This is a genomic window from Pseudomonas sp. LAMO17WK12:I1, from assembly GCF_900177315.1.
Lineage (GTDB): Bacteria > Pseudomonadota > Gammaproteobacteria > Pseudomonadales > Pseudomonadaceae > Aquipseudomonas > Aquipseudomonas marginalis.
In genome coordinates this window covers 229,378-344,720 of record NZ_FWZV01000006.1, presented here as the reverse complement: position 1 = coordinate 344,720, position 115,343 = coordinate 229,378, and the positions used below count along the sequence as shown (strand labels likewise).

Annotated in this window: 96 protein-coding genes and 3 pseudogenes (2 of these 99 only partly in view); 54 read left to right on the top strand and 45 right to left on the bottom strand. The window is 61.4% G+C overall.

The window, feature by feature from the left end; genetic code table 11:
* Positions 1-704 carry the 3' portion of a substrate-binding periplasmic protein gene (locus B9N88_RS13920; protein ID WP_027605076.1) on the top strand. 52 nt of this gene lie to the left of the window's left edge, so only the last 704 of its 756 coding nucleotides appear in the window; its start codon lies beyond the left edge, outside the window; its stop codon occupies positions 702-704.
* Here the strand turns inward: B9N88_RS13920 and B9N88_RS13915 are convergent.
* The 4 genes from B9N88_RS13915 to gpmI all read right to left on the bottom strand — a co-directional run bounded on the left by B9N88_RS13915 (position 695) and on the right by gpmI (position 5,893).
* A complete protein-coding gene (locus tag B9N88_RS13915) occupies positions 695-1,474 on the bottom strand; it encodes a divergent polysaccharide deacetylase family protein (protein WP_027605075.1) in 780 nt (259 codons plus the stop codon). The two genes, B9N88_RS13920 and B9N88_RS13915, sit on opposite strands and share 10 nt — an antisense overlap.
* 1 nt (position 1,475) lies before the next feature.
* Positions 1,476-2,792 carry a S41 family peptidase gene (locus tag B9N88_RS13910; RefSeq protein ID WP_027605074.1) on the bottom strand — a complete coding sequence of 439 codons (1,317 nt, stop codon included), beginning with the start codon at positions 2,790-2,792 and terminating at the stop codon, positions 1,476-1,478.
* A gap of 30 nt (positions 2,793-2,822) precedes the next feature.
* Positions 2,823-4,118 carry a murein hydrolase activator EnvC family protein gene (locus B9N88_RS13905; protein WP_027605073.1) on the bottom strand — a complete coding sequence of 432 codons (1,296 nt, stop codon included), beginning with the start codon at positions 4,116-4,118 and terminating at the stop codon, positions 2,823-2,825.
* Between the two features lie 248 nt (positions 4,119-4,366).
* On the bottom strand, positions 4,367-5,893 hold the full coding sequence (gene gpmI / locus B9N88_RS13900; RefSeq protein WP_027605072.1) for a 2,3-bisphosphoglycerate-independent phosphoglycerate mutase: 1,527 nt from the start codon (positions 5,891-5,893) through the stop codon (positions 4,367-4,369).
* Positions 5,894-6,044: 151 nt separating this feature from the next.
* Between gpmI and B9N88_RS13895 the strand changes: the two genes are divergently transcribed.
* From B9N88_RS13895 to secB, 3 genes are read left to right on the top strand one after another with little or no spacing between them, the layout of a single operon-like run.
* On the top strand, positions 6,045-6,458 hold the full coding sequence (locus B9N88_RS13895; RefSeq protein WP_027605071.1) for a rhodanese-like domain-containing protein: 414 nt from the start codon (positions 6,045-6,047) through the stop codon (positions 6,456-6,458).
* Position 6,459: 1 nt separating this feature from the next.
* A complete protein-coding gene (grxC, locus tag B9N88_RS13890; RefSeq protein WP_010213876.1) occupies positions 6,460-6,714 on the top strand; it encodes a glutaredoxin 3 in 255 nt (84 codons plus the stop codon).
* A 42-nt stretch (positions 6,715-6,756) separates the two neighbouring features.
* Entirely contained in the window at positions 6,757-7,236 is a 480-nt protein-coding gene (secB, locus tag B9N88_RS13885; protein WP_014716520.1) for a protein-export chaperone SecB, read from the top strand.
* Positions 7,237-7,362: 126 nt separating this feature from the next.
* Here secB and B9N88_RS13880 read toward each other — a convergent pair whose 3' ends face one another.
* Positions 7,363-7,818, bottom strand: coding sequence for a tRNA (cytidine(34)-2'-O)-methyltransferase (locus B9N88_RS13880; RefSeq protein WP_010563141.1), 456 nt, complete (start codon positions 7,816-7,818; stop codon positions 7,363-7,365).
* On the opposite strand from B9N88_RS13880, the gene B9N88_RS13875 reads away from it, so the two are divergent.
* Positions 7,817-8,257 carry a hypothetical protein gene (locus B9N88_RS13875; protein WP_027605070.1) on the top strand — a complete coding sequence of 147 codons (441 nt, stop codon included), beginning with the start codon at positions 7,817-7,819 and terminating at the stop codon, positions 8,255-8,257. The two genes, B9N88_RS13880 and B9N88_RS13875, sit on opposite strands and share 2 nt — an antisense overlap.
* A 529-nt stretch (positions 8,258-8,786) precedes the next feature.
* On the opposite strand, the gene ntrC is transcribed toward B9N88_RS13875, so the two are convergent.
* The 4 genes from ntrC to glnA form a co-directional block, all read right to left on the bottom strand.
* Positions 8,787-10,223, bottom strand: coding sequence for a nitrogen regulation protein NR(I) (ntrC, locus tag B9N88_RS13865; RefSeq protein WP_027605069.1), 1,437 nt, complete (start codon positions 10,221-10,223; stop codon positions 8,787-8,789).
* Positions 10,220-11,305: a nitrogen regulation protein NR(II) gene (glnL, locus tag B9N88_RS13860; RefSeq protein WP_024072896.1), complete on the bottom strand. Its 1,086-nt coding sequence runs from the start codon at positions 11,303-11,305 to the stop codon at positions 10,220-10,222. The genes ntrC and glnL overlap by 4 nt, the downstream gene beginning before the upstream one ends.
* 302 nt (positions 11,306-11,607) lie before the next feature.
* Positions 11,608-12,144 (bottom strand): chorismate mutase, encoded by a 537-nt coding sequence (locus tag B9N88_RS13855; RefSeq protein ID WP_027605068.1) that lies wholly within the window; start codon positions 12,142-12,144, stop codon positions 11,608-11,610.
* Between the two features lie 85 nt (positions 12,145-12,229).
* On the bottom strand, positions 12,230-13,636 hold the full coding sequence (glnA, locus tag B9N88_RS13850) for a glutamate--ammonia ligase (RefSeq protein ID WP_024072899.1): 1,407 nt from the start codon (positions 13,634-13,636) through the stop codon (positions 12,230-12,232).
* 334 nt (positions 13,637-13,970) lie between these two features.
* Here glnA and thiI point away from each other — a divergent pair, with 334 nt between their 5' ends.
* Positions 13,971-15,425, top strand: coding sequence for a tRNA uracil 4-sulfurtransferase ThiI (gene thiI / locus B9N88_RS13840; RefSeq protein ID WP_027605067.1), 1,455 nt, complete (start codon positions 13,971-13,973; stop codon positions 15,423-15,425).
* Between the two features lie 139 nt (positions 15,426-15,564).
* Positions 15,565-17,385: a translational GTPase TypA gene (gene typA / locus B9N88_RS13835; protein ID WP_027605066.1), complete on the top strand. Its 1,821-nt coding sequence runs from the start codon at positions 15,565-15,567 to the stop codon at positions 17,383-17,385.
* A gap of 193 nt (positions 17,386-17,578) precedes the next feature.
* Here typA and B9N88_RS13830 read toward each other — a convergent pair whose 3' ends face one another.
* Positions 17,579-18,013 (bottom strand): YkgJ family cysteine cluster protein, encoded by a 435-nt coding sequence (locus tag B9N88_RS13830; RefSeq protein ID WP_024072902.1) that lies wholly within the window; start codon positions 18,011-18,013, stop codon positions 17,579-17,581.
* Between the two features lie 240 nt (positions 18,014-18,253).
* Here B9N88_RS13830 and B9N88_RS13825 point away from each other — a divergent pair, with 240 nt between their 5' ends.
* The 6 genes from B9N88_RS13825 to B9N88_RS13800 all read left to right on the top strand — a co-directional run bounded on the left by B9N88_RS13825 (position 18,254) and on the right by B9N88_RS13800 (position 27,879).
* The gene (locus B9N88_RS13825) at positions 18,254-20,704 is read left to right on the top strand and encodes a glycogen/starch/alpha-glucan phosphorylase (protein ID WP_027605065.1); all 2,451 of its coding nucleotides are present in this window, start codon (positions 18,254-18,256) and stop codon (positions 20,702-20,704) included.
* Positions 20,705-20,861: 157 nt separating this feature from the next.
* A complete protein-coding gene (locus tag B9N88_RS13820; RefSeq protein ID WP_027605064.1) occupies positions 20,862-24,377 on the top strand; it encodes a DUF2339 domain-containing protein in 3,516 nt (1,171 codons plus the stop codon).
* Complete coding sequence (locus B9N88_RS13815) at positions 24,377-25,729, top strand: DUF3999 domain-containing protein (RefSeq protein ID WP_027605063.1); 1,353 nt, start codon at positions 24,377-24,379, stop codon at positions 25,727-25,729. The genes B9N88_RS13820 and B9N88_RS13815 overlap by 1 nt, the downstream gene beginning before the upstream one ends.
* A gap of 108 nt (positions 25,730-25,837) precedes the next feature.
* Complete coding sequence (locus B9N88_RS13810; RefSeq protein ID WP_027605062.1) at positions 25,838-26,848, top strand: class 1 fructose-bisphosphatase; 1,011 nt, start codon at positions 25,838-25,840, stop codon at positions 26,846-26,848.
* Between the two features lie 176 nt (positions 26,849-27,024).
* On the top strand, positions 27,025-27,279 hold the full coding sequence (locus B9N88_RS13805) for a hypothetical protein (RefSeq protein WP_027605061.1): 255 nt from the start codon (positions 27,025-27,027) through the stop codon (positions 27,277-27,279).
* A 30-nt stretch (positions 27,280-27,309) separates the two neighbouring features.
* Positions 27,310-27,879 carry a lipocalin family protein gene (locus B9N88_RS13800; protein ID WP_027605060.1) on the top strand — a complete coding sequence of 190 codons (570 nt, stop codon included), beginning with the start codon at positions 27,310-27,312 and terminating at the stop codon, positions 27,877-27,879.
* 54 nt (positions 27,880-27,933) lie between these two features.
* Here B9N88_RS13800 and B9N88_RS13795 read toward each other — a convergent pair whose 3' ends face one another.
* Positions 27,934-29,298: a formimidoylglutamate deiminase gene (locus B9N88_RS13795; protein ID WP_027605059.1), complete on the bottom strand. Its 1,365-nt coding sequence runs from the start codon at positions 29,296-29,298 to the stop codon at positions 27,934-27,936.
* 147 nt (positions 29,299-29,445) lie between these two features.
* On the opposite strand from B9N88_RS13795, the gene hutC reads away from it, so the two are divergent.
* The 22 genes and pseudogenes from hutC (at position 29,446) to B9N88_RS13680 (ending at position 56,085) form a co-directional block, all read left to right on the top strand.
* Complete coding sequence (gene hutC / locus B9N88_RS13790) at positions 29,446-30,156, top strand: histidine utilization repressor (protein WP_223841674.1); 711 nt, start codon at positions 29,446-29,448, stop codon at positions 30,154-30,156.
* Complete coding sequence (locus B9N88_RS13785; RefSeq protein WP_027605057.1) at positions 30,153-30,713, top strand: HutD/Ves family protein; 561 nt, start codon at positions 30,153-30,155, stop codon at positions 30,711-30,713. Before hutC ends, B9N88_RS13785 begins: the two co-directional genes overlap by 4 nt.
* Before the next feature lie 406 nt (positions 30,714-31,119).
* Positions 31,120-32,790 (top strand): urocanate hydratase, encoded by a 1,671-nt coding sequence (gene hutU, locus B9N88_RS13780; RefSeq protein ID WP_027605056.1) that lies wholly within the window; start codon positions 31,120-31,122, stop codon positions 32,788-32,790.
* Positions 32,791-32,859: 69 nt separating this feature from the next.
* Positions 32,860-34,308: a purine-cytosine permease family protein gene (locus tag B9N88_RS13775; RefSeq protein WP_027605055.1), complete on the top strand. Its 1,449-nt coding sequence runs from the start codon at positions 32,860-32,862 to the stop codon at positions 34,306-34,308.
* A gap of 70 nt (positions 34,309-34,378) precedes the next feature.
* Positions 34,379-35,344, top strand: a complete 966-nt coding sequence (locus B9N88_RS13770; protein ID WP_027605054.1) for an ABC transporter substrate-binding protein — start codon at positions 34,379-34,381, stop codon at positions 35,342-35,344.
* 71 nt (positions 35,345-35,415) lie between these two features.
* The gene (locus B9N88_RS13765) at positions 35,416-36,267 is read left to right on the top strand and encodes an ABC transporter permease (protein WP_027605053.1); all 852 of its coding nucleotides are present in this window, start codon (positions 35,416-35,418) and stop codon (positions 36,265-36,267) included.
* Positions 36,264-37,088 carry a quaternary amine ABC transporter ATP-binding protein gene (locus B9N88_RS13760; RefSeq protein ID WP_051429333.1) on the top strand — a complete coding sequence of 275 codons (825 nt, stop codon included), beginning with the start codon at positions 36,264-36,266 and terminating at the stop codon, positions 37,086-37,088. Before B9N88_RS13765 ends, B9N88_RS13760 begins: the two co-directional genes overlap by 4 nt.
* Positions 37,089-37,205: 117 nt before the next feature.
* Complete coding sequence (hutH, locus tag B9N88_RS13755) at positions 37,206-38,714, top strand: histidine ammonia-lyase (RefSeq protein WP_027605052.1); 1,509 nt, start codon at positions 37,206-37,208, stop codon at positions 38,712-38,714.
* A 33-nt stretch (positions 38,715-38,747) separates the two neighbouring features.
* A complete protein-coding gene (gene hutH / locus B9N88_RS13750) occupies positions 38,748-40,286 on the top strand; it encodes a histidine ammonia-lyase (protein WP_098480527.1) in 1,539 nt (512 codons plus the stop codon).
* Positions 40,287-40,445: 159 nt separating this feature from the next.
* On the top strand, positions 40,446-41,855 hold the full coding sequence (locus B9N88_RS13740) for an amino acid permease (RefSeq protein WP_027605050.1): 1,410 nt from the start codon (positions 40,446-40,448) through the stop codon (positions 41,853-41,855).
* A gap of 15 nt (positions 41,856-41,870) precedes the next feature.
* The gene (gene hutI, locus B9N88_RS13735; RefSeq protein ID WP_027605049.1) at positions 41,871-43,076 is read left to right on the top strand and encodes an imidazolonepropionase; all 1,206 of its coding nucleotides are present in this window, start codon (positions 41,871-41,873) and stop codon (positions 43,074-43,076) included.
* 11 nt (positions 43,077-43,087) lie between these two features.
* Positions 43,088-43,888 (top strand): N-formylglutamate deformylase, encoded by an 801-nt coding sequence (hutG, locus tag B9N88_RS13730; RefSeq protein ID WP_027605048.1) that lies wholly within the window; start codon positions 43,088-43,090, stop codon positions 43,886-43,888.
* A gap of 131 nt (positions 43,889-44,019) precedes the next feature.
* A complete protein-coding gene (locus tag B9N88_RS13725; RefSeq protein WP_027605047.1) occupies positions 44,020-44,967 on the top strand; it encodes a choline ABC transporter substrate-binding protein in 948 nt (315 codons plus the stop codon).
* A 337-nt stretch (positions 44,968-45,304) separates the two neighbouring features.
* A complete protein-coding gene (locus B9N88_RS13720) occupies positions 45,305-46,234 on the top strand; it encodes an alpha/beta hydrolase (RefSeq protein WP_027605046.1) in 930 nt (309 codons plus the stop codon).
* A 103-nt stretch (positions 46,235-46,337) separates the two neighbouring features.
* Positions 46,338-47,309, top strand: coding sequence for a prolyl aminopeptidase (pip, locus tag B9N88_RS13715; RefSeq protein WP_027605045.1), 972 nt, complete (start codon positions 46,338-46,340; stop codon positions 47,307-47,309).
* The gene (dtd, locus tag B9N88_RS13710; protein ID WP_027605044.1) at positions 47,306-47,743 is read left to right on the top strand and encodes a D-aminoacyl-tRNA deacylase; all 438 of its coding nucleotides are present in this window, start codon (positions 47,306-47,308) and stop codon (positions 47,741-47,743) included. Before pip ends, dtd begins: the two co-directional genes overlap by 4 nt.
* Before the next feature lie 323 nt (positions 47,744-48,066).
* Complete coding sequence (locus tag B9N88_RS13705) at positions 48,067-49,746, top strand: glucan biosynthesis protein G (protein WP_222935589.1); 1,680 nt, start codon at positions 48,067-48,069, stop codon at positions 49,744-49,746.
* Positions 49,739-52,311: pseudogene (gene mdoH, locus B9N88_RS13700) on the top strand (glucans biosynthesis glucosyltransferase MdoH); the annotation flags it as partial. The gene B9N88_RS13705 and the pseudogene mdoH, both read left to right, overlap by 8 nt.
* A gap of 175 nt (positions 52,312-52,486) precedes the next feature.
* Positions 52,487-53,296 carry a transporter substrate-binding domain-containing protein gene (locus tag B9N88_RS13695; RefSeq protein WP_027605041.1) on the top strand — a complete coding sequence of 270 codons (810 nt, stop codon included), beginning with the start codon at positions 52,487-52,489 and terminating at the stop codon, positions 53,294-53,296.
* Between the two features lie 210 nt (positions 53,297-53,506).
* On the top strand, positions 53,507-54,304 hold the full coding sequence (locus B9N88_RS13690) for a transporter substrate-binding domain-containing protein (protein ID WP_027605040.1): 798 nt from the start codon (positions 53,507-53,509) through the stop codon (positions 54,302-54,304).
* 94 nt (positions 54,305-54,398) lie between these two features.
* Entirely contained in the window at positions 54,399-55,358 is a 960-nt protein-coding gene (locus B9N88_RS13685) for an amino acid ABC transporter permease (RefSeq protein ID WP_027605039.1), read from the top strand.
* On the top strand, positions 55,351-56,085 hold the full coding sequence (locus B9N88_RS13680) for an amino acid ABC transporter ATP-binding protein (RefSeq protein ID WP_027605038.1): 735 nt from the start codon (positions 55,351-55,353) through the stop codon (positions 56,083-56,085). The genes B9N88_RS13685 and B9N88_RS13680 overlap by 8 nt, the downstream gene beginning before the upstream one ends.
* A gap of 12 nt (positions 56,086-56,097) precedes the next feature.
* Here B9N88_RS13680 and B9N88_RS13675 read toward each other — a convergent pair whose 3' ends face one another.
* The 12 genes and pseudogenes from B9N88_RS13675 to ubiE form a co-directional block, all read right to left on the bottom strand.
* Positions 56,098-58,005, bottom strand: a complete 1,908-nt coding sequence (locus tag B9N88_RS13675) for a methyl-accepting chemotaxis protein (RefSeq protein ID WP_027605037.1) — start codon at positions 58,003-58,005, stop codon at positions 56,098-56,100.
* A 165-nt stretch (positions 58,006-58,170) separates the two neighbouring features.
* Entirely contained in the window at positions 58,171-58,884 is a 714-nt protein-coding gene (locus B9N88_RS33275) for a methyl-accepting chemotaxis protein (RefSeq protein WP_370671261.1), read from the bottom strand.
* A 144-nt stretch (positions 58,885-59,028) separates the two neighbouring features.
* A pseudogene (locus tag B9N88_RS33270) lies at positions 59,029-59,997 on the bottom strand (methyl-accepting chemotaxis protein); the annotation flags it as partial.
* A 277-nt stretch (positions 59,998-60,274) separates the two neighbouring features.
* The gene (locus tag B9N88_RS13665; protein WP_027605035.1) at positions 60,275-60,982 is read right to left on the bottom strand and encodes a 16S rRNA (uracil(1498)-N(3))-methyltransferase; all 708 of its coding nucleotides are present in this window, start codon (positions 60,980-60,982) and stop codon (positions 60,275-60,277) included.
* Entirely contained in the window at positions 60,979-61,770 is a 792-nt protein-coding gene (tatC, locus tag B9N88_RS13660; RefSeq protein WP_027605034.1) for a twin-arginine translocase subunit TatC, read from the bottom strand. The genes B9N88_RS13665 and tatC overlap by 4 nt, the downstream gene beginning before the upstream one ends.
* Complete coding sequence (gene tatB, locus B9N88_RS13655) at positions 61,767-62,189, bottom strand: Sec-independent protein translocase protein TatB (protein ID WP_027605033.1); 423 nt, start codon at positions 62,187-62,189, stop codon at positions 61,767-61,769. The genes tatC and tatB overlap by 4 nt, the downstream gene beginning before the upstream one ends.
* Before the next feature lie 10 nt (positions 62,190-62,199).
* Positions 62,200-62,478, bottom strand: coding sequence for a twin-arginine translocase TatA/TatE family subunit (locus tag B9N88_RS13650; protein WP_003171180.1), 279 nt, complete (start codon positions 62,476-62,478; stop codon positions 62,200-62,202).
* Positions 62,479-62,504: 26 nt separating this feature from the next.
* Positions 62,505-62,837, bottom strand: a complete 333-nt coding sequence (locus B9N88_RS13645) for a phosphoribosyl-ATP diphosphatase (RefSeq protein ID WP_027605032.1) — start codon at positions 62,835-62,837, stop codon at positions 62,505-62,507.
* Positions 62,838-62,839: 2 nt separating this feature from the next.
* Positions 62,840-63,232 carry a phosphoribosyl-AMP cyclohydrolase gene (gene hisI, locus B9N88_RS13640; RefSeq protein WP_012721796.1) on the bottom strand — a complete coding sequence of 131 codons (393 nt, stop codon included), beginning with the start codon at positions 63,230-63,232 and terminating at the stop codon, positions 62,840-62,842.
* 41 nt (positions 63,233-63,273) lie between these two features.
* The gene (gene ubiB / locus B9N88_RS13635; RefSeq protein ID WP_027605031.1) at positions 63,274-64,878 is read right to left on the bottom strand and encodes a ubiquinone biosynthesis regulatory protein kinase UbiB; all 1,605 of its coding nucleotides are present in this window, start codon (positions 64,876-64,878) and stop codon (positions 63,274-63,276) included.
* Positions 64,875-65,498 carry a ubiquinone biosynthesis accessory factor UbiJ gene (locus B9N88_RS13630; RefSeq protein WP_027605030.1) on the bottom strand — a complete coding sequence of 208 codons (624 nt, stop codon included), beginning with the start codon at positions 65,496-65,498 and terminating at the stop codon, positions 64,875-64,877. Before B9N88_RS13630 ends, ubiB begins: the two co-directional genes overlap by 4 nt.
* Positions 65,498-66,268 (bottom strand): bifunctional demethylmenaquinone methyltransferase/2-methoxy-6-polyprenyl-1,4-benzoquinol methylase UbiE, encoded by a 771-nt coding sequence (ubiE, locus tag B9N88_RS13625; RefSeq protein ID WP_003171186.1) that lies wholly within the window; start codon positions 66,266-66,268, stop codon positions 65,498-65,500. Before ubiE ends, B9N88_RS13630 begins: the two co-directional genes overlap by 1 nt.
* Before the next feature lie 144 nt (positions 66,269-66,412).
* On the opposite strand from ubiE, the gene B9N88_RS13620 reads away from it, so the two are divergent.
* The 3 genes from B9N88_RS13620 (at position 66,413) to B9N88_RS13610 (ending at position 68,209) form a co-directional block, all read left to right on the top strand.
* On the top strand, positions 66,413-66,688 hold the full coding sequence (locus B9N88_RS13620) for a polyhydroxyalkanoic acid system family protein (protein ID WP_027605029.1): 276 nt from the start codon (positions 66,413-66,415) through the stop codon (positions 66,686-66,688).
* A gap of 105 nt (positions 66,689-66,793) precedes the next feature.
* Entirely contained in the window at positions 66,794-67,216 is a 423-nt protein-coding gene (locus tag B9N88_RS13615) for a phasin family protein (RefSeq protein WP_027605028.1), read from the top strand.
* Positions 67,217-67,228: 12 nt separating this feature from the next.
* On the top strand, positions 67,229-68,209 hold the full coding sequence (locus B9N88_RS13610) for a phasin family protein (RefSeq protein WP_027605027.1): 981 nt from the start codon (positions 67,229-67,231) through the stop codon (positions 68,207-68,209).
* A gap of 69 nt (positions 68,210-68,278) precedes the next feature.
* Here B9N88_RS13610 and B9N88_RS13605 read toward each other — a convergent pair whose 3' ends face one another.
* From B9N88_RS13605 to B9N88_RS13580, 6 genes are all read right to left on the bottom strand, one after another.
* A complete protein-coding gene (locus B9N88_RS13605; RefSeq protein WP_027605026.1) occupies positions 68,279-68,800 on the bottom strand; it encodes a fimbrial protein in 522 nt (173 codons plus the stop codon).
* An 18-nt stretch (positions 68,801-68,818) separates the two neighbouring features.
* Positions 68,819-69,838, bottom strand: coding sequence for a fimbrial protein (locus B9N88_RS13600; protein WP_315899008.1), 1,020 nt, complete (start codon positions 69,836-69,838; stop codon positions 68,819-68,821).
* Positions 69,825-72,410 (bottom strand): fimbria/pilus outer membrane usher protein, encoded by a 2,586-nt coding sequence (locus B9N88_RS13595; protein WP_043293457.1) that lies wholly within the window; start codon positions 72,408-72,410, stop codon positions 69,825-69,827. The genes B9N88_RS13600 and B9N88_RS13595 overlap by 14 nt, the downstream gene beginning before the upstream one ends.
* A gap of 158 nt (positions 72,411-72,568) precedes the next feature.
* Complete coding sequence (locus B9N88_RS13590; RefSeq protein WP_027605024.1) at positions 72,569-73,336, bottom strand: fimbrial biogenesis chaperone; 768 nt, start codon at positions 73,334-73,336, stop codon at positions 72,569-72,571.
* An 8-nt stretch (positions 73,337-73,344) separates the two neighbouring features.
* Entirely contained in the window at positions 73,345-74,112 is a 768-nt protein-coding gene (locus tag B9N88_RS13585; protein ID WP_223841667.1) for a fimbrial biogenesis chaperone, read from the bottom strand.
* 99 nt (positions 74,113-74,211) lie between these two features.
* Positions 74,212-74,793, bottom strand: coding sequence for a fimbrial protein (locus B9N88_RS13580; RefSeq protein ID WP_027605022.1), 582 nt, complete (start codon positions 74,791-74,793; stop codon positions 74,212-74,214).
* Between the two features lie 370 nt (positions 74,794-75,163).
* On the opposite strand from B9N88_RS13580, the gene B9N88_RS13575 reads away from it, so the two are divergent.
* On the top strand, positions 75,164-75,826 hold the full coding sequence (locus B9N88_RS13575; protein WP_043293466.1) for a response regulator transcription factor: 663 nt from the start codon (positions 75,164-75,166) through the stop codon (positions 75,824-75,826).
* A gap of 38 nt (positions 75,827-75,864) precedes the next feature.
* Here the strand turns inward: B9N88_RS13575 and B9N88_RS13570 are convergent, their stop codons facing one another.
* The 10 genes from B9N88_RS13570 to B9N88_RS13525 form a co-directional block, all read right to left on the bottom strand.
* A complete protein-coding gene (locus B9N88_RS13570; RefSeq protein ID WP_027605020.1) occupies positions 75,865-76,485 on the bottom strand; it encodes a TetR/AcrR family transcriptional regulator in 621 nt (206 codons plus the stop codon).
* A gap of 27 nt (positions 76,486-76,512) precedes the next feature.
* Positions 76,513-78,195, bottom strand: coding sequence for a class II poly(R)-hydroxyalkanoic acid synthase (gene phaC / locus B9N88_RS13565; protein WP_027605019.1), 1,683 nt, complete (start codon positions 78,193-78,195; stop codon positions 76,513-76,515).
* A gap of 88 nt (positions 78,196-78,283) precedes the next feature.
* Positions 78,284-79,129 carry a poly(3-hydroxyalkanoate) depolymerase gene (gene phaZ / locus B9N88_RS13560; RefSeq protein ID WP_027605018.1) on the bottom strand — a complete coding sequence of 282 codons (846 nt, stop codon included), beginning with the start codon at positions 79,127-79,129 and terminating at the stop codon, positions 78,284-78,286.
* 137 nt (positions 79,130-79,266) lie between these two features.
* Positions 79,267-80,946 (bottom strand): class II poly(R)-hydroxyalkanoic acid synthase, encoded by a 1,680-nt coding sequence (gene phaC, locus B9N88_RS13555; protein WP_027605017.1) that lies wholly within the window; start codon positions 80,944-80,946, stop codon positions 79,267-79,269.
* A gap of 249 nt (positions 80,947-81,195) precedes the next feature.
* The gene (locus tag B9N88_RS13550) at positions 81,196-81,573 is read right to left on the bottom strand and encodes a gamma-butyrobetaine hydroxylase family protein (protein ID WP_027605016.1); all 378 of its coding nucleotides are present in this window, start codon (positions 81,571-81,573) and stop codon (positions 81,196-81,198) included.
* A 149-nt stretch (positions 81,574-81,722) separates the two neighbouring features.
* Positions 81,723-83,060, bottom strand: a complete 1,338-nt coding sequence (gene hslU, locus B9N88_RS13545; RefSeq protein WP_027605015.1) for an ATP-dependent protease ATPase subunit HslU — start codon at positions 83,058-83,060, stop codon at positions 81,723-81,725.
* A 37-nt stretch (positions 83,061-83,097) separates the two neighbouring features.
* Complete coding sequence (hslV, locus tag B9N88_RS13540; protein WP_010563201.1) at positions 83,098-83,628, bottom strand: ATP-dependent protease subunit HslV; 531 nt, start codon at positions 83,626-83,628, stop codon at positions 83,098-83,100.
* Between the two features lie 258 nt (positions 83,629-83,886).
* The gene (locus B9N88_RS13535) at positions 83,887-84,588 is read right to left on the bottom strand and encodes an SPOR domain-containing protein (RefSeq protein WP_027605014.1); all 702 of its coding nucleotides are present in this window, start codon (positions 84,586-84,588) and stop codon (positions 83,887-83,889) included.
* 1 nt (position 84,589) lies between these two features.
* Complete coding sequence (gene argS, locus B9N88_RS13530; RefSeq protein WP_027605013.1) at positions 84,590-86,326, bottom strand: arginine--tRNA ligase; 1,737 nt, start codon at positions 86,324-86,326, stop codon at positions 84,590-84,592.
* Between the two features lie 110 nt (positions 86,327-86,436).
* The gene (locus B9N88_RS13525; protein ID WP_027605012.1) at positions 86,437-88,656 is read right to left on the bottom strand and encodes a primosomal protein N'; all 2,220 of its coding nucleotides are present in this window, start codon (positions 88,654-88,656) and stop codon (positions 86,437-86,439) included.
* Positions 88,657-88,886: 230 nt separating this feature from the next.
* Between B9N88_RS13525 and rpmE the strand changes: the two genes are divergently transcribed.
* The 3 genes from rpmE to B9N88_RS13510 all read left to right on the top strand — a co-directional run bounded on the left by rpmE (position 88,887) and on the right by B9N88_RS13510 (position 91,391).
* The gene (gene rpmE / locus B9N88_RS13520) at positions 88,887-89,120 is read left to right on the top strand and encodes a 50S ribosomal protein L31 (RefSeq protein ID WP_005784030.1); all 234 of its coding nucleotides are present in this window, start codon (positions 88,887-88,889) and stop codon (positions 89,118-89,120) included.
* A 14-nt stretch (positions 89,121-89,134) separates the two neighbouring features.
* Positions 89,135-89,941, top strand: a complete 807-nt coding sequence (locus tag B9N88_RS13515; protein WP_027605011.1) for a thermonuclease family protein — start codon at positions 89,135-89,137, stop codon at positions 89,939-89,941.
* 181 nt (positions 89,942-90,122) lie between these two features.
* The gene (locus B9N88_RS13510; RefSeq protein WP_027605010.1) at positions 90,123-91,391 is read left to right on the top strand and encodes a malic enzyme-like NAD(P)-binding protein; all 1,269 of its coding nucleotides are present in this window, start codon (positions 90,123-90,125) and stop codon (positions 91,389-91,391) included.
* A gap of 200 nt (positions 91,392-91,591) precedes the next feature.
* Here B9N88_RS13510 and B9N88_RS13505 read toward each other — a convergent pair whose 3' ends face one another.
* Positions 91,592-94,051 carry a penicillin-binding protein 1A gene (locus B9N88_RS13505; RefSeq protein ID WP_371263358.1) on the bottom strand — a complete coding sequence of 820 codons (2,460 nt, stop codon included), beginning with the start codon at positions 94,049-94,051 and terminating at the stop codon, positions 91,592-91,594.
* A gap of 221 nt (positions 94,052-94,272) precedes the next feature.
* Here B9N88_RS13505 and pilM point away from each other — a divergent pair, with 221 nt between their 5' ends.
* From pilM to B9N88_RS13445, 11 genes and pseudogenes are all read left to right on the top strand, one after another.
* On the top strand, positions 94,273-94,929 hold the full coding sequence (pilM, locus tag B9N88_RS13500) for a type IV pilus biogenesis protein PilM (protein WP_027605008.1): 657 nt from the start codon (positions 94,273-94,275) through the stop codon (positions 94,927-94,929).
* Complete coding sequence (locus B9N88_RS13495) at positions 94,926-95,477, top strand: PilN domain-containing protein (protein WP_027605007.1); 552 nt, start codon at positions 94,926-94,928, stop codon at positions 95,475-95,477. The genes pilM and B9N88_RS13495 overlap by 4 nt, the downstream gene beginning before the upstream one ends.
* Positions 95,474-96,445, top strand: coding sequence for a pilus assembly protein PilP (locus B9N88_RS13490; RefSeq protein WP_027605006.1), 972 nt, complete (start codon positions 95,474-95,476; stop codon positions 96,443-96,445). The genes B9N88_RS13495 and B9N88_RS13490 overlap by 4 nt, the downstream gene beginning before the upstream one ends.
* Positions 96,446-96,574: 129 nt before the next feature.
* Positions 96,575-97,840 (top strand): annotated as a pseudogene (locus B9N88_RS13485) (type IV pilus secretin PilQ); the annotation flags it as partial.
* A 4-nt stretch (positions 97,841-97,844) separates the two neighbouring features.
* Entirely contained in the window at positions 97,845-98,363 is a 519-nt protein-coding gene (aroK, locus tag B9N88_RS13480) for a shikimate kinase AroK (protein WP_003171222.1), read from the top strand.
* Positions 98,364-98,488: 125 nt separating this feature from the next.
* The gene (aroB, locus tag B9N88_RS13475; RefSeq protein WP_027605004.1) at positions 98,489-99,589 is read left to right on the top strand and encodes a 3-dehydroquinate synthase; all 1,101 of its coding nucleotides are present in this window, start codon (positions 98,489-98,491) and stop codon (positions 99,587-99,589) included.
* A 10-nt stretch (positions 99,590-99,599) separates the two neighbouring features.
* Positions 99,600-101,144: an SPOR domain-containing protein gene (locus tag B9N88_RS13470; RefSeq protein WP_027605003.1), complete on the top strand. Its 1,545-nt coding sequence runs from the start codon at positions 99,600-99,602 to the stop codon at positions 101,142-101,144.
* A 351-nt stretch (positions 101,145-101,495) separates the two neighbouring features.
* A complete protein-coding gene (gene gltB, locus B9N88_RS13460) occupies positions 101,496-105,941 on the top strand; it encodes a glutamate synthase large subunit (RefSeq protein WP_027605001.1) in 4,446 nt (1,481 codons plus the stop codon).
* A 32-nt stretch (positions 105,942-105,973) separates the two neighbouring features.
* Positions 105,974-107,392: an FAD-dependent oxidoreductase gene (locus B9N88_RS13455; RefSeq protein ID WP_027605000.1), complete on the top strand. Its 1,419-nt coding sequence runs from the start codon at positions 105,974-105,976 to the stop codon at positions 107,390-107,392.
* Positions 107,393-107,634: 242 nt separating this feature from the next.
* Positions 107,635-108,702 carry a uroporphyrinogen decarboxylase gene (gene hemE, locus B9N88_RS13450; protein ID WP_027604999.1) on the top strand — a complete coding sequence of 356 codons (1,068 nt, stop codon included), beginning with the start codon at positions 107,635-107,637 and terminating at the stop codon, positions 108,700-108,702.
* A 195-nt stretch (positions 108,703-108,897) separates the two neighbouring features.
* Positions 108,898-109,476 carry a cytochrome b/b6 domain-containing protein gene (locus B9N88_RS13445; protein WP_081744407.1) on the top strand — a complete coding sequence of 193 codons (579 nt, stop codon included), beginning with the start codon at positions 108,898-108,900 and terminating at the stop codon, positions 109,474-109,476.
* On the opposite strand, the gene B9N88_RS13440 is transcribed toward B9N88_RS13445, so the two are convergent.
* From B9N88_RS13440 to B9N88_RS13430, 3 genes are all read right to left on the bottom strand, one after another.
* The gene (locus tag B9N88_RS13440; protein ID WP_081744406.1) at positions 109,434-110,078 is read right to left on the bottom strand and encodes a retron system putative HNH endonuclease; all 645 of its coding nucleotides are present in this window, start codon (positions 110,076-110,078) and stop codon (positions 109,434-109,436) included. The two genes, B9N88_RS13445 and B9N88_RS13440, sit on opposite strands and share 43 nt — an antisense overlap.
* A complete protein-coding gene (locus B9N88_RS13435) occupies positions 110,075-111,340 on the bottom strand; it encodes an AAA family ATPase (RefSeq protein ID WP_027604997.1) in 1,266 nt (421 codons plus the stop codon). The genes B9N88_RS13440 and B9N88_RS13435 overlap by 4 nt, the downstream gene beginning before the upstream one ends.
* A 76-nt stretch (positions 111,341-111,416) precedes the next feature.
* Complete coding sequence (locus B9N88_RS13430) at positions 111,417-112,646, bottom strand: MFS transporter (protein ID WP_222935592.1); 1,230 nt, start codon at positions 112,644-112,646, stop codon at positions 111,417-111,419.
* A gap of 172 nt (positions 112,647-112,818) precedes the next feature.
* On the opposite strand from B9N88_RS13430, the gene B9N88_RS13425 reads away from it, so the two are divergent.
* Positions 112,819-113,712, top strand: a complete 894-nt coding sequence (locus B9N88_RS13425; RefSeq protein WP_027604995.1) for a LysR family transcriptional regulator — start codon at positions 112,819-112,821, stop codon at positions 113,710-113,712.
* 64 nt (positions 113,713-113,776) lie between these two features.
* On the opposite strand, the gene B9N88_RS13420 is transcribed toward B9N88_RS13425, so the two are convergent.
* Together B9N88_RS13420 and B9N88_RS13415 are read right to left on the bottom strand one after the other, a co-directional pair.
* Entirely contained in the window at positions 113,777-114,223 is a 447-nt protein-coding gene (locus B9N88_RS13420; protein ID WP_027604994.1) for a hypothetical protein, read from the bottom strand.
* A 25-nt stretch (positions 114,224-114,248) separates the two neighbouring features.
* Positions 114,249-115,343, bottom strand: partial view of a beta-ketoacyl-ACP synthase gene (locus B9N88_RS13415; protein ID WP_027604993.1) — the 3' portion only. Its footprint extends 132 nt past the window's final position; the window shows 1,095 of its 1,227 coding nt (coding positions 133-1,227); its start codon lies off the right edge, out of view; the stop codon is at positions 114,249-114,251.

Genomic DNA, 115,343 nt, shown 5'->3' with positions numbered 1-115,343 from the left:
GTGCGGCCCACGCCGAAGAGCCGTCCGACGCCTCCCTGGTGTTGCTGACGGAAAATTTCCCGCCCTACAACATGGCCAAGAACGGCAAGAACTTCGCCCGGGACGAGAACATCGAAGGCATCGCCGTGGACATCGTGCGGGAAACCTTCAAGCGTGCCGGCATTTCCTACAATCTCACCCTGCGTTTTCCCTGGGAGCGAATCTACAAGCTCGCCCTGGAGAAACCCGGCTATGGCGTGTTTGTGATGGCGCGCCTGCCGGATCGTGAAGCGCTGTTCAAGTGGGTCGGCCCCATTGGCCCGGACGACTGGGTGCTGCTGGCCAAGGCCGACAGCAAGATCCAGCTCGACGACCTGGAGCACGCGCGCCGCTACAGGATCGGCGCCTATAAAGGCGATGCCATCGCCGAGACCCTGGAGAAGCAGGGCCTTAACCCGGTGGTGGTGTTGCGTGACCAGGACAACGCGCAAAAGCTCGTGGATGGCCAGATCGACCTGTGGGCCACCGGCGACCCGGCCGGACGTTACCTGGCGCGCCAGGTCGGTGTGACCGGGCTCAAGACTGTGCTGCGGTTCAACAGTGCCCAGTTGTACCTGGCGCTGAACAAGGATGTGCCGGATGAGACGGTGGCCAGGCTGCAGGCAGCGTTGGATCAGTTGCGCTCTGAAGGGCGGGTGGAACAGATCATGGCGGACTATTTGTAGCGGTAGACGCCGTTCTTGCCGTGCCCCGCCATGGCTTGATTGCTGCGCACACTGATCATCAGCTTGATATCAATCCACTCGATACCCTGGGCCTGGAGCTTGGGCAATTCGCGCTCGAGCACCGCCAGCGTCTGCGGATAGGGGTGGCCGATCATCACCGCCGAACCCTGTTTATGCGCCAGCTTGATCGCGGTTTGCAGCTGCGTGGCAATCGCCGCTTCGGTGCGCTCATCATCGAGGAATACATCCCGCGAGACATGGGCCAGGCCGATCTTCTGCGCCTCGGCGGCGGCCACGGTCTGTGCGCTGGTGCGGCTGTCGACGAAGAATTTGTTGCGCCGCTGCAGTTCCGCCATCAGCCAGGCCATGGCGGCCGGCTGGGCGGTCATGCGACTGCCCATATGGTTATTGATGCCGGCGGTGTAGGGCACGGCCTTGAAGGCGGCGTCCAGGCGTTGGCCAAGTTCTTCGAGGGAGAGTTCAGGGTGCCAGGCGAACGGGCCGGTGGCGGGGTCCATGGGCATGTGCAGGATCACGATCTTGCCGGCCTTGTGCGCTTCGCGGGCGAATTCGGCGGCGTGGGGCGTGTCGGGCATGATCGCCGTGGTCACTGGCCCAGGCAGGGCCAGCACGCGACGATCCCGGGGCAGGTTTTGCCCCAAGTCGTCGATGATAAGGGTCAGGTAGGCTTTGTGGGATTCGCCGGCAGGAGTCGCTTGCGCGACCCCTGCCAGGCTGCACAGCACAGCGATGATCAGGGCAACACGCATATCAACGGCTGCGCGTAATGCTCAGGCCCTTGAGCAGGCTCAGCGCCTGGGCCAACTGGTAGTCATCGTCCTGCGGCATCGGCTTGGCTTTCTTGCTGCTGCCGGTTGGCTGGTCGGCACCGCCGTTGCCATTGCCCAGGTGACCTTGCAGGTCGGCTTCCTTGTAGTACTCGCTGTCGATTTCGTTGGTGATCTTGGCCTTGCGCACTTCGATGTCCGGCACGATGCCCTGGGCCTGGATCGAGCGGCCGTTCGGCGTGTAGTACAGCGCGGTGGTGATCTTCAGGGCGCGATCGTTGTTCAGCGGCAGCACGGTTTGTACCGAGCCTTTGCCGAAGCTGGTGGTGCCCATCAGCACGCCGCGCTTCTGGTCTTGCAGGGCGCCGGCGACGATTTCCGAGGCCGAGGCGCTGCCGCCGTTGATCAGCACGGCCAATGGCACGTTCTCGCTGAGGTCGTTGCCGGTGGCCGAGAAGCGCAGCTCGGAGTTGGCGATACGGCCCTTGGTGTAGACGATCAGGCCCTTGGTGATGAAGTGGTCGACCACTTCCACCGCCGACTGCAGCACGCCGCCCGGGTTGTTGCGCAGGTCGAGCACGATGCCGCTGAGTTTCTTGCCGTTGTCCTTGCGCAGCTTGGCCAGGGCCTTGGCCACTTCGTCGCCGGTCTTGACCTGGAACTGGGTGATGCGGATGTAACCGTAGCCCGACTCCAGCAGCTGGCTCTTCACGCTCTTGACCACGATGGTCGCGCGGGTGAGCGTCACGTCAAACGGGTTGCCGCCGTCGCGCACCAGGGTCAGGGTGATTTTCTGGCCGATCTTGCCGCGCATCTTGTCGACGGCTTCGGTCATGGTCTGGCCGCGGGTCGGCTGGCCGTTGATCTTGACGATAAAGTCACCGGCCTGGATGCCGGCCTTGGACGCCGGGGTGTCATCGATGGGCGAGACCACCTTGATATTGCCGTCTTCGGCGCCGACTTCAATGCCCAGGCCGCCGAATTCACCGCTGGTGCTTTCCTGCAGCTCGGCAAAATCTTCCGGACCCAGGTAGGCGGAGTGCGGATCAAGGTTGCTGAGCATGCCCTTGATGGCATTCTCCAGCAGGGTCTTGTCGTCTACAGGTTCGACATAGGCGGCCTTGATCCGGTCCATGACCTCGGCAAAGGTGCGCAGCTCGTCCAGCGGCAATGGCGCCTTGGTGGTCGCGGCCGTGGCGGCGGGTGCAGCCGGGGCGGCCTGGTCGGCAAAAGCCAGAGGCGCGCCGATGACCAGGGCGATCGTCAGGGCCAGCGAAGTGAGGCGGGACAAATGCAGCATGTCGAACGAACTCCTAATGTAGATGCGACCCTATCCTTGGGACCGGCACCATTGTGCGGGATCGCTCGGGCGACCCTGCTGACGAATAGCGAAGTACAGCGCCGGGGTGTCCTGGCCACCACTGTTACCGACAGTGGAGATGGATTCACCGGCTTTTACAACATCACCTGCCGACTTGAGTAACGTCTGATTGTGGCCATAAAGGCTTAAATAGCCATTACCGTGGTCGAGAATCACCAGCAAGCCGGCGCCCCGCAGCCAATCGGCAAACACCACGCGCCCGCCATGTACGGCGTGGACCTGGCTGCCGGCAGAGGCGCTGATCATCACTCCGTCCCACTTGGCGCGGGTATCATCGCCCCGGGTTTCCCCAAAGCGTGCCAGCAGTCGACCATCAACCGGCCATGGAAGTTTGCCGCGGGCTGAAGCAAAAGGCCCGCCGAACGACTCGCCGGCACTGGAAACCAGCGGGCCAGGGGCGGCATGTGCCGGTTTGCGCGGCGCCGGGGCATCGCTGGTGGCTGCCAGTTCGGCCTCACGCTGGCGCTTTTTTTCCGCTTCCTGCTGGGCGATCAGCGCTTTCTGTCGCGCTTCTTCGGCCTCGCGTGCCTGGCGTGCCAGGGTTTCTTCGATGGTCTTGAGCACTTTGGCCAGGTCGGCCTGGTCCTGCTCGCGGGCCTGCAGCTTGGCGTCGCGGGCCTTCACGTCGTCATTGAGCTTGGCCAGGGCCAGCTGGCGCTCCTTGCGGACCTTGTCCAGCTCGTCGCGCTGGGCGTTGAGGCTGGCTTTCTGGTCCTCCAGCTGCGACTGCTGGTTGGCGATTTCCTGTTCGACGTTGGCCAACTGGCGCAGGGTCTCGTTGAAGCTTTTCAATTGCTCCAGGCGGGCCTTGCTCAGGTAGTCGTAGTAGGTCAGGGTGCGCGCGAATTTCTCCGGGTTCTGCTGGTTGAGCAGCAGCTTGAGGTATTCCTGGCGGCCGCTCTGGTAGGCGGCGCGGGCCTGGATCGCGATCAAGCGTTGCTGTTCAACGCGTGCGCTCTGGAGTTTTTTTTTCTCAGCGTCGAGTCGCTCCAGTTCCGACTCGCTCTTCTTTAGTTCTTTTTGCAGCTCCTGGACCTGCTTCTCCAGCTTGCCCATTTCGGTTTCCGTGCCGCGCAGGTCTTTCTGCACCCCGGATTTTTCTTCCTGGAGCTTGCCGAGCAGTTTTTTCAGCTCGGTAATGTCCTGACGCGTAGCGTCCAACTGTTGTTGAGTTTGTGCGCGCTCGTCGGCAAACGCCGGTTGGAGCAGGCAGACAAGAGCGAGGGTAATCAAGGCGCGAAGCATAGAGGCGGGCGACACCAGGGAAAGGGACGGCCTAGTATGCCCGCCAAGCGCTGCAAAAAAAACGCCCAATTCGGCCTGGAAGGCAAGATAGGTGCCGAGTGGCGGTGGTATGGCAAAAAGACATCTACCAAACGCCGGAGATCCAATGTGGGAGGGGGCTTGCCCTCGATTGCGGTGTGTCAGCTGAATAGGTGTTGGCTGACCCACTGCTATCGGGGGCAAGCCCCCCTCCCACACTGTTGTTTAGATCAGACCAGGATTGAGGTGCCAGTCATCTCTTTCGGCTTCTCCAACCCCATCAGCATCAGCATGGTCGGCGCCACATCCGCCAGTACGCCGCCTTCACGCACTTTGAAGTCGCGCTTGCCTACATAGATGAACGGCACCGGCTCGGTCGTGTGAGCCGTGTGAGCCTGGCCGGTGGTTTCGTCGGACATCTGCTCGCAGTTACCGTGGTCGGCGGTGATCAGCGCTTCGCCGCCGACTTTTTCCAGGGCCTCGACAATGCGGCCGACGCACAGGTCCAGGCATTCCACGGCCTTGGTCGCAGCTTCCAGGTTGCCGCTGTGGCCGACCATGTCACCGTTGGCGTAGTTGACCACGATCACGTCGTAACGCTGGTGGTCGATGGCGTCGACGATCTTGTCGGTGACTTCCGGCGCGCTCATTTCCGGCTGCAGGTCGTAGGTGGCGACTTTCGGCGAAGGGATCAGGATGCGTTCTTCGCCTGGGAACGGTTCTTCACGGCCGCCGGAGAAGAAGAAGGTGACGTGGGCGTATTTCTCGGTTTCGGCAATACGCAGCTGGGTCTTGCCGTTCTTCGCCAGGTAGTCGCCCAGCACGTTGTCCAGGCTGCCGGCAGCAAACGCTGCGGGGGCCGGGATGCTGGCGGCGTATTGGGTCAGGCCGACGTATTGGACTTTTGGCTGGCGCGCCCGCTCGAATTCCTTGAAACCGTCTTCGACAAACACACGGCTCAGCTCGCGGGCACGGTCGGCGCGGAAGTTCATGAACACCACGGCGTCGCCGTCTTCGACCTTGACCGGCTCGCCGAGGGTGGTGGCCTTGACGAATTCATCGCTCTCGCCGCGGGCGTAGGCGGCTTCCAGGCCTTCCTGGGCGGTGGCGGCGTGGAATTCGGCCTGGCCGTCGACGATCAGGTTGTAGGCCTGGGACACGCGGTCCCAACGGTTGTCGCGGTCCATGGCGAAGTAGCGCCCCACCAGGCTGGCGATGCGTCCCTTGCCCAGGGCGGCGAAGGTGGCGTCCAGCAGCTCGATGGAGGATTGCGCGCTTTTTGGCGGGGTGTCGCGACCATCGAGGAAGGCGTGCAGGTAGATCTTGTCGGCGCCGCGCTTGAAGGCCAGTTCGGCCATCGCCACCAGATGGTCCTGGTGACTGTGTACGCCGCCGTCGGACAGCAGGCCCATGAAGTGCACGGCTTTGCCGGCGGCCACGGCTTTATCTACCGCTGCGCAGAGGGTCGGGTTCTCGAAGAACTCGCCATCGCGGATCGATTTGGTCACGCGGGTGAAGTCCTGATAGACCACTCGTCCGGCGCCGAGGTTCATGTGGCCGACTTCCGAGTTGCCCATCTGGCCGTCCGGCAGGCCCACGTCCATGCCCGAGCCGGAGATCAGGCCGTTGGGCACCGTCGCGGTCAGGCGGTCGAGTACGGGCTTCTTGGCCGCGTACACCGCGTTGTCGTGGTGGCTTTCACTGTGTCCGAAGCCATCGAGAATTATCAGGACCAAAGGTTTAGGCGTAGTAGTCATAGATCCTCTCGCGGCGGTAATAAAGGAAGGCAATTGAAAAGGGAGTGGCAGTTTAAAGCGAAGTTCCGACCACGTCACCGCCTTACGGGGGTTGGCCCCCCCTGACGGCTGTGTATACTTACCGCCATTTTAACGCCCTGGAACCTCCTTGATGGTTGATCACCTGATTGCATTTGCCACTGCCCACTATCTGCTCGTGGGTGCCTTCGTCATCCTGCTGGCGCTGCTGATCGCTCACGAATTGAGCCGTGGTGGCCGCAGCCTGAGCACGTCGGAGCTGACCGCGCTGGTCAACAAGGATGAGGCCATTGTGGTGGATATCCGCCCAGTCAAGGATTTCGCCGCCGGCCACATCGTCGGTGCCCTGAACATTCCTCAGGACAAGCTGATCGCGCGCCTGGCCGAGCTGGAAAAGCACAAGGCCAAGACCATCATCCTGGTCGACGCCCAGGGCCAGCACGCCGGTACCCACGCCCGCGAGATGCTCAAGAGCGGTTTCACCGCCGCCAAGCTGTCCGGTGGCATCAGCAGCTGGCGCGCCGATAACCTGCCGCTGGTGAAGTGATATGAGCCAGGTTGTCGTATATTCCAGCGATTGGTGCCCTTACTGCATGCGGGCCAAGGCCCTGCTGGAGAAAAAGGGCGTTGCCTTCGAAGAGATCAAGGTCGATGGCAAGCCCCAGGTGCGTGCCGAAATGGCCCAGAAGGCGGGGCGCACGTCAGTGCCGCAGATCTGGATCGGCGCCAAACACATCGGTGGTTGCGACGACCTGTTTGCCCTGGAGCGCGCCGGTAAACTCGATGCGCTGCTGCTCGTCTGACTCCTAACCCCTAAAAGACCCCAAGATCAAGAAGGATCTGCGATGACTGACCAACAGAACACCGAAGCAGCAGAAGCCCAAGGCCCACAATTTTCGCTGCAGCGTATCTACGTGCGTGACTTGTCGTTCGAAGCGCCGAAAAGCCCGGCTATCTTCCGCCAGGAATGGACCCCAAGCGTTGCCCTGGACCTGAACACCCGTCAAAAGGCACTGGAAGGCGATTTCCACGAAGTCGTGCTGACCTTGTCGGTCACCGTCAAGAATGGCGAAGAAGTGGCCTTCATCGCTGAAGTGCAACAGGCCGGTATCTTCCTGATCCAGGGCCTGGACGAAGCGTCCATGAGCCACACCCTGGGTGCGTTCTGCCCGAACATCCTGTTCCCGTATGCCCGCGAGACCCTGGACAGCCTGGTCACCCGTGGTTCGTTCCCGGCGTTGATGCTGGCTCCGGTGAACTTCGATGCCCTGTACGCTCAAGAGCTGCAGCGCATGCAACAGGAAGGCGCACCGACGGTTCAGTAATCTCGAGCCCGACGCAGAACCCAATGTGGGAGGGAGCTTGCTCCCGATGGCGATGGATCAGTCACGTAGATGTCGACTGACACTCCGCCATCGGGGGCAAGCCCCCTCCCACATTTGTTATGTGTGCTATTTGAAGCCGAGTTGGCGCCAGCCTTCGTAGACGGCCACGGCCACGGTGTTCGACAGGTTCAGGCTGCGGCAGCCTTCGCGCATCGGCAGGCGCAGGCGATGGCCATCGGGCAGGGCGTCGAGTACCTCGGCCGGCAGGCCACGGCTTTCCGGGCCGAACAGGAAGGCGTCGCCTTCGGCGAAGCTGGCATCATGGAACGGTCGCGAACCCTTGGTGGTGAACGCGAACAGCCGTGGGTGGCCCAGGCTTTCCAGGCAGCTGGCCAGGTCGGCATGGCGCTGCAGGGTGGCATACTCGTGGTAGTCCAGGCCGGCACGGCGCAGGCGCTTGTCGTCCATGTCGAAGCCCAGGGGCTCGATCAAATGCAGGTGGCAGCCACTGTTGGCGCACAGCCTGATAACGTTGCCGGTATTCGGCGGAATTTCTGGTTGAAAAAGGATGACGTGAAACATGCACGGCTCCGAAGGCAAAGATGCGCTGCATTCTACCCCTGAAGAAGACCCAAGGCCGAAGCTAATGCCGAGGGTCATGGGCTCATTGGCGATTGTCGGCCTGATGGTGGGCCTGATGATCGGTCGCCTGACCACCCCTGACCCGGTCGAGTTGCAGCAGATAGAGACGGCGGCGGACGGTGTGGTTGCGTGGTTCAACCGCGAACCCAAGCTGCATGGTGAGCATATCGACGGCACCGTGGCGCTGTTGTTCGATGCACAAGGCAAAGCCGCCAGCGGGCAGCTCAAGGTCAACGACAAGGATGTGAACTGGCGCGTGCGCAAGACCGATGCGGGCTTGCTGCTGAACCTGGTGGCGGCTCGGCCGCTGCGCGGGGAGTGGAAGGGCGAGGAGGTGGATGACCGCTGGCGGCTGGAGATCCATCTCCAAGAGCAATAAAAGAGGGAGTTCCCGGCCTGCCTGTACCAGGGCTCCCAAAACGGGGTGAAGCCAGAGGCTTCGGTGTTAAAGAGGGAATCCCCGGCCTGCCTGTACCGAGGTTCCCGAAAGCGGTGTGGAGCGCGACGCGGTTCGCATCAAGCACCCCGGGTGTAAAGAGGGGATTCTCGGCCTGCCTGTACCAAGGTCCCCGAAACTGGGTTGTACTGGGGTTATTGCAGGGCGCGTGCCAGAGTGGCTAAGTTGTGCCAAAAAATTTCTCCAGAAAGCGCAAAGCCCCGGAATACGGGGCTTTAGTGTTTTCGGGGTTCAGCATTTTCTTAACAAAACGCATGTTTCGGGCTTGGAACGTGTGCGCGATGCTAGAACAGGGTGCATTGAAGCGGTGCACGGTTCTGAGTCCGTGTGGAGGCCCAAATGTGAGAGGGGGCTTGCTCCCGATGGCGGAGTGTCAGTCGATATCTATCTGACTGATCCACCGCCATCGGGAGCAAGCCCCCTCCCACATTAGACCTCGGTAGATGGGAGATCAGGCGTCGTCGCCCTCATCGTCATCCCCACCATCGACCTTCATGCCCAACTCCTTGATCTTGCGCGTCAGGGTATTGCGACCCCAACCCAGCAACACGGCGGCATCGCGACGGCGGCCGGCGGTGTGCTTGAGGGCGGTTTCGATCATGATCCGCTCGAAGGCCGGCACGGCGCTGTCCAGCAGGTTCGACTGGCCGCGTGCCAGGGCCTGGTCGGCCCATTGGCGCAGCGCCTGTTCCCAGTTGGTCACCGGGGCCGAATCCTGCGGCAGGCTCAGCAGTTCCGGCGGCAGGTCGCCGATATGCACTTCGCGGCCGGACGCCATCACGGTGATCCAGCGGCAGGTGTTCTCCAGCTGGCGCACGTTGCCGGGCCACGGCAGGTTCTTCAGGTATTCCTCGGTCTCGCTTTTCAGCAGCTTCGGCTCGACGGCCAGCTCCTGGGCGGCGCGGCTGAGGAAGTGGCGGGCGAGGGTCGGGATATCTTCGCGGCGGTCCGACATCCGTGGGATGTGGATGCGGATCACGTTGAGACGGTGGAACAAGTCTTCACGGAACTTGCCGGCGTGCACCAGGGTTTCCAGGTTCTGGTGAGTCGCGGCGATGATGCGCACATCGACCTTGACCGGTGTATGCCCGCCCACGCGGTAGAACTCGCCGTCCGCCAGTACGCGCAGCAGGCGGGTCTGGGTGTCGGCCGGCATGTCGCCGATTTCATCGAGGAACAGCGTGCCGCCGTCCGCCTGTTCGAAGCGGCCGCGACGCAGGTTGGCTGCGCCGGTGAATGCGCCTTTCTCATGGCCGAACAGCTCGGACTCCATCAGATCCTTGGGGATCGCCGCCATGTTCAGCGCGATAAACGGCGAGGCCGCCCGCGGGCTGTGGCGGTGCAGGGCGTGGGCCACCAACTCTTTACCGGTACCCGACTCGCCGTTGATCAGCACGGTGATGTTGGAATGGCTCAAGCGCCCGATGGCGCGAAACACTTCCTGCATCGCCGGCGCTTCACCGATGATTTCCGGGGTGCGGGTCAGGGTCGGCGGAGCTTCCTGGTTCTGCTGTTCCTGGGCGTGCTGGTTGGCGCGCTTGACCAGCGCCACGGCCTCGTCCACGTCAAACGGCTTGGGCAGGTACTCGAAGGCGCCGCCCTGATAGGACGCGACAGCGCTGTCCAGGTCCGAGTGCGCCGTCATGATGATCACCGGCAGGCGCGGGTGCTGCTCGCGAATCCGCGCCAGCAGGTCCAGGCCACTGGCGCCGGGCATGCGGATGTCGGAGATGATCACGTCGGGCTGCTGGCGCGCCAGGCGGCTCATCACCCCGTCGGCGCTGTCGAAGCTCTGGGTGGTCATGCCTTCCTGTTGCAAGGCTTTCTCGAGGACCCAGCGGATAGAACGGTCGTCATCGACGATCCACACAGTTTCACTACGGCTCATGTCGATGGGGCTCCTTGTTCCAGAGGCAGAAAGATCGAGAATGTGGTGTGGCCGGGATGACTCTCACATTCGATCAGACCCTGGTGCTGGCTGATGATGTTCTGGGTAATGGCCAGGCCCAGCCCGGTACCGTCCGGGCGGCCGCTGACCATGGGAAAGAAGATGGTTTCCTGAAGTTCCGCAGGAATGCCCGGGCCGTTGTCGATGATCTCGACCTTGGTCACCAGGCGATGGCGCACGTGGCCGATGGTGAACTGGCGCAGGGCGCGGGTGCGCAGGCTGATGCGGCCAAGGCGCAGCTCGTTCTGGCTGCTGATGGCCTGCATGGCGTTGCGCACGATGTTGAGCACCGCCTGGATCATCTGCTCGCGGTCGATCAACACGTCGGGAATGCTTGGGTCGTAGTCGCGCACCAGGGTGATGCAGCCCTGGCTTTCGGCTTCTACCAACTGACAGACGCGCTCCAGAACTTCGTGCACGTTGGTCATCGCCAGCGACGGCAGCTTGTTGGAGCCGAGCATGCGGTCCACCAGGTTACGCAGGCGGTCGGCCTCTTCGATGATGACGTTGGTGTAGTCCTTGAGGTGCTCGTCCGGCAGTTCACGGGCCAGCAGCTGCGCCGCGCCGCGAATGCCGCCCAGCGGGTTCTTGATCTCATGGGCCAGGCCGCGCACCAGCATCTTGCTGGTCTCCTGCTTGGACAGCTGGGCTTCTTCCTTGGTGATGCGCAACAGGCGGTCGCGGGGGTGCACTTCGAGCAGCAGCAGCGTGGCGCCGTTGCTCAGGATCGGGGTCACGGCGTAGTCGACGGTCAGCGTCTGGCCGGTGAGTGCCGTGAGCATCGCTTCACGCTTGGTGAACGGGTGTGCCTGCTCCACTGCCTGGCGCAACGAACTCAAGGCTTCGGCCGACTCGGTGAACAATTCGCTGATGAACTGCCCATGGCTGCGCTGACCGCTGATGGCCAGGAGCATCTCTGCCGCCGGGTTCATGTACTCAAGGCGCAGGTCGTCATTGAGCAGGATGGTCGCGGTGGTCAGGTTGTCGAGTAGCAAACGGTGCAGTGCATCGCTGATGGTCATCGGGACCTCTTTTGGAGCAAGGCGCGGGCTTGAGGCACACGCTGATACAAGGAAAATGCAAAAACCAAACCAAGGCTCCGAAAAGAAGCGTGAATCCCCTGAAATAAGGGATTAAGGCGCGAAACTGTGGCGTTCTGCCAGCCCGCTCGGGAAGTTTCGAACCAAAATGGTGTGAGTCAGTGGGAAGGGTGCGGGATGTCGCACCAATATAGTGCGGTTTTGTGAAGGTTGTTCAGGAAGTGCCGAATTCACACAAATCCAATGTGGGAGGAACTCCCACATGTTCGGCTCGGGTTACAGCTTCAGTCTTTGTGGATACATAGCTCGGCCGTGGCGCGAATCATCGCCAGTTGCCGCAACGGGTCGTTCAGTGGTTCATGCACCGCTTCAGCCAGCCATTGAGGGCACTGCGGGTCGCTGCGTTGTGGCGTGAAGTCCGCGAGCTGTTGCAGCAGGCGTTTTTGCAATTGATCCAGCTGCGGGCGGATCTGCTTCACCAGGTCCGGGCGCGGGTCGTCGGGTGCCTTGCCCTGGAACTGCCAGTCGGACAGGTGGGTGTACTGCACCAGCTTGTTTGCCTCGATCTGCGCCGAGAAAAATTGCTCGGCGGCGGCGGGCTCCAGTTGGTAACTCGGTGCCTGGGCAATGACGCTGGCGAGCACGTCCTGCTCGCGCTTTTTGTCTTCTACCGGTTTTTTACTGTCCCATTTGCTCAGGGCCACCTGGTCGGCAATGGCCAGGCGTTCGGCGATGCTGTTGAGCAATGGCGCCAGTGTCGGCGGTGCAGCGAATGCACTGGCGCTGGCGAACAATAAAGTGAATGCGAGTAGACGCTTCAAGAGGTGACCTCCTAGGGTGCGGGCAAAAAAAAGACCTCCCGAAGGAGGCCTTTTTCATCACGCTGCGTCAAGCAGCGCTACCGGATCAGCAGCTGTAGTACAGCTCGTATTCCAGTGGGTGTACGAAGGTGCGTACTTTGATTTCTTCTTCGCTTTTCAGCTCGATGTAGGCATCGATGAAGTCGTCGCTGAATACGCCGCCTTTGGTCAGGAACGCACGGCCCTTGTCCAGCTCTTCCAGGGCTTCTTTCAGGCTGCCGCACACTTGTGGGATCTCTTTGGCCTCTTCAGGCGGCAGGTCGTACAAGTTTTTGTCGGCGGCGTCGCCAGGGTGGATCTTGTTCTGGATACCGTCCAGGCCGGCCATGACCAGGGCAGCGAAGGCCAGGTATGGGTTGGCTGCTGGATCCGGGAAGCGAGCTTCGATACGGCGAGCGCGCGGGCTGGATACGTAAGGAATGCGGATCGAGGCGGAACGGTTACGAGCCGAGTAGGCCAGCATGACCGGTGCTTCGAAACCTGGGACCAGACGCTTGTAGGAGTTGGTCGACGGGTTGGTGAAGCCGTTCAGGGCCTTACCGTGCTTGATGATGCCGCCGATGAAGTACAGAGCGGTGTCGGACAGGCCGGCATAACCTTCGCCAGCGAAGGTGTTCTTGCCTTCTTTGGCGATGGACAGGTGAACGTGCATGCCCGAACCGTTATCGCCGTACAGCGGCTTAGGCATGAAGGTAGCGGTACGGCCGTAGGCATCAGCCACGTTGTGTACGCAGTACTTCAGGGTCTGGACTTCGTCAGCCTTGGCCACCAGGGTGTTGAACTTAACGCCGATTTCGTTCTGGCCGGCAGTCGCCACTTCATGGTGGTGAACTTCGATGACCAGGCCCATTTCTTCCATGGCGTTGCACATGGAGGTACGGATTTCGTGGTCGTGGTCGAACGGCGGAACCGGGAAGTAGCCACCTTTGATGCCTGGACGGTGGCCTTTGTTGCCGCCTTCCACGTCCTGGTCGGACATCCACGAACCTTGTTCGGAGAAGATCTTGAACATGGAGCCGGAGATGTCGGACTTGAACTTGACCGAATCAAAGATGAAGAATTCCGGCTCCGGGCCTACGAATACGGTGTCGCCGATACCGGTCGACTTCAGGTATTCCTCGGCACGCTTGGCGATCGCACGTGGGTCGCGGTCGTAGCCTTGCATGGTCGAAGGCTCGATCACGTCGCAGACGATGATCAGGGTTGGGTCTTCGGTGAACGGGTCGAGAACGGCAGTGCTGTCGTCCGGCATCAGGATCATGTCGGAGGCTTCGATGCCTTTCCAGCCAGCGATGGAGGAGCCGTCGAACATTTTGCCTTCTTCGAAGAAAGCATCATCCAGCGCGTCGCGAGCCGGCATGGTCACGTGGTGCTGAGTGCCTTTGGTGTCCGTGAAGCGCAGATCAATCCATTTAACGTCATGATCTTTGATGAGTTGAACCGACTTCGACATAGTGTCCTCCGGGTGGCTTCGGGCTGGGGTAGTGGAGTTAGCCCTTAGAATGTGGGTGATGCCGGCGCGGATAGTCCGCCATGGCAACCTGCCTCACAAGAGAGCAAATTGCATGCCAGTGCGCCAACATGGGTTTTTTGCTCCAAAAACGCCCCTATAAAGGTGCATTGCGACAAATGCCGGAAATTAGCGCACCGCAATGTGGCGCGCGCGAGTGCAAATGCACCTCTTTAGTGCGAGTCGAGTGTTGTGCATATTAACTGGTTAAACCTTGAGCGATTTCCGCTATAATCCGCGCCCCCCTTTTTCGGCAGGCCCTGCGCGCGCTGTTTCCATGAAATTAATCGTTAAAGTCTTCCCCGAGATCACCATCAAGAGCCGACCGGTACGGATGCGTTTCATCCGTCAGTTGGCCAAGAACATCCGTGCCGTGCTCCGCGATCTGGACCCGGCTGTGGTGGTGAACGGTGTGTGGGACAACCTCGAGCTGGAAACCCGCCTGACCGACGCCAAAGCCTTGAAGGACATGACCGAGCGCCTGAGCTGCATGCCGGGTATCGCGCATTTCCTGCAGGTGGATGAGTACCCGCTGGGGGACTTCGACGACATCACCGAGAAATGCAAACGGCACTTCGGCGACAGCCTTGAAGGCAAGATTTTTTCGGTGCGCTGCAAGCGTGCCGGCAAGCACCCGTTCAGTTCCATGGACGTCGAGAAATACGTCGGCAGCAAGCTGCGTCGCGAGTGCGGCGCCGCCGGAATTTCCCTCAAGGCGCCGCAAATTGAAGTGCGCATGGAAATTCGCGACCAACGGTTGTTTGTGATTCACAGCCAGCACGACAGCATCGGCGGCTACCCGCTGGGCGCCCTGGAACAGACCCTGGTCCTCATGTCCGGCGGTTTCGATTCCACGGTGGCGGCCTACCAGATCATGCGCCGCGGCCTGATGAGCCATTTCTGCTTCTTTAACCTGGGCGGGCGTGCACACGAATTGGGCGTGATGGAAGTTGCGCACTTTATCTGGAAGAAGTACGGCAGCTCCCAGCGCGTGCTATTTGTGAGCGTACCGTTCGAGGAAGTGCTGGGCGAAATTCTCGGTAAAGTCGATAACAGTCATATGGGCGTAGTTTTGAAGCGTATGATGTTGCGCGCTGCGTCCCGAATCGCCGATCAGTTGCAGATCGACGCGCTGGTGACCGGTGAAGCGATTTCCCAGGTTTCCAGCCAGACGCTGCCGAACCTGTCGCTGATCGACTGCGTGACCGAGAAGCTGGTACTGCGCCCGCTGATCGCCAGCCACAAGCAGGACATCATCGACTTGGCAGAAGCAATCGGCACCGCCGACTTTGCCAAGCATATGCCTGAATACTGCGGGGTCATTTCGGTGAACCCCAAGACCCACGCCAAGCGCAACCGCGTGGAGTACGAAGAACAACAGTTTGATATGGCGGTTCTGGAGCGTGCGCTCGAGAACGCCAAGCTGGTCCCGATCGATCGTGTTATCGACGAACTGGGCCAGGATGTGCAGATCGAAGAAGTCAGCGAAGCCCTGGCCGGCCAGATCGTCATCGACATCCGTCACCCGGATGCCGCTGAAGATGAGCCGCTGGAAATCGCCGGCATCGACGTACAAACGCTGCCGTTCTATGCATTGAACGCGCGTTTCAAGGAACTGGATAACAGCCGTCAGTACCTGCTGTATTGCGACAAAGGCGTGATGAGTCGCCTGCATGCCCACCATTTGCTCAGTGAGGGGCATGCCAATGTGCGCGTTTATCGACCGAGCTAAGAGCCCGGGGCTGTTTGCCTGTGGCCTGCGTCACCGGCCCCCCGACTCTGCCGTCAAGCTGTAACGGCAAGGCCTGACTCTACTGTTAATCGCTGCCACGACCTGTCAGCACACCGAATCCTCTGATCGAGATACACAAGTGATCGAAAATCTACGTAACATCGCCATCATTGCCCACGTTGACCATGGTAAAACCACCCTGGTAGACAAACTCCTGCGTCAATCCGGCACCCTGGAGCGCAACGAGCTCAACGACGAGCGCGTGATGGACTCCAACGACCAGGAAAAAGAGCGCGGTATTACCATCCTGGCAAAAAACACCGCCATCAACTGGAACGGCTACCACATCAACATCGTGGATACCCCGGGCCACGCCGACTTCGGCGGCGAAGTAGAACGCGTAATGTCGATGGTTGACTCCGTTCTGCTGCTGGTTGACGCTCAAGACGGCCCTATGCCGCAAACCCGTTTCGTGACCAAGAAGGCGTTCGAAGCCGGCCTGCGTCCGATCGTGTGCATCAACAAGGTTGACCGTCCGGGCGCGCGTCCGGACTGGGTTCTGGACCAGATCTTCGATCTGTTCGACAACCTGGGTGCTACCGAAGAACAGCTGGACTTCAAAGTCGTCTACGCCTCGGCCCTGAACGGCATTGCCGGTCTGGACCACACCGACATGGCCGAAGACATGACCCCGCTGTACCAGTCGATCGTCGACAACGTACCTGCGCCGAAAGTTGACCGTGACGGCCCGTTCCAGATGCAAATCTCGGCACTGGACTACAACAGCTTCCTGGGTGTGATCGGCGTTGGCCGTATCGCCCGTGGCAGCGTCAAGCCGAACACCCCGGTTGTGGCAATCGGCGCCGACGGCAAGAAGCGCAACGGTCGTATCCTGAAGCTGATGGGTCACCACGGCCTGCACCGTATCGACGTTGAAGAAGCCTTCGCCGGCGACATCGTGTGCGTCAGCGGCATGGACTCGCTGTTCATCTCCGACACCCTGTGCCAGCCGGACACTGTCGAGGCAATGAAGCCTCTGACCGTCGACGAGCCAACCGTTTCCATGACCTTCCAGGTAAACGACTCGCCTTTCTGCGGTAAAGAAGGCAAGTTCGTGACTTCCCGTAACATCAAGGAACGTCTGGACAAAGAGCTGCTGTACAACGTTGCACTGCGCGTTGAAGAAGGCGACTCGGCTGACAAGTTCAAGGTTTCCGGCCGTGGTGAGCTGCACCTCTCGGTACTGATCGAAACCATGCGTCGCGAAGGCTTCGAAATGGGCGTTGGTCGTCCTGAAGTTATCATCCGTCAGGTTGACGGCGTGAAGCAGGAACCGTTCGAAAACGTCACCATCGACACTCCTGAAGAATCCCAGGGCAAGGTCATGGAAGAGATGGGCCTGCGTAAGGGCGACCTGACCAACATGGTGCCGGATGGCAAAGGCCGTGTGCGTCTGGAATACAACATCCCTGCTCGTGGCCTGATTGGTTTCCGTAACCAGTTCCTGACCCTGACCAACGGTGCTGGCATCCTGACCTCGATCTTCGATCGCTACGACACCATGAAGTCCGGCGACATGTCCGGCCGTCAGAACGGTGTTCTGGTATCGGTAGAAACCGGCAAGGCGCTGACCTACTCCCTGGAAACCCTCCAGGCGCGTGGCAAGCTGTTCGTTGAACACGGTCAAGAGATCTACAACGGTCAGATCGTTGGCCTGAACAGCCGTGACAACGACATGGGCGTCAACCCAACCAAAGGCAAGAAGCTCGACAACATGCGTGCTTCGGGTAAAGACGAAACCATCGCCCTGGTTCCACCTGTTCGCTTCACCCTGGAACAGGCCCTGGAGTTCATCCAGGACGACGAACTGTGCGAAGTGACGCCGAAGTCGATCCGCCTGCGTAAGAAGATCCTGGACGAAGGCGAGCGCACCCGCGCTGCCAAGAAAGCCAAGAACTGAGTTAACTCAGGCTGAATGAAAAACGCCCCCGGTCGAAAGGCCGGGGGCGTTTTTTTATGCCTGCAGTTTCTGTGGTGGCTGTACTGGCCTCATCGGGGGCAAGCCCCCTCCCACCTTTGAATGTGTTCACAGATCAAAATGTGGGAGGGGGCTTGCCCCCGATAGGGCCCTTGAGAGCCCCACAAAACCCGAATCAGAACTTGTCGAGGGTCTTGAATTTGGTCTCGCGCACCACTTCCTTCGGCTTGTACGCGCAATACCCCGGGCGCGGCCCGATCTTCGGGTGGTTGCGGCAAGTATCCGGGCGCTTGTCATAAATAGTGCAGAAGCGCGTCTTACGATCCAGGTACAGGCAGTCGTTGTTGCTCATGCGCTGCAGGGTAAAAATCTCGGATTTGTTGTTGTAGCGCTCGACGATGCCTTCCTTCTGCAACCGCTTGGCGATGTTCTTCGGCGGGTCGCCGCGCTCGAACTCATCGACGATGCCAATGCGGATCAGGTCCTTGATCTTCACCTCAACCGGCAGCGTGCAGCAGCTGGACACGCAGCCGCCGCACATATGGGCGGAGTATTTCTGCCAAGTCTCGAGACGGTCGAGTTCCGCGGCGGCGATCAGTTGAGGCTTCATCAGGGTTCCAAAAGGTGGGGCGGTATCCGGGCGCGCGATCATACCGGGATTGGTGGTTTTTTGAACAATATTTTACGGATTTCAGCTCAAAGGCGCGGATGAGGGCTGATCGGGCACGACCCCTGCATCAAAAGCGTATTAAAGGTGAATGAGTTAAAAAACTGCCGAACCAGAGCGTCTACCGTCTGTCAGACCGACTAGGCTCTAGCAACTCCTTCAATCTCGCCCGAGGTCACACCGATGTCTCAGGAACCGCTTGCACGAGAAGCAGAGGTAGCCGCATTCCGCGATGCTGTCTTGACCAAACTCACCTACGCGGTGGGCAAAGACCCGGACCATGCCTTCGACCATGACTGGTTCGAAGCCATTGCCCTGGCCGCCCGCGACCAGATGGTCGACCACTGGATGGATCACACGCGGCGTATCTACCGCAAAGGCCAGAAGCGGGTGTATTACCTCTCCCTGGAATTCCTTATCGGCCGCCTGCTCTACGACAGCCTGAGCAACCTCGGCGTGCTGGAGATCGCTCGCGAAGCCTTGTCCGAGCTGGGTGTGGACCTCGAACGCATTCGCCTGCTGGAGCCCGACGCGGCGCTTGGCAACGGCGGCCTCGGCCGTCTGGCCGCATGCTTTATGGAAAGCATGTCGACCTTGGGCATCGCCGGTCACGGTTATGGCATTCGTTATGAGCACGGCTTGTTCCGCCAGGCGATTGTCGATGGCTGGCAGCAGGAACAGACCGAACGCTGGCTGGATTTCGGCAACCCGTGGGAATTCGAGCGGGCCGAGGTGATTTACCCGATTGGCTTTGGCGGCAGCGTCGAGACCCTGCCGGATGCCTCCGGCAAGCTGATCCAGGTGTGGACGCCCAACGAAACCGTGCGCGCCGTTGCCTACGACACCCCGGTGGTCGGTTGGCGCGGCGCCAGCGTGAATACCTTGCGCCTGTGGCGTGCCCGGGCGGTGGAAGACCTGCACCTGGAGCGCTTCAACGCCGGTGACCACTTGGGCGCCGTCGCCGAAGTGGCCCGCGCCGAGAGCATCTCCCGAGTGCTTTACCCGGCGGACAGCACCGAAGCGGGGCAGGAACTGCGCCTGCGCCAGGAATACTTCTTCGTCGCCGCCTCCTTGCAGGACCTGCTGCGTCGCCACAAGAACATGCACGGCTCGGTCCTGAGCCTGGGCGAACACGCGGCGATCCAGCTCAACGACACCCACCCCTCGATCGCCGTGGCCGAGTTGATGCGCCAGTTAGTCGACCTGCACGACATTCCGTGGGAAGCCGCGTGGGATGTCACCGTCGAAACCCTGTCGTACACCAACCACACCCTGTTGCCCGAGGCTCTGGAAACCTGGCCGGTCGGCCTGATGGAGCGCATGCTGCCCCGGCACATGCAGATCATCTACCTGATCAACGCCCAGCACATCGATGCGTTGCGCGCCAAGGGCATCCATGACTTCGACGTGCTGCGCGCCGTGTCCCTGATCGAAGAAGACAACGGCCGCCGTGTGCGCATGGGCAACCTGGCGTTCCTCGGCTCCCACAGCGTCAACGGCGTGTCCGGCCTGCACACCCAACTGATGCGCAGCACCGTGTTCTCCGAACTGCACAAGCTCTACCCGGAGCGCATCAACAACAAGACCAACGGCATTACCTTCCGCCGCTGGCTGTACCAGGCCAACCCCAAGCTCACCGATATGCTGGTGGAAGCCTTGGGCCCGGACATTCTCGACACCATCGAAACCCGCCTGGGCGAGCTGGAAACCTTCGCCGAGAAACAGACGTTCCGCAAAGCCTTTGCCGACCAGCGCCTGCACAGCAAGCGTGCGCTGGCCGAGATCATCCATGAGCGCCTGGGCATTTCGGTGAACCCGGCGGCGATGTTCGACGTGCAGGTCAAGCGTATCCACGAATACAAGCGCCAGTTGCTCAACCTGCTGCACACCGTGGCGCTGTACCAGGCGATCCGTGCCGAGCCGGGCACCGACTGGGTACCACGGGTGAAGATCTTCGCGGGCAAGGCGGCGGCCAGCTATCACCAGGCCAAGTTGATCATCAAGCTGACCAACGACATCGCACGCACCGTCAACAACGACCCGACCGTACGCGGGCTGCTCAAGGTGGTGTTCCTGCCCAACTACAACGTCAGCCTGGCGGAAAGCATCATTCCGGCGGCGGACTTGTCGGAGCAGATCTCCACCGCCGGCTTTGAAGCCTCGGGCACCAGCAACATGAAGTTCGGCCTCAACGGCGCGCTGACCATCGGCACCATGGACGGCGCCAACGTGGAGATGCACGAGCGCGTGGGCGCCGATCACATGTTTATCTTCGGCCTCAGTGCGCAACAGGTGGAGGCACGTAAACATGCCGGTGAATTCAACGCCGGGCCCGATATTGCGGCGTCCCATCGTCTGAGCGATGTGCTGCAAGCGATTCGCGGCGGGGTGTTCTCGCCGGACGATCCGGGCCGCTATGTGGGCTTGATCGACGGGTTGATCGACTACGACCGCTTCCTGGTCTGCGCCGACTTCGATTCCTACTGGGACGCCCAGGCGCGGGTCGAAGCGCATTGGCATGATTCCAAGGCGTGGTGGCGTTCGGCGGTGCTCAATACCGCACGGATGGGCTGGTTCTCGTCGGACCGGACGATCCGCGAGTACGCCACTGAAATCTGGAAAGCCCTCGACTGAACACCGCAATACAAAATGTGGGAGGGGGCTTGCCCCCGATGACGGAGTGTCAGTCGACAAATATGTCGACTGGTACACCGCTATCGGGAGCAAGCCCCCTCCCACATTAGTTGCGCGTCGATATACTGAGCGCCGGTTTGCTTAGGGAATATCGACCATGCAATGGATTTTCATGCTGATTGGCCTGGTGCTCGGCTGGACGCTCGATGAGTCGTTCTATGATGCGGGCATCGGTGCGCTGTTGGGGTTGGGCATCGGCCAGGCGATTCGCCTGTCGAAGCTGGCGACCCAGGCGCAGCAGCAGGCTGTTCAGTTGGAAACCACGCAGAAGGCGTTGATCGCCCTGGGTGAGCGCCTGCGGCAACTGGAAGTACCCACGCCGACACGCACTGTCATCGTCGAGCCGCCTGTGCCTGAGGCGGCACCTGTCGCCAAGGCGCCTGAACTGGTGTGGGAGCTGCCGGCTGAATTGGCGCCTGTCGCCATGGTCGCCGAACCGAGCCAGCCATTGCCGGATGACGTCTGGACGCCTGCCCCGACGCCACGTCCGCCTCAAGAACCTGCCGCTCCCCGTGACCCAAACCTGATCGAACGCGCCATCAGCGGCGCACGCAATTGGCTGTTTGGTGGCAACACCGTGCTGCGTGTCGGTGTGGTGCTGCTGTTTCTCGGCCTGGCCTTCCTGTTGCGCTACGCCACCGAAGGCATGGTGGTGCCGATCGAACTGCGTTACGCCGGCGTTGCCGCGGCGGCCCTTGGCCTGTTGGGCCTGGGCTGGTGGCTGCGGTTGCGTAACAGCAACTACGGCTTGATGCTGCAAGGCACCGGGATCGCGGTGCTGTACCTGACGGTGTTTGCCGCGATGCGCCTGCACCCGTTGATCGACCCGAGCGCGGCGCTGGGCCTGCTGGTGGCGGTCACGGTGTTCTCGGCGATCCTGGCGATTACCCAGGATGCGTTGGGACTGGCCTGTGCGGCCGCGCTCGGCGGCTTCGCGGCGCCGATCCTCACGTCCACCGGCGCCGGTAATCATGTCGCGCTGTTCAGTTATTTTGCCCTGCTCAACGCCGGTATCCTCGCCATCGCCTGGTTCAAGGCCTGGCGCTTGCTCAACCTGATCGGCTTTGTCGGCACCTTCGGCATCGGCTTTGCCTGGGGCATGCGCTCCTACACGCCGGAACTGCTGTGGAGTACCGAGCCGTTCCTGATCCTGTTTTTCCTGATGTACCTGGCTATCGGCCTGTTGTTCGCCCGGCGCAAATTGCGAGAGATGGGCGACGCGCCCGAAGGCCGTGATGCGTTGTTGCGCTGGTCGGCATCCAAAGGCGACTACGTCGACGGCAGCATGCTGTTCGGCCCGCCGCTGGCGGGGTTTGGCCTGCAGTTCGCGCTGGTGCAGCACCTTGAGTTCGCCGCAGCATTCAGCGCGCTGGGCCTGGGCATCCTCTACATGGGCCTGGCCCGCGTGCTCAGTGGCGGGCGCGCCTTGCTGCTGGCGGAAACCTGCCTGGCCCTGGGGGTGATCTTTGCCAGCCTGGCGATTCCCCTGGGGCTCGATGCGCGTTGGACCGCAGCCGCCTGGGCCGTGGAAGGTGCCGGGATCTTCTGGCTCGGCTTGCGCCAGCAGCGGCCGTTGGCGCGGGCATTTGGCCTGTTGCTGCAATTGGGCTCGGCGCTGGCGTTTCTCAGTGAGCTGCGCATCGGCGAGCACACGCTGCTGGAGGGGGCGCCCTTGGGGGCGTTGCTGCTGGGCGCGGCCTTGCTGTTCAGCTTCGACCAACTGCGCAGGGCCGCGACGCAGCAGGCGGCGGAGTGGGAGCGCAAGGGCCTGCCGGTTCTGGCCAGCCTCGGCCTGACTTTCGTGTACCTGCTCGCGCCGCTGCTGTTGCTGACTCAAGGCACTGCCATCAGTTGGGCGCTCGCCGGCCTGGCGACCCTGTTCATCGGCTTGCGGATTGGCTCGCGCACGTTCCTGTTCACGGCGTTCGCCGTGCAACTGCTGGGCGGGGCGTTGTTCCTGCTGCGCTTGCAAGGCGGCGACTCGGCAGCGGTATTCAACGCCGGCTGGAGCGGCCTGCTCAGCGCGTCGTTGATCGGCCTGGCGTTGATCGGCGGCATGCTGCTGGCGGCGCGCGACGACATGGTGCGTAGCGATGTACGGCTGTTGCGCGGGCTGTCCGTGGTGCTGCTGGCCGGGTTGGTGCTGATCAACCTCGCCGTGCTGTTTGTACTGCCATGGGAAAGCGCCAGCGGTGTGTGGGCGGCCAGTGGGTTGTTGATCATCTGGTTGAGCCTGTACCTGCAACAGCGCGTCAGTTTTGTATTTGGGTTGCTGCTGCAAGTGATCGGCGGCGCGTCGTTCCTGCTGGCGGTGCCGGAGCTGCTCGGGCCTTTGGCCAGCGAGGGCGTGCGTCCCCTGGGGCATAGCGGTTTCTGGACACCGATGGTGCTGGGCCTGGCCGCCTTGATCGGTGCCTGGCGCCTGCAGCGTGAACCCCATGCGCCGGTGTTTGCCGTGCTCAAGCTGCAACGCCTGTCTGACCTGCTGCTGGTGTGGGGCGCGGCCTGGTGGGCGTTGGCGCTGATCGCTGAAGTGCTGCGGTTTATCCCCGATGAGCTGCGGGGGGCGTGCCTGCTGGGTAGTGCGGCGGTCAGCGTGGCGATCTGGGCGTTGCTCGCGACGCGCCTGCGTTGGGCGTCCCTGGGTATGCTCTGCACCCTGTTGATGCCGACGGCGGGGATGGTTTTGCTGGTGTCTGCGCATAATTATTACCACCCGGCAGCGCACTACGGCTGGCTGGCCTGGCTGGCGGTGTTCGGGGTGCATTTCATCGCGCTGCGGCGTTTGGCGACGCTGGTGCCGGCCACCGTCCTGAGCATTGCTCATGTGTTGGGTGGCTGGATGTTGATCGGCGTATTGGCGCTGGAACTGCGCTACGGCCTGTTGTTGCTGTCGAGCGAATACAACGCCTGGCGCTGGCTGGGCTGGGCGATCCTTCCAAGCCTGTACCTGGTGCTGGCTGCCGCACCGCGCAACTGGCCGTGGCCGCTGTCGGCGTATCCACGGGAGTATCGCGTGTTGGCGGCGCTGCCCTTGGCGGTGCTGATGCTGGGCTGGTTCTGGCTGGCGAATACCTTCAGCGACGGCACGGCCGAGCCATTGCCCTATGTGCCGCTGCTCAACCCGCTGGACCTGGGCTTGCTGTTTGCGCTGCTGGGCGTGTACCTGTGGTCGCGCAGCGTGGCGCCGCAACGCGGGCCGCGTGCTGAATTGATCGCCCAGGGCATTGCCGGTATTTCGCTGTTCGCGTTCTTTACGGCCCTGGTGATGCGCACCGCACATCACTGGGGCGGCGTACCTTTCCATCTGGATGGGTTGCTGGAATCGATGTTGGTGCAAGCCGGCCTGTCGATTGTCTGGACCCTGATCGCCCTCGGCCTGATGATCGGCGGCCACCTGCGCCATCGCCGCGAAGTGTGGCTGATCGGCGCGGCGCTGATCGCGGTGGTGGTGGCCAAGCTGTTCTTTGTCGAGCTGAGCAACCGTGGCGGCTTGGCGCGGATCGTGTCGTTTATCGGCGTGGGCGGGTTGTTGCTGGTGGTGGGCTACTTTGCGCCGCTGCCGCCCAAGCGTGCCGAACCTGGGTTGGACACTGAAGGAGCATCCTCTTGATCGGTAAGTTGAGCGTGGTCGTGCTGGGCATCTGTACGACATTGTCGGCGTGGGCGCTGGAAACGCCGGCCGACTTCAGCAGCCAGGTGCCGCTGAGCGTCAGCGGCAACGGCCCCTGGTATCGCCTTGAGTTGCCCTTGGCCGTGCAACTGAATGCGCGCCAGGCTGATCTCAGCGATGTGCGCGTGTTCAACGCCGCCGGTGAACCCCAGGCCTACGCGCTGGCGCGTCAAGCGTCGCAACGCACCGAAAGTCGTGAAGTCACCGACGTGAAGTGGTTCCCGCTGTACGCCGCCGACACCCAGGCAACCTTACCCGGTGTGGTGATGAAAACCACGGCCGAAGGCACCCTGGTGGAAATCAAGCCGTCCACCGCACCCAAGCCCGGCAAGCAGGTGCTGCGTGGCTGGGTGCTCGATGCCAGTAAAATCAAGGCGCCGTTGCAGCAGTTGAGCCTGGACTGGAGCCGCGAGCAGGAGGGCTTCCAGCGCTTCAGCATTGAAGCCAGTGATGACTTGCAGCACTGGCAATCCTGGGGCGATGGACAAGTGGCGCGTTTGTCGTTTGCCGACGAGCGGGTCGAGCAGCATGACGTCAGTTTGCCGGGCCAGTCCGCGCGTTACCTGCGCCTGGTGTGGAAGGGGCAGGCGGCGCCGTTGCTGACCTCGGCCAGGTTGGCCAGTGCCACCAGCAGCAGCCTGCCGCTGCCGCTGGTATGGTCGCAGCCGCTCTCGGGCACGCGGCTCAAGGCGGGTGAGTACACTTGGAAGTTGCCCACTGGGCTGGGTGTCGAGCGCTTGCGTGTCGAGCTGAAGCAGGCCAATACGCTGGCGCCGGTGACCTTGGCGGGGCGACGCGATGGCAATCAAGCCTGGCAGCCGCTGAGCAATGGTCTGCTCTACCGCCTGACCCAGAATGGCCAGGACGTGGTGCAGGACGAGTTGCAACTGCCCGGCCAGACGGTCACCGAACTCAAGTTGCAGGTCGACGAGCGCGGCGGCGGCCTGGGCGTCGAAGCGCCGTCCCTGCGCTTCGCGGTGCGCGCCACGCAGTTGGTGTTCCTGGCGCGGGGCGAGCCGCCGTTCACACTGGCGCTGGGGAATGCCTCGGTGAAGGCGGCGAACCTGCCGTTGTCGACGCTGATCCCGGATTACACCGCCGAGCGCCTCAACACCTTGGGACAAGCCAAGGTGGCCGGGGCCGTCGCGGTCACTTCGCCACCGGTCCCGGCGGCTGTCGACAGCGGGCCGAACTGGAAAAAACTCGGACTCTGGGCCGTATTGCTGCTCGGCGTGGCGGCGCTGGGAGGCATGGCCTACAGTTTGCTGCGCAAGCCACCGGTGGCACGTTAAATAAAGTCCATGAACTCTATTGGGTTTAAATCCTCTGATAGGAGGAAATACGCCCCGACTCGCGTTAAACTGCGCGGGTTTTTAGCCCCCCCTTCATCGGAGCCTTCCATGTCCCGCGTTACCTTGAGTCGCTATTTGATTGAGCAGACCCGCAGCAACAACACGCCTGCCGATCTGCGCTTCCTTATCGAAGTGGTGGCGCGTGCTTGCAAGGAAATCAGCCACGCCGTGTCCAAAGGCGCATTGGGTGGTGTCCTGGGCAGCATGGGCACTGAAAACGTGCAGGGCGAAGTGCAGAAGAAGCTCGACGTGATTTCCAACGAGATCCTGCTCGAAGCCAACGAATGGGGCGGTCACCTGGCCGGCATGGCGTCCGAAGAAATGGACAATGCCTACCAGATCCCGGGCAAATACCCGAAAGGCGCCTACCTGCTGGTGTTCGACCCATTGGACGGTTCGTCCAACATCGACATCAACGCCCCGGTCGGCACCATCTTCTCGGTACTGCGTTGCCCGAACGAATACCTGAGCCAGAACGAAGCCCTGAACGAAAAGGCCTTCCTGCAGCCAGGCACCGAGCAGGTCGCTGCCGGCTACGCGATCTACGGCCCACAGACCATGCTGGTGCTGACCCTGGGCGATGGCGTCAAAGGCTTCACCCTGGACCGTGAAATGGGCAGCTTCGTCCTCACCCATGAAGACATCACCATTCCGGCTTCCACCCAGGAATTCGCGATCAACATGTCCAACCAGCGCCACTGGGAAGAACCGGTCAAGCGCTATGTGAACGAGTTGATGGAAGGCGAAGAAGGTCCGTTGAAGAAGAACTTCAACATGCGTTGGGTCGCGGCGATGGTGGCCGATGTGCACCGTATCCTGACCCGTGGCGGCCTGTTCATGTACCCACGCGACAGCCGCGAGCCGTCCAAGCCGGGCAAACTGCGCCTGATGTACGAAGCCAATCCGATGTCCTTCCTGGTCGAGCAGGCGGGCGGTGCGTCCACCGACGGCCACCAGCGCATCCTCGACATCCAGCCCGACGGCTTGCACCAGCGTGTGGCGGTGTTCCTGGGTTCCAAGGAAGAAGTTGAGCGTGTGACCGCTTACCACAAGAAGTAACCTGCGGCGATAAGTGAACGGCGTTGTTGTGAGCCGGTTCACCCTTAAAGAAGCCCCGAAACGTTTCAGCGTTTTCGGGGCTTTTTTGTTTTCGTTCATCGGGAACCAGACACCCCTTTTCCCTTCTAAGCTTCTGGCAGATACCCAAGCTGCTTCGTCCCTCCAGGAGTTATTCCATGTCGTTACGCCGTCTCGCTTTGCTGGCTTTTTGCGTGCTGTTGGCCGCTTGCAGCAAGGTCAATCAAGAAAACTACGCAAAGTTGTCGGCCGGCATGCCTAAGGCCGAGGTGGAGTCGCTGCTGGGCAAACCGACCGATTGTTCCGGCGCACTGGGCATGTCCAGCTGCACATGGGGCGATAAAAACAGCTTTATCAGCGTTCAATATGCCGGTGACAAAGTTCTGATGTTTTCCGGGCAAGGCCTGAAGTAAACCGGGGCGAAAGCCTGCGGGAGAAGAAGAATGATGCGTTTTGTTTTGTTCCTTTGCGCCAGCCTGTTTTTGGCGGGCTGCGCCAGCCATTCTGGCGATGATCTGCAACCCAAGACAGCGAGCAACGTCAACCTCAAGCGTTACCAGGGCACCTGGTATGAGTTGGCTCGATTGCCGATGTACTTCCAGCGCAACTGCGCGCAGTCCGAAGCCCGCTACACATTGCTGCCTGATGGCGATATGTCGGTATTCAACCGCTGCCTCACCACCGAGTGGAAGTGGGAAGAAGCCAAGGGCACGGCCACGCCGCAGGTGCCTGGCAAGACCGACAAGCTCTGGGTGGAATTCAATAACTGGTTTACGTCACTGCTGCCAGGCGTCGCCAAGGGCGATTACTGGGTGCTGTACGTCAGCGATGACTACAAGACCGCCATCGTCGGCAGCCCGAGCCGGCGCTATATGTGGATCCTGTCGCGCACGCCGACGGTCAGTGCGGACACCCGTGAAGACCTGTTGAGCAGGGCGCGGCAGCAAGGGTATGACACCACGCGGTTGATCTGGCGCACGTCGGATAAGCAGATGGCGAAGACTTCGCAGTAATTCTGGATCGCCACAGATCCAATGGTGGGAGGGGGCAAGCCCCCTTCCGCATGTTTAACCGAGTAGGTCTTTCAATACTTGTGTAAACGCCCGGCTACTCTCTTCCTCGCCGGCATGTCGCCCATCCCGCACGACCCACTTGCCGTTGACCAGCACATCGCGCACCTGCCGATCACCGCCGGCAAACAGCCAGCGATTGAGGATGCCGTCCTGTGTCGCTGTCGCCAGGTAAGGGTCGTCACCGTCCAGCACGATCCAATCCGCACGCTTGCCCACTTCCAGTCGACCTATCGGCTGCCCCAGCGCTTGTGCGCCGCCGTCCAGCGCCGCATCGAACAACGTACGGCCGACCATCGGCTGGTCGCTGCGATACAAGCGATTGCGCCGTTGATCGCGCAGGCGTTGGCCGTATTCCAGCCAGCGCAGTTCTTCCACCACGCTCAGGGACACATGGCTATCGGAACCGATGCCCAGGCGTCCGCCCTGGGCGAGAAAATCCACCGCCGGGAAAATCCCGTCGCCCAAGTTGGCTTCGGTGGTCAGGCACAAGCCGGCAATCGCGCGACTCTTGGCCATGCGCGTCACTTCTTCCGGGTTGGCGTGGGTCGCGTGCACCAGGCACCAACGTTCATCGACCTCGACGTTGTCGTACAGCCATTGCAACGGGCGTTTGCCGCTCCAGGCCAGGCAGTCGTCGACTTCCTTTTGCTGTTCGGCGATATGGATATGCACCGGGCACGTCTTGTCGCTGGCGGCCAATACTTCATTGATCTGCCGTGGTGTAACCGCGCGCAGGGAGTGGAAGCACAGCCCCAGTTGCTGCGCCGGCTGCGCCGCCAGAATCGGTTTGAGGCGCGCCTGCAGGTCCAGGTAGTTTTCGGTGCTGTTGATAAACCGTCGCTGCCCCTCATTCGGCGCCTGGCCGCCAAACCCTGAGTGGGTATAGAGCACCGGCACCAGCGTCAGGCCGATGCCGCTACTCGCTGCGGCCTGGCTGATCTGCCGCGACAGTTCCGTACGGTCGGCGTACGGCTGGCCGCTGACGTCATGATGCACATAGTGGAATTCGGCCACCGAGGTGTAGCCGGCCTTGAGCATCTCGATATACAACTGCCGCGCGATCACCTGCAGTTGCTCCGGGCTGATCTTGCCGACCATGCGGTACATCAGGTCGCGCCAGGTCCAGAAACTGTCATTCGGGTTGCCGGCCACTTCGGCCAACCCGGCCATGGCGCGCTGGAAGGCGTGGGAGTGCAGGTTCGGCATGCCCGCCAATACCGGGCCCCTGAGCCGTTCGGCACCGGCTGCGCTGGCGTTGGCCTCAACCTGTGTCAGCAGGCCATCGGCGCTGACTTCAAGACGTACATCGTTGGCCCATCCACTAGGCAGCAGCGCGCGTTCGGCAAAGAAAGCGGACATGATTAGAGCACCCCGGTCGTGTGTTTATTTGTATATACATATACAGACGTTTGCCTGCTCGGTAAACTCCGGCAATCTATGCATCTTTTCCCCTTGCAAGGATTCCCTGTGCCGACTCCGCCCGCCAAGTCTTCACTGGCTGCCCACATGGACGAAAGTCCGGCGCCCTTGTATGCCCGCGTCAAACAGATGATCAGCCAGCAGATCCTCAACGGCAACTGGCCGCCCCATTATCGCGTACCGTCGGAGAGCGAACTGGTCAGCCAGTTGGGCTTCAGCCGCATGACCATCAACCGTGCCCTGCGCGAGCTCACCGCCGAAGGTTTGCTGGTGCGCATGCAAGGCGTCGGCACGTTCGTCGCCGAGCCCAAGAGCCAGTCGGCGCTGTTCGAAGTGCACAACATTGCCGATGAGATCGCCTCCCGCGGTCATCGGCATACCTGCCAGGTCATCACCCTGGGTGAAGAGGCTGCCGGTTCCGAACGCGCCGTCGCCCTGGAAATGCGTGAAGGCGGGCGGGTGTTCCACTCGCTGATCGTGCATTACGAAAACGATATTCCCGTGCAAATCGAGGACCGTTTCGTCAACGCCCTGGTCGCGCCGGAATACCTGCAACAGGACTTCACCCTGCAAACCCCCTATGCCTATCTCAACCAAGTGGCGCCGTTGACCGAAGGCGAGCACGTGGTCGAAGCGATTCTCGCCGACGTTGCCGAGTGCAAGTTGCTGCAGATCGAGCCGAGCGAGCCGTGCCTGTTGATTCGCCGGCGTACCTGGTCCGGCCGTCAGCCGGTGACTGCCGCGCGTTTGATCCACCCCGGTTCCCGTCACAGCCTGGAAGGACGGTTCAGTAAATGAGTGCAGTAAAAGTCTGGCGCGCCGCCGATTACGTGCGCATGCCGTGGAAAAACGGCGGCGGCAGTACCGAAGAAATCACCCGCGATGCCGGCGAGGGCCTGGAAGGCTTCGGCTGGCGCCTGTCGATTGCCGATATCGGCGAGTCTGGCGGGTTTTCCACCTTTGCCGGCTACCAGCGCGTGATCACCGTGATCAAAGGCGCAGGCATGGTGCTGACCGTGGATGGCGAGGAGCAGCGCGGGTTGTTACCGCTGCAACCGTTCGCCTTCAAAGGCGACAGCCAGGTTTCATGCCGCTTGATTACCGGGCCGATCCGCGACTTCAACCTGATCTACTCGCCCCAGCGTTACCATGCGCGGTTGCAGTGGGTGGATGGTGTGCAGCGGTTCTTCACTACGGCGCAGACGGTGCTGGTGTTCAGCGTGGCGGATGAAGTGAAGGTGCTGGACGAGGTACTGGGCCATCACGATTGCCTGCAAGTGGACGGTAACGCTGGCTTGCTGGACATCTCTATCACTGGCCGTAGCTGCATCATCGAACTGACTCAGCGCGATTAAAAAATGTGGGAGGGGGCTTGCCCCCGATAGCGGTGGATCAGTCGGTATATCCTGGGCTGACACACCGCAATCGGGGGCAAGCCCCCTCCCACATTTGTTTTTGTGTCGCTTATAGAATCTGTTTCCAGTCCCTGCACCAATTTGTTACCGAACGCCCCAGCTCGGCGCAAAACCGCGCTGTCGTGACACACCTCCTTCGCTATAAACCCCCTTCGCAAGAAATTTCATCACGGCTCGAAGCCTTAATTTCCAAGGCTCGCACACGCTTTTCGGAAAATTCCTAACACCTCCCTCGGAAAGTTGGCCGCTTGATTGCATATGCTTGTATGTACAAGTAAAGATGTGTGCGTAAGACTCTCCTTCGCACCATCCATGTTCGCGCATCGATCGCCGAGGAGTTCTTGTTGTGACCAAGCCTACAAAATACCGTGACGTCGAAATCCGCGCCGCCCGCGGTAACAAGCTCACCGCCAAAAGCTGGCTGACTGAAGCGCCGCTGCGCATGCTGATGAACAACCTCGACCCGCAAGTGGCCGAGAACCCCAAGGAGCTGGTGGTGTACGGCGGTATTGGCCGTGCAGCGCGCAACTGGGAGTGCTACGACCAGATCGTCGAGAGCCTCACCCACCTGAATGACGATGAAACCCTGCTGGTGCAGTCCGGCAAGCCGGTCGGCGTGTTCAAGACCCACAGCAATGCCCCGCGTGTGCTGATCGCCAACTCCAACCTGGTACCGCACTGGGCCAGTTGGGAGCACTTCAACGAGCTGGACGCCAAGGGCCTGGCCATGTACGGCCAGATGACCGCCGGCAGCTGGATCTACATCGGCAGCCAGGGCATCGTCCAGGGCACCTACGAAACCTTCGTCGAAGCCGGTCGCCAGCACTACGATTCAAACCTCAAGGGCCGCTGGGTCCTCACCGCCGGCCTCGGTGGCATGGGCGGTGCCCAGCCTCTGGCCGCGACATTGGCCGGCGCGTGCTCGCTGAACATTGAATGCCAGCAGGTCAGCATCGATTTCCGCCTCAACAGCCGCTACGTCGACGAGCAGGCCACCGACCTCGACGACGCCCTGGCCCGCATCGCCAAGTACACAAAGGAAGGCAAGGCCATCTCCATCGCGCTGCTGGGTAACGCCGCGGAAATCCTGCCGGAACTGGTCAAGCGCGGCGTGCGCCCGGACATGGTCACCGACCAGACCAGCGCCCATGACCCGCTCAACGGTTACCTGCCGGCCGGCTGGACCTGGGACGAATACCGCGCCCGCGCCAAGACCGAACCGGCTGCCGTGATCAAGGCCGCCAAGCAGTCGATGGCGGTGCACGTCAAAGCCATGCTGGACTTCCAGAAGCAAGGCATCCCGACCTTCGACTACGGCAACAACATCCGCCAGATGGCCCAGGAAGAGGGCGTGGAAAACGCTTTCGACTTCCCAGGCTTCGTACCGGCGTACATCCGCCCGCTGTTCTGCCGTGGCATCGGCCCGTTCCGCTGGGCTGCGCTGTCGGGCGACCCGCAGGACATCTACAAGACCGACGCCAAGGTCAAAGAGCTGATCCCCGACGACGCCCACCTGCACAACTGGCTGGACATGGCGCGCGAGCGCATCAGCTTCCAGGGCCTGCCGGCGCGTATCTGCTGGGTTGGCCTGGGGCAGCGCGCCAAGCTCGGCCTGGCGTTCAACGAGATGGTGCGCAGCGGCGAGCTGTCGGCTCCGGTGGTGATCGGTCGTGACCACCTGGACTCCGGCTCGGTCGCCAGCCCGAACCGCGAAACCGAATCCATGCAGGACGGTTCCGACGCCGTGTCCGACTGGCCGTTGCTCAACGCCTTGCTCAACACCGCCAGCGGCGCGACCTGGGTTTCGTTGCACCACGGCGGCGGTGTGGGCATGGGCTTCTCCCAGCACTCCGGCATGGTCATCGTCTGTGACGGCACCGACGAAGCGGCCGAGCGCATTGCCCGCGTGCTGCACAACGACCCGGCCACCGGTGTGATGCGTCACGCAGACGCCGGTTACCAGATCGCCATCGACTGCGCCAAAGAGCAGGGCCTCAATCTTCCAATGATCAAGTAACCCGATGTGGGAGGGGGCTTGCCCCCGATGGCGGCGAACCCAGGACAATCCATCAGAGGTTGAATACACATGGCTGCAAACGACACCACCCCGTTGATCGAAAGGCGTTCGATCGACTACATCCCGGAAGCGGAAAGACACGGTCGTCTATTGAGCCAGTTCACCCTGTGGCTGGGTGCCAACCTGCAGATCACCGCGATCGTCACCGGGGCCCTGGCCGTGGTGCTGGGCGGTGATGTGTTCTGGTCGTTGCTCGGTCTGTTGATCGGTCAACTGCTGGGCGGTGGCGTGATGGCGTTGCATGCGGCGCAAGGGCCCAGGCTGGGCCTGCCGCAGATGATCTCCAGCCGGGTGCAGTTCGGTGTGTACGGCGCGGCGATTCCGATCGTGCTGGTCTGCCTGATGTACCTCGGTTTCACCGCAACCGGCACCGTGCTTTCCGGCCAGGCCCTGGGCCAGTTGTTTGGTGTCAGCGACAGCGTCGGGATCCTGATCTTCGCCAGTGTCATCGTGCTGGTCACGGTGCTCGGTTACCGGGTGATCCACTTCATCGGCCGCGTTGCCAGCGTCATTGGCGTGATTGCCTTTGTCTACCTGTTCAGCCGTCTGATGAGCCAGGCCGACGTAGGCGCGCTCCTGCAAATCCGCCACTTCAGCTGGAGCAGCTTCCTGTTGGCGGTGTCGCTCGCGGCATCCTGGCAAATCGCCTTCGGCCCTTACGTGGCGGACTATTCACGCTACCTGCCGAGCAACACGTCCTCGCTGAAAACCTTTCTTGCCGCAGGCGCAGGTTCGGTGGTTGGCGCGCAGGTGGCGATGATCCTCGGCGTGTTTGCCGCGGCCATGTCCAACGGGCAATTTGCCGGTCACGAAGTGGCCTACATCGTCGGCCTGGGCGGTACCGGAGCCACTGCGGCGCTGCTGTATTTCAGCATCGCGTTCGGCAAGGTCACCATCTCCACGCTGAACTCCTACGGCAGCTTCATGTGCATTGCCACGATCATCAGCGGCTTTCGCGGTCGCCTCGAGGTCACGCGCTTGCAGCGCCTGTTTTTCGTACTGGCCATCGTCGGTACGGCGACCCTGATCGCCTTGCTCGGGCAGCACTCGTTCCTGGGGGCGTTCAAGTCCTTCATCCTGTTCCTGCTGGCGTTTTTTACCCCATGGAGCGCGATCAACCTGGTCGACTACTACTGCATCACCCGCGATCGCTACGACGTGCCGGCGCTGGCCGATCCGAACGGGCGCTATGGCCGTTGGAACCTGCTCGGTATCAGCGTGTATGTCTTCGGTGTGCTGGTGCAATTGCCGTTCATCTCCACCAAGTTCTACACCGGTCCCCTGGTGGCGGCCCTGGGGGATGTGGATATTTCCTGGATCATCGGCCTGGTCCTTCCCGCCGCGCTCTATTACTGGGCGGCGAAAAAGTGGCCTCGCGCAACGCCTGAACACCTGACCCTGCCGACAGAGCAGGGCGCTGCACCGACGACGACAAACGGGCTGGTTGCACAGGCCTGATGGGACGTGGACAGGGCAGGATGCCTACTGACTGCCGTAATCCATTTCAAGATTTGGGAGCGTCACAACAATGAAAATGCATAAGACCCTGTTGGCCACCGTGTTTTCCGCGGGCTTGCTGGCCACTGCTGGCGCCCAGGCGGCCGGTTGGTGTGAATCCGGCAAACCGGTGAAATTCGCCGGCCTGAACTGGGAAAGCGGCATGTTGCTCACCGACATCCTGCAAACCGTGCTGGAAAAAGGCTACGACTGCAAAACCGACAGTTTGCCGGGCAACTCCATCACCATGGAAAACGCCCTGAGCAGCAACGACATCCAAGTGTTTGCCGAAGAGTGGGTCGGCCGCAGCGAAGTCTGGAACAAGGCCGAGAAGGCCGGCAAAGTCGTCGGTGTCGGTGCCCCGGTGGTGGGCGCCGTCGAAGGCTGGTACGTACCGCGCTACGTGATCGAAGGCGACGCCAAGCGCAAGCTGGAAGCCAAGGCGCCGGACCTGAAAAACATCGCCGACCTGGCCAAGTACGCCGCGGTGTTCAAGGACCAGGAAGAACCGTCCAAGGGCCGTTTCTACAACTGCCCGGCCGGCTGGACCTGCGAGCTGGACAACAGCGAAATGCTCAAGAGCTACGGCCTGGAAAGCACCTACACCAACTTCCGCCCAGGCACCGGCCCGGCGCTGGATGCGGCGGTGCTGTCGAGCTACAAGCGTGGCGAGCCGATCCTGTTCTACTACTGGTCGCCAACCCCGCTGATGGGCCAGGTCGACCTGGTCAAGCTGGAAGAAAAACCCGGTGTGGATAAGACCGTGAGCATCAAGGTCGGCCTGTCCAAGACCTTCCACGAGCAAGCCCCGGAACTGGTGGCCGTGCTGGAAAAAGTCAACCTGCCCATCGACCTGCTGAACCAGAACCTGGGGCGCATGGCCAAGGAGCGCATTGAGTCGCCGAAACTGGCGAAAATTTTCCTCAAGGAACATCCTGAAGTCTGGCACGCCTGGGTGAGTGACGAGGCAGCCAAGAAAATCGACGCGGCCTTGTAGGTCAAGTGTGCCCGGCTACCCTCAGGGGTGGCTGGGCGCCTGGCCACAACCCACTGGATCGAGAGCACGCTATGTTTCCTGAGAGTTTTACGTTTTCCATCGCCGACTGGGTCAATGGTTGGGTGGATTCACTGGTTACCAATTACGGCGATGTGTTCCGGCACATCTCCGACACCCTGCTGTGGGCCATCGTCAACCTGGAAGGGCTGCTGCGCGCCGCCCCATGGTGGCTGATGCTGGCCATCGTCGGCGCCGTTGCCTGGCATGCCACCCGCAAGGTGCTGACCACGGCGGTGATCGTCGGTCTGCTGTTCCTGGTGGGCGCGGTCGGCCTGTGGGACAAGCTGATGCAGACCCTGGCGCTGATGATGGTTGCCACGGTGATCTCGGTGTTGATCGGCATCCCGCTGGGCATCCTGTCGGCGCGCAGCAATCGCCTGCGTTCGGTGCTGATGCCGCTGCTCGACATCATGCAGACCATGCCCAGCTTCGTGTACCTGATCCCGGTGCTGATGCTGTTCGGCCTGGGCAAGGTGCCGGCGATTTTCGCCACGGTGATCTACGCCGCGCCGCCACTGATTCGCCTCACCGACCTGGGGATTCGCCAGGTCGACGGCGAAGTCATGGAAGCCATCAACGCCTTTGGTGCCAACCGCTGGCAACAGCTGTTCGGCGTGCAATTGCCGCTGGCGCTGCCGAGCATCATGGCCGGTATCAACCAGACCACCATGATGGCGTTGTCGATGGTGGTGATCGCCTCGATGATCGGCGCCCGTGGCTTGGGTGAAGATGTCCTGGTCGGCATCCAGACCCTCAACGTCGGCCGTGGCCTCGAAGCCGGGCTGGCGATCGTGATTCTCGCCGTGGTCATCGACCGTATTACCCAGGCCTATGGTCGTCCACGGCATGAGGCGAGCAAATGACTACTGTCAGCAAAATCGAAGTTAAAAACGTCTTCAAGATCTTTGGCGCCCGCTCCAAGGAGGCGCTGGCGATGGTTGGCCAGGGCAAGACCAAGGACCAGGTGCTGGCCGAGACCGGCTGCGTGGTCGGCGTGAACGATTTGTCCCTGAGCATCGGCACCGGTGAGATCTTCGTGATCATGGGCCTGTCGGGCTCGGGCAAGTCCACGCTGGTGCGCCACTTCAACCGCCTGATCGACCCCACCAGCGGCGCGATCCTGGTGGACGGCGAAGACATCCTGCAACTGGACATGGACGCCCTGCGCCAATTCCGTCGGCACAAGATCAGCATGGTGTTCCAGAGCTTCGGCCTGCTGCCCCACAAGAGCGTGCTCGACAACGTCGCCTACGGCCTCAAGGTGCGTGGCGAAACCAAGCAGGTCTGCGCCGAACGCGCGCTGCACTGGATCGAAACCGTGGGCCTCAAGGGCTACGAAAACAAATACCCGCACCAGCTCTCCGGCGGCATGCGCCAGCGTGTCGGCCTGGCCCGCGCCCTGGCCGCTGACACCGACATCATCCTGATGGACGAAGCCTTCAGCGCCCTCGACCCGCTGATCCGCGCCGAGATGCAGGACCAGTTGCTCGAGCTGCAAAAGACCCTGCACAAGACCATCGTGTTCATCACCCACGACCTCGACGAGGCCGTGCGTATCGGCAACCGCATTGCGATTCTCAAGGACGGCAGGCTGATCCAGGTCGGCACGCCGAGGGAGATCCTGCATTCGCCGGCGGATGAGTACGTGGATCGGTTTGTCCAGCGGCGTGCGGCGGTGGTCTGACCCAGGTTCTGTGGTGAGGCTCAAGCGCCCTCCCACATTTGCAATGCATTCCCCTGTGGGAGGGGGCTTGCCCCCGATGAGGCCGGCAAAGCTGTAGAGAATATGAAGAGGTCAACAATGTCCCAGGCAGTAAAAATCATCATCGCCGACACTCCGCTGCGCTGGCAGGACGTGGTCGCCGTGGCCCGTCACGGTGCGGTGCTCGAACTCTCGGGCCAGGCCTGGGCGCGGATCGACAATGCCCAGGCCATCGTGCAGCGCATCGTTACCAGCGGCGAACGCGCCTACGGCGTGAACACCGGGTTGGGCGCATTGTGCAACGTGTCGCTTAAAGGCGAGCAACTGAGCCAGCTGTCGCGCAATACCCTGTTGAGTCACGCCTGTGGCGTCGGCCCGGTCCTCAGCGACGAGCAGACCCGCGCGATCATCTGCGCGGCGGTCATCAACTACAGCCACGGCAAATCCGGCCTGCATCCGCAGGTGGTGCATTCGCTGCTGGCGCTGCTCAACCACGGCATCACGCCACAAGTACCGTCCCAGGGCTCGGTGGGTTACCTGACCCATATGGCCCATGTCGGCGTGGCGCTGCTGGGTGTCGGACATGTGAGCTATGGCGGCCGGATCGTGCCGGCGCAACAAGCCCTGGACGAAGAAGGTTTGCAGCCGGTGGTCCTCGGCGCCAAGGACGGCCTGTGCCTGGTCAACGGCACGCCGTGCATGACCGGTCTGAGCTGCCTGGCCCTGGCCGACGCCCATCACTTGCTGCAATGGGCCGACGTGATCGGTGCCATGAGCTTCGAGGCCCAGCGCGGCCAGATCGAAGCCTTCGACGAAGAAATCATCGCCCTCAAGCCGCACCCGGGCATGCAGCATGTCGGCCGCAACCTGCGTGCGTTGCTCGATGGCAGTGAAGTGATTGCGAGCAGCAAAGGCATCCGCACCCAGGACGCCCTGAGCCTGCGCTCGATCCCGCAGATCCACGGCGCGGCGCGCGACCAGGTGGAACACGCCACTCGCCAGATCGAGACCGAACTCAACAGCGCCACCGACAACCCGCTGGTGCTCGGCACACCGGACCACTACCGCGTGGTGTCCCAGGCCAACCCCCACGGCCAGTCCGTCGCCCTGGCCGCCGACCTGCTGGCGATTGCCCTGGCCGAAATCGGCTCGGTCGCCGAACGCCGCCTCGACCGCCTGATCAACCCCCACGTCAGTGGCCTGCCGGCGTTCCTGGTGAGCAACCCCGGGGTCAACTCCGGGATGATGATCGTGCAGTACGTCGCCGCCTCGCTGTGCGGACAGAACCGCCAGTTGGCGCAACCGGCGGTGCTCGACAACTTCGTCACCTCGGGGCTGCAGGAAGACCACCTGAGCATGGGCACCAACGCCGCGCTCAAGCTGCACCAGGTAGTGTCCAACGTCACCCAGATCCTCGCCATCGAGTACCTGCTGGCGGCCCAGGCCTTCGAATTCCTGAAAGACCAGCGCTTCGGCGCGGGTACCGCTCGCGCCTGGCGCCTGTTGCGTGAAGTGGTGCCGGCCTATGAGCAGGACCGTTGGCTGGCGCCGGATATTGCGGCCGCCGCCAAGGTGCTCAAGGACACCGTATTACCGAATCTGCACTGAACACTTATTTCAAAAGAATAATTCACAAGGAGTATGAATGTGACTGCGCTAAACCTGATTCCAGGCCAACTGAGCCTTGCCCAACTGCGGGCCATCTACCAGCAGCCGGTAACCCTCAGTCTGGATGACAGTGCCTCGGCCCAGATCGAAGCGAGTGTGGCCTGCGTGGAACAGATTCTCGCCGAGAACCGCACCGCCTATGGCATCAACACCGGTTTCGGCCTGCTGGCCTCGACCCGCATCGCCAGCGAAGACCTGGAAAACCTCCAGCGTTCACTGGTGTTGTCCCACGCCGCCGGCGTCGGTGAGCCGATCAGCGATGCGCTGGTGCGGCTGGTCATGGTGCTCAAGGTCAACAGCCTCAGCCGTGGGTTCTCCGGGATTCGCCGGCAGGTGATCGACGCACTGATCGCGCTGATCAATGCCGAGGTGTACCCGCATATTCCCCTGAAAGGCTCCGTTGGTGCTTCCGGTGACCTGGCGCCATTGGCGCATATGTCCCTGGTGCTGCTGGGCGAAGGCAAGGCGCGCTACAAGGGCGAATGGCTGGAAGCCACCGACGCGCTGAAAGTCGCCGGCCTGACGCCGCTGACCCTCGCCGCGAAGGAAGGCCTGGCACTGCTCAACGGCACCCAGGTGTCCACCGCCTATGCCCTGCGTGGCCTGTTCGAAGGCGAAGACCTGTTCGCCGGCGCCCTGGCGTGCGGCGGTCTTACCGTGGAAGCGGTGCTGGGCTCGCGCTCGCCGTTCGACGCGCGTATTCATGCGGCTCGCGGTCAACGTGGGCAGATCGATTCGGCGGCGGCCTATCGTGACCTGCTCGGTGAGAGCAGTCAGGTGTCGCAGTCGCACCAGAACTGCGACAAGGTGCAGGACCCGTACTCCCTGCGCTGCCAGCCACAAGTCATGGGCGCCTGCCTGACCCAGTTTCGCCAGGCGGCCGAGGTACTGGTGGTCGAAGCCAACGCCGTGTCCGATAACCCGTTGGTATTTGCCGCTGAGGGTGACGTGATCTCCGGTGGCAACTTCCACGCCGAACCGGTGGCCATGGCCGCTGACAACATGGCCCTGGCCATCGCCGAAATCGGCTCCCTGAGCGAGCGTCGCATCTCGCTGATGATGGACAAGCACATGTCGCAACTGCCGCCGTTCCTGGTGGGCAATGGCGGGGTGAACTCCGGTTTCATGATCGCCCAGGTGACCGCCGCCGCCCTCGCCAGTGAGAACAAGGCATTGGCTCATCCCCATAGCGTCGACAGCATCCCGACGTCCGCCAACCAGGAAGACCACGTGTCGATGGCCCCGGCGGCCGGCAAGCGCCTGTGGGAAATGGCCGAGAACACCCGCGGCATCCTCGCGGTGGAATGGCTGGCCGCGTGCCAGGGCCTGGACCTGCGCGAAGGCCTGAAAACCTCGCCGAAACTGGAAAAAGCCCGTGGCTTGTTGCGCGACAAAGTGGCGTTCTACGACAAGGACCGCTTCTTCGCCCCGGACATCATCGCCGCCAGCGAACTGCTCGCCAGCCGCTGCCTGAATGAGCTGGTGCCGGCCACGTTGCTGCCGAGCCTGTAAGCGGCTCGGAGGACGGCATGGCTCTCTGTGGCGAGCGAGCTTGCTCGCGCCGGGCTGCGCAGCAGCCCCAAAAAGGCCGCGAGCGCTTCGCACTCGAGCGCGAGCAAGCTCGCTCACCACAAACAACTTTCTCAGGATAAAAATAATTAGGGACGAGAAATGCACCAGCAAGAAAAGGGTTTGAAACGCGGGCTGAGCGCCCGACATATTCGCTTCATGGCCCTCGGTTCCGCGATCGGCACCGGGCTGTTCTACGGTTCCGCCTCGGCCATCCAGATGGCTGGCCCCGCCGTGCTGCTGGCCTACCTGATCGGCGGCGCCGCGGTGTTCATGGTGATGCGCGCCCTCGGTGAAATGGCCGTGCACAACCCGGTCTCCGGCTCCTTCGGCCAATACGCCAGCACCTACCTGGGCCCGTTGGCCGGTTTTATCCTGGGCTGGACCTACGCCTTTGAAATGATCATCGTCTGTCTCGCCGACGTCACCGCCTTCGGCATCTACATGGGCTTCTGGTTTCCCGAGGTCGCACGCTGGGTCTGGGTGCTCGGCATCGTGTTTTTGATCGGCGGCCTGAACCTGTGCAACGTCAAGGTCTTTGGCGAGATGGAGTTCTGGCTGTCGCTGCTCAAGGTCGGCGCCATCGTGGCGATGATCCTCGGCGGTTTCGGCATCATGCTGTTCGGCATCCACTCGGCCGGCGAAACCCAGGCCAGCGGCCTGAGCAACCTGTGGGCCCACGGCGGCTTCATGCCCAACGGCATTGGTGGGCTGATCGCCTCGTTTGCCGTGGTGATGTTCGCGTTTGGCGGCATCGAGATCATCGGCATCACCGCCGGTGAAGCCAAGGACCCGCAGCGCGTGATCCCCAAGGCGATCAACGCCGTGCCGCTGCGCATCCTGTTGTTCTACGTGCTGACGTTGTTTGTCTTGATGGCCATCTACCCATGGCCGCAGATCGGCAGCCAGGGCAGCCCGTTCGTGCAGATTTTCAGCAACCTCGGGATAGGCTCGGCGGCGACCCTCCTCAATATCGTGGTGATTTCGGCGGCCGTGTCGGCCATCAACAGCGACATCTTCGGTGCCGGCCGCATGATGTACGGCCTGGCGCAGCAAGGGCAGGCGCCCAAGGGCTTTGCCCGGTTGTCCAGGCAAGGCGTACCGTGGATGACGGTGGTGGTGATGGGCGCCGCCTTGCTCGGCGGTGTGCTGCTCAACTACCTGATCCCGGAAAACGTGTTCCTGCTGATCGCGTCGATTGCCACCTTCGCCACCGTATGGGTGTGGCTGATGATCCTGTTCACCCAGGTCGCCATGCGCCGCTCGATGACGAAAGAGCAGGTGGCCGAATTGAAATTCCCGGTGCCGTTCTGGCCCTGCGCGCCGGCTGCGGCCATCGTGTTCATGCTGTTTGTGTTTGGCGTGCTCGGTTACTTCCCGGACACCCAGGCGGCCTTGCTGGTCGGTGCGGTGTGGATCGTGTTGCTGGTCGTTGCCTACCTGCTGTGGGTCAAGCCCGCCGCCGGGCAAGCGGCCAAGGTCCATTACGACCCGGCCTTGTCTCATCGATAACTTAGGGAGGCGTTGATGAAAACCCTTTGGCAACACTGCCACGTCGCAACCATGGCCCAGGGCAAATACTCGATCATCGAGGATGCCGCCCTGGTCACCGCCGGTTCGCTCATCGAGTGGATCGGTCCGCGCAGCGAAGTACCGACGGCGGATTACGCCCAGGTGCATGACCTGCAAGGCGCGTGGGTCACCCCCGGGCTGATCGACTGCCACACCCACGCGGTGTTTGGCGGCAATCGCAGCGGCGAATTCGAGCAGCGCCTCGAGGGCGTGAGCTATGCCGACATCGCGGCCAAGGGCGGCGGTATTGCCAGCACCGTGCGTGCCACCCGCGCCGCCACGGAGGATGAACTCTTCGCCAGCGCCTATAAGCGCCTGCGCAGCCTGCTGCGTGACGGCGTGACCACCGTGGAGATCAAGTCCGGCTACGGCCTGGACCTGGCCAACGAGCGCAAGATGTTGCGGGTGGCTCGGCGCCTGGGCGAAGCGCTGCCGGTCAGCGTGCGTGCCACGTGCCTGGCGGCCCATGCATTGCCGCCGGAGTACAAGGACCGCGCCGACGATTACATCGAGCACATCTGCAATGAAATGCTGCCGGCTTTGGCGGCGCAGGGGTTGGTGGACGCGGTGGATGCGTTCTGCGAATACCTGGCGTTTTCCACCGAGCAGGTGGAGCGGGTGTTCAAGGTCGCCCGGCAACTCGGCCTGCCGGTGAAGCTGCACGCCGAGCAGTTGTCGTCGCTGCACGGCTCCAGCCTGGCGGCGCGTTACCACGCGCTGTCGGCGGATCACCTGGAATTCATGACCGAAGAAGACGCCATCGCCATGGCCGCTGCCGGCACCGTCGCCGTGTTGCTGCCGGGGGCGTTCTACTTCCTGCGCGAAACCCAGCTGCCGCCGATGGACGCCCTGCGCAGGCACGGCGTGAAGATCGCCATCGCCAGTGACCTCAACCCCGGCACCTCGCCGGCGTTGTCGGTGCGCCTGATGCTGAACATGGCCTGCACCCTGTTCCGCATGACCCCGGAAGAAGCCCTGGCCGGTGTCACGCAACATGCGGCCACCGCCCTGGGCATGGGCGACACCCATGGATCCCTGGAAGTGGGCAAGGTGGCCGACTTTGTCGCCTGGCAGATTGATCGCCCCGCCGACCTCGCCTATTGGCTGGGCGGTGAGCTGGATAAACGCGTCGTGCGCCACGGCGTCGACGTCACTGTATAAGGAGCACTGCTGTGGATAAGGTTCTGAACTTCAAACAAGGCCGTGTGCCGCTGCTGATCAGCATGCCCCACGCCGGCCTGCGCCTGACGCCTGCGGTGGAAGCCGGGTTGATCCCCGAAGCGCAAAGCCTGCCGGACACCGATTGGCACATCCCCACGCTGTATGACTTCGCGGATGAACTGGGCGCCAGCACCCTGTCGGCGGAGTACTCGCGGTTTGTCATTGACCTGAACCGGCCTTCGGACGACAAGCCGCTGTACGCCGGTGCCACCACCGGCCTGTACCCGGCGACCCTGTTCGATGGCGTGCCGTTGTTCCGCGAAGGTCTGGAGCCGAGCGAGACAGAGCGCGCCAGTTACCTGCAAAAGATCTGGGGCCCCTATCACCGCACGCTGCAAGAGGAACTGGCGCGGCTCAAGGCTGAGTTCGGTTATGCGCTGCTGTTCGATGCGCACTCGATCCGCTCGGTGATCCCGCACCTGTTCGACGGCAAACTGCCGGACTTCAACCTCGGCACCTTCAACGGCGCCGCCTGCGATCCGGAACTGGCGAGCCAGCTCGAGGCCATTTGTGCCACCCATCCTCAGTACACCCATGTGCTGAACGGGCGCTTCAAGGGCGGGCATATCACTCGCCATTACGGCAATCCGGCGCAGGATATCCATGCGGTGCAGCTGGAATTGTGCCAGAGCACGTATATGGAAGAGTTCGAGCCGTTCCGCTATCGCCCGGATCTGGCCGAGCCGACGCAAGTGGTGTTGAAGCAGCTGCTGGAAGGCTTGCTGGCGTGGGGGCGCAAGCGCTACGAGTGACGAACGGTCGCCCCTGTGCAACTCACAGTCGCCACAGGTCGTGTTGGGAGAGGCCTCGCTCGGTAAGGTTGTGGTTATGGCGCACCAGACGCCACTTCCCATAATAAAAGCTGCCGAGTGAGACCTCTTTCATGAAAAGACTGTTCAACCGTTACCTGTTGACCCTCACCGGCGCCGCACTCCTCAGTGCCCAAGCCATGGCCGCCGAACCGGTCTCCTGCAAATCCATTCGCATGGGCGTGGTCAGTTGGACCGATGTAGTCGCCACCTCGGGCATGGCCGACGTGCTGCTCAGCGGCCTGGGCTATGACAGCAAGCAGACCAGCGCCGTGCAGCAGATCATCTTTGCCGGTATCCGCGATAAACGCCTGGACGTGTTCCTCGGTTATTGGAAGCCGGCGATGGACAACAACATCGCGCCGTTTCTGGCCGCCAGGCAGGTCAAGGTCTTTGATAAACCCAGCCTCGCCGATGCCCAGGCCACCCTGGCCGTGCCGCAATACGTGGCTGACGCCGGGCTGAAGACCTTTGCCGACATCGCCCGCTTCAAGGACAAGCTGGGCGGCAAGATCTACGGCATCGAGCCCGGCAGCGGCGCCAATACCGATATCCAGAAAATGATCGACACCAACCACTTCGGCCTGGGCGGCTTCAAGCTGGTGGCTTCCGGTGAGGCTGGCATGTTGGCGGCGGTGCAGCGCGCAGTGAACCGCAAGGAGTTCGTGGTATTTGTCGGGTGGACCCCGCACCCCATGAACATCAATATGAAAATGGCCTATCTCACTGGCAGCGAAGACGTGTTCGGTCCTGACGAAGGGCGCGCCACGGTCTCCACCGTGACCGCGCCGGACTTTGCCGAACGCTGCCCCAACGCTAACCGATTGCTCGAGAACCTGACCTTCACCGCCGCCCAGGAAAGCCAGTTGATGGTGCCGATCATGGAGCGCCAGTCACCGCAGGACGTGGCCAGGCAATGGCTGCGCGACCACCCCGAGGATTTGCAGCGCTGGTTGGCCGGGGTTACAGCATTTGATGGCAGCGACGGCTTGGCGTCGCTCCAGGCCTACCTCAAACCCTAAGCCAAGTGCAGCCCCCGATAGCTATGGGTATCTTGAGGGTTGACGCATAACGCTGTGGTGAGCGGGCTTGCCCCGCGCTGGGCTGCGAAGCAGCCCCAATAAAGGCGCCGGGATTTTCTGTTAGTACTCAGCGTGTGGGGTTTTAGGGCTGCTTCGCAGCCCAGCGCGGGGCAAGCCCGCTCACCACAAGGACTTCATTACCTTAGATTATTCTTTCACCGAAGATGTGTAGATACGACTGCCCCGATAGCGCCATGCCGGGCAACCTATCAAGTGACTGATCCATCGCAATCGGAAACCCCCGACCTTGAACCCGCCGCGCCAGAGATCATCGCGTATGTACCCGATATCCCCGCAACTCGCCGCCTTCGTCGCAAAAACCGAGTCCTTCACCTGCGCCGACTCTTCCCTGACGAGCCAGCGCCAAAGTTACCAGCGCATGTGCCAGGCATTCACCCCGCCGAAACCGGAAGGCTTGCAGCTCACGGACTTCACCCTGGCCGGCGTGGACGTGCGCAGTTATCTGCCCCCTGCACCGCCACCCGCCGATGGCTGGCCATGTCTCCTCTATATACACGGCGGTGGCTGGGTGGTCGGCGGCCTGGATTCCCATGACTTCATCTGCTTCGAGCTGGCCAATGCCCTCCGGGTGCTGGTGATCGCCATCGACTACCGCCTGGCGCCCGAGCACCCATTCCCGGCCGCCTACGACGATTGCCGCGCAGTGTGGCAGGCGATCCAGAAAGGACAGGCGCCACACGCCATCGATCGGCAACGCCTGGCAGTGGTCGGTGACAGTGCGGGCGGCAACCTGGCGGCGGCGTTGTGCCTGGGGTTGCGCGATGATGGCCAGCCTATGCCGCGGGCCCAGGTCCTTATTTACCCCGGGCTGGGCGGCCCGGCCGATTTGCCCTCGCGCCGTGACTGCATGGACGCTCCGCTGCTCAGCACTGCCGACACCGACTACTACCTGGCGCTCTACCTGCGCGGTTTGGATAAACCATCGGCCTATGCCATGCCGCTGTTGGCCGAGGATCTCAGTGGTTTGCCCAGGGCCTTGATCGCAGTCGCCCAATTCGACCCGCTGCGCGACGACGGCATGCTGTACGCCGAGCGCCTGCAACAGGCCGGTGTGCCTGCACTGTTGTATCCGGGCAAAGGCCTGGTCCACGGCTGTCTACGCGCAAAGGGCCAGGCCCCGGAGGTGGATCGGCTGTACGGCTACCTGTTGGATTACCTGAGGAGCGAACTGCTGACGCAGCTCTAAGCGCTCAAGGACATGCTCATTGCACAATTCGGGTTTATAGTGCCAGACGGCAAAATAAAAGACGTCCCCCCAGGGATGAACCCGACCCCCTACGGAGCGCGCAATGCAGACTTGGTACCCGCAGATCAAACCCTACGCCCGGCACGATCTGGCCGTCGATGACACCCACACGCTGTATGTCGATGAAAGTGGCTCCCCCGAAGGCTTGCCTGTCGTATTCATCCACGGTGGCCCTGGCGCCGGTTGCGATGCCCAGAGCCGCTGCTATTTCGATCCCAACCTGTACCGCATCGTCACCTTCGACCAGCGTGGCTGCGGCCGTTCCACCCCGCGCGCCAGCCTGGAAAACAACACCACCTGGGACCTGGTCGCCGACCTCGAACGCATCCGCGAACATCTTGGCATCGACAAATGGGTGCTGTTCGGCGGCTCCTGGGGCTCGACCCTGGCCCTGGCCTACGCGCAAACCCACCCCGAGCGTGTGCATGGCCTGATCGTGCGCGGTATTTTCCTCGCCCGCCCCCAGGACATCGAATGGTTCTACCAGGCCGGTGCCAGCCGCCTGTTCCCGGACTACTGGCAGGACTACATCGCGCCGATTCCCGCCGATGAGCGTCACGACATGATCGCGGCCTACCACAAGCGCCTGACCGGCAACGACCAGATCGCCCAGATGCACGCCGCCAAGGCCTGGTCCGGCTGGGAAGGGCGCATGCTCGGCCTGTGCCCGAGCCCGCAGCACGTGGAGCGCTTTTCCGAGCCTCAGCGCGCGCTGTCCATCGCCCGTATCGAATGCCACTACTTCACCAATAACTCCTTCCTGGAGCCCAACCAGCTGATTCGCGATATGCACAAGATCGCCCATCTGCCTGGCGTCATCATCCATGGCCGCTACGATATGATCTGCCCGCTGGATAACGCCTGGGAGCTGCATCAGGCCTGGCCGAACAGCGAACTGCAGGTCATCCGTGAAGCGGGCCATGCGGCGTCCGAGCCCGGGATTACCGATGCACTGGTGCGCGCGACCGGCGAAATGGCACGGCGCCTGCTTGATCTGCCGCCAGAAGAAGCATGAAGGCCTTGCTGCAACGGGTGCGTGGCGCCCGGGTCGAAGTGGCGGGCGAAATCGTCGGGGCTATCGACCAGGGTTTACTGGTGCTGGTGGCCGTCGAACCTGCAGATACGCCCGAGAGTGCCGACAAACTGCTGCACAAGCTGCTTAACTACCGGGTATTCAGCGACGACGAGGGCAAGATGAACCTGTCGTTGAAGGATATCGATGGGGGATTGCTGCTGGTGTCGCAGTTCACCCTGGCGGCGGATACCAAGAGCGGCCTGCGGCCAAGCTTCTCAACCGCTGCGCCGCCGGCCCTGGGAGCGGCGCTTTTTGATCACTTGCTGTTACAAGCGCAACAATTGCATGGCAAGGTGGCCTCGGGGCGTTTTGGTGCGGATATGCAGGTGCATTTGGTCAATGATGGCCCTGTGACCTTTCTCTTACAGACATGAATGTATTAAAAACGACTTTAATGCCTAAAAACGTAGGGTTTCGCTACAAATACTTCGTTGTCCCTGATGCGTTGTCTCGCGGGCTACTAGATAATCGCGCGCTACGGGGATCAGCGTTGTTTGGTCCATTTTTGACTTAGGTAGAGACTTGTCCGGTAACCACTGGGGAATCATTTTGCCCCAGGGGAGTCGGAACAATGCTCGCCAACCTGGCATATAGATAGCTGGCCGTTGGTTTTTTGATCTGTTTTCGGCGAGGGTTGCTCGTGATTGTTAGTCCCTGTAATGCACCAAAATTGTCTGCCAAACGGTTACGAAACGCACTGGTGACGGGCTCTGCCCTGTTTTGCCTGTTCGGCGCGGGTCAACTGTGGGCATTCAGTCTGGATGATGTGTCGGCCAAGGCAAAAGAGCTGGCCGGGCAGAAATACGAAGCTCCGCGCAGCAATCTGCCGAACGAATTCCGCGAAATGAAGTTCGCGGACTACCAGAAGATTCGTTTCCGCAACGAAAAAGCCGAATGGGCCGATCAGAACACCCCGTTCAAGTTGTCCTTCTATCACCAGGGTATGCATTTCGATACACCGGTGAAAATCAACGAAGTGACCGCCGACAGCGTCCAGGAAATCAAATACGACCCGACTCGCTTCGATTTCGGTGACGTGAAGTTTGATCCTAAAGCCACCGAGCAGCTGGGTTACGCCGGTTTCCGTGTGCTGTATCCGATCAACAAGGGCGACAAGCAAGACGAAATCATGACCATGCTCGGCGCCAGCTATTTCCGCGTCGTCGGCAAGGACCAGGTCTATGGCCTGTCCGCCCGTGGCATGGCGATCGATACCGCGCTGCCGTCGGGTGAAGAATTCCCGCGTTTCACCGAGTTCTGGATCGAGCGTCCAAAACCGGGTGACAAGCACCTGGTGATCTTTGCCCTGCTGGATTCCCCACGTGCGACCGGCGCCTATCGCCTGATCCTGCGTCCGGGCACCGACACGGTTGTCGATGTGAAATCCCAGATGTTCCTGCGTGACAAGGTCAGCAAACTGGGCGTTGCCCCGTTGACCTCCATGTTCCTGTTCGGCGCCAACCAGCCGTCCAAGGTGCTCAACTACCGTCGCGAGCTGCATGACTCCAGCGGCCTGTCGATCCATGCCGGCAACGGCGAGTGGATCTGGCGCCCCCTGAACAACCCTAAACACCTGTCGGTCAGCAACTTCACCGTGGAGAACCCGCGTGGGTTCGGCCTGCTGCAACGGGGTCGCAACTTCAGCCACTATGAAGACCTCGACGACAACTACGACAAGCGTCCAAGCGCGTGGATCGAGCCTGAAGGCGACTGGGGCAAGGGCTCCGTCGACCTGGTCGAGATCCCGACTGCCGACGAAACCAACGACAACATCGTTGCATTCTGGAGCCCGGCGGAGTTGCCGGAAGTCGGCAAGCCGCTGGAAGTGGCCTACCGCCTGCACTGGACCCTCGATGATGCCGCGTTCCACTCGCCGGACAGCGCCTGGGTCAAGCAGACCCTGCGCTCCACCGGTGATGTGAAGCAATCCAACCTGATCCGTCAGCCGGATGGCAGCGTGGCGTACCTGGTGGACTTCGAGGGCCCGTCCCTGAAGAAACTGCTGCCGGACGCCCCGGTGCGCAGCCAGGTGAGCGTGAGTGACAATGCCGAGCTGGTAGAAAACAGCGTGCGCTACAACGAACACACCAAAGGCTGGCGCCTGACCCTGCGTATGAAGATCAAGGACGCAGGCAAGCCGACCGAGATGCGTGCAGCCCTGGTCCAGGACATCACGCCGCCTGAGCCTGAGCATGTTTCGACCCAGGTGCTGAAGGCCGACAAGGTCCTGGCCAAGCAACACGAGAAACAGGCCAAGAAAGACGCGAAAGACAAGGAAGCCAAGCAGCCAGAAGCTGCCCCAGCCACACCGGAGCCGATCAAGACCGAGCAAGTCCTGACCGAAACCTGGAGCTATCAGTTGCCTGCCGATGAGTAATTCTCAAGTCCAGCCAGAGACTCTCTCCGAGTACCTGGCGCATCTTCCGATGACCGCTGAGCAGCGCGCCGAGTTGGCGGGCTGCACATCCTTCACCGAGTTGCACGAGCGCTTGTCGTCCAAGGCGTTCGATGCACCCGTCGACGCCGCCCAGGCGTCGGTGGGTCCCCGCTTGACCCTCAGCACGGCCGAAGAGCTGCAAGACGCCGAAATGCTCGGGCTCGACGCCAGTGGGCGCGTGTGCCTCAAGGCCACGCCGCCCATCCGCCGTACCCGCGTGGTGCCTGAACCGTGGCGCACCAATATCCTGGTGCGCGGCTGGCGGCGGATCACCGGCCGCAGCAACCCGCCGACCCCGCCGAAGGATGAGCGCGTATTGCCGGCGGCCCGCTGGCGTACCGTGGGTTCGATTCGTCGTTATATCCTGCTGGTGCTGATGCTCGGCCAGACCATCGTGGCCGGCTGGTACATGAAAGGCATCATGCCGTACCAGGGCTGGTCGCTGGTCGACTTCGACGAGATCCGCAACCAGACCCTGCTGCAAACCGCCACCCAGGTGCTGCCTTACGCCCTGCAGACCAGCATCCTGATCATGTTCGGGATCCTGTTCTGCTGGGTCTCGGCCGGTTTCTGGACTGCATTGATGGGCTTCCTCGAACTGCTCACCGGCCACGATAAATACCGGATTTCCGGTAAAAGTGCCGGCGACGAGCCGATTCCGAAAGACGCGCGCACTGCGCTGGTCATGCCGATCTGCAACGAAGACGTGCCGCGGGTATTCGCCGGTTTGCGCGCGACGTTCGAATCGGTGGCCGCCACCGGTGACCTCGATCGTTTCGACTTCTTCGTGCTCAGCGACAGTAACGAGGCCGACATCTGCATCGCCGAGCAGCAAGCCTGGCTCGACGTTTGCCGTGAGGCGGGTGGCTTCGGCAAGATCTTCTATCGCCGCCGTCGCCGTCGCGTGAAGCGTAAAAGCGGCAACCTCGACGACTTCTGCCGTCGTTGGGGCGGCGACTACAAGTACATGGTGGTTCTCGACGCCGACAGCGTGATGAGCGGCGAATGCCTGACCAGCCTGGTGCGCCTGATGGAAGCCACGCCGGATGCCGGGATTATCCAGACCGCGCCGCGTGCGTCGGGCATGGACACCCTGTATGCGCGCATGCAGCAATTCGCCACCCGGGTGTACGGCCCGCTGTTCACCGCCGGCCTGCACTTCTGGCAGTTGGGTGAATCCCACTACTGGGGTCACAACGCGATCATCCGCATGAAACCGTTTATCGAGCACTGCGCCCTGGCGCCATTGCCGGGTAAAGGTGCATTCGCCGGCTCCATCCTGTCCCACGACTTCGTTGAAGCGGCGCTGATGCGCCGTGCCGGCTGGGGCGTGTGGATTGCCTACGACCTGCCGGGCAGCTACGAAGAACTGCCGCCGAACCTGCTGGATGAACTCAAGCGTGACCGTCGCTGGTGCCACGGCAACCTGATGAACTTCCGCCTGTTCCTGGTCAAGGGCATGCACCCGGTGCACCGCGCGGTGTTCCTGACCGGTGTGATGTCCTACCTGTCGGCGCCGTTGTGGTTCCTGTTCCTGGTGCTGTCGACGGCCTTGCTGGCGGTCAACACCCTGATGGAGCCGCAGTACTTCATGGCGCCACGCCAGTTGTACCCGCTGTGGCCGCAATGGCACCCGGACAAGGCGGTGGCGCTGTTCTCCACCACCATCGTGCTGCTGTTCCTGCCGAAATTGCTGAGCATCATCCTGATCTGGGCCAAGGGCGCGAAAGAGTTCGGTGGCAAGTTCAAGGTGACGATGTCCATGCTGCTGGAGATGCTGTTCTCCATGCTGCTGGCGCCGGTGCGGATGATTTTCCACACCCGTTTCGTGCTCGCCGCGTTCCTCGGCTGGGCCGCGACCTGGAACTCGCCGCAGCGTGACGACGACTCCACCCCGTGGGGCGAAGCGATCAAGCGTCACGGCACGCAGACCTTGCTTGGCTTCTTCTGGGCCCTGCTGGTGGTGTGGTTGAACCCGAGCTTCCTGTGGTGGCTGGTGCCGATCGTGGGTTCGTTGATGCTGTCGATCCCGGTGTCGGTGATCTCCAGCCGGGTCAACCTCGGACTGAAGTCCCGCGATGAGAGCCTGTTCCTGATCCCTGAGGAATACAATCCGCCGCAAGCGTTGCTGTCCACCGACAAGTACACCCACGAAAACCGTTGGCACGCGCTGAAAGACGGCTTTGTGCGCTCGGTGGTCGACCCACAGCAGAACGCACTGGCCTGTGCCCTGGCGACCTCGCGTCACGGTCAGGCCGAGCCCATCGAGTACCTGCGTACCGAACGTGTGCGCCACGCGTTGAAAGTCGGCCCTGCCGGCCTCAACAACGGCGAACGCCTGGCGTTGCTCAGCGACCCGGTAGCCCTGGCCCGCTTGCATGAGCAGGTCTGGAGCGAAGGGCATGCCGAGTGGCTCGCTGCCTGGCGGAACTCGATCAAGGCCGACCCGCACGCGCCGTTACTGCCGCTGCAACCGCTGTCGTCCCAGGCCCAACCGGCCTGATTCAGACGCCCCCGAGGGTTCACTTCGGGGGCGTTCGAAGCGCGGGTCCTACAGCGTTTTTCTACCGCCCTAACTCCTTGTTATTTCGAAACAAAAGTCCCTTGTCCGAGGCGTATTTGCGTGCCCGCGAGTGGGGTAGGATCGCCCCCCAAATTTGACTCGGTCACAGGGGGATTCATGATCAAAAGGTATTGTTCGGCATTGCTGATCGGCGTTATTGCATTGATTCACGCTGGTCTGGTGCAGGCCGGTGCCATCGACGATGCGGTTCGGCGTGGTGTGTTGAAAGTGGGTACTACGCCCACCTATGTCCCCTTTGAAATGACCGATAAAGAGGGTCGTATCGTTGGCTTTGAAATCGACCTGCTCAAGGTGATGAGCCAGGCCCTGGGCGTTGAGCTTGAATTGGTCAGCGTGCCCTATACCGAGTTGCTGCCTGGGCTGCAGGCGAAAAAGTTCGACCTGATCGGCAGCGGCATGACCGTCACCCAGGAGCGCAACCTGAAGCTGAATTTCAGCGACTCCTTTATCGTGGTGGGGCAAACCGTGTTGCTGCACCCCAGCCTGAAGGACAAGGTCGCCAGTGTCGAAGACCTGGACGACGCCACTTACCGTGTCACCACCGTCCAGGGCACCACTGGCGAGGCGGCGGCGCAACGCTTCCTGGGGGCGGCGCGCTTGAGCAGTTTTGCAACGCCCCGGGAAGCTGTGCGCCAAGTGGTGAACGGTGCCGCCGATGCCTTTATTTATGATGCGCCCTACAACCTGATCGCCCTGAGCCTGCCGGAAAACCGCGAGCTGCTGGCGCTTGAACAGCCGTTCACCTTTGAGCCCTTGGCGTTTGGCGTGAAGAAAGGCGATTTTGACAGCCTCAACTGGATCAACCATTTCCTCAATCAAGTCGCCCAGGACGGGACCTACGATCGCTTGCACGACAAGTGGTTCAAGGACATGGACTGGCTGGTAGAGGTCGACTGGAAGTCATAACTTCTTACACATCAATCCGTTGCCAGCGCTGCCAACGCAAGCGTCTATCCCAGCAGCTGGCTGCGTTGTTGTGGGACTTTTCCGACATACGCAGATAACAAATACCCGTGAAACCTTTGTGACAGGCAATGAGTGGGTTAGGATCGCACCCCGAATTGGTGCAGCCCTTTTGCGCGCCGACCGTATAAGAATCGTTCAGGGGACTTGATGATGAAAAAGTATCTTTCGATGCTGCTGCTCGGCGTCGCCGCGCTGGTTTCGGCCAATGCCGCCCAGGCCGGTGCCATCGATGATGCGGTCAAGCGCGGCACGCTGAAAGTCGGCATGGACCCGACCTACATGCCGTTCGAAATGACCGACAAACGCGGCGAAATCATTGGGTTCGAGGTCGATATCCTCAAGGCCATGGCCAAGTCCATGGGCGTCAAGCTGGAGCTGGTGTCCACCGGCTATGACGGCATCATCCCGGCGTTCCTCACCGGCAAGTTCGACATGATCGGCAGCGGCATGACCCTGACCCAGGAACGCAACCTGCGCCTGAACTTCAGCGAACCCTTCATCGTGGTTGGCCAGACCCTGCTGATCCGCAAGGACCTGGAAGGCACCATCAAGTCCTACAAAGACCTGAACGACGAGAAGTACCGCCTGACCTCCAAGCTCGGCACCACCGGTGAGATGGTCGCCAAGAAGCTGATCTCCAAGGCCAAGTACCACGGCTATGACAACGAGCAGGAAGGTGTGCTGGACGTGGTCAACGGCAAGGCCGATGCCTTCGTGTATGACGCGCCGTACAACGTGGTCGCCGAGAAAAAAGTCGGTAACGGCAAGCTGGTGTTCCTTGAAGAACCCTTCACCTTTGAACCCCTGGCGTTCGGCCTGAAGAAGGGTGACTACGACAGCATCAACTTCATCAACAACTTCCTGCACCAGATCAAGAACGACGGCACCTACGATCGCATCCATGACAAGTGGTTCAAGAGCTCCGAGTGGCTCAAGGACATGGAATAAAGCGGGACTGTTTTCTGGTGTGAGAGGGCTTGATGTGGGGAGCCCGCTCGCCACATCAGGTGTGCGGGCCTCGATTTTTTTGGATGCTGAGTAGATGAAACAGAAAAAAGCCCAATGGCCCTGGCACCTGCTGACCGTCGTCGTGCTGGTCGGCCTGGCCGGCGCCTTGTATTACGCCACCTCGCTGATGTCCTACGAGTGGCGCTGGAACCGGGTCCCGCAATACTTCGCCTACCAGGCCGAAGAGTCCCAGCGCGCTGCGGACATCTCCACTGTCGTGGAGCTGGTCCTCAAGGGCGATGTGGCCGAAGTCACCCTGCGCAACGATGCCGGCGTCGAACAGCGTGTGAGCGTGGCCGACAACAGCCTGCAAGTGGCGCGCGGCGATGATGTGGCCGAAGGCGACGTCATCGGGGTTAATCGCCATTGGGCGTTGGGCCCTTTGATGTGGGGCCTGTGGACCACGTTGTGGCTGTCGGTGGTATCCGGGATTCTCGGCCTGGCGATCGGTCTTGCCACCGGGTTGTGCCGACTGTCCAATAACCCGACCCTGCGCGATCTGTCGACGATCTACGTCGAGCTGGTGCGTGGCACGCCGCTGTTGGTGCAGATCTTTATTTTCTACTTCTTTATCGGCACGGTGCTCAACCTGTCCCGGGAATTCGCCGGGATCGCCGCGCTGTCGCTGTTCACCGGCGCGTATGTGGCGGAAATCGTCCGTGCCGGCGTGCAGTCCATCACCCGTGGCCAGAACGAGGCGGCTCGCTCCCTGGGCCTGAGCGCCAGCCAGTCGATGCGTCATGTGGTGCTGCCGCAGGCCTTCAAGCGCGTGTTGCCGCCGCTGGCCGGGCAATTTATCAGCCTGGTGAAAGACACCTCGCTGGTCTCGGTGATCGCGATTACCGAGCTGCTCAAAAGCGGTCGCGAAGTGATCACCACCTCGTTCTCGCCGTTTGAAATCCTGTTCTGCGTCGCAGGGCTGTACCTGCTGATCAACCTGCCGCTGTCGAAAATGGCCAGCCGGCTTGAGTGGAGGCTCGCCCAAAGTGATTGAAGTCCGCGATCTGGTAAAAGTCTTCGATACCCGCGGGCATGTGGTGCGCGCGGTGGACCATGTGACCACCCAGGTGGCCAAGGGCGAAGTGCTGGTGGTGATCGGCCCGTCCGGCTCCGGCAAGTCCACGTTCCTGCGTTGCCTCAATGGCCTGGAAGAATTCGATTCGGGCTCGGTGAGCATCGATGGCCTGCAACTGGCCGACCCGAAAACCGATGTGAATGCCTATCGCCGTGAAGTCGGCATGGTGTTCCAGCACTTCAACCTGTTCCCCCACATGACCGTGCTGGAAAACCTGTGCCTGGCGCAGAAAGTCGTGCGCAAGCGCGGCAAGAAGGAGCGCGAAGCCAAGGCCCTGGCACTGCTGGAAAAGGTCGGCATTGCGCAGAAAGCCAACGAGTTCCCGTCGCGGCTTTCCGGCGGCCAGCAACAGCGGGTGGCGATTGCCCGGGCGTTGGCGATGGAGCCCAAGGTGATGCTGTTCGACGAGCCCACCTCGGCCCTCGACCCGGAAATGGTCGGCGAGGTGCTGGACGTGATGAAGACCCTGGCCCTTGAAGGCATGACCATGGTCTGCGTCACCCACGAGATGGGTTTTGCCCGTGAAGTGGCGGACCGGGTGCTGTTCTTCGATCATGGCAAGTTGCTGGAGGATGCGGCCCCGGCCGAGTTCTTCGCGGCGCCCAAAGACCCGCGCGCCCAGGCGTTCCTGCGCCAGGTGCTATAGGGCGCGGGGCGTTCATACCTTGAACCGCCCCACGCATTGCTGCAAATCCGTTCCCAGCCGCGCCAGTTCGATACTGGCCGCTGCCGTCTGTTCACTGGCGGCGGCGGTTTGCTCCGAGGCGTCGCGTACTTTCAATACGCTGCGGTTGATCTCTTCGGCCACCGCACTTTGCTCCTCGGCGGCAGCGGCGATCTGCGGGTTCATCTCCTGGATGACCGACACCGTGCGGGCGATCTCCGTCAGGGAGTCCCCGGCATTACGGGCCAGGCCGACGCTGTTGTCGGTCAGGGTGCGGCTGTAGTCCATGATGTCGGCCACCTGTTGTGTACCGCTGTGCAGGCCGCCAATCAGCTCTTCGATTTCCTCGGCGGACTGCTGGGTCCGTTGGGCGAGACCGCGCACCTCATCGGCGACCACCGCGAAGCCTTGACCGGCCTCGCCGGCCCGTGCGGCTTCTATCGCGGCGTTGAGCGCCAGCAGGTTGGTCTGCTGTGACACGGACTTGATCACATCCAGCACGCTGCTGATTTTCTGGCTTTCCCGTTGCAGCCCAATCATGGCCTGGCCTGCGCGCGCCATTTCATGGGCAAGGTGCTCGATTTGCGCCACGGCATCCGTTACTACCTGATCGCCCAGCTCAGTCTGTTGATTGGCCTGTCCGGCGGCGAGCGAAGCCTGCTCGGCGTGGCGCGCAACCTCCTGGGCGGTGGCGAGCATCTGATTCATGGCGGCGGCGACCTGCTCGGTTTCATCGCGCTGATTATTCACCCCTGCGCGAGTTTGTTCGGTCACGGTGGAGAGCTCCTCGGCGGCGCTGGCAATTTGCCGCGCGTTGTCGCTGATGTTGCCAATCAGCCCCCGCAGGTTCAGCGTCATTTGGCTCATGCTGCGTTGCAGTTGACCCAACTCGTCACGCCGTCGGGACTGCACATCTTGGCTCAGGTCGCCTTGGGCAATGCGATTGGCAGCGGACAGCGCTTTGCGCAGCGGTTTCACGATTTGCCCGGCAATCAGCCAGGCTGCCAGAGTGCCCAGCAGCAAGGCGGCAGCGGTCGTACCAAGGGTTTGGGTGCGGGCCTGTTCGGCTTCGCGTTCGCGCCGCTGAGTCTGGTCCTGGCTCAAGAGGTCGCTCTGGGCGAGCAGTTCGTCCAGTTGCTGTTCCAATTGCTTTTGCGCGCCCTCGGTTGTGAGTTGCGTGTCCTTGAGGCGTGTGAGGTGGGTGCGGATACTGAGCACGGTATTTTTCAGGGCGCCGCTGTCGACCGGCAATTTTGCTACGCCAGCCTGGGCGAGTTCGAGGTTGCGCTCGGCGTCGCTGACGGCCTGGGCGTAGGCATCCAGCGAGCTGGCGGCCCAGGCAGGGGTTTGGGCGCGATCCTCCGCCTGCTCTATGGCCTGGCGCAGGTTTTCGATGGCATCGAGGGCTTTTTCATCCTCCTGGTCGGGTAAGTCGCTGGCCAGTTGTGCCAGCACGTCGCCGGTGCGTACGGAGCTCTGCTTCAGTTGTTCACGGGCACTCTCACGTTTCTCGACCAGGGCGGGCACCTCCTTGAGCGTGGTTTTGAACGTTGCGGAGAGGCGGGTCATCTCCTGCAGGTATTGAATGGATTTGGGGACTTTGAGCCGGTTGGAAAGCTCGCTCAGGAATCCGTCGATTTTTTCTATGCTCACGCTCAATTTGTTGAGGCTGTTGGTATCGTCCAGGGTTCGGTAGACGATTCTGTCGGCCCGCAGTTCTTCACCCGTCACGGCCAGTTGCGCGAGCACGGTCAGGGTCTGCGAGCGGTAAAGGGACGCGGCCAGCGCTTGCCAGCCAGTCACGGCAATCACAAGGCTCAATGCCAGGACCAGGGAGAAGCCCAGGGCCAGTTTGAGAGTGACACTGGCGTCACCCAGCAGGTAAGTCATTCGACGAAGCATGATCAACCTCCGACAAGTGAACAGTGGGCGTTCTCAACGTGCGCAGGCACATTGAGCTGAATTGAACGCTAGTTCTCTCGGCGCAGAGGTGGGGCTGATAAATGCGTAGGAAATTTCACAGATTGCAGGCGGCGACCCAGGGCGGGTCGCCACGCGGGGAAGGGGTCAGACCCTGAAGCGGCCGACCAGCGCCTGGAGATGAGTGCCCAGGCGCGCCAGTTCGGTACTCGATGCGGCGGTCTCTTCACTGGCCGAAGCCGTCTGCTCGGAGATATCGCGCACGTTCAACACACTGCGATTGATCTCTTCCGCCACGGCGCTTTGCTGCTCGGCGGCGGTGGCGATCTGGGAGTTCATCGCCTGGATGGTCGAGACCGTACGTGTGATGTTCTCCAAGGCGCTGCCGGCGCGGCGGGTCAGCTCGACACTGCTGTCGGTGAGGCCACGGCTGTTGTCCATGATGTTCGCTACCTGCTGGGTGCCGCTTTGCAGGCCGACGATCAGCTCTTCGATCTCTTCGGTGGACTTCTGGGTGCGCTGGGCCAGGCTGCGTACTTCATCGGCCACCACCGCGAAACCGCGTCCGGCCTCACCGGCCCGTGCCGCTTCAATGGCTGCGTTGAGCGCCAGCAGGTTGGTTTGCTGGGCCACGGACTTGATCACATCGAGCACGCTGCCGATCTTGTCGCTTTCGCGCTTCAGATCGGCCATGGCGACCGTGGAGTTGCCGACTTCAGTGGCGAGGCGTTCGATCTGGGCGATCGCTTCGCCGACCACTTTGTCGCCTTCGCGGGCCTGCTGGTCGGCGGCCAGCGCGGCTTCCGAGGCTTCCTCGGCATTGCGCGCCACTTCCTGCACGGTAGCGGCCATTTCATTCATGGCGGTGGCCACCTGGTCGGTCTCGACTTTCTGGCTGTTGACCCCGGCGCTGGTCTGTTCGGTCACGGCCGACAGTTGCTCGGCAGCGCTGGCGATCTGGGTGACCCCTTCGCTGATGCCGCCGATCAACTCGCGCAGGCCCACGGTCATGCTTTGCATGGCGCGTTGCAATTGGCCCAGCTCATCCTGGCGCAAGGAGGTGAGGTTGTGGCTCAGGTCGCCCGACGCGACACGCTCGGCGACCTGCAGGGTCTGGTTCAGGGGGAGGATGATCTGGCGGGTGATGGCCCAGGCGGCAACCAGGCCGAAGATCAGCGCCAGCACGGTGGCCGTTAGCAGCAAGTATTTGGCTTGCGCGGCATCCGCATCGCGTACCGCGGTCTGGGAAACCGTCAGTTTGTCACTGTGGCCCAGCAGGATATCGCCCTGGGCAGACATGGTCTTGAGTGCCGCTGCGCTGGCCACTTGAGAGTCGCGGTATTGGCTGACGGCGGCGCGGTAGGCTTGCAGTGAGACGCTGGCCTGTTGCAGGTTGGCTGAATACTGATCAGGTATTTGGCTGGTGAGGCTGGTGATTTTTTTCAGCGCGTTGTCGATGGCATCCAGCGCGGGCTGCTCGGCCTCCACCTTGCCGCTGTAGGTGTAGCCCCGTACTTGGAAGCGTGCTTGCTGGATCAGTTTGCTCAGGTCCACCACGCTGTTGAACAGCGTGACACTGTCGCCTTGCAGCAGGGATTTCTCCACTTCGCTGACCTTGAGTACCGCATTATCGGCGGTATCGCCCAGCTTGCTGCGGGCATTTTCGCGGTTGGTGCCTGCCTGCACCATATCGTTGAACGCGCGCTTGTACTGGTCCACGGCGGCCAATTGCTCATCGACCAGGGCGGCATCCGTGGGTTGTTCGATCAGGCTGCGTGCGGTCTTCAGGCCAGTGTCCAGCTTGTTCAGCAGTTCGCTGACGGCGGTCGGGCCTTGTTCGCCACGGCGCATCTCGTAGTCAAGGCGTGCCAGGCGCAGGTCTTTGGTCAAGCCGTTGAGGCTGGAGATGTAACCCAGCTTGTCACCACGGCTGATCACGTCGCCCAGGCCGCTCCAGCCGGTGAAGGTGATCATCAGTGTCAACAGCAATACCAGGCCAAAGCCCACCGCCAGCTTGGTTTTGACGCTGACATTCCCCAGCTTTTCGGCTAACCAACGATACATGTTGCGAACTCCCCTGGAACAAGGCTTGGACTTATTCACGGGTTATCGGCTTGCATACGGAATTCTGTAGCGACGCTGTCCCCTGTGGGAGGGGGCTTGCTCCGATAGCGGTGGTTCAGTATCAGAAATGCTGACTGACCCGCCGCTATCGGGAGCAAGCCCCCTCCCAAAGGGTTATGCGGTGTGGTTAGAAAAGGCGGGCGAGCAGGGCGGTGACGGCCGTTTCGACGCGCAGGATGCGGGCGCCCAATTGCACCGGCTGCAAGCCGGCCTTGGCCAGCAGGTCCACCTCATAGGGGATCCAGCCACCTTCCGGGCCTATGGCCAGGGTGACCGGTTCGTCCAGGCCGCGTGGGCAGGGTGGGTAGTCGCCGGGATGGCCAATCAGGCCAAAGGTGCCTGCGGTCATGGCCGGCAGGCGGTCTTCGACGAAGGGCTTGAAGCGCTTTTCGATAAGGATTTCCGGCAGTACCGTGTCCCGCGCCTGTTCCAGGCCGAGGATCAGTTGTTCGCGAATGGCCTCGGGCTCCAGGAAGGGGGTCTGCCAGAAGCTTTTTTCCACCCGGTAGCTGTTGACCAGCACCACTTTCGGCACGCCCATGGCCGCCACGGTTTGCAGGACCCGGCGCAGCATCTTCGGACGTGGCAGGGCCAGCAGCAGGGTCAGGGGCAGTTTGACCGGCGGTGGTTGGTCGAAGCTCACTTGCAGTTCGGCTTCACGGGCTTCCAGGCGCAGCAATTGCGCGTTGCCCATCAACCCGCCAAGGCGCCCGACCCGCAGGCTGTCGCCTACGGCGGCGCGGTGGACTTCCTGCATATGCACCAGGCGCCGATCACGCAGGATCACCCGGTCGGCCGCGATAAAGTCGGCATCGAACAGCAGCAGCAGGTTCACGGCTGGGTCGCTGGCGGCTGGTCGTCGTCTGCGGGTTGGTCATCCGGGTGATCGCCACGCTTGCTGATCAGGCCGCTGAACAGGATGCCGATCTCGAACAGCATCCACATCGGCACGGCCAGCAGGGTCTGGGAGAAGATGTCCGGCGGCGTGAGGATCATGCCGACCACGAAGCAGCCGATGATCACGTACGGGCGGATCTTCTTCAGGTACTGCACGTTGACCACGCCGATCCACACCAGCAACACCACGGCCACGGGGATTTCGAAGGCGACGCCAAAGGCGAAGAACAGCGTCATCACGAAGTCGAGGTAGCTGGTGATGTCCGTCATCATCTCCACGCCGGCCGGGGTGGCGGCGGCGAAGAACTTGAAGATCAACGGGAACACCAGGAAGTAGGCGAAGGCCATGCCGGTGTAGAACAGCAGGATGCTCGACACCAGCAAGGGCACGGCGATGCGCTTCTCATGCTTGTACAGGCCCGGCGCGATAAAGCCCCAGATCTGGTGCAGGATCACCGGGATCGCCAGGAACAGCGAGACCATCATCGTCAGCTTCAACGGTGTGAGGAAGGGCGATGACACATCGGTGGCAATCATCGTCGCGCCGGCCGGCAGGTACTGGCGCAGCGGCGTGGAGACGAAGGTGTAGATCTGCTGGGTAAAGGCGAACAGCCCGGCAAAGATCACGAAGATCGCGGCCACGCAACGCAGCAGGCGGGTCCGCAGCTCGGTCAGGTGCGAGACCAGCGGCATATGCTGGTCGTTTTCCGGTTTATCAGCGCTCATGGGGCTCGCGGCGGCAATGTAGGGTCATGGGGCGCGGGCGACGCAGCGGGCGTCGGCGCAGGCTCGGTTGCAGCGGTCGGGGTCGGGGTCGGGGCGGCGGGCTGGGTATCCACCGCAGGCGCAGGCGCGATGCTGTGCTCGGCCACAGGCTCCACCGGTTTGGCGGGCTCCTGCACCGGCGACAGGATCTTCCGGGCTTCCTGTTCCAACGACAGAATATGTTCGTTGTGCAGTTGGCGACGGATCTCGTCGGCGCCGATTTCCCGTTCAACTTCCTGTTTGATGGCGTTGAAACTGCGTTTCAGGCGCCCGATCCACAGGCCGGCCGTGCGTGCGGCACCGGGCAGGCGTTCCGGCCCCAGTACCAGCAAGGCAACCAGGCCGACGAGCAGCAGTTCAGAGAAGCTGATACCAAACATTAGTCAGTGCTCACGAGTCTTTGCGGGTCGGCTCTTCGACTTTTTCAGCCTGCACGTCGAAGGTGCGACGCTCGGTGATCGGCTGGGTGGCCTGGGGGTGTACAGGCTGGGCCGGTGGCACCGGGTTGGCGGCCGGGTCGGCAGGCTTCTCATCGTCGTTCATGGCTTTACGGAAGCCCTTGATCGACTCGCCCACGTCGGTGCCGAGGTTTTTGAGTTTCTTGGTGCCGAATACCAGTACCACCACTACCAGAATGACGATCCAGTGTTTCCAGTCAAAAATGCCCATGCTGCAAATCCTCTAGTAAAAGTTATTCAGGCGGACGGGCGCGAGGCCTTTTCGGCGTGCCCGGACAAGCCGAAGCGACGGTCCAGTTCATCCAGCACGGCCTGTGGATGCTGCCCCAGTTGGGCGAGCATGACCAGGCTATGGAACCACAAGTCGGCGGTCTCATAGATGACATCGCTGCAATCGCCGCTGATTTGCGCGTCCTTGGCCGCGATGATGGTCTCGATGGACTCTTCGCCGAGTTTTTCCAGGATCTTGTTCAGGCCCTTGTGATACAGGCTGGCGACGTAGGAGCTGTCGGCATCCGCACCTTTGCGGTCCTCCAGCACCTGGGCCACACGGTTGAGGGTATCGCTCATGGTCAGTGTCCTGCCGAGTAGATGGCGTGCGGGTCTTTGAGCACCGGCTCTACAACCTTCCATTCGCCGTTCTCGAACACGCGATAGAAGCAGCTGTGGCGGCCGGTGTGGCAGGCGATGTCGCCGATCTGCTCGACCTTGAGGATCACCACGTCGGCGTCGCAGTCGATGCGCATCTCGTGCAGGGTCTGCACGTGCCCGGACTCTTCGCCCTTGCGCCACAGTTTGCCACGGGAACGTGACCAGTAGATGGCGCGCTGCTCAGTGGCGGTGAGGCTCAGGGCCTCGCGGTTCATCCAGGCCATCATCAGCACGCGCCCGGTCTTGTAGTCCTGGGCAATGGCCGGCACCAGGCCGTCACTGTCCCACTTGATCTCGTCCAGCCAGTCTTTCATTTTCGGCTCCGGCAATTTGCGACAGTGTATAACCGGATTGGCTATCGACGCACGATCAGATAAACACCCACGGCGACCATGATGCCGGCCGGCCAGTGGCCCAGTTGGTTCAGCGGCCCGCCAATGGCCAGCATCACGCCACCGACCAGGTGCGCGGCCCCCAGCAGGCGCAGGAACCAGTCGTCCTTGCGCTTCTGCCAGGGCGGCGCTGGGTCTTTGGCATGGGGCTGGGACATGCGCTCCAGCAGGTCGCGGGTCATGTTGGCCAGGTGCGGCAGCTGTTCGAACTGGCTGTGCAGGTTGCCCAGCAGGGTTTTCGGGCTGACCCGCTCGCGCATCCAGCGTTCCAGGAACGGCTGGGCGGTGTTCCACAGGTCGAGGTCCGGGTACAGCTGACGGCCCAGGCCTTCGATGTTGAGCAGGGTTTTTTGCAGCAGCACCAGTTGCGGCTGCACTTCCATATTGAAGCGCCGCGCGGTCTGGAACAGGCGCATCAGCACCTGGCCGAAGGAGATATCTTTCAGGGGTTTTTCAAAGATCGGCTCGCACACGGTGCGGATCGCCGCTTCGAATTCATTGAGCTTGGTTTCCGCCGGCACCCAGCCCGAATCGATGTGCAACTGCGCCACGCGGCGGTAGTCGCGCTTGAAGAAGGCGAACAGGTTGCGCGCCAGGTAGTCCTGGTCTTCCGGGGTCAGGCTGCCGACGATGCCGCAGTCGATCGCAATGTACTGCGGGCTCCACGGGTTGACGGTGCTGACGAAGATATTGCCGGGGTGCATGTCGGCGTGGAAGAAACTGTCGCGGAACACCTGGGTGAAGAAGATCTCCACGCCGCGCTCGGCAAGCATCTTCATGTCGGTGCGCTGGTCGGCCAGGGTCGCGAGGTCGGTGACCTGCACGCCGTAGATGCGCTCCATCACCAGCACTTTCGGGCGGCACCAGTCCCAGTACACCTGCGGCACGTACAGCAGCGGCGAGCCTTCGAAGTTGCGCTTGAGCTGGCTGGCGTTGGCCGCTTCGCGCAGCAGGTCGAGTTCGTCGTAGATGGTTTTTTCGTAGTCGGCGACCACGTCCACCGGGTGCAGCAGGCGCGCATCGGCAGAGAAACGTTCGGCGGCGCGGGCCAGGATAAACAGCCACGCCAGGTCCTGGCCGATGATCGGCTTGAGGCCCGGGCGAATCACCTTCACCACCACTTCTTCGCCGCTCTTCAACTGCGCGGCGTGCACTTGCGCCACCGAGGCCGAGGCCAGCGGTTCGACGTCGAAGCGGCTGAACACCTCGCTGATCTTCTTGCCCAGTTGCTCTTCGATCAGCTTCATCGACTGCTGGGAATCGAACGGCGGCACGCGATCCTGCAGCAGCATCAGTTCGTCGGCGATGTCTTCGGGCAGCAGGTCGCGGCGCGTGGAGAGGATCTGCCCGAACTTGATAAAAATCGGCCCCAGGTCCTGCAACGCCAGGCGCAGGCGCGCGCCTCGACTCAACTCCAGCTGTTTGCGCGGGAACCAGCGCCAAGGCAGCACATAGCGCACCGCCAGCAGGAACCATGGCAAGGGCAGGGCGAACAGCAGGTCATCGAGGCGGTAGCGGATTACGACGCGCTGGATACGGAACAAACGGCGGACGGCGAGCAGCTTCATGCGTTATCGCTTGGATCAAGGGAACGGCTCAGGCGCTCGAAGCGGGCCTCGAGGCGTTCCAGGTCGATTTTGGCCTTGTCGAGCTCACGAAAGCGCGCTTGCGCTTCTCGTTCGCCGACCAGGGTGCGCGATTCTTCGCTCAAGTATTCGGCAAGGTTCTGGTTGAGGCTGGCGAACCCCTGCTGGTACCAGCGCGTGCGACTGCGCAGGTGCCCGCTGATCAGTTGGGTGGCGACGGGGCCGATCCAGCGGGACAGCTCGTATTCCCAGTCCAGTTCCAGGTCCTGCAGCACGGCGGCCAGGTCCATCAGGACCGCACTGTCGCCTTCCAGGTGCACTTCGGGGCCGTGGAGGATGGCGGTCTTGTTGCGGCTCAGCGCCAGGTGCAACAGGCTGGAGGCGGGTGCACGCAGGGTGCAGTCGGCTTCGGCAGCCCATTGAGTGGCGAGCAGCAGGCCTTCATCGCTGGGCAGGATAAACAGCTGCAGGGCGGGGCTGCTGCAGTCCACGGCGATGACCTTGCCGTTCAAGTGCGCGAGCCGTGCCAGGGCGGTGCTGTCCAGGCGCAGTACACGGTTGATCCCGTGTTCGACGCTGGCGAGAAGGCCTTTGAGCAGCATCAGGGCTTGATGCCACGGTGCAGGGCGACAATGCCCGAAGTCATGTTGTGGTAGGTCACGCGGTCGAAACCGGCTTCTACCATCATCGACTTCAGGGTTTCCTGGTCGGGGTGCATGCGGATCGATTCGGCCAGGTAGCGGTAGCTTTCGGCGTCATTGGTGATCAGCTTGCCCATCAACGGCATGAAGGCGAAGGAGTAGGTGTCGTAGACCTTGGACATCAGCGCGTTGGTCGGCTTGGAGAACTCCAGTACCAACAGGCGGCCACCCGGCTTGAGGACGCGCAGCATCGAGCGGATCGCGTCTTCCTTGTGGGTCACGTTGCGCAGGCCGAAGGCGATGGTCACGCAGTCGAAATGGTTGTCGGGGAACGGCAGCTTTTCAGCGTCGGCCTGGACGAATTCGATATTGCCGGCCACGCCTTTGTCGAGCAGGCGATCACGGCCGACCTTGAGCATCGAGCCGTTGATATCCGCCAGCACCACCTGGCCGGTAGGGCCGACAAGCTTGGAAAACTTGGCCGCCAGGTCACCCGTACCGCCGGCGATGTCCAGCACGCGGTTGCCGGTGCGTACCCCCGACAGCTCGATGGTGAAGCGTTTCCACAGGCGGTGCATGCCGCCGGAGAGCACGTCGTTCATCAGGTCGTACTTGGCTGCCACGGAGTGGAACACCTCAGCGACTTTTTCCGCCTTCTGGCTTTCCGGGACGTTCTTGAAACCGAAGTGAGTGGTGGGTTCGGCATCGCTGCCTTTGCGCTGATCAGTCATATCGCTGTCACCAAAAGAGAATGCGGGACATGATAATCCCCAAGGCCTGCTTTGTCTTGGCAAGGCTGCAGGTAAGATAGGCAGGCACCGAGACCTTTTGCCGCATTCAAGGTATTCAAATCCCTATAAAGAGGAGTCATCGTAATGGCCCGTATAACCGTTGAGCGTGCACATTCCCTGGGTAAAGAAGGGGCACGCGCAAAGGCCGAGAAGTTGGCGCATAAACTCCAGGAGCAATATGGCCTGGAGCCTTCGTGGTCCGGCGATACCTTGAACCTCAAGCGTTCGGGGGTTAAAGGCACCGTATTGGTGGCGGATGATTCGCTGCGCATTGATGTGGAACTGGGCCTGTTGATGTCGGCCATGAGTGGCACCATCAAGTCCGAAATCGAGAAAGCCCTGGATAAAGCCTTGGCCTGATCCGCGAGTACTTAGGGTGCCGATTCTAATTTTCCAGCCTACTTTGTGCCCAGGTCCTCAACTCCTGCGGGCCGTTCCTCCCCCCTTTTCTGCGTGAGGTGCACCATGGCCAAAGTTATCCTGAAGAAAAAAATCGATGCTCAGACCGGCGCGTTGAGTGACGTTAAAACCTACGCCCGCAAGATCTGGTTGGCGGGTCTTGGTGCCTACGCGAAGGTCGGCAGCGAGGGCGGCGACTACTTCAAAGAGCTGGTTAAAACCGGTCAACATGTTGAAAGTAAAGGCAAAAAAGTTGCAGTGGAACAACTTGATGCAGCCAACAGTCAGATTGATCAAGTAAAGAGTAATGTCTCCGCGGTCAAAGGTCTGGTAGAAGTTCAGCTGGATAAAGTTGAAAAAGCTTTTGATACTCGCGTTGCCAGTGCCTTGAATCGAATTGGCATTGCGTCTAAACATGACGTGGAGACACTCTCTGCTAAGCTCGAAGAGCTGACGGCATTGCTCGAACGTGTCGCGCGTAAACACTAAGGAGACATCGGGATGGCTGTTAAAAAGACTACTCAGAAAGAAGGCAGCTCGTGGGTCGGGAAAGTTGAAGAGTATTCCCGCAAGATCTGGCTGGCTGGTTTAGGCGTTTACTCGAAGATCGACAGTGACGGCAGTAAACTCTTCGAGACGTTGGTTAAGGACGGCGAGAAAGCCGAGAAGTTGACCAAGAGCGCAGTGGGTAAACAAGTAGGTGCTGCTAAAGCCACTGCCGGTTCGCGCATCAGTGATGCGAAGAAACAGGTATTGGGTACTTGGGGCGAACTCGAAGGGGCTCTGGACAAGCGCCTCAACAGTGCTATTTCGCGCCTGGGCGTGCCGAGTAAAGCTGAGCTGAAGACCCTGCACAGCAAGGTCGATACCCTGACAAAGCAAATCGAAAAACTGACCGGTGCCAAAGTGGCTCCAGTGAAAGCGGCCGCCGCTAAACCGGCTGCCAAGCCTGCTGCAAAAACGGCCGCTGCCAAACCAGCGGCTAAAACGGCTGCCAAACCTCTGGTGAAAGCTGCCGCCAAGCCGGCTGCAAAACCCGCGGCCAAGGCAGCTGTAAAAGCAGTCGCTAAACCGGCTGCCAAAACCGCAGCGGCCAAACCGGCTGCCAAGGCCACCGCTAAACCCGTGGCTGCGAAAGCAACTGCCAAACCTGCGGCTAAGCCAGCAGTCAAGGCCGCCGCAAAACCGGCCGCTAAGCCCGCAGCCAAAACCGCAGCCGCCAAACCCGCGGCCAAGCCTGCCGCTGCTAAACCTGCGGCCAAGCCAGCTGCCGCGAAACCGGTGGCCAAGCCAGCCGCCAAACCTGCTGCGGCGAAGAAGCCAGCTGCAGCGAAAAAACCGGCAGCGCCTAAGCCTGCTGTTGCCGCCAAGCCGGCAACCACGGCACCGGCTGCTTCGACAGCCAACTCGGTGTCGGCACCCACGCCTGCCGCCACCCCGACTGCAACGCCGGTCACCCCGACGCCAACCAGTCAGTCCTGATTTTTCCGGGACGCGAAAAAAATGCCCGGCCTGCAAAGGCTGGGCATTTTTTTCGTGCGCGGTTCCCCATCAATTGTAAGTAATGGAAACGGTGACAGTGCTGTCCAGGGTACCCGCGGTAATTGGGGTGCCGGTTTTCCGATACGACGCATTCATCGGTAACAACGCTCTTGCGCCGCTTGTGGCGATCTGGCGGGTGCGCTCGGCGACAGAACCATTGGCGGGAATGTCAGCGACGTTTCGGTGGGAAAGCGAGAGCGCCGTCCCGGCTGAGGTTCCGGTGTTGGCGAACAATGCGCCATTGCCGCTGGACGGAGTGCCCGCGAACAGAAAGAACACATTTTGAATGTCCGATTCGCACTCGGCGGTAATGTCGAAATTTGTCGTACCCACTTCTTCGGATGAATCAAAATCCGATACTTTGATCGAGGGCAGGGTGATGGTGCGGGTCACATCACCGGCGGCCAGGTTGCAGGTGCCGGCGTTGACCTGGCCGGTAAAGCGCAAGGTGCCCGTGGTTGCGGCCTGGACCGCAGTGGCGGCCAGGCTCGCGGTGATAGCCAGCAGCAGGGGCAGGGCTCGAATCCTCATTACATACTCCTCAGGTTTTTAGTTATAGGTGATGTTGACGGTCGCGGTCGTTTCGAGCCTGCCTTGGCTGACCGTGCCGTTCTTGTGATAGGCCGCACCCAGCGGCAGCACCGCGCGCCCCCCGGAGACCGGCACCGTGCGGGTGTTTTCGGTGCCGTTGGCGAGGATGTTCTGGATACCACCGCCAATGCGCGAATACAGCCACAGGGCGACGCCACCGGCAGTGCCCGTATTGGCGAAGAGCCGATCATTGCCAGGTGCGGGGGTACCGGAAAAGCGGAAGGTCACGTTGGAAGCGTTGGTGCAGTTTGCGGTTAACTCGAAGTTGCGTGGGCCCGCGGTCGTTGCGTTGTTGAATGCGCCGACTTGCACCGGGTCGAGCGAGATCGTGCGGTTGACGTCGCCGGTTGCCAGGTCGCAGGTGGCGGCGGGCCTGACAAAGCGCACTGCGTTGCCGAGCCTCAAGGTAAAACTCTCCGGACGGTTATCCAGTCTCTGCACCCAAATGTTACCGGCAGGCACTGTCCCGTCTGTTACAGGCCCGGCTTTATAGAACCTCAACTCCGCGGCCATGAAGCTGGTGAGGGGGCCGCTGAATGTGCGTTGTTGGTTATGCATGCCAAAGAAAGGGTAAAGCGAGCCGGAATGTCGGATGCGCATGTGCACGCCCACGCCAGGAACCTCGGTCTCGTAGTACTTTGAGTGAGACCTTGCGTTGTAGCGCCCGGTAATCGTTAATAAAGTGTGGCCGCAATTCATGGTGTAAGAGGGTGCCGTACCAGTGAATTCCTTAATGACAATTTCAGACTCCACCGGGAGGCTGTCCGGCACGACGATTGTGGACGGAAGGGTGAGTGTGAATGTGTCGTTCTGATACCTGTCACACGCCGCTTGAGCCGCAATCGGCGAGCCAAGGACCAGCACTGTTGACATGAGTTGTATGGCGCGTTTCATCTTCAGTCCCGCAAAAGAAATAGGGCGGTTGCAGGCAAGCAGTGCGCTGGGCGTGCTCGCCTGCGCCGGATCAACTGCTTGCATTGCGCTCGCTCGACGGTGGCATGTGCTGTGCTGTATCGAGCCGGCAGGTGCCCGCGTCGAGATTAAGCAAGCGTTGGGTGCCGGCAATGTTCGACTGTGGACCCAAGTCGTAATGCAACTGGCATGCTGCGCCGGCATGGGGGCCCCACTTGATCGTCAATGGTCCCTGTGTACGAGACACTCGAACAAAGGCTTGACCACCCTGCCCGACCACCCCGACGCTCGCGCCGTCCTCATCGAACACATCCGCACCAAACGGCAGCGGGCTGCCATCCTCGCGCAGTGCCGTGATCAATATGGCCTGGCCGCTGACCGTCTCGAACTTAAGCTTCACCACCGAACCGGCACGGGGCGCTACGTTCTGGGCGGCGGTCTTGAGTTCCACATCGACCGAAAGGTCCTTCGGGTCCAGCTCCACGACGTTCTGGCGATACGGGGTCAGGTGGGGTACCACGGCGTAGCCGCTGTTACCGACTTGTGCGCTGTGGTTACCGTTGATCCGCGCACCCTGGGCGTCGGGCGCCTGGACGATGCCGATGGTGTCGCCCAACTCCGGGGCGAAGGTCACGCCGCCGGCGTGGGCAACGATGCCGCCGGTCATCCCCAGCGATACCGAGCGGTAGTCGCTGCTCTGCCCGTAACCGGCAGACAGCACGCCGTGGCTGGCCTGGTATTTCATATCGGCACTCGCGGCGTTGCCACTGCCTCGGGTTCGACTGGCACCAAGGCCATAGCTGAATTCGCTGCGTTCGCCAAGGCTGCCGCCGACGTTCACGCGCTCGCCACTGTTTTGGTCGCCGTGATAGACCGTGGTGGTCAGGGTCGGCGAACGCGCGCCGCTGCCCAGTGGCAGGCTCAAGGTCAGATCCACCTGCTTGTCGACTCGGTCGCTCAACAGGTCACGGGTGCGCTGTGCACTGACGGTATAGTGAAGGCCCTTCCAGGTGCCGCTGTATCCCGCGGTAAAGGTCAGGTTGCCACTTGTGCGGTTCCAATAGTTTTGCGAAGAACCGGTCAGGTAAACCGAGCCGTTGCCCAGGCTCTGGTTGAGGCTTATGTCCATTCTGTCGCGCAGGCGCGAGACGCTGTCGAGGCTGAGTCCGTCGATGGCAAGGTCGCGAACCCGTGCGGCATCGCCCACGCTCAGGAACCCTTCAGTGGAATAGCGGTAGGCCCCCAATGCGAAGTGAGTACCGGTGTCTGCGAAATTCTTGCTGTAGCGCAGTTGCAGGCTTTGTCCCTCACGCGAACCGTGTCCAGGTACATGGGCATTGGAGTGGGTCAAGTCAAATGACACCGCACCCAATGGCGTGTTGAGTGCCGTTCCCAATAATTGTGAGTTGTAGTCTTGGCCCACGACCGCACCGGTATAGCCGGTCAGTAGATTGCTGAGGCCATGCTGGTAGGTCGCCTGCATCAGTGTGGGTGGGTGCCGAAGGCCAAGCTCGTCGAGCTGGCCGATGCTCAGCGAATAGCGGTGGTGGCCGGGTCGCAGGAGGTTGGCGTTGGCCGCAAAGGGGACGATGAACTCCCGCTGACGGCCATCCGCCTCGGTGATCGTGACGGTCAGGTCGCCGCCATATCCGGTAGGGAATAAATCATTGAGTACAAACGGCCCAGGCGCCACCGACACCTCATCCAGCAGTACCCCGCGCTGGCGCACGGTAACCCGCGCGTTGGTCTCGGCAACGCCGCGCACCACGGGGGCAAAACCGGTCTGGGAATCAGGCAGCATCCGGTCATCGCTGAACAGGCTCGCACCCCGCAGGCGGACGCTGTCGAACAGCTCGCCCGGCGTGTAGATTTCGCCGACCATCAATTGAGACTGCAGCGAGCTCATTTCACGCTGAACGTAGGTGCTGCTGCTTTGGTAGCCAGTGCCCACCTTTGATTGGCTGTAGCTGCCGTTGTGGCGCCAATGCCAGTCGCCCAGGTTGAGCCCGGTGTTCAGGCCGACGTAGTTGGAGTTGAGCGACTGATGCCTGGTTTGGGTGGCAAAGGTGTTGGCGTTGTAACGCACGAAGGCAGCGTCGATGCCACTGTCCCAGTGTTTGGGATCGATATAACCCCGAGCCTTGCGTGCGAGGTAAATCTGCGGAATCTGCAGGTCAAGGCGATTTTCACCGGAATCGAACCGGCCGCTGGCGCCTGGCAGGTAGCTGGCAATATCGGCGCATGCGGAAAATACGGCGTCGGTCGATTGCCTGTCGACCGCCTCCATGTCGATGCCGAACCTGAAGAGCGCGTCACGCTCAAGGCACATCTGCGCAGTGTCTTGTCCGTCCATCGCTTTGAACGATAGCGTCTCTCTGCCTATCCATTGGCCGTTGAGATAAACCTCCGCACGGTAGCTGCCGGGTAGCACGACGTTGCCTTGGTTGAACTTTGAAATGTCGACCTGCAAGCCCGCTGCCCCGCCGGGAAAAAAGGCCGGGTTGAATACAGAATGCGTGGCGTCTTGGGCCGCTGCAGTGTGGGCGCCACCCAACAGCAATAGACCTTGAGCTACAAGCGTCAACCTGAAAGGCGATATAAACCCGTTTTCGGGTCTGGCCGGTGTTTTCGAACTCATGGATACCGTTCCCGGGGAAAGTTGTGGTCCGAATTGCGACAAAGCGCGGCCCTGTCCTGACGAACAAGTACTGAACGGACGTGTTTGATTTGTGCTGCGGCGGGTCAATCAACCTCGAGAGGCAGGGACTGGACCCTGATGAACTCAGGGTGGGGCGATCATGGCGACACCTTGGCGCTGTGCTGGATCGTGAGCCCGAAGTCGTCGAGCGTCTGGAACTCCACGGTCATCTCGGCCGTACGCAACGACGCAAGCCCTGCAATCTGGAAGTGGTTGCGGCTATCGGGCGCCACCATATTGTCTCCGCTCGATGCAGCGGATTTGCGCGCATGGCGCTGCCCCTTCGCGACCACTTCGATCTTGTCGAAATTCACGTAATAGGGGGTCGGGTTATAGACCTCCAGTGACGGGCCGTGCTCGGTGGTTACGCTGCGCCACTGCAATTTTTCCGGCGCGGCTTCGGCCGCAAAGGGCAGGCTGGGCGGTCGGAGAAACACCTTGATCCTGGAGCGGAAGGCAAGTTGCAACTGGTTGCCCTGGGCGGCATCTTCGGCCTGCGAAGGCACTTCGAGTAAGTTGAACCAGTACAGGCTTTCCTGCGCAGACGGCAGCGTTTCGCCGGTGTATGCCAGGCGCACGACGTGTTGCCGGCCTGGCTCGATACGAAAGATCGGCGGCGTGACAACAAAGGGGATTCCGCCGGCGTCCGGGGTAGAGTGCTCGTCACCCTTGTCCAGCCATGCCTGCATCAGGACGGGTACCTGATTCTTGCTTTCCAGCCTTACTGTGACTTCCTTGTCCTGTTGCGGATAGATGATCCGTGTGCTGCTGATCACAACGCTTGCCTGCGCCATGACGGGACAGATCAGTGCAAGCGTCAACAGGCTGAGTCTGGTTAGCCAATGTGAGATCAAAGTCGCGTTCATGCTGCGGGTTATCCTGCGGACGAAAGGGTGACAGCCGTCGTGTGCTGCACGCGGGCGCCAAAATCGCTGACGGAAACGAACTCGACCTTGGGGTTGCCGTTGGGACGAATACGCAACTGGGGCAATGCAAACAGTTTCATGTCTCCGGCCGGCAATAACAGACCGTCATTGGCCGCCTGGCTCGGCGCCTTGTTGAACCGTTTGCCTTCGCTCAGCAACGCGACCGATGCCAGCGAAATATGGTAGGGCGTGGGGTTGGTCGCTTGCAGGGCGAACCCATTGTCATGGGGGACCAGTTTCCACTGCAGTCTGGTTGCCGCGCTGCTGACGGGGTATGGCAACCCTTGTGGGCGCAGGAACACCCGCAAGCGAGTGCGAAACGACAATTCGATCTGGTTGTTTTGCGCGGCGTCGGCGGAAGTCGGCGGCACTTCGAATATGTTCAACCAGAACAGGCTTTCGCGATCAGTAGGCAACGGGGCGCCGGAATAACGCAGGCGCAATGCCTGTTGTTGGTGCGGTTCGATGCGAAACATCGGCGGTGAGAGGGTGAACGGAGTCCGCGCAGTCGCTGGTGTCGAGTTTCGGTCGCCCGTATCCAGCCAGGTCTGTACCAGTGCTGGGCGATCGCCTTTATTTTCCAGGCGCACAACCACTTCCTGCTGCTCAGCGGGGTAGATCACGCGTGTGCCATGGACAATGATGCCGGCATGGGCGTTGAGCGCGTGCAGCGATAGCAGCCCGAGGGCACAGGTGGCGAGAGCACGGCAGGCCATTCTTTTAATCATTTGAAGTCTCTTCGAGTCTGGGGGCGGACCCGCAATGCAATTGCAGGTCCCGGGCTTCGAGGTCTGCGTATGCAGACGTGTTGTCCCTTACTCGGCGTATTCGACCAGGAAGCCGACGCGTGTTTTCACCGTGCCTTCGGTTGCGGCGCCGCTGGCGTACATTTGGGCTGCCAGCGGGATAATGGCCTGGTTATCGGCGATCACGACGCCCTCGGATTTATCGGTGTAGACGTTGATCGGGGAGCCGTCGCGGTTAGTGACTTCGACCTGTACGTTCTTGGCATTGGTAGTGTCGGAAGGGTCGTCGTAGCCGTCGATGTTCAAGCGCCCGGTCGCCACGTCAATGGCCGGGCTGGTTGGGTCGAACGCCACCATGGCGGTGCGGCCGTTGGTGCAACTGCCTTCGCCGGGCCCGCCAATGCGAATGGTGAAACCGGTGAGGTTGGCGCGACTGCCAGCGGTTGCCAGGCGTGAAGCAGAGACGCCGCCCAGGTTGACGTCTTTGACCACTGCGCCTGTGCCAGGTGCGGCACCCTCGACGGTGCAGGTCACATCGGTCACCAACCCCGTGAAGTTGATGACCCCGTCGTTGGTGGCGAATGCGGGCCGTGATAACGCAGCTGTCAGGGCAAGAAGTGTTGCAGCGGTGGAGATAGCGGTAAATTTCATGATGATTCCGGTCGTGATTTTAATAAACGAGAGCCGCCACAGGTAAAAAGCAGCACCTGTAGTTCGTTTCGAACTAGTCTCTAATGGCGGTTATATAATTTGGCGTGCAGTGCCAGATGGCATCTATAGTGAAGTGGCGAGTTTTATCTCGTGATAGTTCGAAAAATAATCGGGTTAACTTAGGAATTGTCTGTAGTACTGGGAATTATCTGTAGGATGTTGCTGAAGGGGTAACGCTTATTGCCCCGCTATGTTGATCCCTTGATGGGGCAGGGTATACCGTGCTCGCAGCAGCGAATAATGTTGCGGTGTTGTATTTACTTATGCGGGTTTATTTATGCCTACTTCAATATCCACTACGTATACCGTCATGCTGCTAGATGACCATGCGATGCTTCGGCAGGGGATCGAGTTGGGGTTGAGCAACGAGGCCGACCTCCATGTGGTCGGCTCTTTCGGGACGGCCAAGGAATTACTGGAAGCCCTTGCGCGGCGCCCGGCGGATGTGGTGGTAATGGACTTCATCCTGGCCCCTTCGGACAACGATGGCCTGAGTCTTATACAAGCGCTGAACCGGCGCTTCAGCCAGTGCCGGCCGTTGATTGTCTGTTCGCATTACACGCCCGCTACCGTATCACTGTCGCTGAAGGCTGGCTGTTGGGGAATCCTGGGTAAAACCCAGAACCTGACGGAGTTGATCACGGCTATTCGAACCGTCGCCCAAGGTCGAATTTATCTGCAGCCTTGCATGGTGCCTGCTTTGCAGGGCATGCAATCAATGCTGGAAGTCGTGAGTATGAAGTCGAAAATGGACTATGCAACGCCGTTGCGCTTGAACGCCTGTCTTACGCCTAAAGAACAGGAGGTGCTGCGATGTTTTCTGGATGGAATGTCGGTGAATTCGATTGCCGCAAAGTTTTCACGCAGTGCGAGTACGATCAGTACGCAGAAACAATCGGCTTATAGAAAATTGGGAATCAAGAATGACAGTGAGTTATTCAAGTTTACCCAGCAATTCGGGGAGTTTGAATGATTCGGCTCAACTGTCAGCCGCAGATTTCCGGATAATGCTTAAACATGATCGTCCAGATAGCGCAGCGCCAATCGCTCCGTGGCCTGCCGCGCCGCAGGTAGCAGATGCGGCGCCACCAGCATCATGACCTGATACACCACCACCCGCACCTCGCCCTCACGGTCGAGAATGCGTTGGTAGTCCAGGGAGAACAGCAGGGTCATGGTGATCTGCTCCACCAACTGGCCCAGCGCCTGGGTGTCACTGACCAGTTGCCCGTCCGCCTTCAGGCGCGCCAGCAAGGACGCGAGGGTGCGCTTGAGTGCGGTCAGCAGGTTGCGAATGCCCTTGGCCAGTTTCGGCAGGCGCCCCGCCAGGTTCGACAGGTCCTGGAACAAAAACCGGTATTGGGCCATGCGTTCGATGATCAGGTGCAGGAACAGCCAGTAATCCTGGGCCTGCAGTTGCGCGTCCGCCGGTGGGTCGAGCAGCGGCGCCAATTCGCCCTGGAAGCGCTCGAACAACCCCAGCACCAGCGGTTCCTTGCCATGGAAGTGGTAGTAGAGGTTGCCGGGGCTGATCCCCATTTCATTGGCCACCTCCATGGTCGACACGTTCGGCTCGCCCTTCTGGTTGAACAACTGCAAGGCACATTCAAGGATACGGTCGCGGGTCTTCATCCAGTCTTCTTAATCTGATCGTTGAGCTCAGCGCACTCGCACATAGGTGCCGGGCGCCGCTTCCATGGGTGGGTAATTCTGGTTGCCCAGGGCGGTGAGGGTTTCGCGCTGTACGCCCGAGCGCTGCTGGATCCACGCCAGCCACTGCGGCCACCAACTGCCCTCGACGTGGTTGGCGTCGTAGTACCAGGCACGCGGGTCGCTGCTCAGCTTGGGATTTTCGACGTAGTTGGCCTTGGGGTTGCCCGGCGGGTTGAGGATGCTCTGGATATGCCCGCTGTTGGACAGCACGAAGCGCCGCTCGCCACCGAGCAATTGCGTGGAGCGATACACCGCGTCCCACGGCGTGATGTGGTCGTTGATCCCGGCCACGCTGAAGCTGTCCACCGTGACCTTCTGCAGGTCGATGGGCGTGCCGCACACTTCCAGGCCGCCGGGATGGCTCAGCGGGTTGTGCTTGAAGAAATCGAGCAGGTCGCCATGCAGTGCGGCGGGCAGGCGCGTGTTGTCGTTGTTCCAGTACAAAATGTCGAAGGCCGGCGGTTCCTTGCCCAGCAGGTAATTGTTGATCCAGTAGTTCCAGATCAGGTCGTTGGGACGCATCCAGGCGAACACCTTGGCCATGTCGCGGCCGTCCAGCACGCCTTGCTGGTAGGAACGACGCTTGGCGGCTTCCAGGGTTTGCTCATCGGCGAACAGCATGGCGGGGCTGTCGATCTGGCTGTCCAGCAGGCTCACCAGGTAGCTGGCGCTGGAGATGCGGCGCAGCTGGCGCTTGGCTTGCAAGTGGCCTTGCAGGGCGGCGATGGTCAGGCCACCGGCGCAGGCGCCCATCAGGTTGACCTCGCGGGCACCGGTGATGGCCCGGCAGACGTTGAGTGCTTCCTCCAGCGCCGCCACATAGGTGGACAGGCCCCATTCGCGGTGGCGCACGTCCGGGTTGCGCCAACTGACCATGAAGGTCTGCAGGCCGTTCTTGAGGGCGTACTGCACGAAGCTGTTGGCCGGGCTCAAGTCGAAGATGTAGTACTTGTTGATTTGCGGCGGCACGATCAGCAGCGGCCTGGCGTACTGTTTTTCGCTCATGGGCTTGTATTGGATCAACTCAAGCAGCTCATTGCGAAATACCACCGAGCCTGGGGTGGTGGCCACGGTCTTGCCGACTTCAAAGGCCTGTTTGCTCACTTGGCGCGGCAGGCCGTTGTTGTGCAGCAGGTCGTCGAACAGGTTGCTCACGCCGCGCACCACACTGTTGCCGCCGGAGTTGAGCAGCTCCTTGACGGCCAGCGGGTTGAGCAGGGTGTTGGAGGGCGACACGGCGTCGTTGATCAAGGCGAAGGCAAAGTGCGCGCGGGCGCGGTCGTCGTCACTCAGTGAGCTGTCATCGATCCACTGGCGGGTCTGCTTCTGCCAGCTCAAATAGGCTTGCAGGCTGCGTCGGTAGAACGGGTTGAGCGTCCAGGTCGGGTCGCTGAAGCGGCTGTCCCGTGGGTTGGGCTCGTGCACGGTCTCACCCAGCAGCACACGACCCAGTTGACCGCCCAGGGCCAGGGCGTGACGGGCGGTATGCACCGGGTTGCGCCAGCCGTGGGCGGCAACGCTGCGTAAGGTCGACAGCAAATCCCGACCGCGCAGGCCGGTGATCGCGTTTTGTGCGTTGATGAACGCGGCAGGGGTGGGCGCCGGGTTCGTCACGGGTCTTTCTCGCATGAGCCAACACTCCTTCGTCAAGCCATCAACAGGCACGCCAATTCAGAACCATAGTCGGTTCTCGGCAAGTTGCGCGGCGGTGTGGTCCTTACACCGCAGGTCGCGGGTGAATCACGGCCCGCATGCGCTCCTCCTCGAGAAACTTCATGATGATCGGCGCCACGGCTTCAGCCCGGGTGATCAGGAACAGGTGGCCGTCATCGATGATGTGCAACTGTGCGTTGGGAATGCGCCAGGCCAGCATGCGCATGTTGACCAGCGGGATCAGCGGGTCGTCGTCCCCGGCCAGCACCAGGGTCGGCTGGCGGATCTTGTGCAGCCAGTGGATGCTGGTCCAGCCCAACCCCGCGAAGAGTTGCCAGTAGTAGCCCAGCTTGCCGGCCGAGCGCACTTTGCTCGCGTGCTCGGCCGCCAGTTTCGAATCGCGGCGGAACGAACCGCCATAGATCATCGGTGCGATGCGCACCACGTGGGACGGTTGGATGTAGCGCCGGGGGCTGGCCATCAGCCACAGCACCTTCGGCTTGCCTGGCACCATAAAGGCACCGGCCGCGGTCGCCGCCAGGATCAGCTTCTTGCAGCGCTCCGGGTAGTCGTAGGCAAACTGCTGTGCCAAGGCGCCACCCCAGGACACGCCTACCGCATTCACCTGGCCATAGTCCAGGTAATCCAGCATGCGTGCAGTGAGCTTGGCCAGGCCGGGAAAACGATAAGGCCGGTTGGGCGTCGAGGAGCCACCCACGCCCGGCACATCGAAGGCGATCACTTCCAGGTCCGGGTCCAGGGCCTGGACGAACGGAAACACCAGCTCAAGGTTGGCGCCGATGCCGTTGAAGATCAGCAGTGGCGTCAAGTGGGGCTTGCCCGGGCGTACCGCCGTGCGGATGGTCTGGCCATCCAGGTCGATGGTACGAAAGATGAACGGTTGCGGCATGCTCAAGCCCTGTGAGATGTGACGGTTGGAATGCAGGCCAACGGTGGGAGGGGGCTTGCCCCCGATTGCAATTGATCAGATGGCTGACACACGGCCATCGGGAGCAAGCCCCCTCCCACATTTGAACGCATTTCAATTCAGCGTTCGTGTACGTAAGTCCCGGGGGCTGCTTCCGCTGCGGCATAGGTCTTGTTACCCAAAGTCGTCGGTGCCTTCTTCAGCTTGCCCGCCCGTTCCGCTTGCCACGCCTGCCAATGCAGCCACCACGAGTCAGTATGCTTGGTCGCATTCTCCTGCCACTCCAGTGGCTTGCCCGCCAGGCTGTCGCTGGTCTGGTAGCGCGCCTTGGGGTTGCCGGGCGGGTTGAGGATGCTCTGGATATGCCCGCTGCTGGAGAGTACGAATTCCACCTTGCCGCCAAACAGCTGGGCCGACTTGTAGCACGACTGCCAGGGCGTGATGTGGTCGTTGGTGCCGGCCAGTGAATAGATATCGGCCGTGACCTGCTTGAGGTCGATGGGCGTGCCGCACACTTCCAGGGCATTGGCGCGCACGAGTGGGTTGTTTTTGAACAGTTCGATCAGGTCGCCGTGGAAGGCAGCCGGCAAGCGCGTGGTGTCGTTGTTCCAGAACAGGATGTCGAACACCGGCGGCTCATTGCCCAGCAGGTAGTTGTTGACCCAGTAGTTCCAGATCAGGTCGTTGGGGCGCATCCAGGCGAACACCTTGGCCATGTCGCGGCCTTCCAGTACACCGGCCTGGTAGGAGTGGCGCTTGGCCGCTTCCAGGGTCTGCTCATCTACGAACAGCGCTACCTGGGTGTCCAGGGTGGTGTCCAGCACGCTCACCAGCAGGGTCAGGGCGTTGACCTTCTTCTCCCCCAGCGCCGCGTAGTGGCCCAGCAGGGCGGTGCAGGTGATGCCGCCGGAGCAGGCGCCGAGCATATTCACGTCTTTGCTGCCGGTGATCGCGGTGACCACGTCGACCGCTTCCTTGAGCGCCTCGATATAGGTCGACAGGCCCCATTCGCGCTGGGCCTTGGTCGGGTTGCGCCAACTGACGATAAAGGTCTGCTGCCCATTGCGCAGGCAGAAGCGCGCCAGGCTCTTTTCCGGGCTCAGGTCGAATACATAGAATTTGTTGATCTGCGGCGGTACCACCAGCAACGGGCGTTCGTGCACCTGTTCGGTGATCGGCTTGTACTGGATCAACTCCAGCACGTCGTTGCGAAATACCACCGCCCCTTCGGTGATGCCCAGGGTCTTGCCCACTTCAAACGCGCCCATGTTGACCTGGCTCGGCATGCCGCCGTTGTGCACCATGTCCTTGGCCAGGTGTGACAGGCCGTCGAGCAGGCTCTTGCCGCCGGTTTCAAAGAAGCGTTTGACCGCCGCCGGGTTGGCCGCGCTGTTGGTAGGGGCCATGGCTTCGGTCATCAGGTTGATCACGAAGTGGCCGCGGCTGATGTCCTGTTCCGACAGGTTACTGTCGCCGATCCAGTCGTGCAGTTCCTTGCGCCACGCCAGGTAGGTTTGCAGGTAGCGTTTGTAGAGCGGGTTCTGGCTCCAGGCTGGGTCGTGGAAGCGACGGTCATCGCTTTCGGGCTGCAGCTGCGATTTGCCGAACATCACGTTCTTCAATTCAACGCCAAAATGGGCGACGTGCTTGACGCTGTGCAACGGTTGCTTGATGGCTTGGGTCAGCACCATCTTGGCCGAGGCCAGTAAATCCTTTTTACGTAACGCGATGATCGGGTTGAGCCCCAGGGTGTTTTCCGAGGCCTGGCGTTTCAAGTCATCGTTGTTCTTGTTACTCATCTACGACGCTCCATTGTCCGAAAGACGAGTACCGGGTACCGCTGCGCACCAGGTTTCGATACACAACACAAGCCAGGTACTGCGACTCGGGTGACCGTTGATACCGCATCGTCAAATGCAGGGAACTTGCCAGTTCCATTGGTTACCCGAGTTTAATTTTTTTCGCAAGCGGGCCAATCGTTGGCCACGCGACAGGGCATTCAAGCAGATGAAATTAGAAAATGCCCTCTAAAGAGCAAGAAGCCTGGACTAGAGCATCAGCCGCACGACCGACTCGCTCGGATCACGGGTTTTGCCGGCTGCCTTGAGCTCGGCGAGATAATCGGCCCACAACGCGTCCTGACGCACGGCCAATTGGTAGAGGTAGTCCCAGGTGAACAGTCCGCTGTCATGTCCGTCGTCGAAGGTCAATTTCAGTGCGTACTGGCCGGCTGGTTCGATCTTGGTCAGGCGCACGTTGAGCTTGCCGAATTGCAGGATGGGCTTGCCGTGGCCCTGGACCTCGGCGGAAGGCGAATGCACCCGCAGCAGTTCGGCGGGCAACTGGTAGACCTCGTCGGGCCCATAGGTGAGGCCGAGGGTGTTGGAGGTTTTGTGCAGGTTTACAGCGGTAGGAAACTTGGCCATATGAGGTGCTCTTGAATAAACCGGCTTAAAAATGTGGGAGGGGGCTTACCCCCGATTGCAGTGGGTCAGCTATAGATAAGCTGACTGATCCACCGCTATCGGGGGCAAGCCCCCTCCCACATTTGAAGCAAAGCAGTTCTGTGTGAGGCTTACAGAATATACCGCGACAAGTCCTCGTTCTGCGCCAATTCGCCCAGGTGGCTGTTGACGTAGTCGGCGTCGATCTTGATCGCTACGCCATTCTGCGCCCCGGCCATGTCGCCGGCGCTGAAGGACACTTCCTCAAGCAGGCGCTCAAGCAAGGTGTGCAGGCGGCGCGCACCGATGTTCTCGGTCTTCTCGTTGACCTGCCAGGCAATCTCCGCCAGGCGCTTGATACCGTCCGGCAGGAACTCGATGCCCAGCCCTTCGGTTTTCAGCAGCTCACGGTACTGCTCGGTGAGCGACGCATGGGGTTCGCTGAGGATGCGCTCGAAGTCGCCGGGGGTCAGCGCCTTCAGCTCTACGCGAATCGGCAGCCGGCCTTGCAGCTCGGGCACCAGGTCGCTTGGCTTGCTCAGGTGGAACGCACCCGAAGCGATAAACAGGATGTGGTCGGTCTTGACCATGCCCAGCTTGGTATTGACGGTGCAGCCTTCGATCAGCGGCAGCAGGTCGCGCTGCACACCTTCGCGGGATACATCGACGCCGCCGGAGTTGCCGCGCTTGGCGACCTTGTCGATCTCGTCGATAAACACGATGCCATGCTGCTCAACGGCTTCCAGGGCCTTGGCCTTGAGCTCTTCGTCGTTGACCAGGCGTCCCGCTTCTTCATCGCGTACCAGCTTCAGCGCGTCCTTGACCTTGAGCTTGCGGCTTTTCTTCTTGCCCTTGCCCATGTTGGCGAACAGATTCTGCAACTGGCTGGTCATTTCTTCCATGCCAGGCGGTGCGGAGATGTCGACGCCAGAGACTTCAGCGACTTCGATCTCGATTTCCTTGTCGTCCAACTGGCCTTCACGCAGGCGCTTGCGGAACAGCTGGCGGGTGTTGGAATCCGAGGCCGGTGCGGCATCTTCGTTGAAGCCCATGCGCGCCGGTGGCAGCAGGGCGTCGAGGATGCGTTCTTCGGCGGCGTCTTCGGCGCGGTGGCTGACCTTGGTCATTTCCTGCTCGCGCAGCAGCTTCAGGGCAGCGTCGGCCAGATCACGAATGATCGACTCGACATCGCGGCCCACATAGCCGACTTCGGTGAACTTGGTCGCTTCGACCTTGATGAACGGCGCGTTGGCCAGCTTGGCCAGGCGTCGCGCGATCTCGGTTTTACCGACGCCGGTCGGGCCGATCATCAGGATGTTCTTCGGTGTTACTTCAACGCGCAATTCTTCGGGCAGTTGCATCCGGCGCCAGCGGTTACGCAGCGCGATGGCAACGGCGCGCTTGGCATCGTCCTGGCCGATGATATGGCGATTGAGTTCATGGACGATTTCGCGGGGAGTCATGGACATAGTGTTTGGCGGCCTCAAGCGGGAATAAGCCTGTGGCTTACTCGGCGAGGTCCTGCTCCTCAATGGTGAAGTTGTGGTTGGTGAACACGCAGATATCGCCGGCGATGCCCAGGGCGGTCTCGACGATTTCGCGGGCCGACAGGTCGGTTTTCTTCAACAGTGCGCTGGCTGCGGCTTGTGCATACCCGCCGCCGGAGCCCATGGCGATCAGGCCATGTTCAGGTTCAACCACATCGCCGTTACCGGTGATGATCAGGGACGCATCTTTGTTGGCGACGGCCAGCATGGCTTCCAGGCGGCTGAGGGAGCGGTCGGTGCGCCATTCCTTGGCGAGTTCGACCGCGGCGCGTACGAGGTGGCCCTGGTGTTTTTCCAGCTGGCCTTCGAAACGCTCGAAGAGGGTGAAGGCGTCGGCGGTTGCACCGGCAAAACCGGCGAGGACCTGGCCGTGATACAGGCGACGCACTTTTTTCGCATTGCCTTTCATCACGGTATTGCCCAGGGAAACCTGGCCGTCGCCGCCCATGACGACTTTGCCGTGGCGACGTACTGAAACGATGGTGGTCAAGGGGAGAGTCTCCACGCAGCGGGGCGAAAATGCCCTGATGGAAACTCATATGGGGGTGGCGGGGGGGATTTCAACCATGGGGGTTTATGGCGGACGAGTGGTGTTTATCGGTCTGACACCCATTTCAGAGCGCTGCAAAAGCAACTGTGTGAGGGGGCTTGCCCCCGATGGCGGTGTATCAGTCGCCGAAAATATTGACTGAACTGCCGCTATCGGGGGCAAGCCCCCGCCCACATTTTTATCGAAGTTGAGCCCGAATCAGCGGCTCTGGCGCTGTTGTAACAACAGGTTGCTAAACCCGGCGCCGGCCAATTGCTTCTGCGCCACGGTGAGCTGTTCGCGGTTGCTGAACGGCCCCACCAGCACGCGATACCAAGTCGCGTCCTTCACCGTGCCGGACTCCACCGTCACCGTCTGGCCCAACAGAATGATCTGCGCACGCACGCGATCCGCATCGGCCTGCTTCGGGAACGAGCCCGCCTGCAGGAAGAACTTGGTCACCGGCGCGGCCTTGGTTTCGGCAACCGGTGGTGCTGGTGGCGGAGTAATCCCGGCCAACGCCGCCTGGGCCCGGGCGGTATCGATTTTCGCGGCTTCTGCCGGGGTTACCGGGGTGGTCGGCACTTGCGGCGTCGGCAGGGTTTTCTCCGGCACGGCGTCAGGCGGCACGATCACTTCCGATTCCGGCAGCAGCGTATAGAAGTCGTACTTCGGCTTTACCGGTGCTGTCGGGCTCGGTGCAGTCTTGTTGGCTTCGGCCATTTTCGTGGCCTTCTGCTGCTCCTGCTTGACCCGTTTGACGTCATCGCCCTGGCCTGGGTCCAGCTTCATCAGGAACACGATAAACGCGCCGACCGTGAGGCCGATGGCCATCCACAACCAGCCTGGGATCGGCTTCTTCGCCGGGGCCTGGTAGCGGCTGGCGCCGCGCTTGGGTGCAGGTTTTTTCTTGGCAGCCAACTTACATACGCTCCAGAGTTTCCAGGCCCAACAGTTCCAGGCCTTGCTTGAGGGTCCGTCCAGCCAGTGCGGCGAGGCGCAGGCGACTTTGCTTCTGGGCTTCGTCGTCGGCGGTGAGGATCGGGCAGTTCTCGTAGAAGCTGGAGAACAACCCGGCGACTTCGTACAGGTAGGTGCACAGGATATGCGGCGTGCCTTTCTCGCCGACGCTGTTCAGTACTTCGCCGAATTGCGCCAGCTTGGCGGCCAGCTCCTGTTCATGGGGCGCGTCCAGCACGATGCGGCCTTCGACTTCGCTGAAGTCCTTGCCCAGCTTGCGGAACACACCGGCCACGCGGGTGTAGGCGTACAGCAGGTACGGCGCGGTGTTGCCCTCGAAGTTGAGCATCAGTTCGAAGTTGAAGCTGTAGTCGCTGGTGCGGTGCTTGGACAGGTCGGCGTATTTCACCGCGCCAATCCCCACCACGCGGGCAATATTGCGCAGGTCGGCCTCGGCCAGCTCCGGGTTCTTTTCCTTCACCAGGTTGTAGGCGCGGTCCTGGGCTTCGTTGAGCAGGTCGATCAGCTTGACGGTGCCGCCATCGCGGGTCTTGAACGGGCGGCCATCGGCGCCGTTCATGGTGCCGAAGCCCATGTGCTCCATGTGCATCGGATGGGTGACGAAACCGGCGCGACGTGCCACTTCGAACACCTGCTGGAAGTGCAGGGCCTGGCGCTGGTCGACGAAATACAGCGCACGGTCGGCCTTGAGCACGCCGCTGCGGTAGCGCACGGCCGCGAGGTCGGTGGTGGCGTAGAGGTAGCCGCCATCGGCCTTGACGATGATCACCGGCAGCGGCTCGCCGTCGGCGGTCTTGAATTCTTCGAGGAACACGCACTGCGCGCCGTTGCTCTCGACCAGCAGGCCCTTGGCCTTGAGGTCGTTGACCACGTTGATCAGGTCGTCGTTGTAGGCGCTTTCGCCCATCACGTCGGCCATGGTCAGCTTGACGTTGAGCAACTCGTAGATTTCCTGGCAGTGGGACAGCGAGATCTCGCGGAAGCGGCCCCACAGTTCCAGGCATTCCTTGTCGCCGGCTTGCAGCTTGACCACCAGGCCGCGGGCGCGATCGGCGAACTCTTCGGATTCGTCGAAACGCTTCTTGGCGGCGCGGTAGAAGTTCTCCAGGTCCGACAGCTCGTTGCTGGTGATCGGGTTTTCCTGCAGGTAGGCCATCAGCATGCCGAACTGGGTGCCCCAGTCGCCTACGTGGTTCTGGCGGATCACGGTGTCGCCGAGAAACTCCAGGACCCGGGCCACGCCGTCGCCGATGATGGTCGAGCGCAGGTGACCGACATGCATCTCCTTGGCCAGGTTGGGCGCCGACAGGTCGATGGCCACGCGCTGAGCCGGGCCGGCCTTGCGTACGCCGATCCTGGCGTCGGCCAGGGCCGCATCCAGGCGTGAAGCCAGGGCCTGGGTGTTCTGGAAGAAGTTGATAAAGCCCGGGCCGGCGATTTCGGCCTTGGTAACGCTCTCGTCGGCAGGCAGCGCGGCGATGATTTTTTCCGCCAGGTCGCGCGGCTTCATGCCGGCCGGCTTGGACAGCATCATCGCGATGTTGCTGGCGAAGTCGCCGTGGGTCTTGTCGCGGGTGTTTTCCACCTGGATCGCCGGCGTCAGGCCTTCAGGCAACACACCTTCGTTGACGAGTTGGGTGAGGGCTTGTTGGATCAGCTGGCGAATGGTGTCTTTCATGGTGTTCTCTTTCGACCGCAAGCGGCGGCGCGCGATGCGCAGGTGGAAAAACTGGGCATTATCCGTGGCGAGGGCGGGCTTGCCAACCTTCGCAGGACCTATGGCCAGGCTTAATACAAATCTACCGGGTCTACATCCAACGACCATCGCACCTGGCGGCCACTGGGCATTTGCTCCAGCGCAAGTAACCAGCTACTTAATAGGCGATGCAACGGTGCGCGGGACGTGGCCTGCAAGAGTAGCTGGGCACGATAACGCCCGGCACGACGCTCCATGGGCGCGGGTACCGGGCCGAGCAATTCGATGCCGCTCAGCCCCAGCTCGCCGAGCAAGCGTTCGGCGGCGCTGCAGGCTTCATCCAGAAAACCCTCGGCCTGCCCCGGTTTATGGGCTTCGGCGCGCAACAGCGCGAGGTGCGCAAAGGGCGGCAGGCCGGCGGAGCGGCGTTCGCTCAGCGCCTGTTCGGCGAAGGCAAAGTAGCCTTGTTCGGTCAGTTGAATCAGCAACGGATGGTCGGCCAGGTGGGTCTGGATAATCACCTTGCCCGGCTCCTCGGCGCGCCCGGCACGCCCGGCGACCTGCACGATCAGCTGCGCCATGCGCTCGCTGGCGCGAAAGTCGCCGGAAAACAGGCCGCCGTCGGCATCTAGGATCGACACCAGGGTCACCCGGGGGAAGTGGTGCCCTTTGGCGAGCATCTGTGTGCCCACGAGGATGCACGGCTGGCCCTTCTGGATGGTGGCGAACAGCTGGTTCATGGCGTCCTTGCGCGAGGTGCTGTCGCGGTCGACCCGCAAAACCGGGTAGTCCGGGAACAGAATGCCCAGGCGCTCCTCGGCGCGCTCGGTGCCTGCGCCCACCGGACGCAGGTCGACCTTGCCGCACTGCGGGCAATGGCGCGGTACACGTTCCACATGGCCGCAATGGTGGCAACGCAGTTCGCCATGGCGCTGGTGCACGGTCATGCGCGCATCGCAACGCTCGCACTCGGACATCCAGCCGCAGTCATGGCACAGCAGCGTCGGCGCAAAGCCCCGGCGGTTGAGAAACACCAAGACCTGCTGGCCGGCCGCCAGGGTCTGGCCGATAGCTTGTTGCATCGGCCCGGAAATGCCGCTGTCCAGCGGCCGGCTTTTTACGTCCAGGCGCAGGAAGCGTGGTTGCTTGGCGCCGCCGGCGCGCTCGTTCAGGCGCAGCAGCCCGTAACGACCGGTGTAGGCGTTGTGCAGGCTTTCCAGGGAGGGTGTGGCCGAGCCCAGCACAATCGGGATGTCTTCCTGGCGCGCGCGCACCAGCGCCAGGTCGCGGGCGTGGTAGCGCAGGCCTTCCTGCTGTTTATAGGAGCCGTCGTGCTCCTCGTCGATGATGATCAGCCCGGGATTTTTCATCGGCGTGAACAGCGCCGAGCGGGTGCCGATAATAATGTCGGCTTCGCCATCCCGCGCCGCCAGCCACGACTCCAGGCGTTCACGGTCATTGACCGCCGAGTGCACCAGGGCGATGCGCGCATTGAAACGCTGCTCGAAGCGCGCCAGGGTCTGCGGGCCCAGGTTGATCTCGGGGATCAGCACCAGTGCCTGTTTGCCGGCCTGCAGGGTTTCGCGGATCAGCTGCAAATAGACTTCGGTCTTGCCGCTGCCGGTGACGCCCGCCAGCAGGAACGCATGGAAGCTGTCGAAACCTGCGCGAATCGCTTCATAGGCGGCGCGTTGTTCAGGGTTCAGCGGCAGTTCGGGCTGGGCCAGCCAGTGTTCGTGGCGCGGGTCGGGGGCGTGCCTGCGGATTTCCACCTGTACCAGGCCCTTGGCCAGCAACAGGTCGAGGCTGTCCTTGCTCAGCATCAGCTTGCTCAATAGCTGATGGGCGACGCCGTGGGGATGCTGGGCCAGGGTCGCCAGGGCTTCACGCTGGCGCGGGGCGCGGGCGATGCGCGGGTCGTCGAGGCGTGCGCCGGGCACCGTCGACCAGAAGCGCTCCTGGCGCGTTTCGGCCAGTTCGCCCTGGCGCAACAGCACCGGCAGTGCCCAGCTCAGCGTGTCACCGAGGCTGTGCTGGTAATACTGGGCGGTCCACAGGCACAGCTTGAACAGCGCGGGCGGCAACGGCGGGGTGGCATCGAGCAGGGCGATGGCCGGCTTGAGCTTCTCGGCCGGCACTTCACTGTGGTCGGCGACTTCCACCAGGATGCCGATCATCTCCCGACGGCCAAACGGCACGCGCACGCGCATGCCCGGCTGCAACTGCGCACGCAGCACACCGGCCGGGGCCCGGTAGTCGAACAGGCGGCGCAGGGGCGAGGGCAGGGCTAGGCGCAAAATGGCGTCGGGCACGCGAGAGGTCTCATCTATAAAGGCAGGCGGTGGCGCAGGGGCGGGAGCCTAGCAGACCGGGAGAGGCTTGGGGTAGCCGCCAGTTTTCTGATGAAAGGTGCTTTTATGTTGACACACGATGGGTGTCGCCGCTTGCGCGTTTAAAAAGGTCTGGTAGAATCCGCGGCCTAATTACGTGCGGTATTCGACAATAGTGTCGAGTGGCGGCACGCTAGCCCGAGGAAGTCACCATGAAAGCCGATATCCATCCAGCGTACGAAACCATCGAAGTAACCTGCAGCTGCGGCAACAAGTTCGAAACTCGCTCGAACCTGTGCAAGCCACTGGGTACTGACGTATGCAACGAGTGCCACCCGTTCTACACCGGTAAGCAGAAAACTCTGGACACCGGCGGCCGTGTACAGCGCTTCGCAGATCGCTTTGGTGCTTTCGGCAAGAAGCCTGCTGCTACTCCAGCAGAGTAAGGCTCAAAAGCCTTATGGGCTTTTGCCAGCTGTTGAAAAAGGCGTCCCTTGCGGGCGCCTTTTTTGTGCCTGCGATTTGGGTGACGGCCGTGCAGGCCGAGGTATTCTGCCCCGCGCCGGCAGCCCTGGCCCGCGTGGACGTGCAGCGGGTGGTGGATGGCGATACGGTGCGCCTCAAGGATGGCCGCAGTGTGCGGATGATCGGTATCAATGCCCCGGAAACCGGCAAGAAGGGGCGCGCCGACGAGCCTTTCGCGGTTGCCGCGCGCCAGCGCCTGCAGGCGTTGGTGGATGCCAGCGGTGGTCGTGTCGGCCTGGTGCCGGGGCGTGATCGCAAGGATCATTATGGCCGCACCCTGGCCCACCTCTATGGTGCCGACGGCGAGAACCTGGAGGCGCAGCTGTTGGCCGAGGGCCTGGGGTTCCAGGTCGGCGTGGCGCCGAATGTCGATCTCGTCACCTGTCAGCAGGCGGCTGAAAACAGCGCCCGTAACGCGCGCCTGGGCCTGTGGCGCCAATCGCCGGTACAGTCTGTGGCGCAGCTCAAACGCTCCGGGTTTGCCGTGGTCAGTGGCCGGGTCAGCCAGGTAAAGCGCAATCGTGGCGGTATCTGGATTGAAATGCAGGGATCACTGGTATTACGCATCGCCCCTGTTCTGGTCAGCCAATTCGATGCTGCCACGCTCAATGGTCTGCAAGGCCGCACTGTTGAGGCGCGGGGCTGGGTACAGGATCGCTCGCGACGCGGCGGGCTGAAAAAAGGTCAGGCGCGCTGGCTTCTGCCGTTGACCGATCCGGGCATGCTCAAATCGACGCCTTGAGAAAAAATTGTAGACATTTTTTAAGTCGATTGTGAACAGTTGAGCCCTTGTATCCCGTGGCTCTTGGCCGAAAGTCTTAGTGCAGGGCCCTTGACACCTGTGACTGCCCAGTCTTGTAGGGACTTTACGACACGAGTATCCTCGGCGGTCCGTCGACCAACAGTAAAAGCGGAATGCCGATATGTCTGATTTGAAAACTGCCGCTCTCGAATATCATGCCCATCCTCGTCCAGGAAAGCTGAGTGTAGAGCTCACCAAAGCCACCGCCACCGCCCGCGACCTGTCGCTGGCCTACAGCCCTGGCGTGGCCGAGCCCGTACGTGAAATCGCCCGCGACCCCGAACTGGCGTACAAGTACACCGGCAAAGGCAACCTGGTTGCAGTGATTTCCGATGGCACAGCGATTCTCGGCCTGGGTAACCTCGGCCCACTGGCCTCCAAGCCAGTCATGGAAGGTAAGGGCGTGCTGTTCAAGCGCTTCGCCGGCATCGACGTTTTCGATATCGAAGTCGACTCCGAGAGCCCGCAGGCTTTCATCGACACGGTCAAGCGCATTTCCATCACCTTCGGTGGCATCAATCTGGAAGACATCAAGGCACCTGAGTGCTTCGAGATCGAAAAGGCCCTGATCGAGCAGTGCGACATTCCGGTATTCCACGATGACCAGCACGGCACCGCGATCGTCACCGCGGCCGGCATGATCAACGCCCTGGAAATCGCCGGCAAGACCCTGGCTGACGCCAAGATCGTCTGCCTGGGCGCCGGCGCTGCGGCCATCTCCTGCATGAAGCTGATCGTCAGCATGGGCGCCAAGCTGGAAAACATCTATATGGTCGACAGCAAGGGCGTGATCCAGTCCGAGCGTACCGACCTGAACCAGTACAAGGCGATGTTTGCCCACCCGTCCTCCAAGCGTACCCTGGCTGACGCCCTGAACGGTGCCGACGTGTTCGTCGGCCTGTCCGGCCCGAACCTGCTGAGCGCTGAAGGCCTGAAGTCCATGGCGGCCAACCCGATCGTGTTCGCCTGCTCCAACCCTGATCCGGAAATCGCCCCGGAACTGGCCCACGCCACCCGCGACGACGTGATCATGGCCACCGGTCGTTCGGACTACCCGAACCAGGTCAACAACGTTTTGGGCTTCCCGTTCATCTTCCGTGGTGCCCTGGACGTTCGCGCCAAGCGCATCAACGAAGAGATGAAAGTGGCTGCCGCCAACGCCCTGCGTGAACTGGCCAAGCTGCCCGTGCCTCAGGACGTGTGCGACGCCTACGGTGGCGCCAAGCTGGAATTCGGTCGTGAGTACATCATCCCGAAACCAATGGATAAGCGCCTGATCACCCTGATCTCCGATGCCGTGGCCAAGGCCGCGATCGAGACCGGTGTGGCCACCCTGCCGTATCCGAAAAACTACCCGCTGCAAAGCGTGGATGATGTGTTCAACGGCTAAGCCGTTGTAGCGCACCAACAAAAAGCCCCGGCTCTCGCGAGTCGGGGCTTTTTGCTGTGTGGTAATTAACTCGGAGAACCGAATGTGGGAGGGGGCTTGCCCCCGATTGCAGTGGGTCAGCTACAGATAAACTGGCTGGTCCACCGCTATCGGGGGCAAGCCCCCTCCCACATTGGATCTGTGTTTAAACACAGGCTCTGTCAGAACAGATCGATCGGCGCCGCTTCATCCGCCGGCAGCGGGCTGCCCGGTACGACGCCGTTGCCCAGTTCATTGACCGACGGCGGCGTATCTTCGCTCTTGAACAGTTCGAAGTACGCATTCGGCGTGCTCGGGGAGGCCGCACGGCCACTGACCGGGTCGATCCGCAGGCTGAGGATGCCTTCCGGCTCCGGTTGGGTGTGCAGCGGCTTATCCTTCAAGGCCGCGCCCATGTAGCTCATCCAGATCGGTAGCGCTACGGTACCGCCGAACTCGCGGCGGCCAAGGCTTTCCGGCTGGTCATAGCCGGTCCACACAGTGGTCACGTAGTCGGCGTTGTAGCCGGAGAACCAGGCATCCTTGGATTCGTTGGTGGTACCGGTCTTGCCCGCGATGTCCGCGCGCCCCAAGGCCAGGGCACGACGGCCGGTGCCTTTCTTGATTACGTCTTCCAGGATGCTGTTGAGGATATAGGTGGTACGGCCATCCACAATGCGCTCGGCCACGGCGGGTGCCTGCGGTTCGGTTGCAGCGGGGTTGGTGGCTGGCGCGGTTCCTGGGGTCGGCTCGATGGTGATACCGCCATTGCCTGGCGCCGCCAGGCCATCCGTTGCAGCGATGCCGTTGACCACATCACCCGGCACGCGTGGCGGGTTGGCGGTGAACAGGGTGTCGCCGTTGCGGCTTTCGATCTTGTCGATCAGGTACGGCGCGATCTTGTAGCCGCCGTTGGCAAAGGTGCTCCAACCGGTGGCGATTTCCATCGGCGTGAGGGTCGCGGTACCCAAGGCCAGGGACAGGTTCGGCGGCAGGTCCGACTTGTTGAAGCCAAAGCGCGTGATGTAGTCGATGGTCTTGCCGACACCCATCGCCTGCAGCAGGCGGATCGACACCAGGTTGCGTGACTTGTACAGCGCCTCACGGATACGGATAGGGCCAAGGAAAGTGTTGGTGTCGTTCTTCGGGCGCCAGACTTTGTCCAGGTACTCGTCGACGAACACGATGGGTGCATCGTTGACCAGGCTGGCGGCGGTATAGCCGTTATCCAGGGCGGCGCTGTAGATGAAAGGCTTGAAGCTCGAGCCCGGCTGGCGCTTGGCCTGGGTGGCCCGGTTGTAGTTGCTCTGCTCGAATGCGAAGCCACCCACCAGGGCGCGGATTGCACCGTTCTGCGGGTCCAGCGATACCAGGGCGCCCTGGGCCAGCGGCACCTGGCTGAATTTCAGGCTGTCGTCCTTCTGGCGTTGCACGCGGATCAGGTCGCCCACTTGCGCGACATCCGACGGTTGCTTCGGCATCGGGCCCATGCTGTTGGTGTTCAGGAACGGGCGCGCCCATTTCATGCTGTCCCAGGCCACGTGGGCTTCGCCGGTGCGGGTCAGTACCTGCACGCCATCTTTCTTCACCTGGGTGACGATGGCCGGCTCCAGGCCGCTGATCGCACGCTGTTTGCCCAGCTCGGCCGTCCAGGCGCTCAGGGTCTTGCCTGGCAGGCGCGACTCAGGGCCTCGGTAGCCGTGGCGCTGGTCGTAGGTGATCAGGCCGGAATGCACGGAGTCATTGGCGATCTCCTGCAAATCGCTCGGAACCGTCGTGGTCACGCGGAAGCCTTCGGTGTAGGCCTCGCTGCCGTAACGGCCGACCATCTCGGCGCGCGCCATTTCAGCGATATACGGGGCATTCACTTCCGGCGTCGGCACGTGGTAGCTGGCGTTCAATGGCTCGGCCACCGCACTCTCATAGGCGGCCTGGTCGATCTTGCCCAGCTTGTACATGCGCCCCAGGATCCAGTCGCGGCGCTCCTTGCTGCGCGCCGGGTTGGCCAGGGGGTTGAAGCGCGAAGGGGCCTTGGGCAGGCCGGCAATCATCGCCATCTGCGCCAGGCTGGCGTCACGAATAGACTTGCCGTAGTAGACCTGGGAGGCCGCCTCGATCCCGTAGGCACGGTTGCCCAGGTAGATCTTGTTGACGTACAGCTCGAGGATTTCGTCCTTGGTCAGCTGACGTTCGATCTGCAATGCCAGCAGGATTTCAGTGGCTTTGCGCGAAAAACTGCGCTCGCTGGTGAGGAAGAAGTTCTTCGCCACCTGCATGGTGATGGTGCTGCCGCCGGATTGAATGTGTCCGCTTTTTACCAGTTGTGTGGCCGCACGCACCAGGCTGCTGGGGTCGACGCCATAGTGGTTGGCAAAATTATCGTCTTCGGCCGATAGCAATGCGCTGATGAAATTAGGTGGAATGTCGGCAAAACGGATCGGTGTGCGGCGCATTTCGCCGAACTCCGCGATCAGCTTTTCATCGCTGCTGTAGACCCGCAAAGGAATCTGCAACTGGATACTTCTGAGGGCCTCTACGGAGGGTAAACCCGGACTAAGGTAGAGGTAGGCCCCGCTGAGTACGAGCAGCAGCCCGCAGACGATCGCGACAATGGAGTACCCGAAAAACTTCAGCAGACGGATCAAGGCTTTTGGATTTCCAGAGAAAAGAATGGGTTACGCGTCGGGGCATGCATGGCAAACGATGGATCGACCCGAGCTGCAGATAAAAAGCGGGGAAAAACGCTGGGCATTAAAGCATTTTTCGCCTTGGGGCGTCATTCGCGCCGGCTCAACAAGTCGACCGAATGCAGGGCTTCCGGCGGCAATCAGGCGTTAAGACAGGCAAAGCTTTGGGGAGTTTTATGGGAAAGGGATTTTTCAGGCGCAAAGTCGACACCGTCCTTGGCGTCGACATCAATGAGGCAGGGATCAGGCTGGTAGAGCTGAACTGTTCAGCCAACCGTTACACCGTGCAGGGCTACGCCACACAGGCGCTGCCGGCCCAGGCGGTGGTCGACGGCGTCTGGCTGGACCTGGAAGGCATAGGCCATGCGCTGTACACGGCGCTGTCCCGGCTGCGCACGTCGGCCAGGCAGGCAGCGGTCGCCGTTTCCGGTCCTTCGGTCATTACACGGGTCATTGAAATGCAGGCGGGGCTTGGCGACGACGAAATGGCCCGGAGGATCCAGGTGGAGGCAGAGCAATACATTCCCTACCCGCTGGACGAGGTGGCGCTGGACTTTCAGGTCCAGGGGCCGTCGACGCAGGATCCCGCGCGGGTCGAGGTGTTGCTGGCCGCGTGTCTGAAGGAGCACGTCGAGGTCCGTGAAGCCGTGTTGGCCCTGGCGGGGCTGGTGCCCAGGGTGGTGGATGTCGAAGGGTTTGCATTGGCGCGCGCTTGCCGTCAGGATTTCGCCAGCTTCACGCCGGGTCATCGAGTCGATGGTGCCCAGTGGATCGTGGATGCCCCTGGGATGGGAGTCGCTTGCGGGTTGGCCCTGAGGAGTTTCGCTGGATGACACGAATCAATCTTTTGCCTTGGCGCCAGGCGCTGGCGGAGCGCAGGCGTAAATATTTCCTGATACTGCTGGTGGCGTTTGCCTGTGTCGCGCTCGCGACGGTGTGGCTGGCGGACCAGGTGATCGACCAGGCGATCGACCGGCAGGTGACGCGAAACGATCATGTGCGCAAGGACGTCGGCGTCCTGGACTCGCGTATCCAGACCATTGACGACCTCCAGGTGCAAAGCCAGCAACTGGCGGAGCGCATGAAAGTCGTGCAGGACCTGCACGATAATCGCTCCGCCGGTGCACAGCTGCTGGATCAGTTGGCCCGTGCGGTGCCCGACGGTGTGCATTTGCATGAGGTCGTGGCGAAGGGCGATACGGTGAGTATCAGCGGCAGTGCTGAATCCAGCCAGGATATTGCCCAACTGATGCGTCGCCTGGAGGCATCCGAAGGCGCCCACGCCACTCGCCTGCAGCATGTACGAACCGAAGGCGCTCGCGGCAACAATGAATTCCAGTTGATGGTGCGCCAGGGAGAATCTTCCGAGGCCCAGCCATGAGCCGGTCCTGGCTCGAATTTTCCGCGCTGACTCACAATGCTGCCAAATGGCCCTTACCTGGCAGGATCTTGCTGGGCTGTGCGCTGGCCGGCGTGGTGCTGTTGGTGGGCGACCTTGTGTACCTCAGCCCGTCGCGGGAGCGCTTGCGCGAGGTCGAGGTGCAGGAAGTGGGCTTGCAGCAGCAACTTGCGGAAAAAGCCGTCCTGGCTGCGGACCTTGAAGAGCGGGCTCGCCAGGTCCAGCTTATGCAGGAAAAGGTCAGCGGGCTTTTGCAGCAAATGCCCGAAGAGTCCGAAATGCCCGGCTTTCTTGAGGACATCGCCAGGATGGCGCTGGCCAACGGTTTGGTGATTGAGAGCGTCACTCCGCTGGATAAGCTGTCTAGGTCGTTCTATCACGAACAGCCCGTTCGCATCGGCGTCACCGGTACCTATCACGACCTGGCGACCTTTGTGAGTGCCCTGGGCGGCCTTTCGCGAATCGCCACGGCGCACGACATTGCCATAAGGCGGGATGGCAAGCTGCTGCGCCTTGATCTGCTGACCAAGACGTACTGGCATGAGCGACGAGGCATCAAGCGGGACGCGGCTGTCATGCAAGGGCAACCGTTTGTATACGGTGCTTCTGGTATTCGCGATCCGTTCCAGCCCATTGCCCTGCAAGTCGACCGCGCGCCAGGGCGGACGGCCGCTGCGCCGGACCTCGCTCGCCCGCGGGAAGCCTTGGAAGGCCACCCAATGGATCAGTTCGAGATGGTCGGCACGTTGTCCCGTGGGGCGCAGACCTTCGCCTTGCTGCGCCAGGCCTCGACCGTGCATCGCCTGGCAGTCGGCGACTATCTGGGGCCGGACCATGGTCGAGTTACAGCGATTCATGACGGCCATATCGAACTGGTCGAGTTGTTTCCCGATGAACAGGGGGGATGGCTGGAGCGTCCGCGAACCCTCGTGCTAAACGTCAACTCATAACGGAATCAAACAATGAAAAGGACTTTCTCGTCCTTCGGTGTGGCGCTATGGATAGCGTTCACGGCACCGATGGCTGCTGCTGTGCCCAATCGTGTGGACCTGATCCAGCTACCGCCTCCCGGCAGCGCGGATTCGGGCGTCTATAGCGGTGAAAAGTTGAACCTCAACTTCCAGGACATCGGACTACGTGCTGCCTTGCAGCAAATTGCCGACGTGGCGGGCCTCAATCTGGTGGTCGGCGATGACGTACAGGGCTCTATCACCCTGCGGCTCAAAGGCGTGCCCTGGGATCAGGCGCTGGACCTGGTGCTGCAAACCAAAGGCTTGGATAAACGGATAAAGGCTGGTGTCCTGCTGGTGGCGCCGGCCGAGGAGTTGGCTGCACGGGAACTGCTGGCGCTGGAGTCGCGCAAGCAGATGGCCGACCTGGCGCCGCTGCGCCGTGAGCTACTGCAAGTCAACCATGCCAAGGCGGCAGACCTGGCCAAGCTGTTTCAGTCGGTGAGCGGCTTTGAAGGCACGACCGATGAGCGTGGTTCAGTCGCAGTGGATGACCGCACCAATAACATCATTGCCTTCCAGACCGGCGAGCGCCTGGAAGAGTTGCGGCGGATCGTGGCGCAACTGGATGTGCCGGTGCGCCAGGTGATGATCGAAGCGCGGATTGTCGAGGCCAATGTCGACTACGACAAAAGCCTGGGCGCGCGCTGGGGTGGGCGGCTCACTCGCGGGAATTGGGCTGCCGGGGGGATCCAGAAGCCTTTGCCGGACGGTGCCCAGGCGCCGGAAAACGTGCCCGGCTCGCCATTTGTCGACCTGGGTTCACTCACGGGTACATCGGGACTGGGCATCGCCTTTATCACCGATAACCTCCTGCTGGACCTGGAACTGACCGCCATGGAGAAAACCGGCAATGGCGAAATCGTCTCGCAGCCCAAGGTGGTCACTTCCGACAAGGAAACCGCGCGCATTCTGAAGGGCACCGAAATTCCCTATCAGGAATCCACCTCCCAGGGTGCTACCTCGGTGTCGTTCAAGGAGGCGTCCCTGTCGTTGGAGGTCACGCCGCAGATCACCCCCGATGACCATGTGATCATGGTGGTCAAGGTCACCAAGGACGAGCCCGACTATCTCAACAAACTCAATGACGTACCGCCGATCAAGAAAAACGAGGTGAATGCCAAGGTGCTGGTCAAGGATGGCGAGACCATCGTCATCGGCGGGGTTTTCTCCAATACCCAAAGCAAAGTGGTAGATAAAGTGCCATTTTTGGGCGATGTGCCGTATCTTGGCCGCCTTTTCCGGCGCGATGTGCTGGCGGAGAAAAAATCCGAGCTGCTGGTATTCCTGACTCCGCGTATTATGAATAACCAGGCGATTGCTGTGAGTCGTTGATTCTGTGCGAAATTTGATTCTTGTAGGACCGATGGGGGCTGGAAAAAGCACCATCGGCCGATTGCTGGCCAAAGAGCTGCGCCTGCCATTCAAAGATTCCGACAAGGAAATTGAATTGCGCACGGGTGCCAATATCCCATGGATCTTCGATAAGGAAGGCGAGCTGGGCTTTCGCGACCGCGAGCAGGCGATGATTGCCGAGCTGTGCGGCTGCGATGGCGTGGTATTGGCCACCGGCGGCGGCGCGGTGATGCGCGATGAAAATCGGCGGGCGCTGCATGCCGGTGGTCGGGTGGTCTATCTGCATGCGTCGGTCGAGCAGCAGGTGGGGCGTACCGCTCGTGATCGCAATCGTCCTTTGCTGCGCACGGCGAACCCGGAAAAAACCTTGCGCGACCTGCTCGCGCTGCGCGATCCGCTGTATCGGGAAATCGCCGATCTGGTGGTGGAAACCGATGAGCGGCCGCCTCGGATGGTGGTTCTCGACATTCTCGAGCGCCTGCAACGGCTGCCACCCCGTTAAAGCCAGGCCCGAAATGCGCTATTCTCGGCGGCGCGCTATCACCCTGCGGGGTGTGGCGTAGAGCCATCAGGCAACGTCTGATCTCGACGTTACCGGTCGTCAATACATCTTCAACGCGGGGACACATGCAGACACTTAAGGTCGATCTAGGCGAGCGCAGCTACCCGATCCATATTGGCGAAGGTCTGCTGGACCAGCCCGAATTGCTGGCCCCGCACATTGCCGGGCGGCAAGTGGCAATCATCTCCAACGAGACGGTCGCGCCGCTGTATCTTGAGCGTCTGAGCCGCAGCCTGGCGGCGTACTCAGTGATCTCCGTGATTCTGCCCGATGGCGAAGCCCACAAGAACTGGGAAACCCTGCAACTGATCTTTGACGGCCTGCTGACCGCGCGCCATGACCGCCGAACCACCGTGATTGCCCTGGGCGGCGGTGTGATCGGCGACATGGCCGGCTTTGCAGCGGCCTGCTACCAGCGCGGCGTGGACTTTATCCAGGTGCCGACCACCCTGTTGTCCCAGGTCGATTCGTCGGTGGGCGGCAAGACCGGCATCAATCACCCCCTGGGCAAAAACATGGTCGGCGCGTTCTACCAGCCCCAGGCCGTGCTGATCGACACCGCGACCCTCAACACCTTGCCACCGCGGGAACTGTCGGCGGGCCTGGCGGAAGTCATCAAGTACGGGTTGATCTGCGACGAACCCTTCCTGGCCTGGCTGGAAGAACATGTGGACGCCCTGCGCGCACTCGACCAGGTGGCGCTCACCGAGGCGATTTCCCGCTCCTGCGCCGCCAAGGCGTTGGTGGTGAACGCCGACGAACGGGAGTCCGGTGTACGGGCCACCTTGAACCTGGGCCACACCTTCGGCCATGCGATCGAAACCCACATGGGCTATGGTGTGTGGTTGCATGGAGAGGCCGTAGCGGCTGGCACAGTGATGGCATTGGAGATGTCGCAACGTCTGGGCTGGATCAGCGCCCAGGAGCGTGATCGCGGTATTCGCCTGTTCCAGCGTGCCGGTTTGCCGGTTATCCCGCCGGAAGAGATGACCGAGGCGGACTTCCTCGAACATATGGCAATAGACAAGAAAGTGATCGACGGTCGCCTGCGACTGGTGCTGTTGCGCCATATGGGCGAAGCGGTGGTGACCGACGATTATCCGAAAGAGATTTTACAGGCCACGCTGGGAGCGGATTACCGCGCCCTGGCTCAGCTGAAAGGTTAATAAGATCCCGATGACTAGTTTGCATGCCGACGAGGCGTTCCTCGGCCATTACCAGTTAAGCCACGACCCTTTTGCTCCACGGGTGCCTGGTTTCAAATTTTTCCCGGCCCAGCGCAAGCCGGTGCTGGGGCAACTGCACCATCTCGCGCGCTACAGCCAACTGCTGCTGGTCGTCACGGGCCCGTTGGGCAGCGGCAAGACCTTGCTGCGCCAGGCCCTGGTGGCCAGCACCAACAAACAGTCCGTACAGAGCGTGGTGGTGTCGGCCCGTGGTGCCGGTGATGCGGCGGGCGTGCTGCGTCAGGTAGCCCAGGCGCTGGACGTCGCCACTGCCGAGCCGAATGCGATCCTCAAGCAGGTGGTGCAACTGGGTCTGACCGGCCAGGAAGTCTACCTGCTGGTGGATGACGCCGAGCAGCTCGACGAATCCGCCCTGGAAGCGCTGCTGGCGCTGGCGGCGGGCACGCCGGAAGGTCGCCCCCATGTGTTCCTGTTCGGTGAATCGTCGTTGATCGCCGATCTGGAGCAGATCAGCGGTGATCAGGAGCTGTTCCACGTTATCGAACTGCAGCCGTACGAAGAGGACGAAACCCGGGAATACCTGGCTCAACGCCTCGAAGGCGCAGGGCAGGGCATCGAACTTTTCTCCGCTGCGCAGATCTCTGATATTCACGAAAGCTCCGACGGCTGGCCTGGCACCATCAACCAGGTCGCCCGCGATGCCATGATCGAAGCCATGATTGCCAGCCGCTCTGCGGTCAAGCGTCCAAAGATGGGGTTCACTATGCCTAAGAAGCACGTATTGGCAATTTCCGCCGTTGTCGTGGTTGCGGTTGCCGCCGCCTGGTTGATTCCGGGTCGCAGCAAGGCACCGACCACCGCCGGTGCGCCAACCGAACAGGCGCAGTTGCCACTGGGCAAGCCCACGCCGAATGTCGAGTTCGCCAATTCCGGTCAGCCGACCAACCTGCCGATGGTGGGCCAGCCGGTGATGCGTGGCCCGCTCGCCGAAGAAGCCGGTGGTATCTCCGAAGGCGACGACGGTGTGCCGGTGGAAGGCTCCAGCGCCACACCGCCGACCGTGACCACTACTGCGCCACCTGCGGGCGTTCCCGCGGGTACGCCAGCGACCCCTGTGGCGCCAGCCGCCAAGCCGACCCCGGCACCGACCGTGGCCACTGCCAAGCCTGCGGCGCCAGTGGCGAAGCCGGCTCCGGCGCCAGCCGCCAAACCGGCGGAAAAACCGGCAGCCACCGTCGCCAAGGCCGGCAGCAGCTGGTACAGCAGCCAGCCCACCGGCAACTTCGTCGTGCAGATCCTCGGCACCAGCTCCGAAGCGAACGCCCAGGCGTTCGTGAAAGAGCAGGGCGGCGAATACCGTTATTTCAAGAAAGTGCTCAACGGCAAGCCTCTCTACGTGATCACCTACGGCAGCTTCCCAAGCCGTGCCGCAGCTGATTCCGCCATCAAAGCCTTGCCAGCGAAGGTTCAGGCTGGTAAACCTTGGCCTCGCACTGTCGCCAGCGTTCAACAAGAACTGGCAGCAACTCGCTGAAGATCCGGCGGCCTTACCCAGGCCGCCCTCCCGGCACCTCAAAAAAGATCGCAAGGCGTGCAGCCCCTCCAGGCCGCGCGCTTTGTGGTGTCTGCGTTACAGTAGCTTTTGAGTCGTAGCGGTCAGAATTAAAAAAGTTTTGACTAGCACAGCATATCGCTTTAAACCTTTCATAAATGCGACATAGATTTGCGACATTTCGTCGCTAAATTTGTGAGCGTTCGTGTCGGTGTGTACAATGACCTCCCTTTTGCCCCCGCTAAGCCGGCGTACGTTCGGCGTGGAAGGTAACCGGTTGAATTGAAAAGAAATTTGCCTCGATATAAGAGGCAGCCTGGTGAGAAAGTGTCTATGAAAGCAGGTCTGTACCAACCCGATGAATTCAAGGATAACTGCGGTTTCGGCCTGATAGCCCATATGCAGGGCGAGCCCAGTCATACCCTTTTGCAAACGGCCATCGAGGCCCTGACCTGCATGACCCACCGCGGTGGGATCAACGCCGACGGCAAGACCGGTGACGGTTGCGGCTTGCTGATTCAAAAGCCCGACCAGTTCCTGCGCGCGGTCGCCAAAGAGCATTTCGCGGTCGACCTGCCCAAGCAGTACGCCGTGGGCATGGTGTTTTTCAACCAGGACCCGGCCAAAGCCGAAGCCGCTCGCGAGAACATGAACCGCGAGATCGTCGCTGCCGGCCTGCAGCTGGTGGGCTGGCGCAAAGTGCCGATCGACACCAGCGTGCTCGGCCGCCTGGCCCTGGAGCGCCTGCCGCAGATCGAACAAGTGTTCATCGCAGGCGACGGCCTGAGCGACCAGGATATGGCGATCAAGCTGTTCACCTCCCGTCGTCGCTCGTCCGTGGCCAACGCCGCCGATGCCGACCACTACATCTGCAGTTTTTCCCACAAGACCATCATTTATAAAGGCCTGATGATGCCGGCGGACTTGACCGCCTTCTATCCAGACCTGAGCGATGAGCGCCTGCAAACCGCCATTTGCGTGTTCCACCAGCGCTTCTCCACCAACACCCTGCCGAAATGGCCGCTGGCCCAGCCATTCCGCTTCCTCGCCCACAACGGCGAGATCAACACCATCACCGGCAACCGCAACTGGGCCGTGGCCCGTCGCACCAAGTTCGCCAACGATTTGATGGACCTGGAAGAACTCGGCCCGCTGGTCAACCGTGTGGGTTCCGACTCCTCCAGCATGGACAACATGCTCGAACTGATGGTCACCGGCGGCATCGACCTGTTCCGTGGCGTGCGCATGATCATTCCGCCTGCGTGGCAGAACGTCGAGACCATGGACCCGGACCTGCGTGCATTCTACGAGTACAACTCGATGCACATGGAACCGTGGGACGGCCCGGCCGGCGTGGTCATGACCGACGGTCGCTACGCGGTGTGCCTGCTCGACCGTAACGGTCTGCGCCCGGCCCGCTGGGTCACGACCACTAACGGTTTCATCACCCTGGCCTCGGAAATCGGCGTGTGGGACTACAAGCCGGAAGACGTGATCGCCAAAGGCCGTGTAGGCCCTGGGCAGATCCTCGCCGTGGACACCGAAACTGGCCAGATCCTCGACACCGATGCCATCGACAATCGCTTGAAGTCCCGTCACCCGTACAAGCAATGGCTGCGCAAGAACGCCCTGCGCATCCAGGCGACCATGGAAGACAACGACCACGGTTCGGCGTTCTACGACATCGACCAGCTCAAGCAGTACATGAAGATGTACCAGGTCACGTTCGAAGAGCGCGACCAGGTGCTGCGCCCGCTCGGCGAGCAAGGCTACGAGGCGGTCGGCTCCATGGGCGATGACACGCCGATGGCCGTGCTGTCCCAGCGCGTGCGCACGCCGTACGACTATTTCCGCCAGCAGTTCGCCCAGGTGACCAACCCACCGATCGACCCGCTGCGCGAAGCCATCGTGATGTCCCTGGAAGTCTGCCTCGGTGCCGAGCGCAACATCTTCCAGGAGTCGCCTGAGCACGCCTCCCGCGTGATCCTCAGCTCGCCGGTCGTTTCCCCGGCCAAGTGGCGTTCGCTGATGACCCTGGAGCGCCCGGGTTTCGACCGCCAGATCATCGACCTGAACTACGACGAGAGCCTCGGCCTTGAAGCCGCTGTGCGCAACGTCGCCGACCAGGCCGAAGAAGCCGTGCGCGCCGGGCGTACCCAGATCGTGCTGACCGACCGTCATATCGCTCCAGGCAAGTTGCCGATCCACGCTTCGCTGGCCACCGGCGCGGTGCACCACCGCCTGACCGAAAAAGGCCTGCGCTGCGACTCCAACATCCTCGTGGAAACCGCCACCGCCCGCGACCCGCACCACTTTGCGGTGTTGATCGGCTTCGGCGCCTCGGCGGTGTACCCGTTCCTCGCTTATGAAGTGCTGGGTGACCTGATCCGTACCGGTGAAGTACTGGGCGACCTCTACGAGGTGTTCAAGAACTACCGCAAGGGCATCACCAAGGGCCTGCTGAAGATCCTGTCGAAGATGGGTATCTCCACCGTCACCTCCTACCGTGGCGCGCAGCTGTTCGAAGCCATCGGCCTGTCGGAAGAAGTTTGCGAGCTGAGCTTCCGTGGCGTGCCGAGCCGCATCAAGGGTGCGCGGTTCGTCGACATCGAAGCCGAACAGAAAGCCCTGGCCGCCGAAGCCTGGAGCGCGCGCAAGCCGATCCAGCAAGGTGGCCTGCTCAAGTTCGTGCACGGTGGCGAATACCACGCCTACAACCCGGACGTGGTGAGCACCCTGCAAGCCGCCGTGCAGCAGGGCGACTACGCCAAGTTCAAGGAATACACCGCGCTGGTGGATAACCGCCCGGTGTCGATGATCCGCGACCTGTTCAAGGTGAAGACCCTGGATACGCCGCTGGCCATCAGCGAAATCGAACCGCTGGAATCGATCCTCAAGCGCTTCGACTCTGCCGGTATTTCCCTCGGTGCCTTGTCCCCTGAGGCCCACGAAGCCCTGGCCGAAGCCATGAACCGCCTGGGCGCGCGTTCCAACTCCGGTGAAGGCGGTGAAGACCCGGCGCGCTACGGCACGATCAAGAGCTCGAAAATCAAGCAGGTTGCCACTGGCCGTTTCGGTGTGACCCCGGAATACCTGGTCAATGCCGAAGTGCTGCAGATCAAGGTGGCCCAGGGCGCCAAGCCCGGTGAGGGCGGCCAGCTGCCGGGCGGCAAGGTCAATGGCCTGATCGCCAAGCTGCGTTATGCGGTACCGGGCGTGACCCTGATCTCGCCCCCGCCGCACCACGACATCTACTCGATTGAAGATTTGTCGCAGCTGATTTTCGACCTGAAACAAGTCAACCCGCAGGCCCTGGTCTCGGTGAAACTGGTCGCAGAAGCGGGCGTCGGTACCATCGCCGCCGGCGTGGCCAAGGCCTATGCCGACCTGATCACCATCTCCGGCTACGACGGCGGCACCGGCGCATCGCCGCTGACCTCGATCAAGTACGCCGGCGCACCGTGGGAACTGGGCCTGGCGGAAACCCACCAGACCCTGCGCGGCAACGATCTGCGCGGCAAAGTGCGGGTGCAGACCGACGGTGGCCTGAAAACCGGCCTCGACGTGATCAAGGCCGCCATCCTCGGCGCCGAGAGCTTCGGCTTCGGCACCGCGCCGATGATCGCCCTGGGCTGCAAATACCTGCGCATCTGCCACCTGAACAACTGCGCCACCGGCGTCGCCACTCAGAACGAAAAGCTGCGCAAGGATCACTACATCGGCACCGTCGACATGGTGGTGAATTTCTTCACCTACGTCGCCGAAGAAACCCGTGAGTGGCTGGCCAAGCTGGGCGTGCGTTCCCTGGAAGAGCTGATCGGTCGCACCGACCTGCTGGACATCCTCGAAGGCCAGACCGCCAAGCAACAGCACCTGGACCTGACGCCGTTGTTGGGCAGCGATCACATCCCGGCAGACAAGCCACAATTCTGCCAGGTGGACCGCAACCCGCCGTTCGACAAGGGCCTGCTGGCCGAGAAAATGGTCGAGATGGCCGGTTCCTCGATCAACGACGCCATTGGTGGCGAATTCGCCCTGGATATCTGCAACTGCGACCGTTCCATCGGCGCACGCATCTCCGGCGAAATCGCACGCAAGCACGGCAACCAGGGCATGGCCAAGGCGCCGATCACCTTCCGCTTCAAAGGCACTGCGGGCCAGAGCTTCGGCGTCTGGAACGCCGGCGGCCTGCACATGTACCTGGAAGGCGACGCCAACGACTACGTAGGCAAGGGCATGACCGGCGGCAAGCTGGTCATCGTTCCGCCCAAAGGCAGCGTCTACAAGACCCAGGACAGTGCCATCATCGGCAACACCTGCCTGTACGGCGCCACCGGTGGCAAGCTGTTCGCCGCCGGTACGGCCGGTGAGCGTTTCGCCGTGCGTAACTCCGGTGCCCACACCGTGGTGGAAGGCACGGGCGATCACTGCTGCGAGTACATGACCGGTGGCTTTGTCGCGGTACTGGGCAAGACCGGTTACAACTTCGGTTCGGGCATGACCGGCGGTTTCGCCTACGTGCTCGACCAGGACAACACCTTCGTCGACAAGGTCAACCACGAGTTGGTCGAGATCCAGCGGATCAGCGGCGAAGCCATGGAATCCTACCGGAACCACTTGCAGCACGTGCTGGACGAGTACGTCGAGGAGACCGGCAGCGAATGGGGGCGTAACCTCGCTGAAAACCTCGATGATTACCTGCGTCGTTTCTGGCTGGTCAAGCCCAAGGCTGCCAACCTGAAATCGTTGCTTTCCAGCATCCGTGCCAACCCGCAGTGATATGCGCCTGAAGAGTTTGATGAGGTTTTAACATGGCTGAACGTCTGAATAACGACTTCCAGTTCATCGATGTCGGGCGCAAAGATCCGAAGAAGAAACTGTTGCGTCAACGCAAGAAAGAGTTCGTGGAAATCTACGAACCCTTCAAACCCCAGCATTCGGCCGACCAGGCCCATCGCTGCCTGGGTTGCGGTAACCCGTATTGCGAATGGAAGTGCCCGGTGCACAACTTCATTCCCAACTGGCTCAAGCTGGTGGCCGAGGGCAACATCCTCGCCGCCGCCGAGCTGTCCCACCAGACCAACACCCTGCCGGAAGTCTGCGGCCGGGTGTGCCCGCAGGACCGTCTGTGCGAGGGTGCCTGCACCCTGAACGACGGTTTCGGCGCGGTGACCATCGGTTCGGTGGAGAAGTACATCACCGATACCGCGTTCGCCATGGGCTGGCGTCCGGACATGTCCAAGGTCAAGCCGACCGGCAAGCGTGTCGCGATCATCGGTGCGGGCCCGGCGGGCCTGGGCTGTGCCGACGTGCTGGTGCGCGGCGGCGTGACCCCGGTGGTGTTCGACAAGAACCCGGAAATCGGCGGCCTGCTGACCTTCGGCATCCCCGAGTTCAAGCTGGAAAAGACCGTGTTGAGCAATCGCCGCGAAGTCTTCACCGGCATGGGCATCGAGTTCCGCCTGAACACCGAAATCGGCAAAGACGTGACCATGGAGCAGCTGCTCGCCGAATACGATGCCGTGTTCATGGGCATGGGCACCTACACCTATATGAAGGGCGGCTTTGCCGGTGAGGACCTGCCGGGCGTTTACGACGCGTTGGACTTCCTGATCGCCAACGTCAACCGCAACCTGGGCTTTGAAAAGTCGCCGGAAGATTTCGTCGACATGAAAGGCAAGAAGGTCGTGGTCCTCGGCGGCGGCGACACCGCGATGGACTGCAACCGTACCTCGATCCGCCAGGGCGCCAAGTCGGTGACCTGTGCGTATCGTCGTGACGAAGCCAACATGCCCGGCTCGCGCAAAGAGGTGAAGAACGCCAAGGAAGAAGGCGTGAAGTTCCTCTACAACCGTCAGCCGATCGCCATCGTCGGTGAAGACCGCGTCGAAGGCGTGAAGGTGGTCGAGACCCGTCTCGGCGAACCGGACGCCCGTGGCCGTCGCAGCCCCGAGCCGATCCCGGGCTCCGAAGAGATCATCCCGGCCGACGCCGTGGTCATCGCCTTCGGCTTCCGTCCAAGCCCGGCGCCGTGGTTCGAGCAGTTCGAGATCCAGACCGACAGCCAGGGCCGCGTTGTCGCCCCGGAACAAGGCCAGTACAAGCACCAGACCAGCAACCCGAAAATCTTCGCCGGTGGCGACATGGTGCGCGGCTCTGACCTGGTGGTGACGGCGATCTTCGAAGGCCGCAATGCCGCCGAAGGGATCCTGGACTACCTGCAAGTCTGACCCTGATCCCAGGTTGAAAGGGGATCAAAATGTGGGAGGGGCTTGCTGTGGTGAGCGGGCTTGTCCCGCGCCGGGCTGCGAAGCAGCCCCTTTGATCTGCGGTGAACCCGACGGGGGGCAAGCCCCCTCACCACAGCTAGCTACCGCCACAAATTGACCCGATAGACAAAAGGCACCGCTCTTGCCGTGCCTTTTGCGTCGCGCTCTGAGAAAATGCCCGCACTTTTTTTGCGGATGCCGACATGACTGCCCTCAAGAACGACCGTTTCCTTCGTGCCCTGCTCAAGCAACCCGTGGACGTCACCCCTGTGTGGATGATGCGCCAGGCCGGTCGCTACCTGCCGGAATACCGCGCCAGTCGCGCCCACGCTGGCGACTTCATGAGCCTGTGCATGAACCCGGAGTTCGCCTGCGAAGTCACGCTGCAGCCACTGGATCGCTACCCGCAACTGGATGCGGCCATCCTCTTCTCCGACATCCTCACCATCCCCGACGCCATGGGCCAAGGCCTGTACTTCGAGACCGGCGAAGGCCCGCGTTTCAAGAAAGTCATCAGCACCCTGGCCGATATCGAAGCCCTGCCGATCCCCGATCCGCACAAAGACCTCGGCTACGTGATGGACGCCGTCAGCACCATCCGCCGCGAGCTGAACGGCCGCGTGCCGCTGATCGGCTTCTCCGGCAGCCCATGGACCCTGGCTACCTACATGGTCGAAGGCGGCTCGTCGAAAGACTTCCGCAAGACCAAGGCCATGCTCTACGACAACCCGCAAGCCATGCACCTGTTGCTGGACAAGCTGGCCCAGTCGGTCACCTCCTACCTCAACGGCCAGATCATGGCCGGTGCGCAAGCCGTGCAGATCTTCGATACCTGGGGTGGCAACCTGTCGGCGGCGGCGTACCAGGAATTCTCCCTGGCCTACATGCGCAAGATCGTCAGCGGCCTGATCCGTGAACACGAAGGCCGTAAAGTGCCGGTCATCCTGTTCACCAAGGGCGGTGGCCTGTGGCTTGAAAGCATCGCCGACGCTGGCGCGGATGCACTGGGCCTGGATTGGACCTGCGATATCGGCGAAGCCCGTCGTCGTGTCGGTGGCAAGGTCGCGCTGCAAGGCAACATGGACCCGACCGTGCTGTACGCCAAGCCGGAAGCGATCCGCACCGAAGTCGGCCGCATCCTGGCCAGCTACGGTACAGGCAGTGGCCACGTGTTCAACCTCGGCCATGGCATCACTCCGGAAGTGAACCCGGACCATGCGGGTGCCTTCCTGCAGGCCGTGCACGAGCTGTCAGCGCAATACCACCCGTAATACTCCCGCCTGAATCGGATCCCCCTTTGCCTGGCGAAGGGGGATTCGCTGCGTTTCAGCGTTCGTTAAGTCCTGCCTTGGTAATGTGGATGCTTTGGGATTTCTCCTACAGCCTCCGGTAACTTGCCTCGGTAAAAATCCTACCCGACTCTTCCTCTCGCCAGTGCATGGCGTTCATTGTCAGGTGATCTCAGGATGAACACTTCAGCGTATTCAACGAGCCAGAAACTGCTGCATTGGGTTTCGGCTGTCATTATTGTGTGGGCGTTATTGTCGGGTTTTTTCGTGGCGGTATTCAGCGTGCCCGCCTCGGTCAAGGCGTGGGTGGCGTTCTTCAACGTGTCGCTGACCACTGTCTATATTCCGGTGTTTGTCTTGCGGGTCTATTGTTCCTTTGCCCACGGCCTGGACTTTTCCGTCAAGCGAACACTGCAGGAATACCTGGCGTTGCTGGTTCACAAGGCCATGTACCTGGTGCTCGCCGTGGTGTTGGCGACCGGCGTGCTGATGATGGATCGCCCGATCAATATCTTTAACCTGCTCTCCATCGCCCCCCTCGACCACGACCCGGCCCGCATCGCCCTGTATACCCGTGTGCATGTGCTCTCGTGTGTGGGGTTGCTGCTGATGCTGGTCCTGCATATCGGCGCCGTAGTCATGCATGAGCGCCGGGGCAAGCGGGTGATGGCGCGGATGTCTTTTGAGAAGACATCCGGTGCTGTGCTCGGGGATCAGGGTGTCAGAATTTGTTCTGCAAATCGTGCAACCACATGATCGAAGGCTTGCTGATTACCGAGTTCTGTCGCGCGTAATGCAGTCGTAATGGTTTTGAAGTCCTCGTCAGTGGCTTGGGCAACAAATGCCGGATCGAATACGCGCTCTAAGGCATCTTGGCGGCGGTTGTTCAGATAGGCGATATCCAAGGCTAGGACTTCGATCATTTTTGTTGCTGGCGAGTCATTGGTATCTGTCGCTTGGATTTGCCCCGTCAATAGATAGCGGAAGCGCAGTTCACAACCGTCCTCGGTGGGCGAGATATGTTCAGCTTCATCAAACCAATTGCCTTTGACGTGCCCGCAATGCAAAGGCGAACCGGGCTTGGTTTCCCTGATGCAGGAGGCATGAAGGTTTTGGTATTCAAGCGCCAGCTCTTCGAAATGCTCCTGGGGACGGAAGTGTTCGATGTGGCTGGATGCAGCATCAATATCTCTGCCGCAGTAACAACAAAAGCCACCTTGTTCCAGCAATAAGCTGACATGCAGTTCACGTTTTTCGGGATTCTGCAGCGTAGAGTATGTGGGTACCCATTCGTCGTTGATTGAAGCTTTCCACTGACTAAAAGAAGCAGGTTCAGTTCCTTTGAACACTTGTTTCATTTTCCGAGTATCTCCTTGCGGCGAATCAGCGCTTGGGCACCAGCAAATTCGGGTAGGTCTGGCGCTAGTTTTTTAAGTGCTTGGAGCTGGGTTTTGGCCTTTTCCAGTTCGTTATCTTCGATGGTGCTGAATAGTTCGCTTAGAAGTACTTCTACTTTTGGCTCGCGCTCGGAGACACCCATGACTTCTTCAAGGATTCGGCTGGAGTCTAACCCATAAGTAACGCGGGGATGAGAGGGGGATTCATTAGTTAAGAGAATGACTTCTCCTGGCCTGAGACTACCAATAATTTGAGGCGAGTGACTGGCTGCGATGAATTGGATTTTAGGGAATAGTTTTTTCAAAGTCGAAGCTATTGTCCGCTGCCATCCAGGGTGCAAGTGGATGTCCAGTTCGTCGATTATGACAATTCCAGTTGTCTCTTCTAAAACTTTATTTTTTAAGTGTGGATTGAGTAGGCACATTCGCCGAGCTATGTCAGAAACCATTGCCAGCATGCCGCGCTGTCCATCGCTCAAACTGTTAAAAGTTAAGCTTCTATTGTTTTCAAAATGCACCAGTAAGCTGCGAATACCAAGGTCGTACTCAATCCCTTTTGCGTCAGGTAGAGCGTGGGTCAGCGCTGAATTTATCAGTTGGAGCTCGTCATTGAACTTGGGTGATGCTGTGGAACGAGACATTTTCTGAAGGCGTTCTAAGGTTTTTCCAATAAGCCAGCTTTCAAATGTTTCTAGATTTGCAGAGGCATCAAACCAGTCTTTGTAGGCGTCTAGTCTTGAGGGTTGTTGGCGTGCTGCGAATTCAACAGATATATCAGACGAATTCCATCGGCGGTCAGCTCGATAAAAAGCCATGAGCGGGAGATCAACAATGTTTTTTGATGATGGGTTGAGGATATCAATTGAACTGTTGAGTACTGGGATATCAAAGACCTTGAGTTGACCTTCACGTACCAACGATTCATTCCAAGCCGCGCGGCCGAAAGCGGAGCCGACAGCATCCAGTGTCACGGGATATATACGTTCAAACCTATAGCGACCCTCGAACTCTTGGATTTCGAACCTTGCATCTTGGTTTGAGATCTGAAGAGCCGCTCCCCCCAATGACGATGAAAACGAATACAGGCTTGCCGCCACCGCCTGCAACAACGAAGTCTTACCGCTCCCATTCACCCCCACCACCAGGTTAAAACCCGGCTGAAAGTCAAAAGTGGCATCTTCGTAGCAACGAAAATTCTGAATATGAAGCTGGTCCAGGCGCATTCTGGCTTTCCTTTACCAAGACTGACGAATGCCGACAGTGTACCTTGGCTCGTCGGAACCGCCAGAGGTGCAGGTGTTACGCGCTTTTTGCACTCCCCAACGGCGGCAACTTCGCCAGTTTCAACGCCACCAGCAACGCACCCATCAACAGCGCCACGATAAACGCGCCGATGCCGTTCCATCCACCGAAGTGCCAGAAGAATCCCCCCGCTGTCCCGGCGATGCTTGAGCCTACGTAATAGCAAAACAGATACAGCGACGACGCCTGCCCCTTGGCTTTCACCGCGCGGCGCCCGATCCAGCTGCTGGCCACCGAGTGGGCGCCAAAGAAGCCGAAGGTGAAGATCAGCATGCCCGGCACCACCAGCCACAGTGGGGTGAACAGGGTCAGGGCCATACCGGCGAGCATCAGCACGATGGTGGCCCAGAGCACGCGGCGACGGCCGAGGCGGTCGGCCAGGGAGCCGATTTTCGCCGAGCTGTAGATGCCCGAGAGGTACACCAGCGACAGCAGGCCCACCACGGCCTGGCTCAGGTCATAGGGGGCGGCCAGCAGGCGATAGCCGATGTAGTTGAACATCGTCACGAATGCGCCCATCAGCAGGAAGGCTTCAAGGAACAGCCACGGCAGGCCGGCATCCTTGAAATGCATGACGAAGCCATCCACCAGGCTGCGCGGCTTGAGGCTGCTGGCGCGGAAGTTGCGCGATTCAGGGAGGATCTTCCAGAACACCGTGGCGGCAATCAGCGCCAGGGCGCCGATGATCAGCATTGCGGTGTGCCAGCTGACGAAGTCGATCAGTACACCGATGATCAGGCGTCCGCTCATGCCCCCGATGGCGTTGCCGCCGATGTACAGGCCCATGGCCAGGCCGATGTGCTGGGGGTGGATTTCTTCGCTCAGGTACGTCATCGCCACGGCAGCCAGTCCGCTCAAGGACAGGCCCACCAGCGCACGCATCAGCAGAATCCCTTCCCAGGACGGCATCAGGCCGCTGGCGATGGTCGCCAGCGCGGCGCAAAACAACGCGGCGACCATCACCGGTTTGCGGCCCAGGGTGTCGGAAATCGGCCCGGTAATCAGCAAACCCAGCGCCAGCATCGCCGTCGCCACTGAGAGGATCAGGCTGCTTTGTGCCGCATTGATCGAGAACTCGTGGGACAGCGCCGGCATCATCGGCTGTACGCAATACAGCAGGGCGAACGTGGCGAAGCCGCCGGAGAACAGCGCCAGCACCGTGCGCATGAACATCGGCGTGCCTTTTTCGATGTACGCGTCATTGAGCTGCGCCACCACCTCATCCAGGGCGGTGGGCGGGACTTCTTGGGCGAATGGAGCGACAGCAGATTTCACGGAGACCTCGGGGAGGAAAAGCCTGCCAGGACTGGCAATGCAAAAAAGAATATAGCTGGCTAATGATTCTTTCCAATATATTGTTCGACCCGTTTGATAGCTTTTACGACCTAATGAGGCTGGCATGGAACTACGTCACCTGCGGTACTTCATTGCCGTTGCCGAAGAACTGCACTTTGGCCGTGCCGCGCAGGTGCTGGGCATCTCGCAACCGCCATTGAGCCAGCAGATCCAGGCACTGGAGCAGGAGGTGGGCGCGCGCTTGTTTGAGCGTACCAATCGTCGGGTCGAACTGAGCGAGGCCGGGCGCTTGTTCCTGCACGAGGCGCGGCTGGTACTGGCCCAGGTCGACAAGGCGGCGGATGTGGCCCGCCGTGCGCAGTTGGGGGAGCTGGGCGAGTTGAAGATCGGCTTCACCTCGTCGGCGCCGTTCAACTCCACGATTCCGCAGGCGATCTTCGCGTTTCGCCAAGCCTTCCCGGCGGTGCACCTGAACCTGCAGGAAATGAGCAGCACCGAAGTGGCCGAATCGCTGGTGGATGAGTCGATCCAGGTTGGGCTGATGCGTCCGCTGCCGCTGCCGGACTCATTGAGTGTGATTGAGCTGATGCGCGAACCGCTGGTTGCCGTATTAAACGCTGACCACCCCTTAGTGGAGGGCAGTGAGCGTGGCCTGCACCTTGCGCAACTGGCGGAGGAGCCCTTTGTATTTTTCCCTCGCACCTACGGCAGTGGCCTGTACGCCCAACTGCTCAACCTGGCCCGCGATGCCGGTTTCAGCCCGCACTTCGCCCAGGAAGCGGGGGAGGCGATGACCATCATCGGGTTGGTGGCGGCGGGCTTGGGGGTGTCGGTGCTGCCGGCGTCTTATCAACGGATACGCATCGATGGCGTGGTCTATCGCACCTTGCTGGATCAGGAGGCGGTGACGGCGGTATGGCTGGTGCAGCGCAAAGGCGCACAAACGCCGATGGCGAAGGCGTTTGTGGAGTTGTTGACGCGCAAGGCGGTGCAATAACTCACCGCCAACGGGCTCTCTGTGGCAAGCCCGCTCGCCACAGAGGATGTGCCCGGCCTTGGTTTTACTTCGACGTTCCCGTCTGCTCGAACAACTGCGCTGCCGACCCTGCCTCACCACTCACGCCATTTCTGCGCAATCCCGCCATGATGTCGCTGTCCAGGTTGTTCACCCAACGGTTGTAGTTGCGATGGATCTTGCCGTCCTTGTAGCCCAGTTGGCGGCTGTCGCGGTAGGTGATGGCGTAGCTGTTGCGGGTGTAGCGGATGTCGATGGCCGCGTAGTACTGGTTGCGCACGATGATTTCGGCCTGTACCAGTTGCGGGCTCAGGCGTTGCACTGTCCAATCGCGTTTTTGCAGGGCGTTGACGATCACCGTTTTCATTTTCTCTTCACTGACCTGGGCGTCGGCCGGCAGGTCGTGCTGGGTGTTGAGGATCGGTTTGCTGGTACAGCCGGCGGTGGTCAGCAGGGCCAGGGTGATCAGCGTAGCGCGTAGCAAGGAAGACATTCCGTATTCTCCAATCGATTAAAAGTCAGGACCAGCGGCGGAAGATCAGCGACGTATTGACGCCGCCAAAGGCAAAGTTGTTGTTCATCACGTAGTCGTGGTGCATCTCGCGGAATTCACCCTGCAGGTAATCCAGCTCGCCGCATTGCGGGTCGACGGAGTCCAGGTTGAAGGTGTGCACGTATTGGTCGCGGTTCATCATCTCGATGCTGAACCACGATTCCAGTGCACCGCAGGCGCCCAAGGTGTGGCCGAGGAAGCTTTTCTGCGAGCTGATGGGCATGCGGCTGCCGAACAGGCTGCTGGTGGCCTGGGTCTCGGCGATATCGCCCTGGTCGGTGGCGGTGCCGTGGCCGTTGACGTAGCCGATGGCGGCCGGCTCCAGGCCCGCATCTTCCAGGGCCAGCTCCATGGCGCGGCGCATGGTTTTCTGTTCCGGGCGCGTGGTGTGCTGGCCGTCGGCATTGCTGCCGAAGCCGACGATCTCGGCATGGATATGCGCGCCCCGCGCCAGTGCGTGTTCCAGCTCTTCGAGCACCAGCATGCCGCCGCCTTCGCCGATCACCAGGCCGTCGCGGCCGCTGTCGTAGGGACGTGGGCTGGTTTGTGGCGCGTCGTTCTTCAGGCTGGTGGCATACAGCGCGTCGAACACCATGGCTTCGGTGGGGCACAGCTCCTCGGCGCCGCCGGCGAGCATCAACGGCAGGCGGCCGAACTTGATCGCTTCATAGGCATAGCCGATGCCTTGGCTGCCGCTGGTACACGCGCTGGACGTGGGGATCAGCCGCCCGGTGAGGCCAAAGAAGATGCTGATATTCGCCGCTGTGGTGTGGGGCATCATGCGCACGTAGGAGTTGGCGTTCAGCCCCTCGGCCACCGAGTTCAGCAACATATTGCCGAAGGCCTTGATCTCATCGGTACTGCCGGTGGACGAGCCACAGGCCACGCCCATGCGCCCGTCCTTGATCGACTCGTCACCGAGCAAGCCCGCGTCCTGCAACGCCTGCTCCGCCGCCCACACCGCCAGGCGCGAGACGCGGCCCATGCTGCGCAGCTGCTTGCGCGTCCAATGGGCGGGCACGACGAAATCATCGACCGGCCCGGCCAGGCGCGTGTTCAA

Coding starts and splice junctions, on each gene's coding strand:
- B9N88_RS13770 (WP_027605054.1), top strand. CDS start 34,379: ATGAAAATGCATAAGACCCTGTTGGCCACCGTGTTTTCCGCGGGCTTG.
- dtd (WP_027605044.1), top strand. CDS start 47,306: ATGAAGGCCTTGCTGCAACGGGTGCGTGGCGCCCGGGTCGAAGTGGCG.
- B9N88_RS13650 (WP_003171180.1), bottom strand. CDS start 62,478: ATGGGCATTTTTGACTGGAAACACTGGATCGTCATTCTGGTAGTGGTG.
- B9N88_RS13590 (WP_027605024.1), bottom strand. CDS start 73,336: ATGAACGCGACTTTGATCTCACATTGGCTAACCAGACTCAGCCTGTTG.
- B9N88_RS13800 (WP_027605060.1), top strand. CDS start 27,310: ATGATGCGTTTTGTTTTGTTCCTTTGCGCCAGCCTGTTTTTGGCGGGC.
- B9N88_RS13620 (WP_027605029.1), top strand. CDS start 66,413: ATGGCCCGTATAACCGTTGAGCGTGCACATTCCCTGGGTAAAGAAGGG.
- aroB (WP_027605004.1), top strand. CDS start 98,489: ATGCAGACACTTAAGGTCGATCTAGGCGAGCGCAGCTACCCGATCCAT.
- B9N88_RS13685 (WP_027605039.1), top strand. CDS start 54,399: ATGAAACAGAAAAAAGCCCAATGGCCCTGGCACCTGCTGACCGTCGTC.
- B9N88_RS13550 (WP_027605016.1), bottom strand. CDS start 81,573: ATGGCCAAGTTTCCTACCGCTGTAAACCTGCACAAAACCTCCAACACC.
- ubiB (WP_027605031.1), bottom strand. CDS start 64,878: ATGAAGCTGCTCGCCGTCCGCCGTTTGTTCCGTATCCAGCGCGTCGTA.
- B9N88_RS13765 (WP_027605053.1), top strand. CDS start 35,416: ATGTTTCCTGAGAGTTTTACGTTTTCCATCGCCGACTGGGTCAATGGT.
- phaZ (WP_027605018.1), bottom strand. CDS start 79,129: ATGCCGCAACCGTTCATCTTTCGTACCATCGACCTGGATGGCCAGACC.
- B9N88_RS13810 (WP_027605062.1), top strand. CDS start 25,838: ATGTCCCGCGTTACCTTGAGTCGCTATTTGATTGAGCAGACCCGCAGC.
- gpmI (WP_027605072.1), bottom strand. CDS start 5,893: ATGACTACTACGCCTAAACCTTTGGTCCTGATAATTCTCGATGGCTTC.
- hisI (WP_012721796.1), bottom strand. CDS start 63,232: ATGAAAGACTGGCTGGACGAGATCAAGTGGGACAGTGACGGCCTGGTG.
- B9N88_RS13615 (WP_027605028.1), top strand. CDS start 66,794: ATGGCCAAAGTTATCCTGAAGAAAAAAATCGATGCTCAGACCGGCGCG.
- B9N88_RS13490 (WP_027605006.1), top strand. CDS start 95,474: ATGAGCCGGTCCTGGCTCGAATTTTCCGCGCTGACTCACAATGCTGCC.
- B9N88_RS33275 (WP_370671261.1), bottom strand. CDS start 58,884: ATGAATGAAATGGCCGCTACCGTGCAGGAAGTGGCGCGCAATGCCGAG.
- hutH (WP_098480527.1), top strand. CDS start 38,748: ATGAATGTGACTGCGCTAAACCTGATTCCAGGCCAACTGAGCCTTGCC.
- glnA (WP_024072899.1), bottom strand. CDS start 13,636: ATGTCGAAGTCGGTTCAACTCATCAAAGATCATGACGTTAAATGGATT.
- B9N88_RS13915 (WP_027605075.1), bottom strand. CDS start 1,474: ATGCGTGTTGCCCTGATCATCGCTGTGCTGTGCAGCCTGGCAGGGGTC.
- B9N88_RS13610 (WP_027605027.1), top strand. CDS start 67,229: ATGGCTGTTAAAAAGACTACTCAGAAAGAAGGCAGCTCGTGGGTCGGG.
- glnL (WP_024072896.1), bottom strand. CDS start 11,305: ATGACCATCAGCGATGCACTGCACCGTTTGCTACTCGACAACCTGACC.
- B9N88_RS13600 (WP_315899008.1), bottom strand. CDS start 69,838: ATGCAAGCAGTTGATCCGGCGCAGGCGAGCACGCCCAGCGCACTGCTT.
- thiI (WP_027605067.1), top strand. CDS start 13,971: ATGAAATTAATCGTTAAAGTCTTCCCCGAGATCACCATCAAGAGCCGA.
- B9N88_RS13575 (WP_043293466.1), top strand. CDS start 75,164: ATGCTGCTAGATGACCATGCGATGCTTCGGCAGGGGATCGAGTTGGGG.
- B9N88_RS13435 (WP_027604997.1), bottom strand. CDS start 111,340: ATGCGCCTGGACCAGCTTCATATTCAGAATTTTCGTTGCTACGAAGAT.
- hutH (WP_027605052.1), top strand. CDS start 37,206: ATGTCCCAGGCAGTAAAAATCATCATCGCCGACACTCCGCTGCGCTGG.
- B9N88_RS13760 (WP_051429333.1), top strand. CDS start 36,264: ATGACTACTGTCAGCAAAATCGAAGTTAAAAACGTCTTCAAGATCTTT.
- gltB (WP_027605001.1), top strand. CDS start 101,496: ATGAAAGCAGGTCTGTACCAACCCGATGAATTCAAGGATAACTGCGGT.
- B9N88_RS13570 (WP_027605020.1), bottom strand. CDS start 76,485: ATGAAGACCCGCGACCGTATCCTTGAATGTGCCTTGCAGTTGTTCAAC.
- B9N88_RS13595 (WP_043293457.1), bottom strand. CDS start 72,410: ATGAGTTCGAAAACACCGGCCAGACCCGAAAACGGGTTTATATCGCCT.
- rpmE (WP_005784030.1), top strand. CDS start 88,887: ATGAAAGCCGATATCCATCCAGCGTACGAAACCATCGAAGTAACCTGC.
- B9N88_RS13420 (WP_027604994.1), bottom strand. CDS start 114,223: ATGTCTTCCTTGCTACGCGCTACGCTGATCACCCTGGCCCTGCTGACC.
- tatB (WP_027605033.1), bottom strand. CDS start 62,189: ATGTTTGGTATCAGCTTCTCTGAACTGCTGCTCGTCGGCCTGGTTGCC.
- B9N88_RS13795 (WP_027605059.1), bottom strand. CDS start 29,298: ATGTCCGCTTTCTTTGCCGAACGCGCGCTGCTGCCTAGTGGATGGGCC.
- phaC (WP_027605017.1), bottom strand. CDS start 80,946: ATGAGTAACAAGAACAACGATGACTTGAAACGCCAGGCCTCGGAAAAC.
- B9N88_RS13585 (WP_223841667.1), bottom strand. CDS start 74,112: ATGGCCTGCCGTGCTCTCGCCACCTGTGCCCTCGGGCTGCTATCGCTG.
- hemE (WP_027604999.1), top strand. CDS start 107,635: ATGACTGCCCTCAAGAACGACCGTTTCCTTCGTGCCCTGCTCAAGCAA.
- hutC (WP_223841674.1), top strand. CDS start 29,446: ATGGACGAAAGTCCGGCGCCCTTGTATGCCCGCGTCAAACAGATGATC.
- B9N88_RS13510 (WP_027605010.1), top strand. CDS start 90,123: ATGTCTGATTTGAAAACTGCCGCTCTCGAATATCATGCCCATCCTCGT.
- B9N88_RS13630 (WP_027605030.1), bottom strand. CDS start 65,498: ATGCTGCTCAAAGGCCTTCTCGCCAGCGTCGAACACGGGATCAACCGT.
- B9N88_RS13675 (WP_027605037.1), bottom strand. CDS start 58,005: ATGCTTCGTCGAATGACTTACCTGCTGGGTGACGCCAGTGTCACTCTC.
- B9N88_RS13495 (WP_027605007.1), top strand. CDS start 94,926: ATGACACGAATCAATCTTTTGCCTTGGCGCCAGGCGCTGGCGGAGCGC.
- argS (WP_027605013.1), bottom strand. CDS start 86,326: ATGAAAGACACCATTCGCCAGCTGATCCAACAAGCCCTCACCCAACTC.
- tatC (WP_027605034.1), bottom strand. CDS start 61,770: ATGAGCGCTGATAAACCGGAAAACGACCAGCATATGCCGCTGGTCTCG.
- B9N88_RS13580 (WP_027605022.1), bottom strand. CDS start 74,793: ATGAAATTTACCGCTATCTCCACCGCTGCAACACTTCTTGCCCTGACA.
- hslU (WP_027605015.1), bottom strand. CDS start 83,060: ATGTCCATGACTCCCCGCGAAATCGTCCATGAACTCAATCGCCATATC.
- B9N88_RS13470 (WP_027605003.1), top strand. CDS start 99,600: ATGACTAGTTTGCATGCCGACGAGGCGTTCCTCGGCCATTACCAGTTA.
- B9N88_RS13690 (WP_027605040.1), top strand. CDS start 53,507: ATGAAAAAGTATCTTTCGATGCTGCTGCTCGGCGTCGCCGCGCTGGTT.
- B9N88_RS13445 (WP_081744407.1), top strand. CDS start 108,898: ATGAACACTTCAGCGTATTCAACGAGCCAGAAACTGCTGCATTGGGTT.
- B9N88_RS13645 (WP_027605032.1), bottom strand. CDS start 62,837: ATGAGCGATACCCTCAACCGTGTGGCCCAGGTGCTGGAGGACCGCAAA.
- B9N88_RS13825 (WP_027605065.1), top strand. CDS start 18,254: ATGTCTCAGGAACCGCTTGCACGAGAAGCAGAGGTAGCCGCATTCCGC.
- B9N88_RS13820 (WP_027605064.1), top strand. CDS start 20,862: ATGCAATGGATTTTCATGCTGATTGGCCTGGTGCTCGGCTGGACGCTC.
- B9N88_RS13605 (WP_027605026.1), bottom strand. CDS start 68,800: ATGAGGATTCGAGCCCTGCCCCTGCTGCTGGCTATCACCGCGAGCCTG.
- B9N88_RS13455 (WP_027605000.1), top strand. CDS start 105,974: ATGGCTGAACGTCTGAATAACGACTTCCAGTTCATCGATGTCGGGCGC.
- B9N88_RS13740 (WP_027605050.1), top strand. CDS start 40,446: ATGCACCAGCAAGAAAAGGGTTTGAAACGCGGGCTGAGCGCCCGACAT.
- B9N88_RS13725 (WP_027605047.1), top strand. CDS start 44,020: ATGAAAAGACTGTTCAACCGTTACCTGTTGACCCTCACCGGCGCCGCA.
- hutI (WP_027605049.1), top strand. CDS start 41,871: ATGAAAACCCTTTGGCAACACTGCCACGTCGCAACCATGGCCCAGGGC.
- B9N88_RS13515 (WP_027605011.1), top strand. CDS start 89,135: ATGGGCTTTTGCCAGCTGTTGAAAAAGGCGTCCCTTGCGGGCGCCTTT.
- B9N88_RS13910 (WP_027605074.1), bottom strand. CDS start 2,792: ATGCTGCATTTGTCCCGCCTCACTTCGCTGGCCCTGACGATCGCCCTG.
- B9N88_RS13695 (WP_027605041.1), top strand. CDS start 52,487: ATGATCAAAAGGTATTGTTCGGCATTGCTGATCGGCGTTATTGCATTG.
- B9N88_RS13775 (WP_027605055.1), top strand. CDS start 32,860: ATGGCTGCAAACGACACCACCCCGTTGATCGAAAGGCGTTCGATCGAC.
- B9N88_RS13785 (WP_027605057.1), top strand. CDS start 30,153: ATGAGTGCAGTAAAAGTCTGGCGCGCCGCCGATTACGTGCGCATGCCG.
- B9N88_RS13425 (WP_027604995.1), top strand. CDS start 112,819: ATGGAACTACGTCACCTGCGGTACTTCATTGCCGTTGCCGAAGAACTG.
- B9N88_RS13905 (WP_027605073.1), bottom strand. CDS start 4,118: ATGCTTCGCGCCTTGATTACCCTCGCTCTTGTCTGCCTGCTCCAACCG.
- secB (WP_014716520.1), top strand. CDS start 6,757: ATGACTGACCAACAGAACACCGAAGCAGCAGAAGCCCAAGGCCCACAA.
- pilM (WP_027605008.1), top strand. CDS start 94,273: ATGGGAAAGGGATTTTTCAGGCGCAAAGTCGACACCGTCCTTGGCGTC.
- B9N88_RS13880 (WP_010563141.1), bottom strand. CDS start 7,818: ATGTTTCACGTCATCCTTTTTCAACCAGAAATTCCGCCGAATACCGGC.
- B9N88_RS13805 (WP_027605061.1), top strand. CDS start 27,025: ATGTCGTTACGCCGTCTCGCTTTGCTGGCTTTTTGCGTGCTGTTGGCC.
- B9N88_RS13875 (WP_027605070.1), top strand. CDS start 7,817: ATGCACGGCTCCGAAGGCAAAGATGCGCTGCATTCTACCCCTGAAGAA.
- phaC (WP_027605019.1), bottom strand. CDS start 78,195: ATGCGAGAAAGACCCGTGACGAACCCGGCGCCCACCCCTGCCGCGTTC.
- B9N88_RS13440 (WP_081744406.1), bottom strand. CDS start 110,078: ATGAAACAAGTGTTCAAAGGAACTGAACCTGCTTCTTTTAGTCAGTGG.
- B9N88_RS13895 (WP_027605071.1), top strand. CDS start 6,045: ATGGTTGATCACCTGATTGCATTTGCCACTGCCCACTATCTGCTCGTG.
- B9N88_RS13830 (WP_024072902.1), bottom strand. CDS start 18,013: ATGAAGCCTCAACTGATCGCCGCCGCGGAACTCGACCGTCTCGAGACT.
- grxC (WP_010213876.1), top strand. CDS start 6,460: ATGAGCCAGGTTGTCGTATATTCCAGCGATTGGTGCCCTTACTGCATG.
- ntrC (WP_027605069.1), bottom strand. CDS start 10,223: ATGAGCCGTAGTGAAACTGTGTGGATCGTCGATGACGACCGTTCTATC.
- pip (WP_027605045.1), top strand. CDS start 46,338: ATGCAGACTTGGTACCCGCAGATCAAACCCTACGCCCGGCACGATCTG.
- B9N88_RS13720 (WP_027605046.1), top strand. CDS start 45,305: ATGTACCCGATATCCCCGCAACTCGCCGCCTTCGTCGCAAAAACCGAG.
- ubiE (WP_003171186.1), bottom strand. CDS start 66,268: ATGACTGATCAGCGCAAAGGCAGCGATGCCGAACCCACCACTCACTTC.